At 55.6% G+C, this 112,100-nt stretch carries 117 protein-coding genes and 2 tRNA genes (2 of these 119 cut by a window edge); 70 read left to right on the top strand and 49 right to left on the bottom strand.

Annotation, left to right across the window (positions count from 1 at the left end; translation table 11 throughout):
• The 5 genes from YERSI8AC_RS07110 to YERSI8AC_RS07090 form a co-directional block, all read left to right on the top strand.
• On the top strand, window positions 1-1,568 hold the 3' portion of the coding sequence (locus YERSI8AC_RS07110) for an ABC transporter substrate-binding protein (RefSeq protein WP_022520438.1). Its footprint begins 22 nt before the window's first position; only the last 1,568 of its 1,590 coding nucleotides appear in the window; its start codon lies off the left edge, out of view; it ends in the stop codon at window positions 1,566-1,568.
• Entirely contained in the window at window positions 1,559-2,539 is a 981-nt protein-coding gene (locus YERSI8AC_RS07105) for an ABC transporter permease (RefSeq protein ID WP_201304202.1), read from the top strand. The genes YERSI8AC_RS07110 and YERSI8AC_RS07105 overlap by 10 nt, the downstream gene beginning before the upstream one ends.
• On the top strand, window positions 2,536-3,336 hold the full coding sequence (locus tag YERSI8AC_RS07100; RefSeq protein ID WP_159176427.1) for an ABC transporter permease: 801 nt from the start codon (window positions 2,536-2,538) through the stop codon (window positions 3,334-3,336). The genes YERSI8AC_RS07105 and YERSI8AC_RS07100 overlap by 4 nt, the downstream gene beginning before the upstream one ends.
• Window positions 3,337-3,399: 63 nt before the next feature.
• On the top strand, window positions 3,400-4,224 hold the full coding sequence (locus YERSI8AC_RS07095) for an ATP-binding cassette domain-containing protein (protein ID WP_159176426.1): 825 nt from the start codon (window positions 3,400-3,402) through the stop codon (window positions 4,222-4,224).
• Entirely contained in the window at window positions 4,217-4,831 is a 615-nt protein-coding gene (locus tag YERSI8AC_RS07090; RefSeq protein WP_022520441.1) for an ABC transporter ATP-binding protein, read from the top strand. The genes YERSI8AC_RS07095 and YERSI8AC_RS07090 overlap by 8 nt, the downstream gene beginning before the upstream one ends.
• A 177-nt stretch (window positions 4,832-5,008) precedes the next feature.
• On the opposite strand, the gene YERSI8AC_RS07085 is transcribed toward YERSI8AC_RS07090, so the two are convergent.
• The 4 genes from YERSI8AC_RS07085 to YERSI8AC_RS07070 all read right to left on the bottom strand — a co-directional run bounded on the left by YERSI8AC_RS07085 (window position 5,009) and on the right by YERSI8AC_RS07070 (window position 9,840).
• Window positions 5,009-6,199, bottom strand: a complete 1,191-nt coding sequence (locus YERSI8AC_RS07085; protein ID WP_022520442.1) for an MFS transporter — start codon at window positions 6,197-6,199, stop codon at window positions 5,009-5,011.
• A gap of 27 nt (window positions 6,200-6,226) precedes the next feature.
• Window positions 6,227-6,859, bottom strand: coding sequence for a C40 family peptidase (locus YERSI8AC_RS07080; RefSeq protein ID WP_009287315.1), 633 nt, complete (start codon window positions 6,857-6,859; stop codon window positions 6,227-6,229).
• Window positions 6,860-6,954: 95 nt separating this feature from the next.
• A complete protein-coding gene (locus tag YERSI8AC_RS07075; protein ID WP_159176425.1) occupies window positions 6,955-9,432 on the bottom strand; it encodes a DUF1266 domain-containing protein in 2,478 nt (825 codons plus the stop codon).
• A gap of 165 nt (window positions 9,433-9,597) precedes the next feature.
• Window positions 9,598-9,840 (bottom strand): GlsB/YeaQ/YmgE family stress response membrane protein, encoded by a 243-nt coding sequence (locus YERSI8AC_RS07070; protein WP_008958536.1) that lies wholly within the window; start codon window positions 9,838-9,840, stop codon window positions 9,598-9,600.
• Between the two features lie 138 nt (window positions 9,841-9,978).
• Between YERSI8AC_RS07070 and YERSI8AC_RS07065 the strand changes: the two genes are divergently transcribed.
• From YERSI8AC_RS07065 to YERSI8AC_RS07045, 5 genes are all read left to right on the top strand, one after another.
• Complete coding sequence (locus YERSI8AC_RS07065; protein ID WP_022520444.1) at window positions 9,979-10,848, top strand: D-hexose-6-phosphate mutarotase; 870 nt, start codon at window positions 9,979-9,981, stop codon at window positions 10,846-10,848.
• A 61-nt stretch (window positions 10,849-10,909) separates the two neighbouring features.
• Window positions 10,910-11,101: a hypothetical protein gene (locus YERSI8AC_RS07060; RefSeq protein ID WP_022520445.1), complete on the top strand. Its 192-nt coding sequence runs from the start codon at window positions 10,910-10,912 to the stop codon at window positions 11,099-11,101.
• Between the two features lie 188 nt (window positions 11,102-11,289).
• Window positions 11,290-12,693 carry a YcjX family protein gene (locus tag YERSI8AC_RS07055; protein WP_039859315.1) on the top strand — a complete coding sequence of 468 codons (1,404 nt, stop codon included), beginning with the start codon at window positions 11,290-11,292 and terminating at the stop codon, window positions 12,691-12,693.
• Window positions 12,690-13,727, top strand: coding sequence for a YcjF family protein (locus YERSI8AC_RS07050; RefSeq protein WP_022520447.1), 1,038 nt, complete (start codon window positions 12,690-12,692; stop codon window positions 13,725-13,727). Before YERSI8AC_RS07055 ends, YERSI8AC_RS07050 begins: the two co-directional genes overlap by 4 nt.
• 109 nt (window positions 13,728-13,836) lie before the next feature.
• Window positions 13,837-15,477 (top strand): BCCT family transporter, encoded by a 1,641-nt coding sequence (locus YERSI8AC_RS07045; protein ID WP_022520448.1) that lies wholly within the window; start codon window positions 13,837-13,839, stop codon window positions 15,475-15,477.
• Window positions 15,478-15,573: 96 nt separating this feature from the next.
• Here YERSI8AC_RS07045 and YERSI8AC_RS07040 read toward each other — a convergent pair whose 3' ends face one another.
• The 6 genes from YERSI8AC_RS07040 to YERSI8AC_RS07015 form a co-directional block, all read right to left on the bottom strand.
• The gene (locus YERSI8AC_RS07040) at window positions 15,574-16,695 is read right to left on the bottom strand and encodes an ABC transporter ATP-binding protein (protein ID WP_022520449.1); all 1,122 of its coding nucleotides are present in this window, start codon (window positions 16,693-16,695) and stop codon (window positions 15,574-15,576) included.
• Window positions 16,696-16,880: 185 nt separating this feature from the next.
• The gene (locus YERSI8AC_RS07035) at window positions 16,881-17,759 is read right to left on the bottom strand and encodes a carbohydrate ABC transporter permease (protein WP_009287309.1); all 879 of its coding nucleotides are present in this window, start codon (window positions 17,757-17,759) and stop codon (window positions 16,881-16,883) included.
• Window positions 17,752-18,678, bottom strand: coding sequence for a carbohydrate ABC transporter permease (locus tag YERSI8AC_RS07030; protein ID WP_041157867.1), 927 nt, complete (start codon window positions 18,676-18,678; stop codon window positions 17,752-17,754). The genes YERSI8AC_RS07035 and YERSI8AC_RS07030 overlap by 8 nt, the downstream gene beginning before the upstream one ends.
• A 93-nt stretch (window positions 18,679-18,771) precedes the next feature.
• Window positions 18,772-20,031: an ABC transporter substrate-binding protein gene (locus tag YERSI8AC_RS07025; RefSeq protein ID WP_022520451.1), complete on the bottom strand. Its 1,260-nt coding sequence runs from the start codon at window positions 20,029-20,031 to the stop codon at window positions 18,772-18,774.
• A 111-nt stretch (window positions 20,032-20,142) separates the two neighbouring features.
• The gene (locus YERSI8AC_RS07020) at window positions 20,143-21,654 is read right to left on the bottom strand and encodes an ATP-binding protein (RefSeq protein WP_022520452.1); all 1,512 of its coding nucleotides are present in this window, start codon (window positions 21,652-21,654) and stop codon (window positions 20,143-20,145) included.
• On the bottom strand, window positions 21,651-22,376 hold the full coding sequence (locus YERSI8AC_RS07015; RefSeq protein WP_009287305.1) for a response regulator: 726 nt from the start codon (window positions 22,374-22,376) through the stop codon (window positions 21,651-21,653). Before YERSI8AC_RS07015 ends, YERSI8AC_RS07020 begins: the two co-directional genes overlap by 4 nt.
• Before the next feature lie 280 nt (window positions 22,377-22,656).
• On the opposite strand from YERSI8AC_RS07015, the gene YERSI8AC_RS07010 reads away from it, so the two are divergent.
• The 3 genes from YERSI8AC_RS07010 (at window position 22,657) to YERSI8AC_RS07000 (ending at window position 24,502) form a co-directional block, all read left to right on the top strand.
• Window positions 22,657-23,439 (top strand): hypothetical protein, encoded by a 783-nt coding sequence (locus YERSI8AC_RS07010; protein WP_159176424.1) that lies wholly within the window; start codon window positions 22,657-22,659, stop codon window positions 23,437-23,439.
• Between the two features lie 75 nt (window positions 23,440-23,514).
• Complete coding sequence (locus YERSI8AC_RS07005; RefSeq protein ID WP_159176423.1) at window positions 23,515-24,297, top strand: hypothetical protein; 783 nt, start codon at window positions 23,515-23,517, stop codon at window positions 24,295-24,297.
• A 16-nt stretch (window positions 24,298-24,313) separates the two neighbouring features.
• Window positions 24,314-24,502: a hypothetical protein gene (locus YERSI8AC_RS07000; RefSeq protein ID WP_159176422.1), complete on the top strand. Its 189-nt coding sequence runs from the start codon at window positions 24,314-24,316 to the stop codon at window positions 24,500-24,502.
• Between the two features lie 221 nt (window positions 24,503-24,723).
• Here YERSI8AC_RS07000 and YERSI8AC_RS06995 read toward each other — a convergent pair whose 3' ends face one another.
• Complete coding sequence (locus YERSI8AC_RS06995; RefSeq protein ID WP_159176421.1) at window positions 24,724-25,521, bottom strand: HAD family hydrolase; 798 nt, start codon at window positions 25,519-25,521, stop codon at window positions 24,724-24,726.
• A gap of 173 nt (window positions 25,522-25,694) precedes the next feature.
• Here YERSI8AC_RS06995 and YERSI8AC_RS06990 point away from each other — a divergent pair, with 173 nt between their 5' ends.
• Entirely contained in the window at window positions 25,695-27,635 is a 1,941-nt protein-coding gene (locus YERSI8AC_RS06990; RefSeq protein WP_159176420.1) for an exoribonuclease II, read from the top strand.
• Window positions 27,636-27,737: 102 nt separating this feature from the next.
• Here the strand turns inward: YERSI8AC_RS06990 and rfbC are convergent, their stop codons facing one another.
• The 6 genes from rfbC to YERSI8AC_RS06960 form a co-directional block, all read right to left on the bottom strand.
• A complete protein-coding gene (gene rfbC / locus YERSI8AC_RS06985) occupies window positions 27,738-28,286 on the bottom strand; it encodes a dTDP-4-dehydrorhamnose 3,5-epimerase (RefSeq protein ID WP_159176419.1) in 549 nt (182 codons plus the stop codon).
• A gap of 3 nt (window positions 28,287-28,289) precedes the next feature.
• Window positions 28,290-29,636 (bottom strand): NAD(P)H-dependent oxidoreductase, encoded by a 1,347-nt coding sequence (locus YERSI8AC_RS06980; RefSeq protein WP_159176418.1) that lies wholly within the window; start codon window positions 29,634-29,636, stop codon window positions 28,290-28,292.
• Window positions 29,637-29,643: 7 nt separating this feature from the next.
• Window positions 29,644-30,420 (bottom strand): glucose-1-phosphate cytidylyltransferase, encoded by a 777-nt coding sequence (rfbF, locus tag YERSI8AC_RS06975; RefSeq protein WP_159176417.1) that lies wholly within the window; start codon window positions 30,418-30,420, stop codon window positions 29,644-29,646.
• Window positions 30,421-30,435: 15 nt separating this feature from the next.
• Complete coding sequence (locus tag YERSI8AC_RS06970) at window positions 30,436-31,536, bottom strand: NAD-dependent epimerase/dehydratase family protein (RefSeq protein ID WP_159176416.1); 1,101 nt, start codon at window positions 31,534-31,536, stop codon at window positions 30,436-30,438.
• Window positions 31,537-32,375: 839 nt separating this feature from the next.
• Window positions 32,376-34,001, bottom strand: coding sequence for a methyl-accepting chemotaxis protein (locus YERSI8AC_RS06965; RefSeq protein ID WP_022520461.1), 1,626 nt, complete (start codon window positions 33,999-34,001; stop codon window positions 32,376-32,378).
• Between the two features lie 317 nt (window positions 34,002-34,318).
• Complete coding sequence (locus YERSI8AC_RS06960) at window positions 34,319-34,675, bottom strand: PHB depolymerase family esterase (protein WP_027959714.1); 357 nt, start codon at window positions 34,673-34,675, stop codon at window positions 34,319-34,321.
• Window positions 34,676-34,790: 115 nt separating this feature from the next.
• Here YERSI8AC_RS06960 and YERSI8AC_RS06955 point away from each other — a divergent pair, with 115 nt between their 5' ends.
• Window positions 34,791-35,909, top strand: a complete 1,119-nt coding sequence (locus YERSI8AC_RS06955) for a glycosyltransferase (RefSeq protein WP_035538532.1) — start codon at window positions 34,791-34,793, stop codon at window positions 35,907-35,909.
• A complete protein-coding gene (locus YERSI8AC_RS06950) occupies window positions 35,887-36,912 on the top strand; it encodes a lysylphosphatidylglycerol synthase transmembrane domain-containing protein (protein WP_022520464.1) in 1,026 nt (341 codons plus the stop codon). The genes YERSI8AC_RS06955 and YERSI8AC_RS06950 overlap by 23 nt, the downstream gene beginning before the upstream one ends.
• 90 nt (window positions 36,913-37,002) lie before the next feature.
• On the opposite strand, the gene sucD is transcribed toward YERSI8AC_RS06950, so the two are convergent.
• From sucD to sdhC, 9 genes are all read right to left on the bottom strand, one after another.
• On the bottom strand, window positions 37,003-37,875 hold the full coding sequence (gene sucD / locus YERSI8AC_RS06945) for a succinate--CoA ligase subunit alpha (protein WP_009287300.1): 873 nt from the start codon (window positions 37,873-37,875) through the stop codon (window positions 37,003-37,005).
• On the bottom strand, window positions 37,875-39,041 hold the full coding sequence (gene sucC / locus YERSI8AC_RS06940; protein ID WP_009287299.1) for an ADP-forming succinate--CoA ligase subunit beta: 1,167 nt from the start codon (window positions 39,039-39,041) through the stop codon (window positions 37,875-37,877). Before sucC ends, sucD begins: the two co-directional genes overlap by 1 nt.
• A 146-nt stretch (window positions 39,042-39,187) precedes the next feature.
• The gene (gene lpdA, locus YERSI8AC_RS06935) at window positions 39,188-40,627 is read right to left on the bottom strand and encodes a dihydrolipoyl dehydrogenase (protein ID WP_022520465.1); all 1,440 of its coding nucleotides are present in this window, start codon (window positions 40,625-40,627) and stop codon (window positions 39,188-39,190) included.
• A gap of 126 nt (window positions 40,628-40,753) precedes the next feature.
• Window positions 40,754-42,346 carry a 2-oxoglutarate dehydrogenase complex dihydrolipoyllysine-residue succinyltransferase gene (odhB, locus tag YERSI8AC_RS06930; protein WP_159176415.1) on the bottom strand — a complete coding sequence of 531 codons (1,593 nt, stop codon included), beginning with the start codon at window positions 42,344-42,346 and terminating at the stop codon, window positions 40,754-40,756.
• A gap of 38 nt (window positions 42,347-42,384) precedes the next feature.
• Window positions 42,385-45,219: a 2-oxoglutarate dehydrogenase E1 component gene (locus YERSI8AC_RS06925; RefSeq protein WP_027959716.1), complete on the bottom strand. Its 2,835-nt coding sequence runs from the start codon at window positions 45,217-45,219 to the stop codon at window positions 42,385-42,387.
• A gap of 388 nt (window positions 45,220-45,607) precedes the next feature.
• Window positions 45,608-46,318 (bottom strand): succinate dehydrogenase iron-sulfur subunit, encoded by a 711-nt coding sequence (locus YERSI8AC_RS06920; protein ID WP_009287296.1) that lies wholly within the window; start codon window positions 46,316-46,318, stop codon window positions 45,608-45,610.
• Window positions 46,319-46,345: 27 nt separating this feature from the next.
• On the bottom strand, window positions 46,346-48,118 hold the full coding sequence (gene sdhA, locus YERSI8AC_RS06915) for a succinate dehydrogenase flavoprotein subunit (protein ID WP_022520468.1): 1,773 nt from the start codon (window positions 48,116-48,118) through the stop codon (window positions 46,346-46,348).
• 4 nt (window positions 48,119-48,122) lie between these two features.
• Window positions 48,123-48,470: a succinate dehydrogenase, hydrophobic membrane anchor protein gene (sdhD, locus tag YERSI8AC_RS06910; RefSeq protein ID WP_022520469.1), complete on the bottom strand. Its 348-nt coding sequence runs from the start codon at window positions 48,468-48,470 to the stop codon at window positions 48,123-48,125.
• Window positions 48,464-48,841, bottom strand: a complete 378-nt coding sequence (gene sdhC / locus YERSI8AC_RS06905; protein ID WP_196518187.1) for a succinate dehydrogenase, cytochrome b556 subunit — start codon at window positions 48,839-48,841, stop codon at window positions 48,464-48,466. Before sdhC ends, sdhD begins: the two co-directional genes overlap by 7 nt.
• A 501-nt stretch (window positions 48,842-49,342) precedes the next feature.
• On the opposite strand from sdhC, the gene gltA reads away from it, so the two are divergent.
• The gene (gene gltA, locus YERSI8AC_RS06900; protein ID WP_009287293.1) at window positions 49,343-50,629 is read left to right on the top strand and encodes a citrate synthase; all 1,287 of its coding nucleotides are present in this window, start codon (window positions 49,343-49,345) and stop codon (window positions 50,627-50,629) included.
• A 622-nt stretch (window positions 50,630-51,251) separates the two neighbouring features.
• On the opposite strand, the gene YERSI8AC_RS06895 is transcribed toward gltA, so the two are convergent.
• From YERSI8AC_RS06895 to gltX, 3 genes are all read right to left on the bottom strand, one after another.
• A tRNA-Glu gene (locus tag YERSI8AC_RS06895) sits at window positions 51,252-51,327 on the bottom strand.
• 48 nt (window positions 51,328-51,375) lie between these two features.
• Window positions 51,376-51,451: transfer RNA gene (locus tag YERSI8AC_RS06890), tRNA-Ala, on the bottom strand.
• Window positions 51,452-51,585: 134 nt separating this feature from the next.
• On the bottom strand, window positions 51,586-53,070 hold the full coding sequence (gltX, locus tag YERSI8AC_RS06885) for a glutamate--tRNA ligase (protein ID WP_009287292.1): 1,485 nt from the start codon (window positions 53,068-53,070) through the stop codon (window positions 51,586-51,588).
• A 300-nt stretch (window positions 53,071-53,370) separates the two neighbouring features.
• Here gltX and YERSI8AC_RS06880 point away from each other — a divergent pair, with 300 nt between their 5' ends.
• Window positions 53,371-53,895 (top strand): helix-turn-helix domain-containing protein, encoded by a 525-nt coding sequence (locus YERSI8AC_RS06880; RefSeq protein ID WP_027959719.1) that lies wholly within the window; start codon window positions 53,371-53,373, stop codon window positions 53,893-53,895.
• Window positions 53,896-53,900: 5 nt separating this feature from the next.
• Here YERSI8AC_RS06880 and YERSI8AC_RS06875 read toward each other — a convergent pair whose 3' ends face one another.
• The gene (locus YERSI8AC_RS06875; protein WP_159176414.1) at window positions 53,901-54,497 is read right to left on the bottom strand and encodes a hypothetical protein; all 597 of its coding nucleotides are present in this window, start codon (window positions 54,495-54,497) and stop codon (window positions 53,901-53,903) included.
• 221 nt (window positions 54,498-54,718) lie between these two features.
• On the opposite strand from YERSI8AC_RS06875, the gene YERSI8AC_RS06870 reads away from it, so the two are divergent.
• Window positions 54,719-55,525 (top strand): sulfite exporter TauE/SafE family protein, encoded by an 807-nt coding sequence (locus tag YERSI8AC_RS06870; RefSeq protein ID WP_159176413.1) that lies wholly within the window; start codon window positions 54,719-54,721, stop codon window positions 55,523-55,525.
• Between the two features lie 1,013 nt (window positions 55,526-56,538).
• Entirely contained in the window at window positions 56,539-56,763 is a 225-nt protein-coding gene (locus YERSI8AC_RS06865) for a DUF2188 domain-containing protein (RefSeq protein WP_159176412.1), read from the top strand.
• A gap of 47 nt (window positions 56,764-56,810) precedes the next feature.
• On the opposite strand, the gene YERSI8AC_RS06860 is transcribed toward YERSI8AC_RS06865, so the two are convergent.
• From YERSI8AC_RS06860 to YERSI8AC_RS06850, 3 genes are all read right to left on the bottom strand, one after another.
• Entirely contained in the window at window positions 56,811-57,572 is a 762-nt protein-coding gene (locus YERSI8AC_RS06860) for a DNA adenine methylase (RefSeq protein ID WP_159176411.1), read from the bottom strand.
• A gap of 130 nt (window positions 57,573-57,702) precedes the next feature.
• The gene (locus YERSI8AC_RS06855; protein WP_159176410.1) at window positions 57,703-58,746 is read right to left on the bottom strand and encodes a phage portal protein; all 1,044 of its coding nucleotides are present in this window, start codon (window positions 58,744-58,746) and stop codon (window positions 57,703-57,705) included.
• Window positions 58,743-60,524 carry a terminase large subunit domain-containing protein gene (locus YERSI8AC_RS06850; protein WP_159176409.1) on the bottom strand — a complete coding sequence of 594 codons (1,782 nt, stop codon included), beginning with the start codon at window positions 60,522-60,524 and terminating at the stop codon, window positions 58,743-58,745. Before YERSI8AC_RS06850 ends, YERSI8AC_RS06855 begins: the two co-directional genes overlap by 4 nt.
• Before the next feature lie 20 nt (window positions 60,525-60,544).
• Here YERSI8AC_RS06850 and YERSI8AC_RS06845 point away from each other — a divergent pair, with 20 nt between their 5' ends.
• From YERSI8AC_RS06845 to YERSI8AC_RS06795, 11 genes are all read left to right on the top strand, one after another.
• Entirely contained in the window at window positions 60,545-61,489 is a 945-nt protein-coding gene (locus YERSI8AC_RS06845; protein WP_236557264.1) for a GPO family capsid scaffolding protein, read from the top strand.
• Window positions 61,490-61,504: 15 nt separating this feature from the next.
• On the top strand, window positions 61,505-62,575 hold the full coding sequence (locus YERSI8AC_RS06840) for a phage major capsid protein, P2 family (RefSeq protein ID WP_159176408.1): 1,071 nt from the start codon (window positions 61,505-61,507) through the stop codon (window positions 62,573-62,575).
• Complete coding sequence (gene gpM / locus YERSI8AC_RS06835) at window positions 62,572-63,252, top strand: phage terminase small subunit (protein ID WP_159176407.1); 681 nt, start codon at window positions 62,572-62,574, stop codon at window positions 63,250-63,252. The genes YERSI8AC_RS06840 and gpM overlap by 4 nt, the downstream gene beginning before the upstream one ends.
• A 118-nt stretch (window positions 63,253-63,370) precedes the next feature.
• Entirely contained in the window at window positions 63,371-63,832 is a 462-nt protein-coding gene (locus YERSI8AC_RS06830; protein ID WP_159176406.1) for a head completion/stabilization protein, read from the top strand.
• Entirely contained in the window at window positions 63,829-64,044 is a 216-nt protein-coding gene (locus YERSI8AC_RS06825) for a tail protein X (protein WP_159176405.1), read from the top strand. Before YERSI8AC_RS06830 ends, YERSI8AC_RS06825 begins: the two co-directional genes overlap by 4 nt.
• A 7-nt stretch (window positions 64,045-64,051) precedes the next feature.
• Complete coding sequence (locus tag YERSI8AC_RS06820) at window positions 64,052-64,258, top strand: hypothetical protein (protein ID WP_159176404.1); 207 nt, start codon at window positions 64,052-64,054, stop codon at window positions 64,256-64,258.
• On the top strand, window positions 64,248-64,733 hold the full coding sequence (locus tag YERSI8AC_RS06815) for a lysozyme (protein ID WP_159176403.1): 486 nt from the start codon (window positions 64,248-64,250) through the stop codon (window positions 64,731-64,733). The genes YERSI8AC_RS06820 and YERSI8AC_RS06815 overlap by 11 nt, the downstream gene beginning before the upstream one ends.
• Window positions 64,730-65,152, top strand: coding sequence for an Rz-like lysis system protein LysB (gene lysB, locus YERSI8AC_RS06810; protein ID WP_159176402.1), 423 nt, complete (start codon window positions 64,730-64,732; stop codon window positions 65,150-65,152). Before YERSI8AC_RS06815 ends, lysB begins: the two co-directional genes overlap by 4 nt.
• Window positions 65,055-65,267: an Rz1-like lysis system protein LysC gene (gene lysC, locus YERSI8AC_RS06805; RefSeq protein WP_422822536.1), complete on the top strand. Its 213-nt coding sequence runs from the start codon at window positions 65,055-65,057 to the stop codon at window positions 65,265-65,267. Before lysB ends, lysC begins: the two co-directional genes overlap by 98 nt.
• Window positions 65,264-65,758, top strand: a complete 495-nt coding sequence (locus tag YERSI8AC_RS06800) for a phage tail protein (RefSeq protein WP_159176401.1) — start codon at window positions 65,264-65,266, stop codon at window positions 65,756-65,758. Before lysC ends, YERSI8AC_RS06800 begins: the two co-directional genes overlap by 4 nt.
• Window positions 65,755-66,201 (top strand): phage virion morphogenesis protein, encoded by a 447-nt coding sequence (locus YERSI8AC_RS06795; RefSeq protein ID WP_159176400.1) that lies wholly within the window; start codon window positions 65,755-65,757, stop codon window positions 66,199-66,201. The genes YERSI8AC_RS06800 and YERSI8AC_RS06795 overlap by 4 nt, the downstream gene beginning before the upstream one ends.
• Window positions 66,202-66,219: 18 nt before the next feature.
• Here YERSI8AC_RS06795 and YERSI8AC_RS06790 read toward each other — a convergent pair whose 3' ends face one another.
• Window positions 66,220-66,780: a hypothetical protein gene (locus tag YERSI8AC_RS06790; RefSeq protein ID WP_159176399.1), complete on the bottom strand. Its 561-nt coding sequence runs from the start codon at window positions 66,778-66,780 to the stop codon at window positions 66,220-66,222.
• Between the two features lie 17 nt (window positions 66,781-66,797).
• On the opposite strand from YERSI8AC_RS06790, the gene YERSI8AC_RS06785 reads away from it, so the two are divergent.
• From YERSI8AC_RS06785 to YERSI8AC_RS06730, 12 genes are all read left to right on the top strand, one after another.
• Complete coding sequence (locus YERSI8AC_RS06785; RefSeq protein ID WP_201304201.1) at window positions 66,798-67,352, top strand: phage baseplate assembly protein V; 555 nt, start codon at window positions 66,798-66,800, stop codon at window positions 67,350-67,352.
• 26 nt (window positions 67,353-67,378) lie between these two features.
• Window positions 67,379-67,723, top strand: a complete 345-nt coding sequence (locus tag YERSI8AC_RS06780; protein ID WP_159176398.1) for a hypothetical protein — start codon at window positions 67,379-67,381, stop codon at window positions 67,721-67,723.
• A gap of 9 nt (window positions 67,724-67,732) precedes the next feature.
• Complete coding sequence (locus tag YERSI8AC_RS06775) at window positions 67,733-68,008, top strand: PAAR domain-containing protein (RefSeq protein ID WP_159176397.1); 276 nt, start codon at window positions 67,733-67,735, stop codon at window positions 68,006-68,008.
• 2 nt (window positions 68,009-68,010) lie between these two features.
• Window positions 68,011-68,349, top strand: coding sequence for a GPW/gp25 family protein (locus YERSI8AC_RS06770; RefSeq protein ID WP_159176396.1), 339 nt, complete (start codon window positions 68,011-68,013; stop codon window positions 68,347-68,349).
• Entirely contained in the window at window positions 68,346-69,245 is a 900-nt protein-coding gene (locus tag YERSI8AC_RS06765; RefSeq protein ID WP_159176395.1) for a baseplate assembly protein, read from the top strand. Before YERSI8AC_RS06770 ends, YERSI8AC_RS06765 begins: the two co-directional genes overlap by 4 nt.
• Entirely contained in the window at window positions 69,242-70,165 is a 924-nt protein-coding gene (locus YERSI8AC_RS06760; RefSeq protein WP_159176394.1) for a phage tail protein I, read from the top strand. Before YERSI8AC_RS06765 ends, YERSI8AC_RS06760 begins: the two co-directional genes overlap by 4 nt.
• Window positions 70,162-70,689, top strand: coding sequence for a phage tail-collar fiber domain-containing protein (locus tag YERSI8AC_RS06755; RefSeq protein ID WP_159176393.1), 528 nt, complete (start codon window positions 70,162-70,164; stop codon window positions 70,687-70,689). The genes YERSI8AC_RS06760 and YERSI8AC_RS06755 overlap by 4 nt, the downstream gene beginning before the upstream one ends.
• On the top strand, window positions 70,686-71,045 hold the full coding sequence (locus YERSI8AC_RS06750) for a hypothetical protein (RefSeq protein WP_159176392.1): 360 nt from the start codon (window positions 70,686-70,688) through the stop codon (window positions 71,043-71,045). Before YERSI8AC_RS06755 ends, YERSI8AC_RS06750 begins: the two co-directional genes overlap by 4 nt.
• Complete coding sequence (locus YERSI8AC_RS06745) at window positions 71,038-71,292, top strand: hypothetical protein (RefSeq protein WP_159176391.1); 255 nt, start codon at window positions 71,038-71,040, stop codon at window positions 71,290-71,292. The genes YERSI8AC_RS06750 and YERSI8AC_RS06745 overlap by 8 nt, the downstream gene beginning before the upstream one ends.
• Window positions 71,289-71,663, top strand: coding sequence for a hypothetical protein (locus YERSI8AC_RS06740; RefSeq protein ID WP_159176390.1), 375 nt, complete (start codon window positions 71,289-71,291; stop codon window positions 71,661-71,663). The genes YERSI8AC_RS06745 and YERSI8AC_RS06740 overlap by 4 nt, the downstream gene beginning before the upstream one ends.
• The gene (locus tag YERSI8AC_RS06735) at window positions 71,660-72,430 is read left to right on the top strand and encodes a hypothetical protein (protein WP_159176389.1); all 771 of its coding nucleotides are present in this window, start codon (window positions 71,660-71,662) and stop codon (window positions 72,428-72,430) included. Before YERSI8AC_RS06740 ends, YERSI8AC_RS06735 begins: the two co-directional genes overlap by 4 nt.
• A gap of 139 nt (window positions 72,431-72,569) precedes the next feature.
• Window positions 72,570-72,938 carry a hypothetical protein gene (locus YERSI8AC_RS06730; RefSeq protein WP_159176388.1) on the top strand — a complete coding sequence of 123 codons (369 nt, stop codon included), beginning with the start codon at window positions 72,570-72,572 and terminating at the stop codon, window positions 72,936-72,938.
• A gap of 68 nt (window positions 72,939-73,006) precedes the next feature.
• Here the strand turns inward: YERSI8AC_RS06730 and YERSI8AC_RS06725 are convergent, their stop codons facing one another.
• Window positions 73,007-73,624 (bottom strand): YajG family lipoprotein, encoded by a 618-nt coding sequence (locus tag YERSI8AC_RS06725; RefSeq protein ID WP_159176387.1) that lies wholly within the window; start codon window positions 73,622-73,624, stop codon window positions 73,007-73,009.
• Between the two features lie 229 nt (window positions 73,625-73,853).
• The gene (locus YERSI8AC_RS06720) at window positions 73,854-74,471 is read right to left on the bottom strand and encodes a hypothetical protein (RefSeq protein WP_159176386.1); all 618 of its coding nucleotides are present in this window, start codon (window positions 74,469-74,471) and stop codon (window positions 73,854-73,856) included.
• A gap of 163 nt (window positions 74,472-74,634) precedes the next feature.
• Between YERSI8AC_RS06720 and YERSI8AC_RS06715 the strand changes: the two genes are divergently transcribed.
• From YERSI8AC_RS06715 to YERSI8AC_RS06680, 8 genes are all read left to right on the top strand, one after another.
• A complete protein-coding gene (locus YERSI8AC_RS06715; RefSeq protein WP_159176385.1) occupies window positions 74,635-75,807 on the top strand; it encodes a phage tail sheath protein in 1,173 nt (390 codons plus the stop codon).
• Window positions 75,808-75,821: 14 nt separating this feature from the next.
• Entirely contained in the window at window positions 75,822-76,331 is a 510-nt protein-coding gene (locus YERSI8AC_RS06710) for a phage major tail tube protein (protein WP_159176384.1), read from the top strand.
• Between the two features lie 62 nt (window positions 76,332-76,393).
• A complete protein-coding gene (locus YERSI8AC_RS06705) occupies window positions 76,394-76,762 on the top strand; it encodes a phage tail assembly protein (protein ID WP_201304200.1) in 369 nt (122 codons plus the stop codon).
• Window positions 76,763-76,803: 41 nt separating this feature from the next.
• Window positions 76,804-76,941, top strand: coding sequence for a GpE family phage tail protein (locus tag YERSI8AC_RS06700; RefSeq protein ID WP_159176383.1), 138 nt, complete (start codon window positions 76,804-76,806; stop codon window positions 76,939-76,941).
• Between the two features lie 11 nt (window positions 76,942-76,952).
• Complete coding sequence (locus YERSI8AC_RS06695) at window positions 76,953-80,573, top strand: phage tail tape measure protein (protein ID WP_159176382.1); 3,621 nt, start codon at window positions 76,953-76,955, stop codon at window positions 80,571-80,573.
• A gap of 26 nt (window positions 80,574-80,599) precedes the next feature.
• Entirely contained in the window at window positions 80,600-81,049 is a 450-nt protein-coding gene (locus tag YERSI8AC_RS06690) for a phage tail protein (protein WP_159176381.1), read from the top strand.
• Window positions 81,049-82,014, top strand: coding sequence for a contractile injection system protein, VgrG/Pvc8 family (locus YERSI8AC_RS06685; protein ID WP_159176380.1), 966 nt, complete (start codon window positions 81,049-81,051; stop codon window positions 82,012-82,014). Before YERSI8AC_RS06690 ends, YERSI8AC_RS06685 begins: the two co-directional genes overlap by 1 nt.
• Before the next feature lie 401 nt (window positions 82,015-82,415).
• Window positions 82,416-82,586, top strand: a complete 171-nt coding sequence (locus YERSI8AC_RS06680; protein ID WP_159176379.1) for a hypothetical protein — start codon at window positions 82,416-82,418, stop codon at window positions 82,584-82,586.
• Between the two features lie 171 nt (window positions 82,587-82,757).
• On the opposite strand, the gene YERSI8AC_RS06675 is transcribed toward YERSI8AC_RS06680, so the two are convergent.
• A complete protein-coding gene (locus tag YERSI8AC_RS06675) occupies window positions 82,758-83,108 on the bottom strand; it encodes a hypothetical protein (RefSeq protein WP_152618917.1) in 351 nt (116 codons plus the stop codon).
• 115 nt (window positions 83,109-83,223) lie between these two features.
• Here YERSI8AC_RS06675 and YERSI8AC_RS06670 point away from each other — a divergent pair, with 115 nt between their 5' ends.
• Window positions 83,224-84,549 (top strand): Y-family DNA polymerase, encoded by a 1,326-nt coding sequence (locus tag YERSI8AC_RS06670; RefSeq protein ID WP_159176378.1) that lies wholly within the window; start codon window positions 83,224-83,226, stop codon window positions 84,547-84,549.
• A 34-nt stretch (window positions 84,550-84,583) separates the two neighbouring features.
• Here the strand turns inward: YERSI8AC_RS06670 and YERSI8AC_RS06665 are convergent, their stop codons facing one another.
• From YERSI8AC_RS06665 to YERSI8AC_RS06650, 4 genes are all read right to left on the bottom strand, one after another.
• Window positions 84,584-85,456 carry an LPO_1073/Vpar_1526 family protein gene (locus YERSI8AC_RS06665; RefSeq protein WP_159176377.1) on the bottom strand — a complete coding sequence of 291 codons (873 nt, stop codon included), beginning with the start codon at window positions 85,454-85,456 and terminating at the stop codon, window positions 84,584-84,586.
• Entirely contained in the window at window positions 85,449-85,685 is a 237-nt protein-coding gene (locus tag YERSI8AC_RS06660; RefSeq protein WP_159176376.1) for a hypothetical protein, read from the bottom strand. Before YERSI8AC_RS06660 ends, YERSI8AC_RS06665 begins: the two co-directional genes overlap by 8 nt.
• Window positions 85,686-85,746: 61 nt before the next feature.
• Window positions 85,747-86,337, bottom strand: a complete 591-nt coding sequence (locus YERSI8AC_RS06655) for a hypothetical protein (RefSeq protein ID WP_159176375.1) — start codon at window positions 86,335-86,337, stop codon at window positions 85,747-85,749.
• A 65-nt stretch (window positions 86,338-86,402) separates the two neighbouring features.
• Window positions 86,403-87,068: a S24 family peptidase gene (locus YERSI8AC_RS06650; RefSeq protein ID WP_268892476.1), complete on the bottom strand. Its 666-nt coding sequence runs from the start codon at window positions 87,066-87,068 to the stop codon at window positions 86,403-86,405.
• 91 nt (window positions 87,069-87,159) lie between these two features.
• On the opposite strand from YERSI8AC_RS06650, the gene YERSI8AC_RS06645 reads away from it, so the two are divergent.
• From YERSI8AC_RS06645 to YERSI8AC_RS06585, 13 genes are all read left to right on the top strand, one after another.
• Complete coding sequence (locus YERSI8AC_RS06645) at window positions 87,160-87,486, top strand: hypothetical protein (protein WP_159176373.1); 327 nt, start codon at window positions 87,160-87,162, stop codon at window positions 87,484-87,486.
• Window positions 87,487-87,555: 69 nt separating this feature from the next.
• On the top strand, window positions 87,556-87,762 hold the full coding sequence (locus tag YERSI8AC_RS06640; protein WP_159176372.1) for a hypothetical protein: 207 nt from the start codon (window positions 87,556-87,558) through the stop codon (window positions 87,760-87,762).
• 25 nt (window positions 87,763-87,787) lie between these two features.
• Window positions 87,788-87,991, top strand: coding sequence for a hypothetical protein (locus tag YERSI8AC_RS06635; RefSeq protein ID WP_159176371.1), 204 nt, complete (start codon window positions 87,788-87,790; stop codon window positions 87,989-87,991).
• Between the two features lie 38 nt (window positions 87,992-88,029).
• A complete protein-coding gene (locus YERSI8AC_RS06630; RefSeq protein ID WP_159176370.1) occupies window positions 88,030-88,239 on the top strand; it encodes a hypothetical protein in 210 nt (69 codons plus the stop codon).
• Window positions 88,232-88,546, top strand: a complete 315-nt coding sequence (locus tag YERSI8AC_RS06625; RefSeq protein WP_159176369.1) for an ogr/Delta-like zinc finger family protein — start codon at window positions 88,232-88,234, stop codon at window positions 88,544-88,546. The genes YERSI8AC_RS06630 and YERSI8AC_RS06625 overlap by 8 nt, the downstream gene beginning before the upstream one ends.
• A gap of 155 nt (window positions 88,547-88,701) precedes the next feature.
• Window positions 88,702-91,368, top strand: coding sequence for a toprim domain-containing protein (locus YERSI8AC_RS06620; RefSeq protein WP_159176368.1), 2,667 nt, complete (start codon window positions 88,702-88,704; stop codon window positions 91,366-91,368).
• Window positions 91,369-91,379: 11 nt separating this feature from the next.
• Window positions 91,380-91,775, top strand: coding sequence for a DUF7673 family protein (locus tag YERSI8AC_RS06615; RefSeq protein WP_159176367.1), 396 nt, complete (start codon window positions 91,380-91,382; stop codon window positions 91,773-91,775).
• A gap of 2 nt (window positions 91,776-91,777) precedes the next feature.
• Window positions 91,778-92,002 (top strand): TraR/DksA C4-type zinc finger protein, encoded by a 225-nt coding sequence (locus YERSI8AC_RS06610; protein ID WP_159176366.1) that lies wholly within the window; start codon window positions 91,778-91,780, stop codon window positions 92,000-92,002.
• Window positions 91,983-92,273, top strand: coding sequence for a hypothetical protein (locus YERSI8AC_RS06605; RefSeq protein ID WP_159176365.1), 291 nt, complete (start codon window positions 91,983-91,985; stop codon window positions 92,271-92,273). The genes YERSI8AC_RS06610 and YERSI8AC_RS06605 overlap by 20 nt, the downstream gene beginning before the upstream one ends.
• Window positions 92,270-92,527 carry a pyocin activator PrtN family protein gene (locus YERSI8AC_RS06600; protein ID WP_159176364.1) on the top strand — a complete coding sequence of 86 codons (258 nt, stop codon included), beginning with the start codon at window positions 92,270-92,272 and terminating at the stop codon, window positions 92,525-92,527. The genes YERSI8AC_RS06605 and YERSI8AC_RS06600 overlap by 4 nt, the downstream gene beginning before the upstream one ends.
• A gap of 58 nt (window positions 92,528-92,585) precedes the next feature.
• Window positions 92,586-92,975, top strand: coding sequence for a (deoxy)nucleoside triphosphate pyrophosphohydrolase (locus YERSI8AC_RS06595; protein WP_159176363.1), 390 nt, complete (start codon window positions 92,586-92,588; stop codon window positions 92,973-92,975).
• Window positions 92,962-93,777: an HNH endonuclease gene (locus YERSI8AC_RS06590; RefSeq protein ID WP_159176362.1), complete on the top strand. Its 816-nt coding sequence runs from the start codon at window positions 92,962-92,964 to the stop codon at window positions 93,775-93,777. Before YERSI8AC_RS06595 ends, YERSI8AC_RS06590 begins: the two co-directional genes overlap by 14 nt.
• Before the next feature lie 34 nt (window positions 93,778-93,811).
• Window positions 93,812-94,660, top strand: a complete 849-nt coding sequence (locus tag YERSI8AC_RS06585; RefSeq protein ID WP_159176361.1) for a hypothetical protein — start codon at window positions 93,812-93,814, stop codon at window positions 94,658-94,660.
• 5 nt (window positions 94,661-94,665) lie between these two features.
• Here YERSI8AC_RS06585 and YERSI8AC_RS06580 read toward each other — a convergent pair whose 3' ends face one another.
• On the bottom strand, window positions 94,666-95,709 hold the full coding sequence (locus YERSI8AC_RS06580) for a site-specific integrase (RefSeq protein ID WP_159176360.1): 1,044 nt from the start codon (window positions 95,707-95,709) through the stop codon (window positions 94,666-94,668).
• Between the two features lie 112 nt (window positions 95,710-95,821).
• On the opposite strand from YERSI8AC_RS06580, the gene dusA reads away from it, so the two are divergent.
• The gene (gene dusA, locus YERSI8AC_RS06575) at window positions 95,822-96,895 is read left to right on the top strand and encodes a tRNA dihydrouridine(20/20a) synthase DusA (RefSeq protein WP_236557263.1); all 1,074 of its coding nucleotides are present in this window, start codon (window positions 95,822-95,824) and stop codon (window positions 96,893-96,895) included.
• 46 nt (window positions 96,896-96,941) lie between these two features.
• Here the strand turns inward: dusA and YERSI8AC_RS06570 are convergent, their stop codons facing one another.
• Together YERSI8AC_RS06570 and YERSI8AC_RS06565 are read right to left on the bottom strand one after the other, a co-directional pair.
• On the bottom strand, window positions 96,942-98,396 hold the full coding sequence (locus YERSI8AC_RS06570; RefSeq protein ID WP_159176359.1) for a catalase: 1,455 nt from the start codon (window positions 98,394-98,396) through the stop codon (window positions 96,942-96,944).
• A 208-nt stretch (window positions 98,397-98,604) separates the two neighbouring features.
• Entirely contained in the window at window positions 98,605-99,636 is a 1,032-nt protein-coding gene (locus YERSI8AC_RS06565; RefSeq protein ID WP_009287287.1) for a succinylglutamate desuccinylase/aspartoacylase family protein, read from the bottom strand.
• 205 nt (window positions 99,637-99,841) lie between these two features.
• Here YERSI8AC_RS06565 and YERSI8AC_RS06560 point away from each other — a divergent pair, with 205 nt between their 5' ends.
• Entirely contained in the window at window positions 99,842-100,453 is a 612-nt protein-coding gene (locus YERSI8AC_RS06560) for a TetR family transcriptional regulator (RefSeq protein WP_039859306.1), read from the top strand.
• Between the two features lie 76 nt (window positions 100,454-100,529).
• Entirely contained in the window at window positions 100,530-101,459 is a 930-nt protein-coding gene (locus YERSI8AC_RS06555) for an alpha/beta fold hydrolase (protein WP_027959766.1), read from the top strand.
• Window positions 101,460-101,514: 55 nt separating this feature from the next.
• Here the strand turns inward: YERSI8AC_RS06555 and YERSI8AC_RS06550 are convergent, their stop codons facing one another.
• From YERSI8AC_RS06550 to YERSI8AC_RS06530, 5 genes are all read right to left on the bottom strand, one after another.
• Window positions 101,515-102,201: a hypothetical protein gene (locus tag YERSI8AC_RS06550; protein ID WP_027959767.1), complete on the bottom strand. Its 687-nt coding sequence runs from the start codon at window positions 102,199-102,201 to the stop codon at window positions 101,515-101,517.
• Between the two features lie 186 nt (window positions 102,202-102,387).
• Window positions 102,388-105,576, bottom strand: a complete 3,189-nt coding sequence (locus YERSI8AC_RS06545; RefSeq protein WP_027959768.1) for an efflux RND transporter permease subunit — start codon at window positions 105,574-105,576, stop codon at window positions 102,388-102,390.
• Window positions 105,576-106,847: an efflux RND transporter periplasmic adaptor subunit gene (locus tag YERSI8AC_RS06540; protein ID WP_159176358.1), complete on the bottom strand. Its 1,272-nt coding sequence runs from the start codon at window positions 106,845-106,847 to the stop codon at window positions 105,576-105,578. The genes YERSI8AC_RS06545 and YERSI8AC_RS06540 overlap by 1 nt, the downstream gene beginning before the upstream one ends.
• A gap of 77 nt (window positions 106,848-106,924) precedes the next feature.
• Window positions 106,925-108,388, bottom strand: a complete 1,464-nt coding sequence (locus YERSI8AC_RS06535; RefSeq protein WP_159176357.1) for a TolC family outer membrane protein — start codon at window positions 108,386-108,388, stop codon at window positions 106,925-106,927.
• A 225-nt stretch (window positions 108,389-108,613) separates the two neighbouring features.
• Entirely contained in the window at window positions 108,614-110,545 is a 1,932-nt protein-coding gene (locus YERSI8AC_RS06530) for a sigma 54-interacting transcriptional regulator (protein ID WP_159177909.1), read from the bottom strand.
• A 364-nt stretch (window positions 110,546-110,909) separates the two neighbouring features.
• Between YERSI8AC_RS06530 and YERSI8AC_RS06525 the strand changes: the two genes are divergently transcribed.
• Window positions 110,910-111,722 carry a formate/nitrite transporter family protein gene (locus tag YERSI8AC_RS06525; RefSeq protein ID WP_009287282.1) on the top strand — a complete coding sequence of 271 codons (813 nt, stop codon included), beginning with the start codon at window positions 110,910-110,912 and terminating at the stop codon, window positions 111,720-111,722.
• A 44-nt stretch (window positions 111,723-111,766) separates the two neighbouring features.
• Window positions 111,767-112,100 carry the 5' portion of a cyanase gene (cynS, locus tag YERSI8AC_RS06520; RefSeq protein WP_159176356.1) on the top strand. The gene runs 107 nt beyond the window's last position, so the window shows 334 of its 441 coding nt (coding positions 1-334); its start codon is at window positions 111,767-111,769; its stop codon lies off the right edge, out of view.

Here is a 112,100-nt window from a genome sequence, read left to right as displayed (position 1 = left end):
TCTTACTGGGTATTGCGCTAAGTTGTTTAGTCGTAGCCTCCACTGTGCAGGCAAAAGAACAGCTGGTACTTGCCATTGGCGGCGAACCCGAACAGGGTTTCGACCCACTGCTGGGCTGGGGGCAGTATGGCAATCCACTGTTTCAGTCGACGCTACTTTCACGGGGCAAGGATCTTGCGCCGCAGCCAGAGCTGGCCACTGAGTGGCGGCTTTCTGAAGACCGCCTGACCTGGACACTCACACTCCGCGAGGACGCCCGCTTTGCCGACGGCACGCCGCTGACCGCTGAAGATGTGGCTTATACTTTTAATGCGGCGGCCCAGGCGGGCGGGCGAGCGGATCTTAGCGCGCTTGATGTAGCCACAGCGCTTGATGAGCACACTGTTTCGCTCCGCCTGAAAGCCCCGCGCATTACCTTTATCGACCAGTTGCTGACACTAGGCATTGTGCCCCACGCCGAACGTGACAACGGCTATAGCGAGCAGTATGGCCGCCATCCTCTAGGTTCTGGGCCCTATCAGTTGGTCGAGTGGCAGGAAGGCGAGCAGCTCATTGTGGAACGTAATCCTTACTTCTACGGCCCTACACCTGCTTTTGGACGGCTGGTATTTCTCTTTACCGGTGAAGACACCACACTAAGTGCCGCCCATGCCGGCCAAGTGGATATCGCATCAATTCCTCCTGCCCTGGCGGCCAATGTGCCAGCACATATGCAGCGGGTGATTATGGAGAGTGTCGATAATCGCGGCATTCTGTTTCCCATGCAGCCTGCCAATGGCGAACACGCCGCCTCCGGCGCGCCGATTGGTAACAATGTGACGGCAGATATTGCTATCCGTCAGGCGATCAACCTTGCGGTTGACCGCGATACGCTGGTGGAAGTGGCACTGCACGGTTATGGGCGCTCCGCCTTTGGCCCGGCGGACGGCCTCCCCTGGAGCGATAGCGATGAGCGCCTTGCCGCGCCCGACCTTGACCGGGCGGAGGAGATACTCGACGCCGCAGGCTGGCAGCTACGCGATGATGGCCTGCGCTATAAAGGTGGCCTGCCCGCTAGCTTTCGACTTACCTACCCTTCCAGCGATACCACCCGACAGCTGCTTGCGGAAGTCAGTGCCGAGATGGTTCGTCCACTGGGAATTGAGATACAACCCACCGGCCGTCACTGGGACGAAATCCAGCGCGAAGCACTGCACCAGGATGCCATTATGTTCGGTTTTGGCAGCCATAGCCCCCAGGAAGTTTACTACCTCTTCCACAGTCAGCATGCGGGCAACGGTTTCTACAACAGCGGTTTCTACGCTAATCCAGAGGTCGACGCTCACTTGGACGCCGCCCAGGCGGCGCCTAGCCTTGAGCAAGCCAACCGCGAGTGGCAGGCAGCGCAGTGGGACGGCACCACCGGCTACGGAGTACGCGGCGATAGTAGCTGGGCATGGCTGGTCAATCTTGAGCATGTCTATTTTACCAATACCTGCTTAGATGTCGGAGATCTAGGTGTAGCGCCCCACGGCCATGGCTGGCCGATCACCGCCAACCTGCTTGAGTGGCGCTGGACGTGCGACTAATTGCACCTATCGCCAAGCGCTTGGCTCGCCTGGCGCTGGTATTAATCTGCGTCGCCCTGGTGTCGTATGGGCTTATGATGGCCTCCCCCATTGACCCCGTTGATGCCTACCTAGGCCCACAAATGGCCCAAGTGAGCCCAGAGCAGCGCGCACTGATTGCCCAACGCTGGGGGTTTGATGAGTCAGCTGCCGTTCAGTTTGGCCACTGGCTGCGCCAGTTAGTCAGTGGTGACTTAGGCTGGAGCCATGTGTATAACCAGCCGGTCAGTGAGGTAATCGCTCAGCGCTTTCAGCGCTCCATTGCGCTACTGGGCAGCGCCTGGCTCATTTCAGCGCTGGTGGGGTTTAGCCTGGGTGTGGTGGCGGGGGCCAAAGAGGGCTCCAAGCTGGATAACATCATCAGTACCTACGCCTTTATTACCGCCTCCACGCCCGCCTTTTGGCTGGCGATACTTGCGGTGCTGCTATTTTCGGTAACCCTGGGGTGGACACCCACCTGCTGCGCAGGCCCCGCCGGGGCGTTAAACCAGGAAGTCACCCTCGCCACACGGTTGCACCATTTACTGCTGCCAGTGGCTACCCTGGCACTGCTGGGCATCGCCAGTATCACCCTGCACACCCGCACCCGCATGCTTGAGCTAATGCGCTCCGACGTTGCTACCCACGCCTTTGCTCAGGGCGCCAGCCGTCTTGATGTGGCTTGGCGCCACGGTCTTCGCCACGCCAGTGTACCGGCGATTACGCTAGCGTTTGCCTCACTGGGCGAACTGTTTGGCGGCTCCATTTTAATCGAGCAGGTATTTGCCTACCCCGGCTTAGGTCAAGCCACAGTGGCGGCGGGCCTGCGCAGTGACGTCCCACTGCTGCTGGGCATCGCACTCTTTACCGCCCTTTTTGTCAGCGTCGGCAATATGATCGCCGATAGCCTCTACGCCGTTATTGATCCACGCATTCAGCCAGGTGGTTTATGAGTCAGGCTCAACCGCGCCTTCGTGCCGCCGTCAGCCTGGGGGTCACCGCCCTGCTGGTCATGGGGCTAGTCGCTAGCCAGTGGCTGCTGGGTGATTCACCGCAACAGATGCAGTTTGACGCCCGCCTGGCACCGCCCAGCGTTGACCACTGGTTGGGCACCGACGCGCTGGGCCGTGAACTCTGGGCGCGCACTCTGGCGGGGCTGGCACTAAGCTTCTGGGTGGGCTGCTTGGCGGCGCTACTGAGCACGCTGATTGCCTTGAGCCTGGCAGCGATAGCCACGCTGTCAGCGCGGCTGGATGCGCTGGTGAGTCTGCTGATTGATACGCTGCTTAGCGTGCCTCATTTGATTTTATTAATGCTGATCGCTTTTGCCCTGGGTGGCGGTACCCAGGCAGTGATTATTGCCGTTGCGGTGACCCACTGGCCAAGCCTAGCCCGAGTGTTGCGCGCCGAACTATGGCAGTTACGGCAGGCGCCCTATGTGCGCATCTCCCGCGCTCTAGGTAAATCGCGCTGGTTTGTGCTCCACGGCCACCTGCTCCGCCATCTTATTCCCCACTGCCTGGTCGGCGCGTTACTGCTGTTTCCCCACGCCATTCTCCACGAAGCCGCATTGACCTTTTTGGGCTTTGGCTTAAGCCCCAGCCAGCCCGCTATTGGCGTGTTACTGGCCGACGCCATGCGCTACTTAAGCGGCGGTTACTGGTGGCTGGGAGTATTTCCCGGCTTGGGGCTGTTACTGATGGTACTGGGTTTCGAGCGCCTCTCAAGCCACCTACGCCGTGCGCTTTAGCGCTTTTCAGAAAAATTGGCTGTAAAAACCACTGGCTGTAAAACTATTGATGGGAGGCCTGCCGTGTTAACAATTGATCAATTATCGCTACAGCTACCTCTGTATGCCTCCTGGTGGAAGCGCGACTGGGCAACCTGCCTGGATGAATTTTCACTCACGGTGTTCCCTGGCGAGGTTCATGCGGTGGTAGGCGCCTCCGGTGCCGGAAAAAGCCTATTGGCTTATGCCATTATGGGTTTACTGCCAACACCTGCACGCTTAAACGGCCAGCTTTACTATCAAGGCAAACCGCTTAACGCGTCACGCCAACGCCAGCTTCGCGGCCGTGAGCTGGCACTGATCCCCCAATCGCTAAGCGCCTTAGATCCGCTGGTGCGTACTCAGCGCCAGGTGACCTGGGCAGCCCAGCGCGCAGGCCAGCCATCAGCACATGCTTGGCACGCCTCCCAACAAGCCCTTGATCACTATCAGCTAGATGCCCGTGCACAGCAGGCCTATGCCCATGAGCTATCCGGCGGCATGGCCCGGCGCGTGTTGACGGCCATGGCCCATGTCAGCCAAGCCAAGCTGGTGATTGCCGATGAACCCAGCGTAGGCCTTGACCCCCACCAGCGTCAGCGGGTGCTGGATGCGCTGCGCGAACTGGCCAACCAGGGCAAAAGCGTGATTCTGATTACCCACGACCTGCGCCATGCGCTGCCAATCGCCGACCGCGTCACCATTATGCGTGACGGCAAGCTGGTCGAAACTGCGCCCGCCTGCGCCTTTCAAGGCAGCGGCGCTTCGCTTACCAACGCTTATTCACAGGCATTGTGGCTGGCGCTGCCGGACAACGCTTTTGCAACGACTGCCATAAGCTGGCGTGAACAGGAGGCGCACGTTGCTTAAAGCACGCCAGCTGAGTTTTCACTTTGCCCCCAAGGTACCGCTACTTCAGGACATTTCGCTAACGCTGTGCGCGGGTCAGTGGCTAGGGTTAAGCGGCGACTCGGGGGCGGGTAAATCGACGCTAGGCCAACTGCTGGCGGGCTACTTAGCGCCCCAGGCAGGTGATATCACCCTGGATGGCGAGGCGCTACCGAAAAGCGGTGTGCAGCCTGTGCAATGGCTACCGCAATCGCCGGAGCTAGCGGTGAATCCACGCTGGCGGGTAGGTAAGATACTGCGCGAAGCCTGGACGCCTTCTGACACCCAGTGCCAAGCGTTTGGCGTGAAAGCAAAATGGCTGACGCGCTTCCCTCAGTCGTTATCGGGGGGAGAGCTGCAGCGGGTATGCGTGTTGCGAGCGCTCGCGCCGGGAGTACGCTTTCTCGTCGCCGATGAGATCTCCACCATGCTCGACCCCATTACCCAGGTTGAGCTTTGGCAGGCATTAAAACGAGAGGCCGAACAACGCCAGCTTGGCGTGCTGGTGATTAGCCACGACACCGCCCTACTGGAACGGCTTTGCCCACAGCGCTTGCACTTAAGCGAAGGGCAGCTGAAGCCATGGTAGTTGATGCCAGGGCAGGTTGAAGCGAGGGTCTTTCGACATGGCCGGAAAAATATTCCCGACCATTCCGGCATTTCCGCCATCCCTGGCGGTCAGATGTCGAAAGTAGCGCCCAGGGAGGGGTTCACAGCGCCCTCGCGGAAACCTGCGCTCGGCATCAATGCGTGCAACTGGTGAAGGTTAGCCAACCGCTTGGCGACGCTCAAAGCGCCATAGTCCGAAAGCAATTAGCAGCGTGATACTCAGCAGCAACCACGAACCGACGCTCACGCCCGACCACCCGGCCCAGCGCCAGAACGGCTCCAGCCAGAAGCCGCCCAAACTGGCTCCCACGTAATAAAACACCAGGTAGAGCGCCGAAGCGCTGCCCCGCGCGCCCTGGGCATAGCGCCCTACCCAGCTGGAGGCCAACGAATGGGCCAGGAAAAAGCCAAAGGCATTAACGGTTAAACCGACGATAATCAGCAGCAGCGAATCCGCTAAGGTAATCGCTGTGCCCAGCATTAAAATCATGACCCCCACCATCATGCATGCCGCGGGAGAAAACCGCCCGGCCAGATGCCCGGAAATCATCGAACCGAAGGTGCCGCCGAGATAGGTCAAAAAAATCAGCCCCAGACCACTGGCGGCTAATTGATACGGCGCTGCCGCCAACCGAAAGGTGATATAGCTGTATTGATTGATAAAAATCAGGAAGTTGATACCCCCCAGGCAATAAGCAGCGAGTAGCACCGGGTTACGCAAATGATTGACTAAATCGCTTGCCGCTTTGCGCAGCTCAAAGCGCTGGGGAGTAAAGGCGCGACTATTGGGCAACAGGCGCCAAAACACTCCACAGCCAATTAGCGTCATAATGCCGACCGCTAGAAATGCCGCCGTGGGGCCGCCAATTTCAGCGGCGCCGCCACCGACGATACGCCCACTGATTCCGCCAAGTGAATTAGCGCCAATATAAAGTCCTACAGCGCTTAACAGCGCAGGCTTCTCAAACTCATCGCCCATCCAGGCGATCGCCACCGCTGGCAGCCCGCCCAGCACAAAGCCCTGCACTAGGCGCAAAAACAGCAAGCTTTCAAAGGTGGGGGCGAATGCCAAGGCAATAGAACAGCCACCTGCAAGCAGCAGAGTAATGCGCATTATGCCTTCGCGACCAATGGCATCCGAGAGTGGCCCAAAGACCAACAGCGCAATGGCTAAGGAGAGAGTTGACACCGACATGAGCAGGCTGACACCTAAGGTCGAGACCTGGTAGGTCTCCTTTAACCCCGGCAGCAGCGGCTGTGGTGCGTATAAATTGATAAAAACAAGAAATGAGCCGAGGCAAAGCGCCAAGGTGGCGCGCCACCAGGCGCGCGATTTGGCTTCAATCATGCCGTTCCTAAAACGTGTTCGATCTGGCTACTGGAAAACGCTGCCACCCAGCTGGGCCAGATGCGTTGGCTCCAGCGCGCGACGTGACTGCCAGTAGTAGCGCTGCCAGTAACTATTATTCAGGCTGGAGATAATGACCCCTTTTGAGGTCGAGGCGTGGAGAAAATACCCATCGCCCACGTAGATACCCACATGGTTATAACGACCCGGCGGTCGGAAGAACACCAGATCGCCCGCCTGCAGCTCTTGGCGGTCGATCGGGCGTCCCTCGTGTACTTGACCACGGGTGGAGCGCGGAAGCTCTAAATTAAAGGTGTCACGGTAAACATTGCGAACCAAGGCCGAACAGTCGATGCCTCTTTCTGAGGTGCCGCCAATTCGGTAAGGCGTTCCTGCCCAGCGCTGGTGTTGCGCCATCAGCGCCTCGCGAACCACTGTTGGCGGCGGTACTTGCAAGCTGCGCAAATGCGCATCGATGGGATCAACCGGGGACATTTGCGGGTTCGCCCCCATTCCCGGCAACGTCATTGAAAAGTAATTCTCGGGGGCCTGAATATTGTTTTGTCGCGCTGAACCTGCACAGCCAGCGAACAATGTAACTAAAAAACAGACACTTACGACACGGACAGCGGTCACAGCGGGGCGTGGCGACGCAACCATGCGATTAACCTCGTGACATTAATAAGAGGGCGGTATGACAAAACTCATTTTTTCTAAGCACGACTATAAGCTAATTATCATATGTTTGGCGAGCATCAATGTAATGTGCGCTGATCGCCCGGTAAGGTATCAATATGCAGTGGCGCAAAATGGCGTGGTTTATTGCCTGGAAAATCCAAGCTCACCCATGGGCCAGCCAAAACCGGCGCACCGCATATCCAGGCCACCAGCGCCTGACGAAAACCAGCTAAAAAGCTTTCTCGCTCCGGGGTTTCGCCCATAAAAAACGAGAAGCCTGCATACATCCCCATGGCGTACTCCTGCCATCCGGCATAGTGATCTGCCGCCAGTTGGTAAGCACGATCCAACACCTTAGCGAAAGCAGCGCTATCCAGCCAGTTTAACTGCCGCGCGGCAATGGCCAAATCGACCAGCTGGGCAATATCCCAGGCCGCCATATCCACCTCATTACAACCATCTTCGTTGTCGCGCACACGACGTAAGCGAAGCAGGTGGTGGCGTTCATCTTCAGCACAGTCGCCGGATTCAAGAATGGCGATCTCAGCGCTTAAGCGCTCAGTATTGAGGGTATAGGGCGCGTAGTTAATCTGATACTCCTGGCGATCCCCCGACTCTAGCATGTAGGTCAAAAACTCCTGCATATCGCCTGCGTTGCTCAAGTGGTAGTGGCTCTCCACCCACTCGCGAATCTCGGCACACTCACGGGCACTCTCAGGCTGGGGCTCACTCCATACCGCACTGTTCAACGGGCCCACCAGCGACATAGCGGTGAAGTGACTCAAGGTGGGGCGGCTACCCGGTTCGCGCCAAGCGTCGTGACGCCAATCCAGCCAGTGAAACAGACTGCCAGGATCTTCAATGTGCCAAATAATTTCATTCACCAGCGAGGCGTGCTCAGGCTCGGGCAGACAGCTCTCCCAAGCGAACCAGGCTTCTAACAACCGTTTGGCATTGGGATAAAAACGGCACAGGCAGCTTCGCAGTGCGCTGGCATACTCCATTAACGGCGCGCGATCGAATAAGCCGCTGTCGAGGGACATATGCAGATAGAAGGCGAATTTTTCGGCCATATGGATCGTCGCCGCATGGCGGCTTACCCCTTTAACCGCATTGCGCTGCTTAAGCTCTTCCGGAGTCGGCTGACCAAACCAGCTTTGTGAGGGAGGCAAAACGCCATGCACGGCGTCGGCCGCCAACTGATTAAGATGGTGCGCCTGGGCGGGTAACCAGTAGCGTGCCAGTGCATGAGCACCTTCATCGGCATGTAAGCCAAGTGACTCCTGCAAATAGAGCGCCGCATCGGCACGCTGCTCTTCCGGCAGCGCCGCGGAGGGGGCTATCTGGCGCAGCATGGCATCCGGTTCGCGTACGCTGGCCAGCGCCAACAACCAGTGATGGGGCGTATTGCGCCACTGCCGAATGCGCGCTTGGGATGCCTTGCGCGTAGGTTCATCCAATAACTCCCCTGGGAGACATTTCCAGGGGCTATTCCAAGGGCTATGGGCGCTGTGCAGCAATAACTGATGCCGCTCGCTGGGTGTTTTACCCCGCCGGTCAATGCCGTCAAACAGGCTCTGCCCGCGCCCGTACGCATTCAGCACGGCATACCAGTCGTGGTAGCGCCGACTGAGTAAATCAGCGGCGTGCCCCGCTAAGTCATCAGCCTCTTCCTGGCTCAGCAAGCCACAGCAGGCGCCAGCCCAGGCAAGTTCCACAATCCGCAGCCAATCCCAAGCCGCCCACTCCAGGGGCTCGCCTTGAGTGACGAACTTATTCAGCACCGGCGCATAGGGCGAATCTTCCACAACGCTACGCTGCCACTCCATGCGTTGGGCGTTGTCCATACTGAGCAATTCGCGTGCTTCAATATCCCAGCGCTGGCGCTCACCTTGAGCGCCTAGCCAAAGTATCACGCCAATTAGCGCATCACGGTCATGGATATCCCACACGTGGGCCAGCCACTCGGTGGCCTCGGGCCAGTCGGTTTGGCTGGCAGGATAGACAATAACCGGCCGGAACAGCGCGCATAGCCGCCAGCTCTGCGCTTCGGGCTGCTGAGGCCATAGCGAAGCGGGAGCCGGCAGTTCAGCCAGGGCATTTTCAAGCGTATCCCAGGTAACCCCCTCGCCATCGGTTTCAAGCTTGGCCAGCGCTTGGCAAGCGTCAATAAAACGGTCATCGGCCCCCACTTCCCAGCCCCGCGCGCCTAACGCACGGCGCAGGTCTGCCAGCCAGGCACGTAGGTCGCTGTAATCACTGGTGATGCGGCGAGTTAGGTGATGCGCCCAATGACGGGCTTGATCAGCCTCTAACCAGCCAGCCGCTCCCGCCAACGCGGCCCATTCCAAAGCGCCTAGCAAACGGTCAGCGCTACCTGCGGGAGCCCCCAGCCCGTGGAAGAGCTGTTCGGCCAGCTCGCCTCGATTGGTAATGCCCAGTTGTAGCAGGCGCTGCTCTGCCGCTCCTGCATCGACCGCCAGCGGATGAGGAGTAAACGCCCAATCACACAGCACCAGCTGTTGGGCCCACCAGGCATTTAACACGTCGATCAAGAGGCACCTCGAAAAAGCACAATAACACCAGCAAATAGCTGGAAGTAAAGCTGCCTAGTGTAACGGAAAGTGGTGCGAACACCGATAGCCTTAGGCCTCGGTATGCATAAAACGACACCGCCCGGCAAAAGGCCGGGCGGTGACATACAGGTAGCAACTCAATCGCTACGCTTTTTTAACCTTACTGATTACCCAAAGAAGCACCACGGCACCCACGATCGCGGTGACTAGCGAACCGATAAAGCCACCGGACGAGAGGCCCAGAAGGCTAAACAAAAAACCACCTATAACCGCACCAACGATACCGACACCGATGTTACCCAGGATGCCAAAACCGCCGCCGCGCATGATGTTGCCAGCAATCCAACCAGCCAGGCCACCAATGATTAACCATGCAATAAAGCCCATATAGTCTCCTTACTATCTCGATTACGGGTTGCAGTTACGCGTTTTACCTTAGAGTCACGCTTGTTCTACCATAGCACACAGCGTTAGTGTTCGGCGCCTATTCGGTATCGATGCTTGGCAACTCTTAAAGGAAAATTCATGATCCCCGACTCGCTCAATCAACTGATTAAAAGCACTCAAGGACAGCAAACGACACAGTGGGAAGGCCGCGACGTGGTGCTTTTCAATATGCCTTGGGGCGAGTTGGTGGTTAGTCTCCAGGGCGCTCAAGTGCTGCACTTCTGCCCTGCTGGTGATACCGGCTGGTTATGGCTGACGCCTACGCCCCAGGCGCTGCCAGGCGCTATCCGGGGTGGTATTCCGCTCTGCTGGCCGTGGTTTGCCGACGAGCGCTATTCCGATGAGAGCCCCAACCACAACGGCCCTTTCCATGGCCTTGCACGCCATGCTGAGTGGCGTCTAGACGCTGTTGATGAGCACGCCGAGGGAATTGAGCTCCACCTCTCTCCAGCACAGCCCCTACATACACTGCTTACCGCGCGCCTGGTGGTACAAGCCAACGCCCAGCGCTTGAACGTTGAGCTGATTAGCGAAAACATCGGCGAAACGCCGATTAAAACCAGCGGTGCGCTGCATACCTATTTAGCCGTTGCCGATACCCACCAGTGTCGTCTGGAAGGCCTTTCCGGCGCGCGCTATCTTGACAAACTGCGCGACTTTGCGGAGAGCGAACAGCAAGGCACGTTGGCCGTTCAAGGCGCCGTTGACCGCATTTATCACACCAATGAAGCTGTGCTGCTCAACGATGGTGAGCGCAGCCTGCGCATCGGCAAGCAGTCCAGCGACTCCACGGTAGTGTGGCACCCCAACAACGACCTTCCCAGCGACACGCCCGTCGACGTAGCACGACATTTTATCTGCGTTGAAGCCGCCAATACACGCCTAGACCCAGTCTGGCTAGTGCCTGGCGCCCAGCACCTGTTAGGCACCACCCTCAGCCGCAGTTAATCTTCGGTTCATCAATGCTTTGCTATCATGTGCTCAATGGCATTAGAGCTAGGGAGATCCAATGGATCCGCAACAATGGCTAGAAGCCGCCACGCTGGCGTTTAATTTAATCGGTATGGTGGTGTGCTTAGTGGGCCTAACCTTGGCGCAGAAGATGACCCGGCGCTGGCCAGGCTACACACTGGCGGGGGTTGGCTTTTTGATCGCCACCCTACCGATGCTTTCGCAACTGGTATTAATGTTTAGCCAGTAAAGGCTAAGAGAGCCTGCCTGACTTGGCCGATCGTCGCGAGAAGCGCGGATTTTGAGCCAAATTTATCGATCGATTGAGGCGAATAGCGTGCTATTTAACGAAATCGATAGAATAAAGTTGGCCAAAATACCGGGATTCGCAGTAGATCAGTGTTAAGTCAGACAGGCTCCTACAAAGGGATCGAAAGGATGCGCCAGCCGTTAAGTCGCGAACTGAGCAATTTATTAGAGCGTGGGCGAGATCGCCAGCTGCGCTTGGCGGTCACCGGCCTTTCCCAAGCGGGGAAAACCGCGTTTTTGACGTCGTTGGTCAATCAACTGCGTCATGCGGGCGTTGAGGCGCAGCTCGATTTGCTACCCGCTGCCCGGGAAGGCCGCTTGCTGGGTGCCCAGCGGCTTAACCAGCCCGACTTAGGCGTGCCACGGTTTCCCTACGACCCCGGCATGGCTGCACTACGCGATACGCCGCCGCGCTGGCCGGAGCCCACCCGCGGCATCAGCGAGTTACGCTTACAGCTGCGCTACCGCCCTGCCCGCAGCGGCTGGCTAACCCCTGAAATCGCCCACCTTACCCTGGATCTATTCGACTACCCTGGCGAGTGGCTGCTTGATTTGCCGCTGTTACAGCACGACTTTTATAGCTGGAGCCAAGCACAGGCGTTACACGAGGGCGAACAGCGCCGCAGCCTGTTTAGCGAATGGCTTGCCGCAGTAGAACAGCTCGACCCCGCTGGCGAAGCGGATGAAGCCCAGCTTGCTGCTCTTGCCGAGGAGTACGCTCAAGGCCTTCGTCGCGCCAAAAAGGCCGGTTTTTCCGACCTGCAGCCAGGGCGTTTTTTACTGCCCGGCGAACTGGAAGGTGCGCCGGTGCTGCAGTTTTTTCCGCTACCGCAGCTCGACGCCTCTCAACTCAACACCTCTAGAGAAACGCTGGAGGCACTGCCTGCCAATAGCCTTTACGCTACCCTGGCGGCGCGCTTTCGCTACTACCAGCAGCAAGTGGTCAAGCCCTTTTATCGCGATCACTTCCGCCGCTTTGACCGCCAGATTGTACTGGTGGACGTGCTGGGCGCGCTCAATGCCGGGCCAGAACGCTTTGAAGACCTTTCCAGCGCGCTACGCCAGTTAATGCACAGCTTCGATTATGGCCAACGCAGCCTACTTACGCGCCTGTTCGCACCTAAAATTGACCGCCTGGCGATTGCCGCCACCAAAGCCGATCACGTCACTCCCGATCAACACGGCCACTTGGTACAGCTGTTGGAGGCCCTGCTGGCAGAGCCTCTCAAAGACCTTCGCTTTGCCAACGTGCCGGTTAAAGCGCTCTCGCTGGCGGCCATTCGTGCCACTGAAGCCCGTGAGGTAACCCATGAGGGTAAGCGTTCACCTGCACTGCGAGGCACCACACTAGAGGGCGAAGAGGTGCTGGTTTACCCCGGCGATGTGCCCGCCCGGCTGCCCGCTGCCGATTTCTGGCAGCAGCAGGGCTTCGACTTCCCCGCCTTTCGCCCGATGCCAACCAGCTCAGAAGCGTTGGATCATATCCGCATGGACGCCGCCATCGACTGGCTGATTGGAGATAAACTGACATGACCACCCCACAGCCACGCCGCCACTTCACGCTGGATGACCAGCCTGAAAAGGCCGCTGATGCAGATACAGTCCTACGTCAGCGCGAAGCCTTTGCTGGCGCCAGCGAGCATCATCCATTGGCGCCCTTGCCAGAAGATAAAGCGCTGCCTGCCGCCAGTTTAGGTGCGCCGCGTAAACGCCGCTGGGGGCTGCTATTTGCCCTGGTGGGTGGTGCCGGGCTAGGCACGGCAGAACTGGTCACCGGCATTCCTGATGCGATGGCTCAGTCGCAGTGGCTAGCCATGGCCTGGCAGCTGTTCGGGGTCAGCCTGATTGGCTTGGGCGGCTTCTCCCTGCTCAAAGAGGTGGGCCGTTTGCGCCGTCTCAAGCGCCACGACAAACTGCGCGGCGATCTGGCCGAGCTGCCGCTACGCTCGCCCAAGCAGGCCCGGGCGATGGCCGAGCAGTTGAGGCGCCAACTTAAGCTCGCCGACGATGACCCGCACTGGCTAGCCTTTCAGCGCGCCAGCCAACCCCACCATAGTGGTGAGGAGATCCAGACGCTGTTGCGTTACCACCTGCTAGCGCCGCGTGATCGCGAGGCCCAGCGCCTGATTACGCGTATGTCCGGCGAAACCGCCATCATGGTCGCCATCAGCCCCCTAACGCTGGTGGATATGGCGCTGGTGGCTTGGCGCAGCCTGGCGATGGTGGATCGACTCTGCCGCCTTTATGGGCTTGAGCTGGGCTACGCCAGCCGCCTGCGGCTGTTTCGTAACGTGCTGCACAACATGGCTTTTGCCGGTGCCAGCGAACTGGCCACCGACGCCAGTATGGATATGCTCTCGCTGGATTTAGCCAGCCGCCTTTCCGCCCGTGCGGGTCAAGGCCTCGCCACCGGGCTGCTTAGCGCGCGCCTTGGGTTACGCGCCCAGCGGCTCTGTCGTCCGGTGCCCTTCACTGCCGATGAGCAGCCCAAAATCGCCGATCTACGCCAAGACCTGTGGCGGCAAATCAAACGGCTCGATAAAGAAAAGGTGCCGCAGAATCGCTAAAGGGTTAAACGGCGGCACCCCTCCTTTTCGGCCACAAAATGGGATTCAACGCTGTTTATCCTCATGATGGGGGTTTGACATGGCATCTTCCACTGAGGAGACGTAGTGTATGAACCATCCCAATGATCCTGAGTCGCCTTCGGTAACGAGCGACATGCAGACCGACTATGTCGTCGGCCAGGACAATATCAAGGGGCAGCTTGGCCCCATCGGTTTCGACATCCACAACCGCGTTTTTGTGGTATCCGCGCTTGCTTCCGCTATCTTCATCGTCCTCACCCTGCTGTTTCCAGAGCGAGCGGGGAGCACTTTTCAGTCCATTGTTGCCTTCTCGACGGGAACGTTGGACTGGTATTTCATGATTCTGGTCGACTTCTTTATTCTGTTCTGCTTAGCGCTGGTGGTTCTGCCTTATGGCTCAGTCAGGCTGGGCGGGGCCGATGCGCGACCGGATCACAGCTATCTCTCCTGGTTCGCCATGCTGTTCACCGCGGGAATCGGCATCGGCCTGCTGTTCTTCGGCGTACTAGAACCGGTTTATCACGCCAATGTCTCGCTGCCTCTGGGCATCGCATCCCCCTTCGGCGCCGATGGGGCGCTGAATCCAGCCGCTGTTGATAACGCCAGCGCCATGGGCCTGGCGGGTACCTATCTCCATTGGGGTATCCATGGCTGGGCGGTGTATATAGTCATGGCGCTGGCGCTGGGTCTGTTTACCTATAACAAAGGCTTGCCGTTCTCGATTCGCTCGGCGTTTTTTCCCATTCTCGGTGAGCGCGTCTGGGGCTGGTGGGGCCATGTGATCGATATCCTGGCGGTGTTTTCCACCCTCTTCGGGCTGGCAACGTCCCTTGGGCTTGGGGCACAGCAGGCTAATGCGGGGATGAACTTTGTCTTCGGCCTGGAAGTAAGCACCTTGACCCAGGTCATCGTCATCATTCTGGTGACGGCGGTGGCGCTGGTGTCGGTTTGGCGCGGTCTTGAGGGCGGCTTGAAGAAGCTCTCAGAGATCAACATGATCCTGGCCGTTCTGTTCTTCTTTTTTGTGCTTTTCGCTGGCCCTACTCTGCTGGCCATGGCGGGTTTCTGGTCGGGACTTACCACCTATGTCACGGACTTTATTCCTCTGTCCGCGCCCTTTGGTCGTGAGGATGATGCCTACCGCCAGTCCTGGACGATTTTCTACTGGGCTTGGTGGATTAGCTGGGCACCTTTTGTGGGGATGTTTATCGCTCGGGTATCCCGGGGCCGCACGGTGCGTGAGTTTATACTCTGCGTGTTGCTGGTTCCCAGTCTGTTTATCTTTATCTGGATGGGCGTCTTTGGCTCAACCGCCCTTGAACAGCTCTATGCTGACCCGGTGGGCAGCCTGGTTAAAGAGTATGTAATCGACAACTACAGACCCGAGCTTTCGCTGTTCGGCATGCTGAACGAACTACCGTTGACGGGCCTGATGTCGACCCTGGGTATCGTCCTGGCGCTGATCTTCTTTGTCACCTCCTCGGATTCCGGCTCCCTGGTCATCGATACCATCACCGCCGGTGGTAAAATCGATGCTCCGCGGCCACAGCGTATGTTCTGGGCAGTCGTCGAGGGCCTCATCGCGATTGTGCTGCTTATCGGTGGTGGTCTGACCGCCCTTCAGGCCGGTGTTACCGCCACCGCTATTCCGTTCTCGATTGTGATGCTGCTGATGTGCTACTCGATCATCAAGGCGCTCAATGGCGAGCTACGGCTTATTCGTAAGTAATACCTGCAGTTGAAACCTTTAGGTAACTACAAAAGAGGCCCCCTGCTGAAACCAGCAGGGGGCCTACTATTTCACAACAGGTTCAAGTCAAACCGCTTACGCAATACGCTGCTCGGTCTCGGCATCAAATAGAATCGCTCTGCCCATATCAACACGTAGCGATAAGCGCTCCCCTGCAACCACTGCGCATTTAGGCCCAACACGGGCGGTAACTTCCTGTTCGCCCAGGGGTAAACGCAGCAAGATATCCGCCCCGGTAGGTTCTACCACCGCCACACTGGCGCTCAGCAGCGTTCCTTCGGCTTGGGACGTTAACCGCTCATCCTCTTCGCTGAAGTGCTCCGGACGCAGGCCAAGAATCACCGGCTGATTCAACCGCTCGGCCATATCTGGTGCGATGCGCTCCTCCGGCCAGGGTAGCACCAGCTCATCCTCACCTGGCGTGGCAATCCTCAGTTGATACCCACCGTTATCGTCCTCCAGTGTGGCGCGAATGAAGTTCATCGACGGCGAGCCCATAAAGCCAGCCACAAACATATCCACCGGGTTGTTGTAGACCTCATCCGGCGAGCCGAGCTGCAGAATATGGCCGTCGCGCATCACCGCAATGCAGTCGGCCAGGGTCATGGCTTCGACCTGGTCGTGGGTGACGTAAACAATGGTGGTGCCCAGGCGCTGGTGGAGCTTTTTGATCTCGGTGCGCATATCCACGCGCAGTTTGGCATCCAGATTAGAGAGCGGTTCGTCAAACAGGTACACCTTTGGCTCCCGAGCCAACGCACGTCCCATGGCTACACGCTGACGCTGCCCGCCGGAGAGCTGTGCAGGCTTGCGTTCCAGCAGGTGGGTAATTTGCAGTAGATCGGCTACCCGCTCCACCGCGGCTTCCCGCTCGGCTTTGGGCACCTTGCGCATCTCCAGCCCGAAGCTGATGTTCTGGCGTACAGTCATGCTGGGGTAAAGCGCGTAGGACTGAAATACCATGGCGATATCCCGATCCGCGGGGGTGCGCCAGGTTACGTCTTCACCATCGATATAAATATTGCCGGACGTCACTGGCTCAAGCCCGGCAATGGCGTTCATCAGCGTGGACTTACCGCAGCCTGACGGCCCAACCAGAATCAAAAACTCGCCGGAATCGATGGAGATACTAACGTCTTTGAGCACCCGCTCGCTGCCAAACTCTTTACGCACGTTGTGGATTTCTAACGCTGCCATAATGAAAATCCTATTATAAGACTGCTGACAAAGCTGTTAGCCCGGTCAGAACAACCCTTCGCGGGGGCGCTGTAAATCCCTCCCTGGACGCTACTTTCGCCATCCATGGCGAAAGACCCCCGCTACGGGTTGATTCTGACCTTGCCAAGGTAATCTTTAGAAAGTTGTCATCAATCTGATTGTTATTAGCCTTTCACGGAACCGGCTGTCAGCCCGCGCACGAAGTATTTTCCCGCCAGCACGTACACCACCAGGGTGGGCAGCGCGGCAATCATCGCCGCCGCCATATCCACGTTGTACTCGCGAACGCCGGTGGAGGTATTTACTAGGTTGTTTAGCGCCACGGTAACGGGCTGGGTGTTGTGGGCTGAAAACGCCACGCCAAACAGGAAGTCGTTCCAGATTTGGGTGAACTGCCAAATCACTGAGACGACAATAATCGGAGCCGAAACCGGTAGTAGAATGCGCCAGAAGATGCGGAAAAAGCCCGCGCCATCCAACTTCGCCGCCGATACCAGCTCGTTGGGGATACCCACGTAGAAGTTGCGGAAAAACAGCGTGGTGAAAGCGATGCCAAAGACCACGTGAACCAGAATCAACCCGGCGCGGGAGCTGGAGATCCCCAGCCAGCCGAGGGTTTGCGCCATGGGCAACAGCACCACCTGGAAAGGAATAAAACAGCCAAACAGCATTAGCGCGAAGACTAATTCAGAGCCTTTGAAGCGCCATTTGGTCAGCGCATAGCCGTTAAGGGCTCCGATAGTGGTTGAGATCAGCACCGCTGGAATCACAATCGCAAAGGAGTTCCAGAAGTAGCCGCCAACGCCATCGCAGCGCATGCCGGTACAGGCTTCACCCCAGGCTTTTGTCCACGGCGCGAAAGTGGGATTTTGCGGAAACGAGAGCAGCGACCCGGCACTGATTTCGCTCAGCGGCTTCACCGAGGTCATCAGCATGACCACCAGCGGTAGAATATAGAACAGCGCGGCGAGTATCAGCACGCCATAGAGCAGGCCACGGCCCAGCCGCGCAGCGGGCGTCTGACGACGAATCACATTAGCCATGCTTGCGGCTCCTTAATTCGGAGTAGAGATAAGGAATCAAAATCGCCAACACGCCGCCCAACATCAGCATGGCGCTGGCAGAGCCCAAACCTATCTGCGCCCGGGTAAAGGCGTGGGCGTACATAAAGGTGGCGGGTAAATCGGTGGCATAGCCAGGCCCACCGCCGGTGAGCGCAACGACCAGGTCAAAGCTCTTAATGGCAATATGGGCCAAAATCATCACCGCGCTAAACACGACTGGGCGCAGGCAGGGCATCACTACGCGCCAATAAATGCGCGGCAGGCTAGCGCCATCTAGTTGCGCCGCTTTGATAATGCTGTCATCGATACCCCGTAAGCCAGCTAAAAACAGCGCCATCACAAAGCCTGACGCCTGCCATACGGCGGCAATCACCAGGGTATAAATCGCCATATCAGGATCGACAATCCAGTCAAAGCGAAACGACTCAAAGCCCCAGCCTTGAACCATCGCTTGAATGCCCAGCTGCGGGTTGAGTAGCCACTTCCACACTACCCCGGTAACAATAAATGACAGCGCCATGGGGTAAAGATAGATCGTACGCAGCGCGCCCTCTTGGCGAATTTTCTGATCAAGCAGTATCGCCAGCAGCGAGCCAATCGCCAGGCAAATCACCACGAACAGCACGCCAAAAATCATCAGGTTGGTCGAGGCGACCCACCAGCGCTCATTGGCCATCAGGCGTGCGTACTGACCAAAGCCGACAAAGTCATAGCTGGGCAGCATGCGCGAGCTGGTTAGCGAGAGTACGAACGTCCACAGCATGAAGCCGTAAACAAAGAACAGCGAAATTGCCACCGACGGTGCCAGCACCAGGCGAGGCAGCCACGCCTGCAAACCGCCGGATGGCGTCGACCGCTTAGCGCCAGCCCCTAAAGGCGTCGCAGAGGTATTTTTCATGGGGAGGGAATCTCTCATGGAGAAGTATCCTTGCCAAGCAACGAAGGCGCCGCCGTTGCAGCGGCGCCTGAAGAACGCTAACGCTAGAAAAGCCTAGAAAGAGGCCGCTTCGGCAGCGCTCACCATACGTTCTGCCGCTTCTTCAGCAGGCATATCGGCGTCGTTGAAGTAGTTGGTAACCACATCAAAAATGGCACCCTGTATATCCGCACGTACGGCCATACCGTGAGCCATACTGGGCACTAGGCCACCCTCTTCAGCGGTGCGCTGGAAATCAGCCAACGACTGCTGGGCACAGCTATCGAATTCGCTCATGTCCAGATCAGGCCGCGCAGGAATCGAGCCTTTGGCAAGGTTAAACGCTTCCTGGAAAGTAGGCTCAAGCACCAGGCGGGCTAACGCTTGCTGCGCTTCGCGCTCCTCGTCGTCGCTGACCCGGAACATGGCCAGACTATCGATATTGAAGGTGAACGCATCTTCGGTGCCCGGCGCTGCGGCACAGAGGTAATCTTCCCCGGCGGTCAGTCCGGCCGCAGTGAACTCCCCTTTGGCCCAATCGCCCATCAGCTGAAACCCAGCCACTCCTTCAATCACCATTGCCGTGGCAACATTCCAGTCACGCCCGGGCATGCCTTCATCCATCAGCTCGCGGGTACGCTTGAAGTCCTCAAGGGCATCGATCATTTGTTCGCCGCCCAGGGCTTCAGGGTCTAGTTCTACCAATGCCTGCTGATAAAACTCGCTACCCTGACCACCTAACAGTACGCTTTCGAAGACCGTAGCGTCCTGCCAGGATTGGCCGCCATGAGCCAGCGGTACGAAGCCCGCTTCTCGGATAGCCTCACCTGCCTCGAATAGTTCATCCAGCGTGGTGGGCATCTCTACCCCTGCCGCTTCGAGCACTTCGGGGTTGGCCCACAGCCAGTTTACCCGGTGCACGTTGACGGGTACCGCCACGTATTTGCCGTCGTGACGCATGATATCGGCCACGACTTCCGGCAGCAGTTCATCCCAACCTTCCGCATCGGCAACGCCGTTCAGGTCACCGAGCAAGCCAAGCTCACCCCACTCCTGAATTTCGGGGCCTTTGATTTGAGCTGCAGAGGGTGGGTTGCCCGACATGGCACGAGATTTAAGCACCGTCATGGCGGTTTCACCGCCGCCGCCTGCCACTGCAAAGTCCTGCCAACCGTAGCCTTCAGCTTCCATTAACTCTTTAAGCACGTTGGCAGCGCGAGCTTCACCACCGGAAGTCCACCAGTGCAGCACTTCAACTTCATTCGCTTGAGCGGTGGTGGCTAGCGTGGCACCTGCCAGAGCAAGCGCGAGGGTCGTCTTCTTAAGCGTCGACATGGAGTAACTCCTTATATTGTTATTGTCCTCTCGGACGTTCGACATCCAAGAGGTTACGCCAAGGCAAGCGTCAACGGGAGTTACCGAGTACTGCATAGTGTTGGGGTTTTATTACAAACCTGTAATAGTTTCCTGGCGGGGTAGCGAGAGAGTCACCACCAGCCCACCATCAGCATGGTTGGCGAGCGTGATATCGCCGCCATGGGCACGGGCAATATGCCGGGCAATGCCCAGCCCGAGGCCGCTACCACCCGTGTGTCGACTGCGTGAGGGCTCCAGGCGCACAAAGGGCGAAAACACCCGCCCCAATTGCTCTTCAGGTATACCTGGGCCGTGGTCACGAATACGCATGGTGACCGCGTTACCGTGATCTATTAGCTGCACATCGGCCTGCTTGCCATAGAACACCGCGTTCTCAAGCAGGTTTGCCAGGCAGCGTTTAAGCGCTACCGGTTTGACAATCAGCGGCGCGATAAGAGAACCACTTTTAATCTCGATAGTGACCTTACCACCCTGAAGGCTAAGCTCTTCGGCCAGCTCTTCGAGCAGGTGCGTTAGATCAACGGGCGCGGGTTCCTCATGCAGGTCTAAGCCTTTTACCGAGGCCAAGGCACCTTTAACCAAGCTATCCAGCTCATCCAATGAGGCGCAAAAACGCTCGCGCTGATAGTCGTCATCGAGCATCTCAGCGCGCAGGCGCATGCGGGTTAAGGGGGTCTTTAAATCATGGGAAATCGCTGAAAACAGCCGTTCGCGCTCCTCAATCTGCTCACGAATACGCCGCTGCATACGATTGAACGCCGCGGCGGTGGCGGCCACTTCTTTGGGGCCACTCTCCCGTAGTGGCGGCATATCCAAATCATCGCCCAACTGATTCGCTGCCCGTGAAAGCCGCGCCAGTGGCCGGGTCACGCTGGTAATACCCAATAGAGAAAGCGCCAGCACACTCAGCAGCACCAGTAACCCGACCAGCAAACGCTCTTCAGAAAGCCAGCGATAACCGCTGAAAATATCGGGTACGCCCAGCAGCGTGGCAACATAGAGCCAGGTGCCTGGGGCAAGCTCCAGTTGGACCACTAAAATCGGCGGCGAGAGTGGCTCCATCAGCAGGCTGTGCTGCCCCCAGCGGGGCGGTAGGTCGTAAAGCAGTACTTCGTTATTGAGCACACGCAGGTTTTCCGGGCGGGAGAACTCGACAATCACGTCGTCGATATTGAGCTGCTGGGTGAGCACCGAGCGCACATTGTTCACCACCACCTGTTTTTCCGGCCCGGAGCCGATATCGTCGATGGCCAGCCTGCGTTCGTTGACGCTAACAAAAAAGCGCGTGCCACCCATATTACGCAGCTGATCGAGCACAATATGGCGGTAATCAACGGGCAGTGAGCGGAAAAACTTCATGGTGGAGGCGATGCTAAACGCCATATTGGTGGACAGCTCATCAAGCTGTGCCAAGTGGCTGGAGCGCACCTGGGAAGTCCAGATGGCGTAGCTGGCCCCTTGGGCGACAAGCACTCCGGCGATCATGATGATCACGAAGCGCCCGCGCAGCGACGCCGGCAGCCAGCGGGCAGCTCGTCGGGATAAGCGTCGACGAATGGTTGCCCACTCCACGCGTCTCACGTTAATGCATCTACTTGGGCGGTTAACACATAGCCTGCCCCGCGCACCGTTCGAATCAACTGCGAGTGCTGGGCATCTTCACCCAGCCGTTGGCGCAGGCGGCAAACGTGGACATCAATGGAGCGATCAAGCGGCGGCGCGTCCCGCCCACGGGTAAGCGCGTATAGATCATCCCGAGTGAGCACCTTCGCCGGATGCTCTAAAAACACCTGCAATAGCTGAAAATCAGCCCCTGAAAGCGCGGCGCGCTCGCCCTGCAGGTCAATCAACTCGCGGGTCATGCGGTCGAGTTGCCAATTACCAAAACTGACCCAGCGCGCCTGCCCCGCAGGCAACTCTGGTGGAGCACTGCGGGTGCGTCGCAATACCGCTTTGACGCGCGCCAGCAATTCGCGGGGATTAAACGGCTTGCCCAAGTAGTCATCAGCACCCAGCTCCAGACCAAGAATGCGGTCGGTCTCATCGGCACTGGCGGTAAGCATGATTATCGGCACATCGCTGTGCTTTCGGACGTCACGGCAGATGGTAAAGCCGTCGTCACCGGGGAGCATTAAATCGACAATCAGCAAGTCGGGGGCGTGTTCTGCACGCAACGAATGCAGCGCTTGGGCACCGTCCGCTGTGAATACCCGATAGCCATGGCGCCCCAGGTAGTCCGCGAGCAGTTCACAAATCTCTGGGTCATCGTCGACCACAATCAAAGTAGCAGGGGTTGTCGTCATCTCAGCGGGTTCAGCCCTACGCTATTGTCGTTATTGGGCCTTGATGATGGTCGAGGAAACTGTGCACCTCAAGCCCCCTTCGACTAATGATGAAATCACCTGTGGCTACGCTATTTCTGTGTATTAATAAGAATGCTAACAAAAAAATACAATATTTACTTAATGCTTTTGTTTGCTTAGCCGATTAATAATGTAGATATAGAGCAATAACCAGCGCTTTCGTCACTATCATCGGCCACATATTGATAGCGATTAAGCAAAGCCACAAGGAGGTATTGCAATGACAATCGGTATCGGGCCATCCACTCCGGTAACCTCTCAATCTACATCGGGTAGCCGCACTCAGGGCGTATTAACAACAGGAACCGAAAAAGGCGAAAGCACGACATCGTCCTCTGGTTCATCGAAGCCATCAAGCCAACTTTCCACTTTGGCTCAGCAGTTAAGCGATAGTGCCCTGCGTGCCGAAGAGCGTGATGCCAGCCTGGATCGTAAAGCGTTAGGGCAAAAAGCCGATGCACTGCTCCAGCCAATAACTCGGGACTTTCATCTTCACCGTGCAAAATATGACGCTGAAGTACCTAACACCGATGATCCCGAGCTATTAGATAGAGCAAAACAAGCCACCTCCTTTGTCAGCGGAAGGGGCAGCAACCCCTTTAGCGGCCTGTCGCAAGATCAGCTTGCACTGATTATTTATGATGATAGCGGCACGTTTACGGCTAATGAGCGAAAAGCCGCCTGGAAAGAAGAGTATGACCAGGAAACAGCAAGGAGATTAGCGGTTATAGCTCGAGGTAAATTGGAGTATGAACAAACCGGCAAGATGACAGAATTCTTCAAAGAAGTGCTGGGTAATTACAACGAGCTGCCCCCTATCATGCAGGCACAATATCCCGACTTCTATGCCCCACGCCTTGAGCACCTGATCGAGATGGACTTCAACTTTATGACCCATCGCGCCGAAGGCAAGGGGGCTCCTGAAGATATTTTTGACATACTAATGTCAAGTGAAGACTTCGCCAACCTTGGTAAACGCTTTGCTAACTCTACGGTCGGTTAAAAATGTAGGGAACCCTATGCACTACTTGGTACATATTTTTTGGGCTATTACTCAAAGACACAAGGAGGTATCGCAATGACAATCGGTATTGGTTCATCTACCCCGGCGACATCGCAAACGACTTCTGGTAGCCGCACCCAGGATGTATCAACCAAGGGAACTGAACAAGGCGAAAACGCAACGCTTACTTCTGGTTCATCGAAGCCAACAAGCCAGCTTTCCACGTTGGCTCAGCAGTTAAGTGACAGCGCCCTGCGTGCCGAAGAGCGTGATGCCAGCCTGGATCGTAAAGCGTTAGGGCAAAAAGCTGATGCACTGCTCCAGCCAATCGTTCGGGACTTTCATCTTCACCGGGCAAAATATGATGCTGAAGTACCTGACACCGATGATCCCGAACTACTGGAAAGAGCAAAACAAGCCACCTCATTTGTCAGCGGCAGAGGTAGCAACCCCTTTAGCGGCCTATCCCAAGATCAACTAGCATTGGTTATTTATGATGATAGCGGCACGTTTACTGCCAATGAGCGACGGGCGGCTTGGCTAGAGGGACGTGCACAAGAAACCGCATGGAAACAGGCGGTTGTTGCTCGAGGCCAGCTGGAGTACAGCCAAACTGGCAAGATGACCGAATTTTTCAAAGAAGTGCTGGGGAATTACAACGAGCTGCCACCTATCATGCAGGCGCAGTATCCCGATTTCTATGCACCACGCCTTGAACACCTGATCGAGATGGACTTCAACTTTATAACCCATCGCGCCGAAGGCAAAGGGGCACCTGAAGATATTTTTGACATACTGATGTCAAGTGACGACTTCGCCAACCTTGGTAAACGCTTTGCTAACTCAACGGTTAGTTGAAAAGAGATAATAGTAAATGCGAAGCAATTCTAGCGCTGAGGAAGATATTTCACGCGAAGCGCTCATGGCCGATGCCAACGCTCTTCCTCAACAGCTTAATCAAAGTCTGCTTGAGGCTTTTATTGGCAAAAACGATGAAAAACCCACTGAACGTAGCTTTATAATAAAAATGTTTGATTGGCTGAAACCACCAGCGAATAAATAAAGCGTAACGTCAGTTTTTGAACAGCTCATCAAGGGAGTTGGCGGTCAAGATCGCTCCAGACCACTCATCCAACTGCGCAGGCGTTGCTTGCTCCAGCCGCTGTTCTGCCCAAACAGGCAGCTCGCCAAATTTTAGGCCAAGCTGTTGAGCTGCTTCAGATTGACCTCAGCCCCAAGTCGCTGCAAGTGACGAAATTAAGAGCCACTAATTAATACGTAACCCTACAGCCCAAAGCGCTTTTTCAGCCATTGGGCAACGGCGGCTTCGCCATGGTGACCGATACGCTCAGCCCCGGTGACACGGTCAAATAGTGCCGGGTGAGCATTGCCCATTACCTGGGCCTCCCCGGCTAAATCGAGCATTTCGGTGTCGTTAAGATTATCGCCAAACGCTAGGCAATCGGCGGGCGTTAATCCTAACCGTTCCAGCAGTGATGACAGCGCCACGCCTTTGTTGACCCCACCGGCCATGATTTCCAGAGAATCAATCGTGGAGTAGGTGATATGAAACCCGTCGCCGTGGGCGTCTTGCGCCTGGGCTTCTAGCTGTTTTAGCGCATTTGGGTCGCCTAGATAGAGCACTTTGCCTACACCGTTAGTGTCCATTTGCGCGGGCGGCACAACTTCATAGCCAAAACCGGTAGAAGCGTGAAGTGATAATAAGTGCGGGGCCTCTGAATCAATATGCCAGCCGCTTTCGCGATAAAGGTTAAGCCGTACTTGAGGCGGGCGCGGCAGATTGATCAGCGTCTTTGCATGTTCAGGCTCAAGGTGATTAGCCGCCAGCAGAGTATCTTCGGGGTCATGAACATAGGCGCCGTTGGTGCTGATCAAGTGCGCAGGAATGTCCAACTGATCACGAAAGACCTTCATATCGTGGTAGTGGCGACCCGAGGCGAGCGCGACATGATGACCTTGCTTCACCAATGCTCTTAGCACCTCGACGGTGCTTTTGTGCAAGGTGTGGTCGCTTCCTAATAGGGTGCCATCCAGGTCAGAAACAATCAGGCGAGGTGTCATAGCGCGCTCCGTGAGTATGAATATTCAGCTTAACCGATTCCCTTGAGCGCATGTAAGCCTTTGACTCGCCATTACCAAAGCCAACATCAGGGCCAACATCGCATAGCGACAATTGGCGCAGCCTGCGGGAATCCGTATAGTGGCACCCTAACTCTCGCCAACTGATTGAGCTCATGCTTCAGAACAACGCCATGCTTGCCCAGCTCAAGCAACAGATTCGTCAAACCACCCCCCGTGCTGAAGGGGTGATCAAAGCCACCGACAAAGGTTTCGGGTTTCTCGAAACCGACGACGGTGAATCCTATTTCGTGCCGCCGCCCGCCATGAAGCAAGTGCTTCACGGTGACCGTGTAGAAGCGGTTATCCACGAGAACGGTGACAAAAAATCCGTTGAGCCTGAAAAACTGATTGAAGCTGGGTTGGATCGGTTTGTTTCCCGCGTGCAGAAGCGCGAAGGCCGCCTGTCCGTCGTACCCGACCATCCGTCGATTAAAAATGTGATCAAGGCACGGATTAAGAACAGCCTTGATGAGGACACCATTGCTGACGGCGACTGGGTCGTTGCCCGCTTGGTACGCCATCCGCTAAAAGCCGACGACCGCGCTTTCTTTGCCCAGATTGATGAGCTGGTGGCTAAAAGCGATGATCCGGCAGTGCCATGGCGCGTCACGCTTGCACGCCATGCGCTGGAGCAAGAGTGCCCCGACGCGGGCACCGACTGGCCGCTGATGGATGAAGGTCTGACCCGCGAAGACCTGACCGCTACGCCCTTCTTCACCATTGATGGTGAGAAGACCCGCGATATGGACGATGCGCTGCACGTGGCCACCCGCGCTGAAGGCGGCTGGCAGTTGAGTGTCGCGATTGCCGACCCCACCGCTTACGTGGCAGAAGGCCATGCGGCCGATTTAGAGGCCCGCACTCGCGCTTTTACCGTCTACCTGCCGGGCCAGAACGTCACCATGCTGCCCGAGCAGCTAGCGGATGACCTCTGCTCATTGTGGGAAGGTAAGGATCGCCCCGCGCTGGCCTGTACGCTGGATATTAATGCCGACGGTAGCATGGGCGATTACCGCTTTTTTGCGGCGAACGTTAAGTCTCACGCCAAGCTCGTTTACGACAACGTCTCCGACTGGATCGAAGGCCAAGGCGATTGGGCGCCCGCAGATGATATTGCCCAGCAGCTCACCGCGCTGCGTGATTTGACCGAGGCGCGTACCGCCTGGCGTAACGAACACGCGCTGGTGTTTAAAGACCGCCCCGACTATGTGTTCGATCTCGATCCCGCCGGTAATGTCTTGGCGGTGCGCACCGAAGAGCGCCGGATTGCTAACCGCATGATCGAAGAGTCGATGATTGTGGCCAACGCCTGCTGCGCGGACTTCCTGGCCCAGCATATCGGCCACGGTATCTTTAACGTGCATCGCGCGTTCGAGCCCGAGAAAGCCGAAGCCGCCCAGGAATTCTTGGCAGGTCAGGAGATCGTGGTCGAACGCGAAGCGCTGACAGAGCTTGCCCGCTACACTGAGCTTAAGCGTGTGCTGGAAAGCCGCGATGACGCCTGGCTGGATGCGCGCCTGCGCCGCTTCCAGGGTTTTACCAGCATGTCGGCCCAGCCCGGCCCACACTTTGGTCTGGGCCTAGCCGCCTACGCTACCTGGACCTCGCCGATTCGTAAGTATGGCGATATGGTCAACCACCGCCTGATCAAACGCGTGTTGAAAGGCGAACAGGCCCCCGCCGAAGCGACCCAGCAGCTCACCGAGCAACTGACGGAACGCCGCCGCCTGAACCGTATGGCCGAGCGCGACGTGAAAGACTGGCTCTACGTGCGTTACCTAACGCCCGCTGCGCAGAACCAGGATACGTTTGAGGCCGAAATCATGGCCATCAACCGTGGCGGCATGCGCGTTCGTCTGGTGGAAAACGGCGCAACGGCGTTTGTACCCGCGCCCTTGATGCACAGTGACCGTAGCAAAGTGGTCATTGACGATAAAGAGGGCCGTATCCAGATCGAGGGCGAAGAGCGTTACAAGCTTGGCGATCCGCTGCGCATAGTGCTCACTGAAGCACGCGAAGAGACTCGCTCGCTAGTGGCAAAGCCTGCCAATTGACGGGTAGGCAATAGCTAGACATTACTCAAAGGGGCAGCGTTCACGCTGCCCCTTTTTTAGTGTGTTTGATATCTGGATTCGCTACTAGCTATTGGCAAGTGGTCAAAAAAGCGCTTCGTTTCGCTCACTGATTAAGGGCCAGCTAGCGTCTTTTTCAGACACCACCGTGGGTGGCATCGGCCACTCAATCGCGAGACGTTCATCGTTATAGCGCAAACCACTTTCAGCCTCGGGATGATAGGCCGCCGAGACCAGATAGCTGACTTCAACATCGTCGGTCAGCGTCTGAAAGGAGTGCGCAAAGCCTGGCGGTACATACAGCTGGCGCCGGTTTGCGTCGGTTAATTCAAATAACTGATGGTGCAAGTAGGTTTCCGAGTCTTTACGGATATCCACGATGACATCGACAATCGCGCCTCGAATGCAGCGCACCAGTTTGGCTTCGGCATGGGGCTGCCGCTGATAATGCAACCCCCTTAAGGTGCCTCGCTGAGCAGAAAAGGAGGTATTCTGCTGCACAAAGTCACTCAGCAGGCCATGGCGCTCAAACTCCGCACGGCACATGGTACGGGCAAAAAAACCGCGTTTATCACCATGTGGTTCAAGTTCTATCAGGCGGGCATCCTTGAGGTTCGTTTGATGAAAATGCATGTCTTACTCCGTGAAAGTAGCAGCGACACCAGACGTCAATTCCAGGGCAAACATGGCTTCCTGTTCGGCATAAAGACGGTCGATCAACCGCCCTGGTGGTATACGCACATCATCAAAGGTCAGCGCCGCATCCTTTTCCACATGCCCCACCACCTGGCAGCCCAGCGCTAGCCCGATAGGTAATAGCCGATCCCTGCGTATTACCTCGATATTTTCCGCCACTCCATAGACTTCAAAACCGCCGAGTTCTTCTATTGTTTCCCCCTCTCGCAACGCTTTTTTGGCTATGGCGATAACGCCCACCCTCGGGCCCTCTAAGGGGGATAACACTGGATCACGGAAAAGCACGGCACGGGCAACGGACGTGGGCACTTCGAAATGGCAAAGGTGGTAGGGCGTTGTGAAGCAGTAATATGGCCCCTCGCCCAACTTGTAGAGTTCGAGATAGTGGCGCTGGCGGGGGCTATCAATTGTCCCGAGCACAAATACGCCCGGCCCTGGCTGCGCTCCAACAACATAATCAACCAAACCCGGTTCCTCTGGGTTCAAGTAGGGCTCAAATGCCGACACCGCCTGTTCGATGGGCAGTAAAGGGCCACCGGCTACGCCACCGGAGAAATCAGGGCCCAACATACCGCGTTGCGCCACTTGCATACCGGTTCCATTGGCAACGATTGCCTGCTCAAACGATATCTTGGTGCCATCAGCAAAAGAGGCCACCATCGCTGGCTTTTGTCCCCAGCGTTTCGCAAAGCTTTCCTGGGTAGCCGGATTTCGATACGGATCATGCAAGCCTTTAATGTTGCCACACAGCACCGGCTTAATGCCTAGCCCGGCGACGAACCGATAGAGATTCATCTGTACGCCAGGCTGATCGCCATCGGCAAAGCTATAGACAACCCCTGCCGCATCGGCTTTCACTTTCAAAATAGGGCCGATAGTGCCGTCGAGTTCTGCGTTCATTTGAATGACGTCTTTACCACTCTCCAGCGCCGCCAAGACAGCATGCGCCGCGAACTCTAACGAGCCAGTGACTTCAATAATTGCATCCAATCCCTCTGCGCGCGCCAGTGCCACGGCATCCTCGGTGACTGCCGGTCGCCCAGCCGCAATCGCCGCTTCGAGTTCCTGCTGATTCTCACAGGCGATTGGCTCAATGCCGGTTTGCTGGAAGACTTTGATCGCTGCATCCAAATGACGATTGGCAATCGCACAAAGGCGCATCCCGGGCGTCGCGGTCATAATCTGCAGACCGATACCGCCCGCTTGGAACCCCGCCCCGACCATCCCCACTCGAATGGGATTACCCTGCGCCTCTCGTTGGGCAAGCGCCGTATCAACAATAATCATTGATGGTTCATTCCTTCCAGAGCTTCCAGGGGGCGCCTTCTGCCCAGGCGGTCTCGAGTACCATTCTGTCTCTCAGCGTATCCATGCTTTGCCAGTACCCGTTATGATGGAAGTAGCCCAATTTCCCCAGCTCGATCATCCGGTTCATGGGCTCGTTTTCCCATACGGTCTGGCTATCGTCGATCATCTCGAACACTTCCGGATTACAGACGAAGAAGCCGCCATTGATCAGCCCTCCATCTATTTCGCCCTTCTCGCGAAAGCCCTCTACCTGGCTGTTGCCCTCTTTCAAACGCAGGGCACCGTAGCGGCCCGGCTGCGTTACTGCCGTCAGGGTGCACCAATTTTTCGAGGCCAGATGTGAGTCGATCAAGGCATTGATATTCAGATCACTCAACCCATCGCCATAGGTCAAACAGAAAGGCTCATCTGCCAGGAGAGACATTGCCTTCTTGAGACGCCCTCCGGTCATGGCATCGGCGCCTGTATCCAGCACGGTGATTTTCCAATCATCATTAACGCTCTGAAGCCAGTCGACGTTACCTGTCTTCAGGTCAATGGTGTAATCGGTTCGATTGCCGCGATAATTGAGGAAATAGTCACGGATGTACTCCACCTTATAGCCACCCAGGACAATAAACTCCTTTAAGCCATGATGGGCATACATCTTCATAATATGCCAAAGGATCGGCCGACCACCCACTTCCACCATGGGCTTGGGGCGAATGGCTGTTTCTTCACTTAAGCGCGTTCCAAACCCTCCCGCGAAAATTGCGACTTTCATAGTCTAGCCTCCGTTTCAGGCCTCAAGGTTAATGTGGGTAGCAGCAGACAAAGCACTCGGGGTGACTGCATCACACATTTGCCAGCGCAGGTTTTCAGATAGACGGCGCGCAGTGATATGTGCCTGCAGCGCATGCAGACGCATATAGCGCGAGGCTCGGAACTGGGTATCGGAAAACTCCATGCTTTTGAGCCCATTGATCAATCCCATGATCGAATCTATTAGCGTCATTTGTGGTTGGTGCTCAGGTGCCAACTTGGCAAACAGGCTGAAATCCACTTGGTAGGAGCGACTGTCCGCCGGGGCTTGGGTATTGATACTCAGCGTGGTGCCGGGAACGGCTTTGGCCACTGCAGTGGCTAAGTCTCGCACTTGATGATTGCGTTCGTTCGATCCGGTATTGATATTGAGTATGCGCCCGCCGTTTTCAGGCTTGCGCTGTACTGCCCAATCGACAGCTCTGGCCATATCGGAGACGTCGATCAAGGGCCGCCAGGGAGACCCATCGCTAAGCACGGTAATATGCTGCTGACTTAGGGCACAGGCAACGAAATCATTGAGCACCAGATCCAGCCGTAAACGCTCTGACATTCCGCAAGCAGTCGCAAAGCGTAAACTGGTAATCACCATGTCGCCCCCAATGCCGGCTAACGCTTCTTCAGCTGCTATTTTCGAGTAGGCATAGGCGGTAACGGGAGCCACGGGATCCAACTCACTGCGCGGAGCCCCTAAAGCGATGCCATAAATGCTGCAACTTGAGGCAAAAACGAAGTTTTCTACCCCCGCCTGAGCCGCTGCCTTGGCAATCTCAACCGTCGCCTGCTGATTGACCTCAGCTGTCACTGCGGCGAAACGGTCTCCCATGGGGTCATTGGAAATCGCCGCCAGTTGAACTACAGCCGTATAACCTTCAAAAAAATCAGCCGGAATATCTCGCACATCCCCCATAAACTGCTGGTCGAGATAGCGCTCAGGAAGAAGTTCGGCATTCGTCAAACAGTGTGCGAAGTAGGCAGTGTCATACCCATGAAGAGTGGCGGATGGGTGACGTAAGGCTAGCTCCCGCACCACAACGGAGCCAACATAGCCCATGTTCCCTATGACCAAGATTTTCAAAATACCACCTCGCCATTATCGTCAATTAAACGAGTTTCCCTACGCTCTTATTTTCAAGCTTATTTAATTCCGATGTTTTTATTCATGCCTACTTGTTGCATTGCATATTTCTGGACTAAAAAGTGTATAGCAGGTAACACAAGGATACTTTAAAGCAATAAAAAAATTGCCACTTCCCAATCAGAAACACTTAAGCCGGACAATGTGACTACTGCTTATATAAGTAAAAATCACATGTAAACTAACAACACTACACTCCAGCACTAGATTTTTAATGTATTAAAAAATCAATGTATTATGATCTTTATAATTAAATTTCTTCCGGTAGCCCTCATGAAAAGCCACACATCCACACATCCACACATCCACACATCCACACATATTACAATAAGAAACATAAAAATTACCAAAGATTACATTTTAAAGATAAGTGACACCGCTTTTACTGTCAAGAATAGAGGCGGGTTAAAAATCTAGTCTGCAGTACTATTTTTTTTCATGTAATAAAGCAAAAAAAAGAGTGCTTTTTTCAAACATTGCTTTTTATTTCTCTATATACTTTTTATAAAATCTGCCATCAATCAGTCTTACTAGCAGCTCACCCAGCCTATGATAAAGCCTCGGCGTTGATGCCAGTGGTGTTTGTTCCCATTGACTACGGCAGAGGAGTGATTGATGACAAAAAAGAGCGTACCCAGACCGAAGAATTAGAGTGTTATACGCTTGTCAGTTCGCTGCGCGAAGAGGACCACTTCCTGATGGCACAACCTAGTGAAAAACTTTATTAGCCCATTAAAAAGCAGCAGCGCCTTTGAGGCGCCACTGTTGTTATCAGATTATTAGAACTCTGCTTGTCTTGCAGCCGAGGATAAGGCCATTGCAGGCTTGTACTCTGTTGCTTTTTTCACAACAGCTTCATCTATTTGAAAGGCAGCTACCAGCTCGCGAAGTCGCCCAGCCTGATCTTCCAGGGAAAATGCTGCATTAGTCGACTGCTGAACCAAGGTGCTGTTTTGCTGAGTGGTAGAATCCATTTCAGTAATAGCAGTATTGATCTGCTCAATACCACTGCTTTGCTCCCGAGTGGCAGAGGAGACCTCGACCATCAGCATAGCGAGGCGCTGGATCACCGCTTCCGTCTCACCTATGGTCGCAGCGCCTCGCTCCGCTTGGTCAGAACATAGCTTTATTTTGCTACGCGTATCGTCGAGCATACTACGAATCTCACCTGCTGAAGCGGCACTGCGGCTTGCTAGCGCACGAACTTCTGTAGCGACCACTGCAAATCCACGGCCTTTATCACCAGCACGCGCCGCTTCAACGGAGGCGTTTAAAGCCAGGATATTGGTTTGAAATGCAATCGTATCGATGGCCTCAACGATCTTATCCATGCTTAGCGATGCGGCTGTCACTTCGCGCATTAATTCCACACTTCGGGAAACTTCTTCACCACTGCTTTGCATCTGTTGCGAAGCATTATGGGCCAGCGTATCAGCCTCTTTGGTTGAATCACTATTCTGGCGAACCGTTGCCGTCATCTCCTCCATACTTGAAGCCGTCTCCTGCAAGGCAGCTGCTTGCTGCTCAGTACGAGCGGCGAGCTCCTGCCCACCTTGGGCAATCTCATTGGCTCCGTTCAAGACATTCTCGCTAGAGTCACGTAGTGATGCGACCAAGGTAGTGAGCTCTTTACTCATTTCGGCCATGGAGGTTAATAACTGAGCCGTTTCATCACGTCCTGTGGTTACGATATCGTGTCGCAAATCTCCTTCCGCAACGCGCCTAGCAACCTCAACCGCTCTCCGCAAAGGCAATACAATGCTACGCGTAATAGCAATTGCCAGCGCCAGCGCCATCAACAACGCCACCCCCGCGAAAATACAAAGCTGCCAAATAGCCAAACGATACTCGGCATTTATCGCCTCGTTAGCCGTCTTGACCCCTTCAGCAGCCACTAGGCTAATTTCATCAGCCAACTCCTCAAGCTGGTAGATACTCTCTTTATGCTCACCGAAAGCCAGATTGGCTTGAGAGGTTTCGGTAATACTGCCTAGTTCAATTTGGCGATAGACTGACAAAAAACCCTCTTCATACCCCTGGAGGGCTCTTCCTGCCTGTTGGTACAAAGCATCGAGGCTATCCTTATCGGCAATTTGGCTACCCGCCTGGAAGGCGGCCTGTATTGCTTCGATGGTCGCCGTCCAACTTTGCTGGTAAGCCGCTACCCGATCACTATTGTCGATATTGATGAAGATATCTTTTTCAAAACGCCGCGCTTGCAATGCCAGCCGCTGAATTTCTGCGGCATTGCTTGCGAGTGCTACGTCCGTGTCCAAGGTTTTTTGGGCAGTATCCTTGGTGAAGGTGATGCCCATAATTCCCGCTATTAAAGTGCCCAAAAGAAATAGCGAGACCAAGCCAAAAGCCAGTGCGAGCCGTGTACCGATCTTGAACCGTGAAAGCATTGCCAAATCCTAACAAGTGAAAGAGCTAGGATTTTAGGCAACAAGAATGAAAACTGTAACTCAACCTTTGCAAACTATTGTCAACTTTTATACATAATCAAAGAGTATCTACTATACCAGCGCGTCTCACCTGCGCTAACTTACTGACAGACTAGACATAACCTGAGCAGATATCGGCCAGTTCTATGACACTATCTGCCGATGCTGACAGAAGAACCGCAGCATTTCCCGGGCAGCGTCAGGGCCTTGAGGGTCGGTATAGCTGCCCTTTTTGCTACCTCCTGACCAAGCCATGCCCCCATGGATACGCCACTGCTCTAAGCATGGCTTACCCGAAGCATCACGGTGGGTGGTACAGGTGTAGCCGCGGCCCTTGGAACGTTGCCTTGCACTACCGTCGCTCCTGCTTGACGCGATGTGCTGTACTGGGCGGCCACGCGATCCGCGTTGCGGGGGAGCACGGTGGTGTCGCGGTCGCCATGAAACATAATCGCTGGCACATCCGACGCCCACCCGGCTCCTTTTGCTTTGTTACCGCCAGCGAGGGGCCCTGTGCCTCCCTGCATGACCCCCAAGGCATCGGGGAAACTCTTGACCACGCCGTGGAGCAGCCCAGAGTGCACGCCTACCGCCGCAAAGATATCGGGGTAGATCATCGCCAGAGTGGTCGCCATGGTGGCGCCTGCCGAGAGCCCTGCCACATAGACACAAACGGGCTCCGTTGTCTCTGAACTGACTTATTTCTCCTTTATGGTGAAACGATGACACTCTTTGGGGTTGGAGGTTAGCTTGCACATTGCCGATGTGACGATGTTTCATGCCCCCGCCAGCGGCGGTGTGCGCACCTATTTGCAGGCCAAACACCGTGTTTTCTCGCGTATTCCACAGCTGCGCACCAGCCTGCTGGTGCCGGGGGCGGAGCGGGATAGTCTTGGCGACCACCACACGCTACCGGCGTTACACCTTCCTTTGGGGCAAGGTTACCGCTTTCCGCTACGCGGTTCTCCGTGGCGTGATGCACTGATTGATCTGAAGCCCGATCTGATAGAGGCTGGCGACCCCTATGTAACGGCCTGGGCGGCGCTCGATGCGGGGCAACGCCTCGGCGTGCCTGTGGTGGGCTTTTATCACTCTGATCTTCCGCGCCTGATGGGTGATCGCTTTGGGCGCTACGTTGAGAAACGCTTAACCCACTATGTCACGACGCTTTATAGCCAGTTTGATAGCGTGCTGGCACCCTGTAACGCCATGGCGAATCGACTGAATGACTGGGGCGTCAATAACGTTCGCGTTCAGCCATTGGGCGTCGATTTGGCGCAATTCAATCCCCAGCAGTGTGACTCTGCGTTTCGCCAAACCATGGGTATACCCAGCGACAAAAAGCTGCTGATCTTTGTGGGCCGCAATTCCCGCGAGAAAAATATTGATGTGCTGCTTACGACGATGCGTCAGCTAGGCAGCGATTACCATTTGCTGCTGATGGGGCCCGGCATGCCACATCACGTACCCAGTAATGTCACCATCGTTGATCGCTGTTGTGGCGCCCACGAGGTCGCGAAGGCGCTAGCCAGTAGCGATGCGCTGTTACATGCGGGCACCCGAGAAACCTTCGGCTTAATTGCTCAGGAAGCGATGGCAAGCGGCATTCCAGTAATAGCAGCGAACGCAGGGGCGCTGGCAGAAAACGTGCCGCTGGGGGCGGGTATTTTATGCAAACCGCTCGACCCCGTTGCCATGGCGGAGGCGTGTGTGGCACTGTTCAGTAATGATGTCGCCGCCAGTGGGCGCTATGCGCGCCGCCATGTAGAGCGCCATTTCAACTGGGATGGTGTCATGCATTCCCTGCTGGAGCACTATCAGCAGCTTTGCCACGGCAGCCAACCGTATGCACTCCACCAACACCACTAGTCGCCGTCAGCTACTGAAGTGGCGACCCATCCATGGTGTGATGATTGCCTTAGCGCTGATTGCACCGCTAGTGCTCACTGCTTGGTTGGGTGGCGCTGAAGCACTGCAGCGCGTCAAACACTTCCCACTTGGGCTGCTGTTATTGATGCTGGTGATGGCCTTTCTGTGCTGGAACCTGAATGCAGCAAGGCTACGTTTGATGCTGGGTGGCCGTGCGGGCAGGCTCGGCCAGCGCGGCGCGCTGGGTATCGAGCTGGCGTCCAAGTTTGCCCTGTGCGCCACCCCAGGCGGCAGCGGTGGCCCAGCAACCCTGTTGTTGTTGCTTGCGCGGCGCGGTTTCCCGCCTGCCAAGGGCGCGGCGGTGTTCCTGATTGATCAAGGCTGCGATTTACTGTTCTTCCTGGCCATGCTGAGCGGCCTGGTGCTCTTTTCAATGCTAAGCGACACCCAATGGCCACATCAGTCGCTCGTGCAGTGGGCACTGGTAGGATTAGCGTTCATGGCAGCGCTGGTGATTGTCGTAATGCGTTATCTACCCAGCCTATTGCGTTCACCCGGCGTGAACACGCCATGGCCAAGCCGATATCAGCGACGCTGGCTCGTACGGCGCCTCTTGCGCTGTCGGCATGCGTTAAAGGTCACCCTTAAGCTCCCGCGCAGTATATTGATCACCATGCTAGCGCTGACGACGGCGCACTGGCTCATGCGCTACAGCTTGCTCTATTTGGCAGTACTGGGAGTAGGTGGCCATGCGGACTGGATGTGGACATTCTTGACCCAGATGCTGGCGATGGCAGCCAGCCAATTTAGTTTTCTGCCCGGCGGCGCGGGTGCTGCGGAGGTGGGCGTAGGAAGCCTGTTGTTACCGTTGATGGAGCGCGAGCAGGCCGCAGCAGCGGTACTGGTGTGGCGGTTGGTCAGCTACCATTTATATTTGGCGGCAGGCGCGCCGCTCTTTGTACTGTATAGCTATCGCATGCTGCGTCGCTCACCGACGCCATAGCAACATTAGCCAGAACAACATTAAATGTGCAGAAATGAATAAGGGCGCCCCGAGGGGCGCCCTTATAACGTGCAGCTAAACGTCAATGGCTTACCAGCCAGTCACTTCTTTCAGCGCATCACCGATTTCAGCCAAAGAGCGCACGGTTTTAACACCAGCGTCTTCTAGAGCAGCAAACTTCTCGTCAGCGGTGCCTTTACCGCCAGAGATGATCGCGCCCGCGTGGCCCATACGCTTGCCAGGAGGTGCAGTAACACCGGCAATGTAGGAAACCACGGGCTTGGAAACGTTAGCTTTGATGTAAGCCGCCGCTTCTTCTTCAGCCGTGCCACCGATTTCGCCGATCATGACGATAGCTTCGGTTTTCGGGTCTTTCTCGAACATCTCAAGAATGTCGATGAAGTTAGAGCCCGGAATCGGGTCGCCGCCGATGCCCACACAGGTAGACTGACCAAAACCGTGATCAGTGGTCTGCTTGACGGCTTCATAGGTCAAGGTACCAGAACGAGATACGATACCTACGCGGCCCGGCTGGTGAATGTGACCCGGCATGATGCCGATTTTGCATTCGCCGGGGGTGATAACACCTGGGCAGTTCGGGCCAATCAGACGTACACCCAGCTCGTCGCACTTCACTTTGGCTTCGAGCATGTCTAGCGTGGCGATGCCTTCAGTGATGCACACAATCAGCTTGATACCAGCATTCGCCGCTTCAAGGATCGAGTCTTTACAGAACGGCGCCGGTACGTAGATAACGCTGGCTTCCGCGCCGGTTTTCGCTACCGCTTCTTTCACGGTGTTGAAAACGGGCAGACCGAGGTGCTCCTGGCCGCCTTTACCCGGCGTAACACCACCGACCATTTGCGTACCGTAGGCAATCGCCTGCTCGGAGTGGAACGTGCCTTGGCCACCGGTAAAGCCCTGGCAGATGACCTTGGTGTTCTTATCGATCAGGATGCTCATTACTTGCCCTCCGCCGCTTTAACGACCTGCTGAGCCGCGTCGGTCAGACTGGTAGCCGCGATGATGTTCAAACCGCTAGATGCTAGTTTTTCAGCACCCAGCTCGGCGTTGTTACCTTCCAGACGTACGACAACCGGTACGTTGACACCCACTTGCTCAACGGCACCGATAATGCCTTCAGCAATCATGTCACAACGAACGATACCGCCGAAAATGTTAACCAGTACGGCTTTAACATTGTCGTCAGAGAGGATGATTTTGAACGCTTCTGCCACGCGCTCCTTGGTGGCGCCGCCACCAACGTCCAAGAAGTTAGCGGGCTTGCCGCCGCTCAGGTTGACGATGTCCATGGTGCCCATGGCCAAACCTGCGCCGTTAACCATGCAGCCGATGTTGCCATCAAGCGCGACATAGTTAAGTTCCCACTTCGCCGCATCGGCTTCACGCTGATCTTCTTGCGAAGGGTCACGCATGGCCTGCAGGTCAGGGTGACGGTATAGAGCGTTGCTATCCAGACCCAGTTTGGCGTCGAGGCAGTGCAGATTGCCTTCTTCAGTGACGACCAGCGGGTTAATTTCCAACAGCGCCAGGTCTTTGTCGTGGAACAACTGAGACAGACCCAGGAAAATCTTGGTGAACTGCTTGATCTGGTCGCCCTTCAGGCCCAGCTCAAAGGCTAGCTCACGCGCTTGGTACGGCTGCGCGCCGACCAGCGGATCGATTTCGGCTTTGAGAATCTTTTCCGGCGTCTCTTCTGCAACCGTCTCGATCTCGACACCACCTTCGGTGGAGGCCATGAAGACCACACGACGGGTAGTACGGTCAACCACGGCACCGAGATACAGCTCATCGGCGATGTCAGTGCAGGTCTCAACCAAAATCTTGGCAACAGGCTGACCTTTTTCGTCAGTCTGGAAGGTTACCAGGTTTTTACCCAGCCACTGCTCTGCAAATGTTTTGGCTTCAGCCGGGTCTTTAATCAGCTTAACGCCACCCGCTTTACCACGGCCACCGGCGTGAACCTGGGCTTTAACCACCCACATGTCACCACCGATTTTTTTGCAAGCCTCTTCCGCTTCTTCGGGCGTGTCGACTGCAAAGCCTTTAGACACTGGTAGACCATAGTCGGCAAACAGCTGTTTACCTTGATACTCGTGAAGATTCATCGATTCATGCCATTGGTTGCATGTGACTCGAACGATGATCAGTTTCTAAAAAACTGGCCATCCCCGTTCTTTCGATCTTTGTAGATTAAGACAAAGCCGAAAGTTTGCGCCACCCTTAAAAGGTGGCGCTTCGTTGTTTAACTAAATTACTTACGCTTCTTGCGATTGGCCATATGAATCGCGTGACCATCTACCGCAAGCGCTGCTTCATGAATTGCTTCAGCAGTCGTTGGGTGCGCATAACACGTCAATGCCAAATCCTCAGCGCTGGAGCCGAACTCCATGGCAATCACACCCTGGGCAATCAATTCGCCAGCGTGTTGACCCACAATGTGCATACCGAGAATGCGGTCAGTTTCCGCATCAGCGATGATCTTAGCCATGCCATCTGAAGCGTTGTTGGCGAGCGCCCTACCGTTAGCTGCAAACGGGAAAGAACCCGTTTTAATCTCAATTCCAGCAGCCTTGGCTTCCTGCTCGTTAATACCGACCCAAGCCACTTCTGGTGCGGTATAGATCACGCTAGGAATAGCGTCATAATTCATCTCAGCCTTATGGCCAGCGATAATATCGGCCACCATAACGCCTTCTTCAGAGGCTTTATGCGCCAGCATCGGGCCGCGTACACAGTCGCCGATAGCATAAATGCCCGGGACGTTGGTACGGCACTGGTCATCGACAAAGATAAAGCCACGCTCATCCAACTCAACGCTAACGCCTTCGTCAATTACGCCTTTGGTGTAGGGGCGACGGCCAACACAAACGATGAGCTTGTCAAAGGTCATCTCTTGTTCGCCGTTGGCATCGCTGTACTTCACAACGACTTCTTCGCCTTTGACTTCCGAACCGGTCACACGAGCGCCGAGTTTGATATCCAGGCCCTGCTTCTTGAGTAGCTTCTGGGTCTCCTTGGCGATGGCGGTATCCACCATCGGCAGGAAGGTGTCCATGGCTTCAAGCATAGTGACTTCACTGCCCAGGCGACTCCACACACTGCCCAGTTCGAGACCGATGACGCCAGCCCCAATCACACCCAGACGCTTAGGTGCCTCGGTAAATTCAAGTGCACCACTAGAGTCAACGATCAAGCCTTCGGTCATCGGGGTCGGTGGAATCTCAACCGGCACAGAGCCCGCTGCGATAACAATGTTGTCAGCGTCATAGGTGGCTTTTTCACCATCATGGCCAGTAACTTCGACCTGCTTAGACGCGACTACTTTGCCGGTGCCTTCAAGGGCGGTAACACCATTGGCTTTGAACAACGCGCTAATACCGCCGACGTTCTTGGCGATGACCTGATCCTTGAACTCAAGCATCTTGGCAATGTTCGTTGACACATCGCTGATTTCAATACCAATCTCGGCGTAATGGTCACGGGCCTCAACAAACTTGTGCGAGGTTTCCAGCAAGGCCTTCGAGGGAATACAGCCCACGTTTAGGCAAGTGCCGCCGTGAACTGTTTTACCTTCCTTGTTAACCCATTTTTCGACACAGGCCGTTTTTAGGCCCATCTGTGCGGCACGAATGGCGGCGACGTAACCGCCAGGGCCGGCACCAATAACGATCACATCAAACTTATCAGCCATGTTGGCTCCTCTAGCTTGCTGGCCTTCCGCCCGCTTTAACTCGAACCGGGCGGAAGGCTGTGTACGATTGCAGATATATCCTGGTTAAGCAGAAGCGTACTAAATCAATATGACGCTTATGCTTTTTTAGATATCCAGCAGTAGACGTGCCGGGTCTTCCAGCAATTCTTTCAAGGTGACCAAGAATTGAACGGCGTCTTTGCCGTCGATCATACGGTGGTCATAAGAGAGCGCCAGATACATCATCGGGCGAATCTCGACCTTGCCGTTGATGGCCATCGGACGATCCTGGATTTTGTGCATGCCCAGAATGGCAGTTTGCGGCGGGTTGATGATCGGGGTGGACATCAACGAGCCAAAGGTACCGCCGTTGGTGATGGTAAAGGTGCCGCCGATCATGTCGTCCATGCCCAGCTTACCGTCACGACCACGCTTGCCGAAGTCGACAATCTTGCGCTCGACGTCAGCGATTTTCATGCTGTCGGTGTCACGCAGTACCGGTACAACCAAACCACGGTCAGTGGATACCGCAACGCCGATATCCTGATAACCGTGATAAACGATGTCGGTGCCGTCGATAGAGGCGTTAACGTCCGGGAACCGCTTGAGCGCTTCTGAAGCCGCTTTTACAAAGAAGCCCATAAAGCCCAGCTTAATGTCGTGAGCTTTTAAGAACGTCTCTTTGTACTGCGCACGGAGGGCCATGATCTCGGTCATGTCCACTTCGTTGTAGGTAGTCAGCATCGCCGCGGTTTGCTGCGCCTGAACCAGGCGCTTGGCGATGGTCTGACGCAGACGGCTCATCGGTACGCGCTTCTCGATGCGCTCACCTTCGGCAGTTGGTGCCGCGGCAGCTTTCGCTGGTACAGACGATTTTGCTGCTTTCTTGGCAGAACCGTCTTTGACCGCTTTCTGAACGTCTTCTTTCAAGATGCGGCCACCTTTGCCGGTGCCTTCAATCTTGGCAACGTCCAGGTCATGCTCGGCAACCATTTTACGTGCGGCCGGAGCGAGGATTTTGTCACCGACTTTCTCGTCGGCGCCATCGCCATCGCTGCTGTCTGCTTTAGCGGACGCTGAATCGCCACCGCTTTCGCTTCCACTGTCGCCACCGGCCCCTTCGGTGAAGGTCGCAAGAATCGCTTCAGATTCAACCTGGCTACCCTCTTCGGCTTTAATTTCAGCCAGGGCGCCATCGGCCGGAGCGACCACTTCCAGCACAACCTTATCGGTTTCGATGTCGGCCAGCACGTCATCGCGCTTGACCGCTTCACCGACTTTTTTGTGCCAGGTCGCCACGGTGCCTTCCTGGATTGACTCAGGGAAGCTGGGGGCTTTTACGTCGTGTTGCTTGCCGCCACCGCTACCGCCACTGGCAGGCTTTTCTTGCTTCTCTTCAGACGGTTTTGCGTCAGCTTTCTCTTCGGTTTTTTCAGCGCTGTCATCGCTAGAAGATTTCTCTTCTTTGCTACCTGACGCACTGCCTTCACCGATTTTGCCCAGCACCTGCTCTGACTCGACGGTATCGCCCTCTTCGGCCATCACGTCGGTTAGGGTACCCGCTTCCGGTGCGACGACTTCCAGCACCACTTTGTCGGTTTCGATCTCAACAATCAGCTCGTCACGCTCAACGCTGTCACCCGGCTTTTTATGCCACGCCGCCACTGTGCCTTCGGCAACGGATTCCGGAAAGGTTGGCGCTTTGATCTCAGTAGCCATGTCGTTTCCCTTATATGTTCTCTAAATCCGGTGGTCGCTTATAAATTAAAAGCGTCTTCCACCAGCTGGCGCTGCTGTTCAGTGTGGACGGACATATAGCCAGCTGCTGGAGCAGCAGAGGCAGGACGTCCTGCAAATTTCAACTCGCGACCAAGGCCATCTTTCAGCATGTCGGCCACTGCACGCATATTGTGCTGGCTGGAGTACCAAGCGCCCTGATTAAGCGGCTCTTCCTGGCACCACACAATATCTTCTACGTTGGTATAGTCTTGCAGCGCTTCCAGAAGCTCTTCTTTCGGGAAGGGGTATAGCTGCTCAATACGCACAACTGCCGTGTCATGACGCTCATTCTCAGCGCGCCAAGCGGCTAAGTCGTAGTAGACCTTGCCAGCACATAGCACAACGCGTGTGACCTTCTTCGGCGCCAGATCTGCCTGGTCGGCGAGTACCATATGGAACTTACCGTGAGCGAGATCTTCAAGGCTCGAAATCGCTTCTTTATGACGCAGCAGCGATTTAGGTGTCATCACCACCAGCGGTTTGCGCAGCGGGCGAATCACCTGACGACGCAGTAGATGATAGATCTGTGCGGGCGTGGTGGGTACGCAGACCTGCATATTGTGCTCAGCACACATTTGCAGGAAGCGCTCCAAACGCGCCGAAGAGTGCTCCGGGCCCTGTCCTTCGTAGCCGTGTGGCAACAGCATGGTTAAACCACACACCCGGCCCCACTTCGTTTCACCCGACGAGATGAACTGATCCACGACCACCTGGGCGCCATTAAAGAAGTCACCAAACTGAGCTTCCCAGATCACCAAGTCATTCGGCGCAGTGGTTGAGTAGCCGTACTCAAATGCCAACACTGCTTCTTCCGAAAGGAAGGAGTCATGAATGGTGAAACGCGGCTGACCATCGGCCATATTCTGCAGCGGAACATAGGTAGTGCCATCTTTCTGATTATGCACCACCGCATGACGGTGGGAGAAAGTACCGCGCCCAACGTCTTGCCCGGTAATCCGGATCGGATGCCCCTGCTCTAGCAGCGTGGCGTAGGCTAGCGTTTCCGCAAAGCCCCAGTTAAGTGCCAAACCACCAGCCTGCATTTTACGCCGGTCTTCATAAATCTTGGCCACCTGACGCTGCACTTCGACGCCGTCCGGCACTTCACACATGCGAGCCGCTAACTGCTGCAGACGCTTCATATCAAACGTCGTGTCGGCATCACCAGACCATTCGTGACCCAGGTAAGGCGCCCAATCAACGAACAGAGAAGCGTTGGGCTCTTGCACCAGTGCATTGGCAACGTGGTTGCCTGCCACGAGGTCATCACGATAGGTTTCGATCATCGCTTTAGCGGACTCTTCAGAGAGCACGCCCTGATCAACCAAGCGCTTGGCGTACAGCGAGCGCGCAGAAGGGTGATCTTTGATCTTGGAATACATCATCGGCTGCGTGCCTGACGGCTCGTCAGCTTCGTTGTGGCCACGGCGACGGTAGCAAACGAGATCGATCACCACATCTTTTTTGAACTGCTGGCGATAGTCGAGAGCGACTTGGGTGGCGTGCAGCACTGCGTCCGGGTCATCGCCATTGACATGAAAAATAGGCGCTTGAACCATCTTGGCAATATCAGTGCAGTATTCGGTAGAGCGTGCATCCAGCGGATGCGAGGTGGTGAAGCCCACTTGGTTGTTAATCACAATATGGACGGTGCCACCGGTTTTATAAGCACGGGTCTGAGACATCTGGAATGTCTCCATCACTACGCCTTGACCGGCAAACGCCGCATCACCGTGGACGTTGATCGGCAGTACTTTACTGCCCTCTTCGTCGTTACGGCGATCTTGGCGGGCACGCACCGAACCCTCTACGACAGGCGCGACAATTTCCAGGTGCGACGGGTTAAACGACATCGCCAAATGGACTTCGCCGCCCGGGGACATGACGTTCGAACTGAAACCCTGGTGGTACTTCACATCACCTGAGCCGCGTTCGATGACTTTCTTGCCGTCGAACTCATCAATCAAGTCAGCTGGGTTTTTACCCAGAATATTGACTAGCAGATTGAGTCGACCACGGTGCGCCATACCGATGACCACTTCCTTGGTGCCATAACCGCCAGCACGCTGGATAAGCTCGTCCATCATCGGCACAAACGATTCGCCGCCTTCAAGACCGAAACGCTTGGTACCTGGATACTTGGATGCCAGGTAATTCTCCAAGCCTTCGGCGGCCGTCAAACGCTCCAGCACGTGCTTGCGCACGTCGGCACTGAAATCAGGCGCACTGCGTACCGACTCAAAACGCCGTTGTAGCCAGCGTTTCTCTTCCGTATCGACGATATGCATGATCTCGCAGCCGATGGAGCGGCAGTAAGTACGCTCCAACGCATCTACGATGTCACGCAGTGGCGCTTTGTCGATACCTAAAAAGAAAGAACCGGTTTGGAACTCGGTATCCAGATCAGCTTTTGAAAGCTGATGAAAGGACAGATCGAGATCGGGGACGGGGGTGGGATTACGCAGCCCTAGCGGGTCGATATTGGCCTTTTGATGGCCACGGAAGCGGTAAGCGTTGATCAGTTGCAGGACTTTTACCTGCTTTTTGTTTTCACCGCTATCGGCAGCGGCGACTACCCGGCCCGGGCGACTTTCGCGCCCCAACTGGTAGAACTGATCACGCACGGGGCTAAGTGGAACATCGTGGGAGGCACTGCCCTCGGGGCGCGGCAACTCATCAAAATAGCTGCGCCATTCGTCAGGGACAGACTCAGGATCGGCGAGGTACTGCTCGTAAAGCGCTTCCACGTAGTGAACATTGCCGCCACTAACGTGAGAGGAACGCCACATCAACTCCATTATGCCTTGTTGCATCTCTCGGTCACCCTGCACTGATGGGGTGGTATCGGTATCGTCGCAAACATGCGGCGACATCGCTATTGCCCTGCCGGCGGGGCGGGACATTTGCCGGCGGCGCCGGCCAACGGCCGGAAACCCTGTTCGTCTAGCTATTCTTCATCTCACACTTTATGTCGCATCTAGCGGTCATACTGTGTTTCTAGCGGTCATACGATGTTTCGTCTTCAGTTCATGCTCGAAAGCCGGTACCCCAGGCACCGGCTTTCAAACTTGTCTGATCAGCAGTGCGACGTGACGCCGCACCGCCTGACAAACCCTATGATAACAAGCGAAGCGCCATGATTTAAGTGGCATTATCACCCAACTTAAGTGGCAGGCGCTTTTTTACTAAGATGTCATAGGCTTAGGTAGCATCAGCGAGTAACATTTCGCGAATTTTACCAATTGCCCGGGTAGGGTTGAGCCCTTTTGGGCACACCGCTACACAGTTCATGATGCCACGGCAACGGAACACCGAGAACGGATCTTCCAGGTTGCTCAACCGTTCGCTGGTAGCCGTGTCACGTGAATCGGCCAGGAAGCGGTAAGACTGCAGCAAACCGGCCGGGCCGACAAACTTCTCGGGGTTCCACCAGAACGACGGGCAAGACGTTGAACAGCATGCACATAGAATACACTCATACAAGCCATCTAGCTTGTCGCGCTCTTCTGGCGACTGCAGACGCTCAATGGCCGGTGCAGGCGTATCGTTCTGCAGGTACGGCTGAATACGCTCGTACTGCTTATAGAACAGCCCCATATCCACGACCATATCGCGAATAACCGGCAGGCCCGGCAGCGGGCGCAGGGTCAGCTTGTTGTTTTTGACAACGTCTGACAGCGGCGTGATACATGCCAAGCCGTTTTTGCCGTTCATGTTCATGCCGTCTGAACCGCAGACGCCTTCACGGCAGCTGCGACGAAACGCCAAACCGCTGTCTTGTTCCTTCATCATATGAAGAACATCCAGCACCATCACATCGCGGCCTTTAGTATCGACCTGAAACTCCTGCATGTAAGGTGCGGAGTCGGTTTCCGGATTGTAGCGGTATACGGATACCTGAAGATTGGACATAGTGACTCCCTCTCGTCTATGCGGCGTTTAGTAGGTACGAACCTTAGGCTCGAACGTATCAACGGTTTTCGGCTTGAAGTTAACGTCGCGTTTTTTCAGCTCTTTCGTCGCTGGGAAGAAGAGCGAGTGCTTCAGCCAGTTGACGTCATCACGGTCTGGATAGTCGTAACGCGAGTGGGCGCCGCGGCTCTCTTTACGCTCTAGGGCAGCGATCGCCGTCGCTTCAGCCACTTCCATCAAGTTATCAAGTTCCAGTGCTTCTACACGGGCAGTGTTGAAGGCATTGGACTTGTCAGGCAAGTAGGCATTGGCGATGCGCTCGCGCAGCAGCGCTAGCTTGTCGACGCCTTCCAGCATGTTTTTCTCTTCGCGGAATACGCCGAAGGAGGTCTGCATGATTTCCTGAAGCTCAGCTTTCAGCTCAGGAATACTTTCACCACCCTCAGACTCATTCCAGCGCGTGATCCGCTTCATGGCCGACTCAATGTCAGACTCGGAAGCGTCCAGGTACTCAATGCCTTCGTTCAGCGCGCCTTCAATAAACATGCCTGCAGCACGACCGAAGACCACTAGATCAAGTAGCGAGTTACCGCCCAAGCGGTTAGCACCGTGAACAGAAACACACGCTGCTTCACCACAGGCAAACAGGCCGTTAACGATATGATCGTTACCGCTTTCGTCCATGGTAATCGCCTGACCATGAATATTGGTCGGAATACCGCCCATCATGTAATGGCAGGTCGGTACGACCGGGATCGGGTCTTTTGCCGGATCGATGTGAGCAAACGTCTTGGAGAGCTCAACGATACCGGGTAGGCGCTTACCAAGTACTTCTTCACCCAGGTGATCAAGCTTCAAGAAGACGTGATCGCCCTTCTCGCCACAGCCACGACCTTCCAGAATTTCCATGACCATCGAACGGGCTACAACGTCACGGCCCGCCAAATCTTTGGCATTCGGCGCATAACGCTCCATAAAGCGTTCGCCGTCTTTGTTGATCAGGTAGCCACCCTCACCGCGGCAGCCTTCTGTGACCAGCGTGCCCGCACCGTAAATACCGGTCGGGTGGAACTGCCACATTTCCATGTCTTGCATCGGGAAGCCCGCACGCAGCGCCATGCCAATACCGTCACCGGTGTTAATCAACGCATTGGTTGTGGAAGCATAAATACGGCCTGCTCCACCAGTAGCTAATACTGTGGCCTTGGACTTAATGTGAACCACTTCGCCCGTCTCGATACACATGGCGATACAGCCGACCACATCACCGCTGGCATTTTTGACCAAATCCACTGCATACCACTCATTGAGGAACACGGTATTGTTCTTCAAATTATTCTGGTAAAGGGTGTGCAACAGCGCGTGGCCGGTACGGTCAGCAGCGGCACAGGTACGAGCCGCCTGGCCACCTTCACCGAAGTTCTTCGACTGACCGCCAAACGGGCGCTGATAAATGCGACCGTTATCTAAACGCGAGAACGGCAGGCCCATATGCTCGAGCTCGAATACCGCTTTCGGGCCTTCAGAACACATATACTCCGCCGCGTCTTGGTCAGCGATATAATCGCCGCCTTTAACGGTGTCGTACATATGCCAGCGCCAGTCATCATTCGGGTCATCGGACGCAATCGCGCAGGTAATACCACCCTGGGCAGAAACGGTGTGAGAGCGGGTCGGGAAAACTTTCGATAACACGGCCGTCTTTTTGCCGGACTTCGCCAGCTCCAGAGCGGCTCGCAGGCCAGAGCCACCGCCACCAATAATAATGGCGTCAAACGTCAGGCTACGCAGATTAGACATGTAATCAAGCTCCCCACAGAATTTGAATGCCCCACACCAAGTACACGAAAATGCCCAAGATGATGACAGCTTGGACACCCACGCGCAGGCGAGTGGACTTGAGATAGTCGGTGGTGACGGTCCACAGACCAATCCAGGCGTGTGCGGCTAAGGCGACGAACGCCAGTAGCGAGAAAATCCGCATCCACGTCTGGCTGAACAGACCGCTCCACGTGTAGTAATCGAGGTTCGGATTAAACAGCAGAAAGGCAACGATAAAGACCGTGTAGAGGGCCAAAATAACAGCAGAAACGCGCTGCATCAGCCAGTCAGAAAGCCCACTACGGCCAAAACTTGTAATGTTAGTTACCATACCCAAACTCCTGCCAGAATAATCAGAACAGCGCTGACCACGACGGTGATCTGCGCTTTTTTAACGCCACCCTCAAGGGTTACCCCAATATCGGCATCCATCAGCAAGTGCTTGATACCTGCTACAAAGTGGAATGCCAGTGCGGATAACAACCCCCAAGCAATCAACTTAGCCAAAAAATTATTGGCCAGTGCATCGCTAACGGCGTCGAAACCCGCAGGAGATGACAAGGACTTGCCCAGCGCCCAAAAAGCGAAAATCAGGCCAACGAACAGGATGACACCCGTGATGCGGTGTGTGATCGACGTCAGCGCCGGCAGTGGGAAATGTATCGTAGTAAGGTCTAGGTTTACGGGTCGTTTGCTATTCACGGCTTTGTACACACTCTCTTGGCCCGCTCTGCGACAGGTCGGGCATGGCCCGAGCGGGCGGTGGTTGCTGGAAGGGGCTCGGCCGTTGCCAAGTCGGGCACGACCACCTACCTGCCGGTCGCGCGCCGTGGATTATAAGAACCTTCGCCCTCTCTTACAAACCGAACTCAGCCCTAACTCGACTATGGTGCAAGAAAATTGTCCGCATCCTGAGTCGATTTTGCGCTGCAGCATGGTTATAGTGACAGTAGATTAGCAATTTGATAAGCCTGTTAACATATCATGTTAGCCTATCGTCAATCTTCTGACGCTTCGCCATAATGTAGGCTTTTTCATCGTATACAAAAACTATTCAAAGCAACAATATTTGTACAACCTGCAGCTAGCGCTTAGGCTAATTGACAAAATGTCGCACACTTCTATAGTGGGCAAGCCTTTTCGCCGGCGCGGTATGCGCAGCAATGACTTTACGTCCCAACCCGAATTCGAAAGGAGGCCAGCATGGCTGACAGGAAAGCGACATTGACGGTAGACGGTCTGGATAAACCGATCGAGCTACCCATGTATTCCGGCACACTTGGCCCCGACGTCATCGACGTACGCGGTTTAGGCGCTGAAGGCCTGTTCACCTACGACCCCGGCTTTATGGCCACTTCTTCCTGCCAGTCTGCCATCACTTATATTGATGGCGGCAAGGGCGTGCTGCTACACCGCGGCTACCCGATTGATCAACTGGCCAAAGAGTCCAATTTCGTAGAAGTGTGCTACACCCTGCTGTTTGGTGAGTTACCCAACGACGAGCAGTACGCGGATTTTGAATCGCGCATTCGCAACCACACCATGGTTCACGATCAGATCAACAACTTCTTTAAAGGGTTCCGCCGCGATGCCCACCCGATGTCTATTTTGTGCGGTGTAGTGGGCGGCTTAGCGGCCTTCTACCACGACCACATGGACATCACTCAAGAGGAAGATCGCGTGATCAGCGCGATCCGCCTGATCGCCAAGATGCCTACCCTGGCGGCAATGTCCCATAAGTATAATGTGGGTCAGCCCTTTAACTACCCGCGCAACGATCTGACCTATGCAGAGAACTTCCTCTACATGATGTTCAGCAACCCTTGCGAAGAGTACAAAATCAACCCGGTATACGCGAAAGCCATGGATCGCATCTTCATGCTGCATGCGGATCACGAGCAGAACGCCTCTACCTCGACTGTACGCTTGGCAGGCTCCACGGGGGCCAACCCATTCGCTTGTATTAGCGCAGGTATCGCGGCACTTTGGGGCCCCGCTCACGGCGGCGCCAACGAAGCCGTGCTGGCTATGCTCGACGAAATCGGTGAAGACTCCGAAGAGAACATCCAGCGCTTTGTTGATAAAGCCAAGGATAAGGACGACCCGTTCAAGCTAATGGGCTTTGGTCACCGCGTGTATCGCAACTTTGACCCGCGCGCCAAGGTAATGAAAGAGACCTGCGACGAAGTACTTGCAGAGCTCGGCATGGCCGACGACCCTCAGCTTAAAATCGCCAAGCGTCTTGAGCAAATTGCCCTAGAAGACGAGTACTTCATCGAGCGGAAGCTGTACCCGAACGTTGATTTCTACTCAGGCATCATTTTGAAAGCCATGGGTATCCCCACCAATATGTTCACCGTGATCTTCGCGGTATCGCGCACTATTGGCTGGATCTCGCATTGGCACGAAATGCTCAGCGAAAGCTACAAAATCGGTCGTCCGCGCCAGCTCTATATTGGCCACGACCAGCGTGACTATCCGAAAAAATAAACCATCCCCGCTTGACAGTACGATCAAAGGCCACCTTCGGGTGGCCTTTTGCGTATGGGCTGATTAACGCTCTGGTTCATAGACCACCAACGCACCACCACATGCGCTCGCGACCATTCACTAACCTACCAGATGCCTTGAGCAAGCTCTCCCCTTAGAGACCACCCCTTGCCCCTTCTGAGCCTAGGACGCTGCGATAGCCGGATGCAACATTGAAGGACGTCAAAAACGCCTAATTCGACTCCATTATCGCTTGACTTTTTTGCTTCTGGATCCTGCTCAAGGTTTTCCACACTATCTGTGGATAACCCTGTTCACAACCACTTCAAAACGTCCCGAAATCGCCATGGGCAGTGGGCCAGCCTTAAATTGGTTATTTTTTAACCTCCTGTAAGTCATTGTTTTTTAAAGACTTAAGTTCTGTTAAAGATTTTTTGCGTCAACAACAAGGGGTTGTGCACAACCTTTAAGCCAGAATCGCAAAAGTGGACAAGTCAAGCACAAAATCGTCCAAAAATTGTCGATTTGTAGCTCTTTTGTGAACAGCGGGAATACAAAAAGCCAGCAAATGAGAAGACTCATTGCCAGAGAAATAAACGATTAGGGAGGGATGCTGAATTAGTGGCGTCCCATAGGGGGTTCGAACCCCTGTTACCGCCGTGAAAGGGCGGTGTCCTAGACCACTAGACGAATGGGACGTATATCGAGCTGCTTCGCGAAAGGTACTGATAACAAGTATTACTAATTGGTGGAGCCTAGCGGGATCGAACCGCTGACCTCAACACTGCCAGTGTTGCGCTCTCCCAGCTGAGCTAAGGCCCCACATGTCGCGAAGACGGAGCGTATAATACTGATTCCGCTGGCCTTCGTCAACAGAAAAAACGCCAATTTCCTAAGGATGAGAAATTGGCGCTAGCGCTATCTCATGCGCGGTTAGCTGATTTTACTAAACTATTTCACGAAGCGATCTCACGAAATTCTTTTTCAAAGCGCTTGGCCTGCTTTTTCGAGACGCCGCCCAATACCTCTATCGCACTACGCAGGCGTGCCCGGGTAACGTCTGAACCCAGAATCGCCATGGCGTCCATCACTGAGGTGCTGGACGCGCTGCCGGTAATGGCAATAAACACCGGCGCCAGAAAGGCTTTCATTTTCAAGTCAAAGTGCTCAGCCAGCGTTTTCACCTCGTTCAACAGCGCCTCTTTATGCCAAGCCGAAACGCCCTCGAATCGCCAAACAAGGAACTGAAGCAGTTTGACCAGCTCCTCTTCCTCGAGCTTCACGCTATCAAACGACGCTTTTGTTAGCGCCGGAAGACCAGAGAAGAAGTGCCCTGCCAACGGCATTACCTGGGAGAGCGTCTCTACCCGTGGTCGCACCTGCGGCAGTATCTGCTTAACGTAAGCTTCATTGAAAGCCCAGTCACGCAGTGCGCTCAACAGTGCATCATCATCCAGGTCTTCACGGATATACACACCGTTTAACCAGGTCAGTTTCTCCAGATCAAATACAGGGCCACCTAACGAGACACGCTGAACGTCAAACTCCGCCATCATCTCTTGTAGACTGAATTTCTCGCGCTCATCAGGCATCGACCACCCCATCCGCCCCAAGTAGTTGGTAACGGCCTGGGGTAAAAAGCCCATCCGACGATAATAATTGATGGAGGTCGGGTTTTTGCGCTTAGAGAGTTTGGATTTATCGGGGTTGCGCAGCAACGGCATGTGACAAAGTTGCGGCATTTGCCAACCAAAATACTCATACAGCAGTTGGTGCTTTGGTGCGGAGTTAATCCACTCTTCCCCACGCAGCACATGGGTGATCGCCATTAGATGATCGTCGACCACATTGGCGAGGTGATAAGTGGGCATGCCGTCTGATTTAAGCAGAATTTGCGCGTCCACCTGCGCCCACTCCACTTCAATCGTACCGCGCAGCATATCGTTGACCACACAAACGCCTTCGGCAGGCACATTCATGCGCACTACATAAGGCCAGCCTTCCTGTTCACGGCGTGCTTGCTCCTGGCTCTCCAATGCTAAGTCAGCAGGCTTCAATGCCAGGTGCAAGCCCGCAGCCTTGCGGGTTTCACGCAGTTCATCAAGCTCTTCACTGGTGCGGTAACACTTAAATGCATGCCCGGCATCCAACAACTGCTGGGCGTATTGAGCATATATATCGCCACGCTCGCTTTGCCGATAAGGGCCGTGGGGGCCGCCAACATCCGGGCCTTCATCCCACTCAAGACCCAGCCAGCGCAGTGAATCGAGAATCATCTGCTCCGACTCAGGAGTAGAGCGCACCCGATCAGTGTCTTCAATACGAAGAATGAATTGGCCACCGTGCTGACGCGCAAAACATAGGTTAAAAAGCGCGATGTAGGCCGTGCCAACGTGGGGGTCTCCTGTGGGAGAAGGTGCAATGCGAGTACGTACGGTCATGAAAACGTCCTATTGGCAAAAATGCATGGCGATATTATACGCACCTTAGGCGCAACCAACAGCGTCGCGCAGGGAACGACTAGCGCAAGAAAGCGTCAGAGAAATTAACTCAACGTTATTTGTCCACTAATGCGCGCTAAAGCACAATCGCTTAGTATGGCACTGCAGCAACATCTTGGGTGCATACCCCAAGCTTGAGATAGACCAATAAAGTATGTTCATAGCTCCACTATCTATATTAGAGAAATTTATAGTGGAAGACATTCAACGAGCTTGTTAGCTCATCATCAGGAAGACGAAATGGAATCGCTAGGCTCACGTATCAAGCAACTGCGGCTTAGGGCCAAGCTCAACAAAGCTGCTCTCGCACGCAAAGTTGGCGTGTCAGATGTCACCATTTCTTATTGGGAATCTGGGGCGATCAAACAGATCGGTCACGAACGCCTTGTGGCGCTCGCTGATGCACTCGACTGCTCCCTGGCAACTCTATTGGAAGGTGATAGCGCCCCCGAGCTATTAACGTTGACCCATACTGGTCCCCTCCCCTGGGAACAGGTACAGGCAACGACCATTAAAGTGCCCAGTCACCTCCCGCTGAACATCGACTGGAAAGCACCGTGCGTAATGGCAACACCCGGCCCAGGTACAGATTTTTCACCCGTTAATGCTGGTGACCTTCTGCTACTCGGGCCAACCCATGTGTTTCACAAAGCGGGCCACTATGTAGTGCAACGCGACGATCGTTTCGTCATTGAGCACTTCGCCAAAGCCCCAAGCGACACATCGATTCATGCAGTACTGCTAGCCCATTGGCATCCTGCCTAAAGCGTCTACCTCCCCGGACTCTCTAGCACCTCCACCTGGTCACGCGTTTGCCTTGGCTCACTCCCCACCAAGAAGCGTCGTGAGTAGGTGGCCACTTGGCCCAGCCCATGGCGGGATTGATTTACCAGCTCTCCCGCCAGGTGCTGGCCCTCGTGGCCAATACGCGCTTGAACGGTTTCCGGCTGCACACTGCCTTCGGAAACCTCAACCTGCACTATATAGCCACCATCGGGTAAGCCACTGCCAGGGCCAAATGGGCCCGCTGCGAACACGCCATTCTCTATACGCGTCCGCTCACGCCAACGCACGCCGCTGATCTCGCGTTCGACAATAATCTGTACCAGCGTTTCATCGGGCAAGTTGCTCTCGCCTTCCACCATTAAACGCCGATCACTGCGCAGCGATACATGCGCCATTATCTCGACGACAAGAGGCGCCACCTCTTCTGCCGCAGCCACGTCTATCTCAGCAGCTGTGGGCTCAGGGGCTGATGTTTGTTCTGCAGTTGATACCGACTCACTCGGCTCGTCTGTTTCGCCACAGCCTACCAGTAGCGCAACGGAGATCATCAACACACCAACACTGCTTAATACATTGCGCATATGCACTCCAAAATATTGCCCCGGAGCCTGTCAGGCTTGACCGATCGTCGCGAAAAGCACACGAATTTGCAGTAGATCAGCATTCAGTCTGACAGGCTCCTAGCAGCTTACCACTGCATAGCCGCCACCACAGTGGAATACTTGTATTGGCCCCGCGACAGGCACCGCTTCAGGTACAATATGCTTATCATGCTAACAAGACACTTTTAGGAGCAGCGGCTTTGGACATCATTTGGTGGTTGGCCTATATAGCACTGGGCGGTTTTGTGGGCTTGATGGCGGGCTTATTGGGGATTGGTGGTGGCGGCATTATGGTGCCAATTCTGACGTCGCTTTTTGTACTCCAAGGCGTGCCCCACGAGCACCTTGCCCACTTGGCTTTAGGTACCGCCATGGCGGCCATCATTCCCGCCTCTACCGCTAGCCTGCTTTCCCACCATCGGCACGGAGCCGTTCGCTGGGACATCGTGCGCTTTATTACCCCTGGCATATTAATCGGCACCTTTTTGGCGACCTTTATCGCTGCGCTGCTGCCCACCCGCGGCCTTGCCATCTTTTTCGCCTGCTTTATGGTGCTAATGTCGCTCCAGATGCTGGCAAACATCAAGCCCAAACCGAGCCGCGGCTTACCCGGCCCTATCGGCCTAAGCGGTGTGGGGTTGGGCATCGGTGGCATTTCCGCGCTCGTTGCTATTGGCGGTGGCTCACTAACAGTGCCCTTCCTCACCTGGTGTAACGTCAAGCTACCCCGCGCAATAGGCACCTCAGCAGCCGTAGGACTCCCTATCGCAGTTGCTGGTGCACTTGGCTACATAATCAACGGATGGTCTATCCAAGGACTGCCCAGTGCAGCGCTCGGCTACGTTTACCTGCCCGCGCTACTGCTCATGGCGCCCTTCAGTATCCTAACGGCTCCCATCGGAGCAAAATTAGCGCATAGGCTGCCCGTCAAACTTCTCAAACGAGTATTCGCGTTTATGCTGATGGGGCTGGCACTGCAGATGGTGTATGCGGTGTTTACTGCTTAAACCCAGGCTTTAGCGTAAGGTCCTTTCTCGGAATGCTAAAATGGGCAGTATATGAGAAACTGCCGTCCTTTTTACGGCGCTTGCGAATCGTTGCCATACTTGCCTCTCAGATGTACCAAATCAAAAGCGGCTCAAGTACCAAATATGTACCAACGAACCATGTAAAACGCCGCTCAACCACTGTAAACATGAACAGTTATGAATGATAACACAACCGCGCAAACCCGCATGAAGTCTGGCATTGCCCGCCCGGAGCTGGATAGAACTTTCTCCGTCGCGCCCATGATGGATTAGATCGAAACCCCGCCGTTAAGCCTCTCGTTAAGAACAAGTACCAAATTTGTGCCAACTAAATAGCGCTTTTGTTCTGTTTCCCTTTTGCGTACAGATACGCTATTGACGCGCGTGCGTGCGCATCATGCGTAGGGGTACGTCAGAATGTTTGGGGGTCTCGGAAAAAGGTAATAAAGGTAACCAATCTCGAAAAAGCACCATAAGCTACTGAAATATATATAATTAAAACAGTCGTTCAAAAGGTAATAAAAAGGTGATCAATAGGTAACCACATTACCTTTTAAATAGGTAAATTCTTGTTTTTATAAATCCTAATATTTTCAGGTACTTACTTTAAGATTACCTTTTAGGTCACCTTTTATTACCTTTTAGAGGTAATCTTAAAAATAAGTAAAAACAGGTGCTTATAGACGAAAAACGGCCAAATTACCTAGATTACCTTTTTCCGAGACCCCCATGCTTTCTGAGAGATTACCCCCGCGGCCTCCTTGTCCGGGTGTACTCCATTAAATTCGCAAGATTCCGCATGAGAAAGCCCCCCTGTAAAAGGGTCATAAAGCCCAGTACCTGCGCGGCTTGGTAGCTAGTGCATGGGTGCATAAAAACACACAGGTTTAGCGCGCAGGCGGGGCGGGGAGTCGACGGCGCGCCGCGGGTGAGCACGGCTGGTTTTTATGGTCTAGGGTGTTAAGTGTAAGACTCAACAAGAAGGGGGATTCGTGGATAACTATCACCTCACAAAAGATGGCGACGACTGGAAGTTACAGAAGGAAGGCAGCGAGCGTGCCATCAAAAGGTCAGGCACCAAAGCTGATGCTATGGAGCATATGAAGGGCTATATGGATGGCAGAGAAGGCTCCGTTAAAATCCATAAAGAAGATGGAAAATTTCAGGAGGAGCGAACCTACCCACGTAGCTCAGACCCTCACAAAACCAAAGGATAAGAGATAGCCGCCCTCATTGGGGCGGCTTGTTGGTTTAGTCTATAAGACTAGCGATTGCCGATGATCAACTCGCCGCGTGGCTCGGTTGCCTGCTGTCCTACCGTGTATCGAATTTCGGTTGTCTGGATGGTTAGCCCTTTGAAGGCATCACGCATCTCTGGCGTGTCGTTGACGCTAATGATGAACTGCCCCTGCCCTGTTCTGGCTAGCTCGCCCATCCGGTAGTACTCCTTGAGCGGAAAGTCACAGCCGTAGCCGGCTGTTCCCCAGTAAGGTGGGTCGAGATAGAAGAGTGTCCCTTCCCGATCGTAGCGTTTGATGCACTCCGCCCAGTCCAGATGCTCCACCAACGTACGAGCCAGGCGCAGGTGTGCGGCGCTGAGATCTTCCTCTATGCGCAGCAGGTTCATACGGGGTGGTGAAACCGCAGAGGTGCCAAACGTCTGGCCGCTGACCTTGCCGCCGAAGGCAAGCTTTTGCAGGTAGAAGAACCGCGCCGCCCGCTGGATATCCGTTAGGTGGCGTGGGTCGATCTCTTTCTGAGTGAGGTACTCTTCCCGGCTAATCAGCCCCCAGCGGAACTGCTTCACCAACTCATCCGGGTGGTGTTTAACAACGCGATAGAGGTTAACCAACTCTCCATGGGCGTCGTTGATCACTTCCACCTTGCTAGGTGCTTTCATAAAGAAGAGCGCTGCGCCGCCGCAGAAAGGCTCCACGTAGGCAGTGTGCGGTTTGAATAGCGGTAAGATTTGTTTGGCCAAGCGTCGCTTGCCGCCCATCCAGGGCAATATCGGTCGATTCATCATCCATGATACCTGTTCATATATACAGTATTGATATACAGTAGTCGGTATCGCTTGCGGGGCCGGGACGCTCCCACTGTTTTCATGGATGAAACGAGCGATGTGCGCCTGGTCATGCCAGGCGCTTTTTTATTTATGGGTCTAGCGAATACTCCCTAAACCGAATCACCTCTTCCCCCAACACATCGTTGATCTCACTGAACACAGCCTGCACCGGCTCTAGCTCATTTGTAACAAACACCTTGGCAGCCTTCTCCACGTCGCCAAACCCTCCGGTGTTGTTGGGGATGATGCCCATCAATTGCGGGGGGATGCGGTGGCCTGCTAACTGGTCATCGCGGGTGATGTTCTTGATCGCTTCGAAGTCATCCTTGGCGGCCACCTCGCTGATCGGGATGATCTGGATGCCGTCTTTTTTGCCGTTGGGGCTGTAAAGGAACAGGTTGCGGAAGTTGCCCACGCCCTTCGACTCCTTCAGTGCTGTACGCATAGCATCGATGTCGGTCATATCGTGGGCTGGATCTGAGACGTACATCACAAATCCCGCGTGGGAGCCATTCAGGTAATACTTACGCCGAAACAGCGTGGCGTTCTCGTTGAGGTAGATCGACTGCAGCGCGCCCAGGTAATCCGGCACGCCATACACCTCCTGGTTTATATCTGGTTCCAGCAGGTGGATGATGCTGCCCTCGTCAAATTCGCTGCGCTCCGACCAGTTAGGCACCCAGAAGTAGCGGTCGAGATCCGCGCCGCGGCGAACGTACTTAGCCCGCGCTGGCTTCAATGCCAGCAGCCTGGCCAAGCGTCCATAGATCCGCTCCAAGTAACAGTTACCAAACACAAAGTAATCGGTGGCCAGCGCGCTAAACGCCTGGCGGCTGAGCAGAGGATGGGGAATAAACGAACGCACCAGGATATTGCGTTTCACCTGAATGGCGGAGCCATGGTGCGCCGTGGAGCGGTAGGTCTGGGCCAGCGCCGGAAAATCCACCGGCGGCTCGTACCACTCATTGCCCAACATCCAGCAACCGGTGTAGAAAAAATCATAGCCATCGATCACCGGCGTCGGCTCGCCAAAGCTAAACGCCTCCGCCTTGGCAGGCGCGGCTGTCGAGCCCGCTTCATTCACATCGTAGGCGGGCACGCGTACCCGCGGCTTTGCTGCCGCTTCGCTCATCCGTACATCTCCATTAGGGAACGGCCCGTGCCGTGATCGACCGGGCCATCAAGTGGCTCATTGTGTAAGGCGTGCATGGTCGCCCACGCCAGGTCAGCGTGGCCGGTCTGGTTATTGCGCCCAGCGGTATAGGTCATATGGCGTCCGGAGGCCGTCATCTCCCGGCGGATCGCCATAAACGACTGTGCGAGATCCACCCAGCCTGCATCGAATTCAAGACGCCCCTTATTGATGATTTGCTGCGCCTGCATGACCAAGCGCGACTTCATTTCTGGGGTATAGCGGTAGCGGGTCACGGTGGGGAAGAACTTCGCCACTAGCTGGGCCACAGCTTCACCGAGGCCCGAGGTATCGATGCCGATAAAGGTCACGTTATAGCGGTGGGTCACGCTGCGGATAAACTCCGCCTGGGCCTCATAGTCGCGGCCCTTCAAACGGTGGCGTTCCAAAATGCGGTGTTTGCTATCGCTAGTTTTCGGCGGTGCCACCACTACCAGGCCAGCCCCATCGCCATCTTCACCATCACCGGCCGGGTCGTAACCGATCCATACCGGATGCTCGCCATAGGGTCGCGGCGCGAAGGGTTTCAGATCCCGCCAGGCATCCCAGCTATCCACCATGCAGCGCTGCATCATCGCTAGCGGGAAGGCACTTTGCGTGTCATCCACAAACTCGCACATCAGCAGGTTCTTGAAGGCGTCGGGGCTATATTTGCGACGCAGCTTGTCAATATCGAGAAGGATGTCACCACCACGCGCCACGGCATCTTCGACGGTCACGATTTGCCGCCAATGATCATCTTCACAGCGTCGACCACCGGACAAGGCACCGTGGGACACGTCAATTTTGATATGGTCAGCTTTGGGACGACCCACGTTGAAGTGGCTGCCCGTCCAGAACGGGTATGCTTCATGGGTGACCGAAGAGGGCGTGGAGAAATAGGTCTCTCTCCACTGCTTCTGCATCGCCATCCCCGAAGTCACCTGCTGGAATTGTTCGAAGCCGTGAATCCAGAAGTATTCGTCCAGGTAGGTGTCGCCGTGGTAGCCCTGCGCTGTTTTGGCGTTGGTACCCAAAAAGTGCAGCTCGGCGCCGTTGGCGAGAATGATGGGATCGCCCTTCAGCTCAACGCCGGTCGTTTCGAAAACAAAGCGCACGATGTAATTTCTGAAGATATGCGCCTGCGCTTTGCTCGCTGACATGAATATCTTGTTGCGCCCCGTCTCCAGGGCGTCAGCGATCGCTTCTCGAGCGAAGTACCAGGTCGCCCCGATCTGGCGACTTTTCAGAATATTGCGGATGGCTTCGGTTTCTTTCGCCCGGTACCAATCGCGTTGATAGTCGAGCAGTGAGGCCTCGAACGCCTCGACAATCTGAATCACACCCTCATCACCCACATCGTTACGGGCGGGCTTCTTCTTCGGCCCCTCGTTACGGCGCTCGATATTGGGGTTAAGGTCGCTCTCCTTCCCGCTGCCCTGGTACTTATGCACCCTAGCTAACCGCTCGATCTGGCGGCCCAGCAGGTCGATCTCCTTAAAATCCTTGCCCTCTTTTTGTTCCTTCCAAATCAACTGCACCAGGCGCGCTTCCAGCGCCCCCTCTACCCGCTGAGTCGGCGTTGCCTCTTCCCAGCCATCGCGTTTCTTCCACGAATCGATGGTCGCCCTGGGGATATCCAGGAACTCGGCAATGCGCGCAATCCGCCACCCCATCCAATAGAGATGGCGAGCAGAGAGGCGGTGATGATCTTCGTCGATATGGGCTAGCGGTGTCATGACGCCAGCGTACCTGCCGCATGACAACCCGACGTCTCCCCTACTTTGTCTTGCCTCACTGGCACAACGCGCAAGCGTTGAGTCAAACGCGCGACACGCGGAACCTGACGGCAGATAACGCCCAACACACCAACAGAGGCCCGCCCATGCCCTGGCACCGCATTGCAAAAGAAGGCGCAACCACCGATGGCCGCACCATCAGCGCCGAATGGCTCACCCAAATGGCCGCCAATTTCGACCCCGCCAAATACGGCTGCCGGGTCAATATGGAACACATCAAAGGCCTGCTGCCGGAAGGCCCCTTCAAAGCCTACGGCGACGTGACCGCGCTCAAAACCGAAGCGGACGACGACGGCAAGCTCGGCCTATACGCCGAGATCGACCCGACCGATGAACTCAAGGCCATGGTCGAGAAACGTCAGAAGATCTACACCTCCATGGAGATCGATCTCGACTTTGCCGACAGCGGCGAAGCCTATCTAGTCGGCTTGGCGGTCACCGACCACCCCGCCTCGCTGGGTACGTCCATGCTCAAGTTCAGCGCGGATCAAGGTAAGGACTCCCCATTGGCCGCCCGCAAGCAGCGTCCGGAAAACCTCTTCTCTGAAGCTATCGAAACCGAGCTCTCATTCAGCGAAGAAGAGGAACAGGAAGAGAAAGGCCCGTCACTGGCCGAGCGCGTCAAAGCGCTGTTCAAAAAGCAGGATGCCAAAACAGAAGCTGGCTTCGCTGCCTTCCGCGCCGATCTGGAAGAGACCCTCGGCCTGTTCGTGGAAAAACACCAGGCACTCAGTGAAGCGCTTAAAAAGCGTCCCACCCAGGCCGCCTTCAATGAGCTCAAAAGCGCCCACGACACGCTGAAAAAAGAGTTCGACGCGCTCTATACCCAGCTCGACAACACCCCCAACCGCCCGTCGCGCACGCCTGCCACCGGCAACGACGGCACCATCGAAACCGACTGCTAAGAGACGCCCACGCCCATGCGCAACGATACCCGCACGCACTTCAACAACTTCGCCGCCCAGGTAGCGAAGCTTAACGGCGTCCCGGACGCCACTCAGAAATTCGCCGTCGACCCCACCATCCAGCAGCGGCTGGAGAAGCGTATCCAGGAGTCCAGCGACTTCCTCTCGCGCATCAACATCGTTGGCGTCGATGAACTGAAAGGCGAAAAACTCGCCCTGGGTGTTACCGGCCCCATCGCCGCCCGCACCAACGTCAATAACCAGGATCGCAAAACCCGCGACCTCACCACGCTGGATGCCCAGGGCTACGAGTGCCGAATGACCGAATTCGACACCCACCTGGGTTACGCCAAGCTGGATGCCTGGGCCAAGTTCCCCAACTTCCAAGCCATGGTGCGCGATGTCATCGTTCGCCAACAGGCGCTGGATCGCATGATGATCGGCTTCAACGGCACCTCCGCCGCTACCCAAACCGACCCGATCGCCAACCCTTACCTGCAAGACGTCAACATCGGCTGGCTGCAGCAGTACCGTACCCACTCTTCTCAGCGCGTAATGAAAGACGGCAAAACCAACGGCAAAGTTCTCATCGACCCGACGACCGAGAAAAATGCTGCTGACGAAACGGTACTCAAAGGGGATTACGCCACGCTGGACGCACTGGTGTACGACGTCATCAGTAGCCTAATCGCTCCCTGGTTCCGCCGCCTGCCTGGCCTGGTGGTCATCCTCGGCCGCAATCTCATGGCCGATAAATACTTCCCGTTACTCAACCAGCTACCGCCCAGCGAGCAACTCGCTGCCGACCTGGTCATCAGCCAGAAGCGAATCGGCGGGCTGCAAGGCATGGATGTGCCCTTCTTCCCCGATAACGCGCTCATGGTCACCACCCTGGATAACCTCTCGGTCTACTGGCAGAACGGTGCTCGCCGCCGCTTCGTCACCGAAAACCCCAAGCGCAACCGCGTAGAGAACTACGAATCTTCCAACGACGCCTATGTGGTGGAAGAGTTTGGTGCGGGCTGCCTGGTGGAAAACATCGAACTCTCTGAAGCCGCTCGAAACGGTATCAAGGAGAAGTCATGACCAGCCCAGCCCGCCGCCACTTTGAACGCGTCAGCGCTGCTCAGGCAGCCGCTGACGCGGGGGAAGCACCCATGCAGGGCGAAGCCTTCGAACTCATGCAAGCCGCGCTGTTTGAAGACTACCGCCTGCTGAAATCCACCCAATCTATGGAGCGCAAGGCCGAGATCAAGCGCGAGATCCTGCCCAAGTACGCTGACTACATCACCGGCGTGCTGGAAGCCGGGCAAGGCGCCCAGGACGACGTACTGATGCGCGTCATGCTCTGGCGAATCGATGCCGGCGACCTCGCCGGTGCCATTGCGATCGCCAAGTACGCCATCAAACACGGCCTCACCCCGCCGGATCAATTCGAGCGCGGTACCGCCGCCATCATCGCCGAGGAAGTCGCCGATCAGGCCCTTAAGTTGCTGGACGATGACAACACCAACACCACCGAGTTGCTCGCCCAGTTGGAGGAAGTCGAGCAGCTCACCGGCGATGCGGATATGCACGATCAGATTCGCGCCAAGCTTCACAAAGCCCTGGGTTACGCCCAGCGCGCCAATGCCCAGCTGGAAGCCGCCCAGACCAACCTGGAGCGCGCCCTGTCACTTAACGACCGCATTGGCGTGAAGAAAGACCTGGAACGCCTGGAGCGAGAAATTAAACAGAACGCTGCCGCAAAGCCTACGGGTTAGCGGCCAACCGAGTCGACCGCCGACGTCAGGGGGCGCGACGTGAGAGCAAAGCGGTAACGCTCATGCTCAAACGCCGCCCACCCCCTTCTTAACCCAGTAGGTAACAAAGGTCGCCAACATGCTAGCTCACGGCACCAATCCCCCCAGCCCCACGCTGGAAACCATCATCAACAACGGCTTCTGGCCGGATATCGACCCCAACGACTTCCGCGAAGAGGAGCGGGTTACCAACGTCACGCCGCCGCGCATCCGCCAATCCCTGCGCGCCGCCGTGGCCGATGTTAACCGCCAGCTAGCGGACTACCAGCACGCCCACCAAAAGGCGGGGCGCATGGCCTGGGATGCCATCCCACCTGAGCCTTGGCAATCCCCCGGCGATATCCAGCTGCTCTACCTGCGCGCCGTGTACGCCCAGGCCCAAGCCGATTTGCATGAACGATACCGCGACGCCTCCGCCACCGGCGAAGGCAAGAAGCGCGGCGAAACAATGGACATTGCCGCCGACGACTACCGCGCCGATGCCCGCTGGGCCATCGCTGAATTAGTTGGCCGCCGCCACACCACGGTCGAGCTGATATGAAGCGCGTGGCCCACGCCCACCAGGGCGAAACGCTGGATGCCCTGCTTTACCGCGTCTACGGCAAAACCGCCGATATCACCGAGCAGGCGCTGCAGCTAAACCCCCACCTGGTGAATCAGGGGCCAGTGCTGCACGAAGGCACGCCGGTCACGCTGCCGCCACCACCGGAAGCACGCGACACCACCCAACCGCCACTCCAGCTTTGGAACTGAGGAGCTCATGAGCCAACCGTATGAAATCACCACCGAGAGCGTCAAAGTCGCCCCGCCGGCCATTGTCTCCCTGCTGCATATGGGCGGCATGACACCGGCCGACTGGGTCACGGTGTTAACGCTGCTCTACCTGGCGCTGCAAATCGGCCTGCTGCTGCCGCGCTACCTAAAACGCATCCGAAACTACCTAGTGGAGCGCCGCCGTGAGTCTTAAACGCCGCCTTGCCATTGGCGCAACGGCGGGCGCGCTCAGCATCGCCACCGCCGTGGTCTCCTACTACGAAGGCTACCAACCCACCGCCTACCGCGACCCGGTCGGTGTGGCCACCATTTGCTATGGCCACACCGCCACGGCACGCATGGGGCAAACGCTTAGCCAGGAACGCTGCACTCAGCTTCTGCAGGCGGATCTTGGCCACGCCTTTGCAGCCGTGGATCGACGCGCCCAGGTGGATCTTCCGCCACCCACCCGCGCCGCGCTGGCCTCGTTTGTTTACAACGTGGGGGAAGGCGCCTTTGCCCGCTCCACCCTGCTTCGCAAACTTAACGCCGGGGATCTAAGCGGCGCCTGCCAAGAGCTAAGCCGCTGGGTATACGCCGGGGGTAGAAAGCTAAACGGCCTGGTCAAGCGCCGCGCCACGGAACGCGAATTGTGCTTGAAAGGCATTCAAGAGGAAGCCACCCCATGAACCGCCTGCTAGCCGCCCTGGCCATTTTGCTGCTGGTGGTGCTGGTCACCTGGGCGCTTTGGCAGCGCAGCACCGCCGCGGACGCCCGCGCCGATCTCGCCGAACAGCAGCTGGCCGCATCCCAAAAGCGTGAGCAGGAAGGCCTGGTGATTATTGACGCGCTCTGGGAAAACGCCCGCCGTCTGGAAGCCCAACGCCGCGCCCTGGCAGAACAGCAGGCCGCGCTTAGCCATACCGCCGCCAACCGCCTGGCCACCATTGAGGAACTCCACCGTGAAAACGCCACGCTACGCAATTGGGCCAACACTCGCCTGCCTAGCGCTGTTATCCGGCTGCGCAAGCGCCCCGCCGTCACCGGTGCCCGTGATTACGATCAATCAGTGCGCGACGCCCAGCCCCTGCAGCCTGCCCGCGAGTAACCCGCACACCAACGGTGAACTGCACCTGCAGCTGGAACGCACCGAAGCCGCCTGGGCACAGTGCGCCGCCGAAGTGGATGCCATCATTATTTGCCACAGCGAAGCCAACGAATGATCAAGCTCCAAGCCCTACGCCAACACATTCTCAACGCGGTACCGGAACTGGCCAGAAACCCCGAGCAGCTCCACACCTTCGTGAACGACGGCAAGATCAAGTTCGCCAGGGGGCAGAACCTGAGCCACCAATACACCGTCGACGCCCAGATCGTTATCACCGACTACAGCGGCTCACTCGATACCGTCATGGTGCCATTGCTCCAGTGGCTCAACAGTTACCAGCCGGATCTTGATCCTGACGAAGCCGTCCAGCTCGAAGCCGAGATCCTCAATAACACCAGCTGGGATTTAGCCATTACCGTGCGCTTAACTGAGCGCGTCGTCGCCAAGGTGAACTGTGAAACCGGCCGCATAGACTCAGAACACCGCATGCCGGAATACCCCATTGACGCCTGCCCGTCGAAAAGCTGGCAGCTGTATGTCAAAGGCCCAAGCGATGCCGAACACGTACTTAAAAGCGAATGGCAAAGCCCTGGTGGCGGCACATGAGTGACGACCTTCAACAGCTGGAAAGCTGGCTAACGCCGCTAATCAATAAACTCAGCCCCAAAGAACGCCGCGTGCTGGCAAGGGAAGTCGCGCGGGATCTGCGCATTGCCAACCGCAACCGCATCAAGGCTCAAACCAACCCCGACGGCACGCCCTATGAACCCCGCACCCAACTACGCGGCCGCAGCGGAGCCATCCGCCGCAAAGCGATGTTCACCAAGCTGCGCACCGCTAAATACCTCAAGATCAAAACCAACGTCGACGAAGCCGCCGTGGGCTTTATGGGCCGCATCAACCGCATCGCCCGCGTTCACCACTACGGCCTGCGCGACCGCGTCGAGAAAGGCGGCCCACAACACCAATACGCACGCCGGGAGTTGGTGGGTATCACGGCGACTGACCGCGAACGTATAGGGGACAAAGTGCTTAAGCACATCACTTGACGAATTTTTTTCTAAGGATTAATCGTATCGATGAGTTTTGTAGTAGTTGTCATGAAAATACGAAGATTTCATGGGTTTTAAAGCCCAATGGAATCTAGCGCCCCGGCGAATACCGATGACAAAATTGATTTTATCTTCGCTGTAATGGTGGTGAGTGAACTTTCTCCTTTCAAATTGTTTATTCCACAAAGGCGCTGTACCAAAGCGCTCACCAAATTTCTGCAATATTGCTGCTTCACAATCGAGATAAGTTCTTGGCTGGTTTTTAACTCTAGGAGTGGCTACGCATATCTCGAAACAGTTATCACCAATGAGTTCTATTAGTTTGTTTGCCCAACTTCTATGCTTAGATATTCGCGCTCCAACACTGCCCTCACCTACGTATATAGTCGGAGACTCTCCACCTGGGTAACTAATCGCAAATCTTCCTGCTAAGCGAATTACATACACACTTCGATTTAGATAGTTTTCATTTGCTCCGGCTTCAATAAGCCGTGGTTGAATATCTTGTTTCCATGAATGACTAGGTAGCCATTCAACACACGTCCAACTTAAAGGCACTGTAATAGTGCTTTTCATAATTGCCCCCTGTTTTTTTGTCCGACATTGTAAACCTTCATCCGCACAACGCCCACCGCTACCCTTCCGCGCGTAACGCCACCACCATTAGCGGCATGACTAACGCCGCCGAACTACTTCGCCTGATACATAACCTGATCCGCATCGGCACCATCGCCGAGGTGGATCACGGCAATCCCGATGCAGACCCGCCGGTACCGCCCCGCGTGCGGGTAGACATTGGCGATATGAAAACCGGCTGGCTGCGCTGGATCGAAAGCCGCGCTGGCACCACACGCACCTGGTGCCCGCCAACGGTCGATGAACAGGTCATCGTTATTTCCCCCGGTGGGGATCTCAATGCAGGCGTAGTGCTAACGGGCCTATTTCGCAGCCTTCACCCCGCCCCCAGCGATAACGGCGACCACTTCCACGCGGTGATGCCCGACGGCGCAGTGATCGACTACCACCACGTTGAGCATCATTTGAAGGTCGACATTCCTGGCGACATCACCATCAACGCCACCGGTGAGATCCGCATTACCGCCAGCGGCGATATGCACCTCAAAGGCCGCAACATTTATGAAAACTGAGTTGATAAAAACGAAGGGGCCGCGCTATGGGCGTTAAAACCAGCGATGAAAACGCTATCGACTACACCGACGACTTCGCGCAAATGATCGCCGTCGGCGAGCAGATCCGTGAAGAACTCACGCTGATTCGTGAAGCGCTCTATGCCGGTAAGCAAGCAGGCGGCGATTCACTGGCCACCAGCCAACACGCCATTGCCCAGGCCATTGAGCACATCCGGCAGCGGGCCAGCCAAGAGCAGCTGGGCATTTTCACGCGCCCCATCACGAAAGGCGATGGCGGCCTAAGCCGCGCCGCCATGATCAACGCGCTCAAACAGTCAGACCAACTCGACAACGTGCGCCAGGAAATGGCGGCCCCCACGCCGCTATAGGAGAACACCATGCCCGCTGCTACCCGAGTCGGCGACATCTGCACAGGCCACGGCTCATGCTCCCCACGGCCGTCGGTGTCAGGATCGCCCAATGTGTTTGTGAACAGCATTCCCAGCCACCGCGTGGCCGATGCCTGGGCGCGTCACTGCTCCCATGAATCCGTGTTAGCAGCGGGCTCCAAAACGGTATTCGTGAACGGCCGCCCCAAGGGACGTGTCGGTGATCCGGTCGCGTGTGGCTCATTAGTGGCCACCGGCTCCAATAACGTTTTTGTTGGAGGCTAACCATGGCAGGCATGCGCACATCAAACGGCCAACTTGTTAGCGGGCTCGCCCATATCCAACAAAGCATCCGCGACATCCTCACCACGCCCATCGGCACCCGCGTGATGCGTAGGGAGTACGGCTCACTGCTGCCGGAACTGATCGACCAGCCGCTAAACGACACCACCTTGCTACAAGCCTACGCTGCCAGCGTGATGGCCATTACCCGCTGGGAGCCCCGCGTGCGCGTGCTGCGCGTTAACCGGCAAGTGGATGCCAGCCAGCACGGCCGCGCCATGCTGGAGATCGACGCCCAAACCCACGATGGCCAGCGCTTTCACGTTGAGGTGCCGTTTACATGAGCACACCCATCGATCTCTCCCAGATCACCCCGCCGGATGTGATCGAGCCGTTGGACTTTGAAGCGCTGCTCAGTGAGCGCAAAGCGCGCCTGATCGAGCTTACCCCCAGCGATGAACGGGAAGCCCTGGCCACCACCCTGGCGCTGGAAAGCGAACCGCTCACCAAGCTGCTGCAGGAAAACGCCTATCGCGAACTGCTACTGCGCGAACGCATTAACGACGCCGCCCGCGCCGTCATGCTTGCCTATGCCGCCGGTGGGGATCTCGACCAGATGGGCGCTAATTTCCAGGTCACCCGCTTAATGCTCGACCCCGGCGACCCCAACGCCGTGCCGCCGGTACCGCCCACCTATGAACACGACCGCGACTTTCGCGCCCGTATTCAGCTCGCTTTCGAAGGACTATCCGTGGCTGGCCCCATCGGCGCCTATCAATTCCACGCCGCCGCTGCACATCCCGATGTCCGCGACGTGGCCGTGGAAAGCCCCGAACCGGTGGATGTGGTGCTCACCGTGCTATCCCGTAAGAACGATGGCATCGCCACACCTGCATTGCTCGATACCGTGCGCGACTACCTGGAATCCTTCCGGCCGCTGACCGATCGGCTCACCCTGCAGCCCGCCGAGCGCACCGACTACACCATCAATGCCACGCTGACCCTGCGCCCCGGCCCCGATGCGGAACTGGTGATCGAGGAAGCCCGCCGGGAGCTAAACACCTACACCGATGCCCGCTACAAGCTCGGCACCTGGGTGACCCGTTCAGGCATTAGCGCCGCGCTCACCGTGCAAGGGGTGGAAAACGTCACCCTCCACGGCTGGCAGGATCTGCGCAGCCAACCCAGCCAGGCACCGCGCTGCACCGCGATTCATATCGCCACGGAGCGGCTGCCATGATGCACCTGTTACCGCCCAACCGTAGCCCACTGGAAGCCCGCGTTGCTGCCTCGCACCCGCTGGCCCTGCCGGTACCGCTGCGCACACTCTGGAACCCGGCCACCTGCCCGGCAGAACTGCTGCCGTTCTTGGCCTGGGCATTTTCGGTGGATGTCTGGGAAGCCGACTGGCCAGAGGCCACCAAGCGCGCCGTGATCGCCGAAAGCTTTGCCGTGCACCGCATCAAAGGCACCCGCTTAGCGGTGGAAAAAGCCCTGGCCGCCATGGGTATCAAGGTCACGCTCACCGAATGGTTTGAGCAGCAGCCCACGACCCGCCCCGGCACCTTCCGCGCGCGGCTGCACCTTAACGACAACCGCGAGGTGGCCGACCAGCTCAGCGGCACGTTTTACCAGCAGATTCACCACGCAATTCAAAGCGCCAAGAACCTGCGCAGCCACTACGATTTTTCGCTTTCCGCCCAGTTCGGCCCCAACCGCATTGGCGTGGCCAGCGCCCAGAGTGCCGCCGGTTTAGCCCGCAACGATGCCCGCCCGACCCAACCGCCACTCGAATTGGCGACGGGCATGGTAACGGTGAGCACCCTGCAGCCCGCTTCGTTTTCGCGTGCGGCTACGCACCCAGTTCAACCACCGCTGGAGATCGCTGGCGGAATGGCTGTTACAGCAGCGCATGAGGCCTGTTCCTTTACTCGACGCAAGGCACAGGTAGCAACGGACGCCACGCTCTCACCGGCGCGGCTCGCCATTATCAGTGCCTATCGCGGGCTGGCCGTCACTCGTCGGCTTATGGCCAACGCCCCCGATACCGACCTGCCCGATGCTGTGGCCCAAGCCAATCTCCCGGCGGCTTCGCTGTTAGTCGCCGGTGCCTGTCGCGGATTCGCCGTTACTCATCACACCATGGAGAGCACCACATGACAGCTCTTGTACCCGTTATTACCACGGCGGGCCTCGCCGCCGTATTCAATGCCGAGAGCGATGGCCTCGCCGCGCGTATTACGCATATCGCCATCGGTAACAACGCCCGCAATCCCGACAAGAACGAATTCAAGCTGGTCAACGAACGCAGGCGCGTCAGCATCGCCGATGGCCAACGCGTCAGCCCCCACCAAATTCACCTCACCGGCGTAGTGGATGGCGATGGCCCCGAGTTCTGGGTGCATGAAGTGGGGTTCTTTCTGGAAGACGGTACCCTGCTCGCCGTCTGGTCTGATTCCCAGCCGCTAGCCTACATCTCCAACGCGGTACCGCTGCTGCTGGCGTTCGACCTGCGCCTTGACGCCCTGCCCGCCGAATCCGTCACTGTGGAAAGCACCGGCGCGAACCTCTCGCTGGCGGCATGGGGCGAGCAGTACACCGCCAACGCGGCGGCTATCGTCAGCAATATGGCCCGGCAAGTGGATCTTCTCTTCCGCGTGCAAGAGTTAGAGAAACGCCCATGAGTACCCAGGCCCCCACGATCAGCATGGTGGCCGGTACCACCTACCGCTTTAGCGCGGCGTGGGCCAGTGAAGACGCGGCTGCTACCCCGGTGGATCTCACCGGCTGCGAAGCCACGTTCGTGGTGGCCACGACTCAGGGCACACCGCTGCTTAGCTGTGAAACCGATAACGGCATAGAGCTGGCACCCAGCGAAGGCGGCATCAACGTGCATATCCGACCCGAGCAAACAGCGGGCGCCGTATCGCCGGAGTGGTCGGGCGCCCGTTACGAGCTGCGCATCACCTTCCCATCCGGTGATGTATACAGCCTGCTGCGTGGCCACTTCCAACTAACCCCGGGGGTGCTCCATGGCTAACGCCACCCGCTTAACTATCACCATGCCCGCGCGCTCGGTCACGGTTCGGTTGCCCGCGCCGCAACGCTTTCAGGTCATCAGCCACGGCACCCAAGGCCCGCCCGGCACCCTCTCGCCGGAGATCCTCGCCCAAGTGGATGAAGCCCGCCACGCCACACAGCAGCTCGGCAGCATGATGGCCGCGCTCACCGACGCCATTAGCTACCACGGCGGCATGATCGCCGCCCAGGAGGACGCCACCCCATGAGCTTTGATGAAAACCTCATCGCCCTGCGCCAAGCCGTCGCCCACACCCTGGGGGTGATCGACGGCAAGCTGCGCAATAAGGCCAACAAAGCCGACGTGCCCACCATCGAGCAGATCGACCAGCGTTTCAGTGCGCTGGCCGGTAGCGCGCCGGAAACCCTGGACACTCTCGCCGAGCTCGCCGAAGCCCTGGGCAACAACCCCAACTTCGCTACCACCATCACCGAAGAGCTGGCCAAGAAGGCTGCCAAAACGCAGGTAACCGAGTTGGAAAACCAGTTCGGCGAAGCCCTTACCGCCTTAACCGACGCCTTCACCCAAGGCGCCGCCAATATCCAAAACAGCACCACCAATGAACAGGAGGCCACATGAGCCTAGAAAGCCAAATCACCGCGCTGGTTAGCGCCGCCAATAAACTGACCAGCGAAGTCGCTAAAAAGATGAAGGGCATTGACACAAAGGTTGATCAAACAGCGGTAGATATTATCGACCGTATCGCAGGAAGCCGTGTTTTTAGCTTCTTTGTTGATAGTGAAAATGGCAACGACGAAAACAAAGGAGACTCAGCCGCTCCACTTCAAACGCTAAAGAGAGCGATGAGCTTGTGCCCTGCAGGCTCAACGGTTGAAATTTTCGTCGCATCAAGCCAGTTGCACACCCTTGAGGACAACGCAGTTTGTCGTGCTCAGCAGTTGATTATTTCTTCTTGGACTCGAAATGCTGTAGAAGAAAATTATTACATAGACACAACTACACCAATAGTACGTATTGGAACCCGTTTTAACTTTCACGGAAACTCTATCGGTTTTGGAAACTACCGCAGAAGTATTGTATTAGAGCTGATAGGGCAGCCGGACTTCCAGTTTTTCGGGACTGCTTCTTTTATCTCATACGGCGCTAAAGTGATCATAGATAAGAGCACTCTGAGCCTCCCTGTATTAGGCAGCGGGAACAACACGCGCATGCCTGTAAAAGTGTCATTGATGTTTTCCGATATCGAGCCGCGTAGAGGTTACCTCTCAAATAACGAGGTTATCTTGAGTGTGCGCGAGGTCACCGGCTTTTCTTATGCCGATGAAATCGTTATGGGCGCATCTGACAGCAGCGTTTTGACAACCATGCCGATCTCAGCTTCTTGATTTTAAGCTAGAAAATATAGGATTGATTATGCAAATCTCAATGACACATAACGGCAAAAAATATACATGCTTTTCGCTGGACTCATTGCTTAGTGCTGGCGTCCCAAATGCAGCCATACTAAGCGCCTGCAAAGAGGTATTGAGCACTCGCATCGACACCGCCGCAGGCAACGCCCGCGCCGCCTTCGTCAGCCCCGGCAGCTACATCGACCAGGAGTACCTGCTGGCCAAGCAAGAGGCTGGAGAATGGTTGGCGAACGGCAAGGATGAAACGGCCATCCCCTCCAGCGTCAGCGACCACATGGCCATGTTTGGGGTCAGTGCCGAAGCTGCCGCTCAAGAGATCGTGGCCACCGCTGAAGCGTGGGAAACCGCCCTGCGCGATATCCGTAACCTACGCCTGGGTGGTAAAGCAGCGGTGCAACGCGCCGATACCATCGAAGCCGCAGAAGAGGCGGCCCAACAAACCATCGAGCAGCTCAACCGCTACCGACCGCCAGAAGCGTAACACCTGCCCTAAACGAACGAAGCCCGCCAATGTTGGCGGGCTTCACACTTCGGAGCTAGAACGATACGTTACCTAATGCCACTGACATGGCTATCGCTTAGCAAAGCATCCATAAACAGCGGATCATCAAACAGCTCATCGAGCGTTTCTTCAATCGCCAATTCTACAGGTCTGGCTAGGTTAGACGCAGACTGGTACATCAGGCCTTTATGTTCTGGGGCAACGGATATTTCTCTGCTGAACAGCACCTCATCGGCTTCTGACATCACCTCTAGCTGAATCGTAGACTTACCTACCGCCTTGCCTGTAAAGAAGGTGTCTATCAGGTGTAAGTTCGAGTACAGCTCGGTGATATCGCCTTGAATAATGACAGAAGCATCACCGTCTAACCCAAACCCTCTGGCTAACAACTCCTGCTCGATGGCAGCTTTCACGGCTTCTTCTACTGGCTCCTCACTATGAATCGACGCCATCGGAAAGCCCCAGCTGTGTCGTTTATGACTGATACGGCGTTGATCCTCACGCGCATCCTCAACCACAACATTGACCGCGACCTGCGAAGCACCCTCAACAGGGGTAACGTCTGGTTGCGGTTCATAGGCCAGCTTATGAGACTCAGGTACGGCCGCACAGCCGTGCAACAGCGCTAATCCAGCCAACAACCCGATAATTTTCAAGCACTTCATGTGTTCCCCTTACAGCATCATTTTTTAGTTTTGAGGCTTAGTTTGCCGGGAAACCTTAAAGGTAAATTATGGTTAGTCAACTGATTTTGAGCTCCACGGCGTGTCGGACGATTGAGGGAACCGAGTCAGCAAAGCAAGCCATCTATCAGCTTTTATGCTTACTCCTCAATTACGGCTACATTGACACACCCAATTTCGAAAACATGGCTAGTAGAATAAAAAGATTATACTAAATTAGCCTTACGTAATTTATAAGCTCTGGGATTTGGATAACAAAAGGGCTAGGTTTGAAATTTGGTGGGAAGTAAATTGCCCTCACCTCAGCTTGATGCGCAAATTCTGTACCTTTTATAACTGCAGGATGGGTTCTATCCTCATACTGGACACGCCTTCCTAGATACTGGCACTGCCACCATCCCATGCAATGAGCTCTTTTCATTAGCTTTCTACCTATAGCTAACATGAATTCATGAGGTTTATGTATTTCTACGCAAGCATCATAATTATCGGAAAGATTTTCGCTAACGTGTAAATCAGCAGAATTTGATACGCAATATATCCAGCAATCTTTACTTACTTCAGGATTCTCAAAAACACACCCATCAATGATCACAGAAGAAGTCTCATCAACACTGATAAATTGGCTAATGAAAGGGTGCTGATTTTTCCCAGTGATAGTCATTTTGTCGACTTCGAGAAAAGTATTTCTTGTTCCTTCGGCTGTATCTAATACCCCTTCACCATGAGCTTCCTCGTTTCGATACTCATATAGTGTGCCAACCCTTACTTCCCCGCGTTCAACTAGCCCCTTAGCGAAGTTTAACGGCAAGTGCTTATATAGGTTCATGCACATAGCTCCCTAACATTATATTGCCTGCCTAAGATATCTTTACTATACACCTTGTCCCCCACCTCCCGCACAACGCCCGCCACTACCCTCCCGCGCGAAGCCTGCCCACCATAGCAGCACACCTCAACCGTACCCGCTTGAACCTGCGCAGGAGACAAGCATGGCCCAGGATTACCATCACGGCGTCCGCGTCGTCGAAATCAACGAAGGCACTCGCCCCATCCGCACCGTGGCCACCGCCGTTATCGGGCTGGTGGCCACTGGCCCGGAGGCAGACGCCGAACGCTTCCCCCTCGATACGCCGGTGCTGGTCACCGACATTTACAGTGCTATTGGCGCGGCAGGCACCACCGGCACCCTGGCCCGCTCGCTGCGTGCCATTGTCGAAGAAACCCGCGCCCTATGTGTGGTGGTGCGCGTGGCAGAAGGCCAGGACGAAGGCGAAACCACCGCCAACGTAATTGGCAGCGTCACGCCCACCGGGCAAAAGACCGGCATCCAAGCACTACTGGCCGCCGAGCAGCGCTTTGGGGTGAAGCCGCGCATCCTTGGCGTTCCTGAACTGGATGACGAAAACGTCGCCACCGCCCTGATCAGTGTGGCCATCAAGCTACGCGCCTTCGCTTATGTCGCCGCCCACGGCTGCGAAACCAAAGAAGAAGCCGTGATGTACCGGGAGAACTTCGGCGAACGGGAAGCCATGGTGATCTGGCCCAACTTCCAGAACTTCGACGTTAACGCCCAGGAAAGCCGCCCGCTCTCCGCCGTTGCCAAGGCGCTTGGCCACCGCGCCCGGTTGGATAACGAAATCGGCTGGCACAAAACCCTCTCGAATATGCCTGTAAACAGCGTCACCGGTATTACCCATGATGTGTTTTGGGATCTCCAAGACCCCGCCACCGATGCCGGGTATCTCAATGCCGCCGAGGTCACCACGCTGATCAACAAAAGCGGCTTCCGTTTCTGGGGCTCTCGCACCTGTACCGAAGACCCGCTGTTCGCGTTTGAATCCTACACCCGCACCGCGCAAGTCCTCGCCGACACCATCGCGGAAGCGCATTTGTGGGCAGTGGATAAGCCCATGCACCCCAGCCTGGTGCGCGACATTATCGAAGGCATCAACGCCAAATTCCGCGAGCTCACCCGCAAAGGTTACATCCTGGGCGGTGAAGCCTGGTTCGACCCCGAGCTGAACAGTAAGGAAGTGCTGAAGAGCGGCAAGCTCTACATCGACTACGACTATACGCCAGTGCCCCCACTGGAAAACCTCATGCTGCAGCAGCGCATCACCGACCGCTATCTGGTCGATTTTGCCGACCGCATCAACGCCTAACAGGAGCAACTGACATGGCACTCCCTTACATTCTTAAAGACTTCAACCTGTTCGGCGATGGCAACAACTGGCAGGGCCAAATCCCCGAACTAACGCTGCCCGAGCTGGCCCGCCGCATGGTCGAGTATGAAGGCGGCGGCATGGAAGGCCCGATCGAAGTCGACCAAGGCAACGAACTGCAGGAATTCGAGTGGACGGCCGGCGGCATGATTGTCGATATCTACGAAAGCTACGGCAGCCCCATCCACGACGCCGCCATGCTGCGTATGACCGGCTCTTACGAATCCGACGAAGACGGCGGCATTATCCCGGTCGAGATCGTCATGCGCGGCCGCCACAAAACCATCTCAATGGGTGATGCCAGCAAAGGCGACAACAACCAGATCAGCGTCACCACCACCCTGTCGTACTTCAAATTAATCGTCGATGGCGAAGAGGTCATCGAGCGCGACGTCCCCGGTTTCATCTTCAAAGTTCGCGGCAAGGATCGCTTGGCAGAGCGCCGCGCCGCCCTGGGTGTGTAAAGCACCTCCACCCAACGGCCACCTCCGGTGGCCATACCCCTTTTCTTTTATAGGACACGACCATGATCGATAAGACCGAAAACCAAAGCACCGAAACCCAAGCAGTTGAGAAAAACGAAGAGCAAACCACCGCTACCGCCCCAGGCGTGCCGACCGAAGTAGTGCCTCTGGAAACCCCGCTGCAGCGTGGCAAAACCACGGTAAAAGAAATCACCGTGCGTAAACCCATGTCCGGCGGTATGCGTGGCGTCAGCTTGGTCGACATCATGAACTTCGAAGTTACCGCCCTGCATAAAGTGTTGCCCCGCATCACTACGCCATCGCTCACCGAAGCCGAGGTGAAAACGCTCGATATCGTCGACCTCATTCAGCTCGGCACGGCGCTCAACGGTTTTTTGATCCCAAAGAAATTCAAGGAAACCGAGGCCTAGCCCTTCAAAAAAGAGCCCTTCCCGAGTTCGTAGAAGACGCCATGGCGGATCTCGCCATGGTGTTCCACTGGGAACCCAGCGCCATGGACAACATGGAACTCGAAGAACTCATGCAGTGGCGCGAACGCGCCCGCAAACGCCACGAAGGCAGCAAGCCAAACGGTAAACGCACTAAATAGGATAAAAGCCGATGTCGCGTAATCTACGCCTGCAAGTCATGTTGAACGCGGTAGATCGCGTCACCGGCCCCCTAAAGCGGATGCGCCAAGGCGCCGGGCAAACCGCCCAAGCCATGCGCGAAACCCGCGACCAGTTAAAAGACCTGCAGCGGCAACAAAGCGACCTCACCAGCTACCGCAAAGCCAACGCCGCCCTGCGCACCAATACCCGCGCAATGCGCGACGCCCGCACGCGCAACCAGCAGTACACCCAGGCACTCGATAAGCAGCGTGAAGCCCACGCCGGTATTAAATCCGGCCTGACCGTCGCCCGCCGGGAATACGACCGGCTCGCCCGCGAGCTGCTCAAAACCAAGCAACCCAGCGACCAGCTGACCGCCTCGCTGGAACGCGCCCGCGTTCGCCTGCAGGGCCAACAGACCGAGTTCGACCGCTCCGCCCGCGCGATGCGGGAATACCGCAACCGAACCCGTCATGCGGGCGAAGAGATCAAACGCCTCACCCAGAACCACGCCACCCAAACCGAGCGGGTGCGGGGCTTAAAAACCCGGCTGGATGAAGCGGGCATCAGTACCGACAACCTCGGCCGCAGCGCCCGGGAGCTGCGCACCAAAGAGGAACGCTTAAACACCGCGCTGCAGGAACAAAAACGCCACCTTTCCGAAGTTGCCGAACGCCAGCGCCGCTTAACCCAGGCCCGCGACCGCTACCAGAATGGCATGGCCAACGTCGCCCGCGCCCAAGGGGTGGGCATGGGCATGTTCGGTACCGGCATCGCCCAAGGCTACGCCGCCTCCCGCCTGTTAACGCCTGGCGTTGCCTGGGCGGAACAGATGAGCACCCTACAGGCCGTTGGCCGCTTCGATGCCGACGACGAACGCTACCAAGGGCTACGCCAGCAATCCCGCGATCTAGGATCAACCACCGCCTTCAGCGCCACCGAAGTGGGTGCAGGCCAAGAGTTCCTACTGCGCGCAGGTATGAGCGCCGGGGCCATTCAGGCCTCAATGAAAGACGTGCTCGCGCTATCGCTGGCCAACAATACCGAGCTGGCCCGCGCGGCGGATATCGCCTCCAACATCGCCGGGGCGTTCAAGGTCGATATGGAGGCGGAAGGCGCCATGGCCCGCGTCGGGGATATCCTCTCCGGTACCGCCAGCCGCGCAAACGTGAATCTGGAAATGCTCGGCGAAACCATGAAATACCTGGGCGGCGCCGAAGACCTCAAGCTCACCATGGAACAAGCCGCTGCCATGTCGGGCATTCTCGGCAACATCGGCATCCAGGGCAGCCAGGCCGGTACCACCATGCGCGCCATGATGAACCGGCTCACCAACCCCGCCGCCAAGGGCGCGGCCGCGATTGAAAACATCGGGCTCCAAATTTCCGACGCCAACGGCAATATGCGCGCCATGCCCGACATCCTCCGCGATATCAGCCAAGCCACGGCGGATCTGGGCAACGTCGAACGCAAAGCCATCATGCAGGATATCTTCGGCGTGGAAGCGGGCTCCGGCATGGCGGAACTGGTCGACGCCATGGGCGCTGGCCAGCTGGATGAGATCATCAATGCCCTGGGCGACAACATGGGCGAAAACGCCCATATGGCCGAAGTCATGGCCGACAACATCGGCGGCGATTTAAAGAACCTGCGCAGCGCCTGGGAAGAAGTCGGCATCAGTATCACCGACACCAACGACGGCCCCCTGCGCGACCTGGTGCAAACCATTACCAAGATTACCCGCGGCGTAGGCGACTGGATCAAAGCCAACCCCGAGCTAGCCGGAACCATCGCCAAAGTCGTCGGCGGCATGATCGCCCTGGCCACCGTTGGTGGTGCAGTCACGATGACGGTGGCCAGCATTCTCTCCCCCTTGCTGTTTGCCAGATTCGCCATGGCCACGCTGGGCATCAAGGCCGGTTTGCTCGCGCCAATTCTCAAAACCGCAGGCGCCGCGCTGTTTGCCGTTGGCCGTGCGCTAACCGTTGGCTTGCTCGGCGCACTAAAAGCGACGGCCGTATTCCTGGCAACAAACCCCATAGGCTGGGCGATTCTGGCTATCGCTGCGACGGCGTTGGTCATTTACAAATACTGGGAGCCCATCAAAGCGTTTTTCAGCGGCGTATGGCAGCAGATCAAAGACGCGTTCGGCGAGGGGATCGGCGGCGTGTCGCGCCTGCTGGTCAACTGGTCACCGCTCGGCCTGCTCTATAGCGGCATTTCATCAGCGCTCGGCCGCCTGGGTATTGAGCTGCCCGGCTCGCTCACCGAGCTGGGTAGTAAAATGGTCGGCGGCCTGGCTAACGGCATGACCAGTGCACTTGGCTGGGTACGTGAAGCGGCGGGCGGTGTTTGGTCAACGGTCAATGACGCTTTTGGTAACGGCATCGGTGGCGTCACCAAACTGCTAATCGATTGGTCGCCCATCGGGCTACTGCATACCGCGTTCATATCAGCGCTCGATATGCTCGGGATCGAGGTGCCCGACGGCTTCCGCAGCCTAGGCGGTTTCATCATTGATGGCCTGCTCGGCGGGCTAACAGAGAAACTATCAGCGCTACGTGAAAGAATTACCAGCATCGCAACCGGCATCACGGACTGGTTCAAAGGCGTGCTTGGCATCAACTCCCCCAGCCGCGTGTTTGAAGGCTTCGGCGTCAATATCGTTGAAGGTATGATCAACGGCATCGGCAGCATGATCGGCGCCCTGCGCGACCAAGTGATGGGCATGGCGGGCAATATCGCGGGCTGGGTGCAGGACGCCATGGGCAGCGCGCTGGACTCACTCAGCAATGGTGCCAACCGTGCTATCCAACTAGGAAAGGATACCGCCGCCGGTTTAGGGCAAGGCATACGCGACGGCGCCAACCGCGCCACGGAAAGCGCCGCCAACCTCGCCAACGGCGTCACCGATACGGTACGCGGTTGGCTGGATATTCACTCTCCCAGCCGCGTGTTTGCCACCATTGGCAACTACGTTTCTCAAGGCCTGGCCAACGGAATCGAAGCCGACGCCGATGGCCCCGTTAAACAAGTGCGCAGCCTCGCCAGCCATATGCGTAACGCCGCCGCCGGGCTAATGCTGGGCGCCGGAGTGGCATCCCCCGCTATCGCCCTGGAAGTGGAGCGGCCAACACTTCCCGAGCTGGGCGCGTTAGAGATCCAACGCCCAGAGCTACCCACGCTCCATAGCGAGGTGGCCAAGCCCGAAACACCCACGCTGGATGCGCTACGCATCGAGCGGCCAACGCTGCCCACGTTACCCGAGCTGGACGCGTTAAAGATCCAACGCCCAGAACTACCCACGCTCTATAGCGAGGTGGCCAAGCCGGACATGCCCACGCTTGATGCCCTTCGCATCGAATGGCCAGAACTCCCCCAATTCGACCCGCTACGCATCGACACCAGCGGCATACAGATCGACGCCCGGCCACCGCTGCAAAGCCACGCCAGCCAGCCCAGCGGCGGGCTGGTGATAAACGGCGGCATCAATATCGAGATTAACGCCGCCCCGGGCATGGATGAACAAACACTGGCAAGGCTGGTAAACGCCGAAGTACAGCGCGCCCTGCGCGATGCCGAACGCCGCGCCCAGGCATCACGCCGCAGCGCATTCCATGACCTTGACTAAAAAGCACTTGATTGAGGTACTGACAGATGATGATGATTTACGGCATGTTCGTGTTCGCCCTCGACACCGCCGCCTATCAGGAACTGCAACGCCAAACCCAATGGCGTCAGGAAGCCCAAGGCCGGGTCGGCCTGCTGCCCGCCCGGCAGTTTCTCGGCCCAGGGGAAGATACCTTCACGCTCACCGGCACCCTTCACCCCCAATTCACCGGGGGCCAACCCCACCTGGATCAATTACGCGATATGGCCAGCCAAGGCCACGCCTGGCCATTGATCGAAGGCACCGGCAAAAACTACGGCTTTTTTGTCATGGAAAGCCTAAAGGAACGCAAGGTCGCACTCATGCGCGACGGCGCCGCCCAGCAAATTGATTTTGATATGGTGCTGCACCGGGTAGAAGACGATAACGGCAACCTGCTGGCCATGCTCGGCCCGCTGGCAGGTATGGCCATGCGCGCCGTGCCGAGGCTCGTGTAATGATTCCCGCGCGACGCCCCGCCTATGCCATCGGCGGCATGGCCGCCACCGGCCGCCTGCAAAGCCTGACTATCACCGACCGGCGCGGTACCACCACCGACGAACTCACCATGACCCTGGAAGACCACGACGGCCGCCTCGCCATACCCCCGCGCGGCAAGATCCTGACCGTGGCCCTGGGCTGGGAAGGCGAAGCCCTGGTGGATCGCGGCAGCTTTACTGTGGATGAGGTCGAACACTCGGGCGCGCCGGATGTGCTGACCATCCGTGCCCGCAGTGCCGACCTGCGCAAAGAGAACCCCGCCAAGCGCTGCGAAAGCTATCACGAGAAAACCCTCGAAGAGATTGTGGCCACCGCCGCCGGTCGCCTGGGGCTGGCTCCTAACATCGCATCGGCGCTGGCTGGAATATTCATTGATCACATCGACCAAACCGACGAAAGCGACCTCCACTTTTTGCACCGACTGGCCGAACGCTATGACGCCCTATGCATGGCCAAAAACGGCAACCTGCTGTTTATGCCCATGAACGGCGGCGTTACCGCTGGCGGCACACCGATCCCTATGCTCACCCTCAAGCGCGGCGTGGGCGACACCCACCGCTATCTCATCGCCGATCGTGAAGAGTTCACCGGCGTGCTGGCTTATTGGAGCGATCTGGAAAGTGCCGAAAGAAAAGAAGTGCTGGTAGGCAGCAGCGATAACACCAAACGGCTACGCCACACCTACGCAAGCGAGGCCCACGCGATTGAAGAGGCAAGCGCCGAGCTCAAGCGCCTACAGCGCAAGCACTCCGAACTCACCCTGGAACTGGCCGAAGGCCGCGCCGACATCTACCCCGAAACCCCGGTCACCGCACAGGGCTACAAGCCAGAGATCGACGCCACGCCGTGGATCATTGACGAAGTGACCCACAATTTCAGTGAGCGGGGCTATACCTGCAGTATTCGGATGGAGACGCGGTGAGTATTAACACAGAGATGACGGCGGGAATTATCGAGCGTAGCTCTTAAAAAGCAGTACCTAATAACTCCCGGCCGTCCGTTGGCCGAGAGCTTTTGGCGTCCGTCTCCTTACAGAAAAGCTGATTCCTTCCAGCTCGCGCATCCAAGCGTCATAGGACAGCATAGACCAAACAAAAGCCCCCATTTGTAAGAAATCACCGACAAGATTTGTAAGAAATATCTTACAACTTTGTGTTTAGCATCTTTGACGAAGTGACCCACAATGTCACGGAGCAGGGGTATATGTAGAAACAATGAGGCTCACCGTAGATTTGCCTAGTGAAAGGAAAGCAGCGTATCTCCGTGCCATAACACTCGGCCCGTTTGTAGGAGGCGGCATGGGCATTATTAGAGGAACATGCTATGCATTTATACGCGAATGATCACAGCACACAGCGGCAGCGCAAGGCGGCAACCATTGAGGCCGCACGTAAGCGCTATCTTGCCGCGAAACGGCAAGGCAATGTGAGAGTCAGCCTGAGCGCTGAAGAAGCACGGAAACGCGCTCAGAAGTCCATTTTTCGCCTACCTTAATTTTCCAGCTTCCAAAAAACCCCCGGCCATACAACATGGCCGAGGGTTTTGTTTGCCGCAATCTTCTGACGAAGCGTTTCCGCCACGCGTGCTATTAGGCGACCACACCACTATGCCAAACATGCAGAATAAATAATGTAAGCATTTTGCCATCTGTTTGTAAGAAATAACCTACACCGCCCAACACCGCGCCTGCCTAACCACCACCCCTCGATACTGCTTAGCGGTAATAAAACACCCCTGCCCACCAGCGGTGGGCAACAACCGGCAGCGGCTGCCCACGCGGTGGGCTTTGAATAACCGATACTCACCTTCCACTTCCGCCACCACCAGATCGGCATGGCCAAACGAACGCGCCTCATCCACCACCAGCACATCGCCCTCCATCCACGGCCCGCCGGGGCGGGCATCCTCGCTTATCTCCACCAGAAAACAACTGGGCGGAAATTTTCGGCTATCCATTTCGGCCACTGCTGGGTGCTCCACGCCCACCACTGCTGGCCCTAAGTAATTTACTCGCATGCTGTTGCCCTGTGCTTGCTCCACATTAAGCGACGTATATTAGCGGTTGCCTGTCGCTTCCCTGGCTGTTAATACTGTATAAATTAACAGTCTTACACAAGTAGTGGAGCTCAATATGATTGGCCTGGTGGACTGCAACAATTTTTATGTGAGCTGCGAGCGGGTGTTCAACCCCAAACTGGAAGGCCGCCCCGTGGGCATTATGTCCAATAACGATGGCTGCATTATCGCCCGCTCCAATGAGCTCAAAGCGCTGGGTATCGAGATGGGCACCCCCGCCCACCAGGTTCGCCACCTGGTGGATCGCGGCGAGATCGTGTTGCACTCCTCCAACTACGAACTTTACGGCGATATGTCCCACCGGGTGCAAGGCATCCTGGAGCGCGAAACCGCCGGTGTGGAGCCCTACTCCATTGATGAGATGTTCGTGCGCATGGATGGCTTCGAGCCTGAAGCGCTGCTAGAGCACGCCAAATCCCTGCACGCGATGATTCGCCGTGGCACCGGCATTCCCGTCTGTGTCGGCGTTGCCGCTACCCACACCCTGGCGAAGCTGGCCAACCGCATCGCCAAAAAGCACCCCGGCTACCCCGGCGTGTGCATCCTTCACGCGGAAAGTGACGAAGCCAAACACCTGCTAAAGCAGATCGAGGTAGGTGATGTATGGGGCGTCGGCCGCCGCTTGAATGAGCGCCTGCAGATCCTTGGTATCAACACCGCCTGGGATCTCCGCGAAGCGGACGCCAAGCGCCTGCGGCGTAAGTTCTCGGTGAACATGGAGCGCACGGTACTGGAGCTGCGCGGCATCAGTTGCCTGAAGATGAACGACGTTAACGAACCACGCCAGCGCATTATGACCAGCCGATCGTTCGGCCGCCCCACCTCACAGCTCTACGACCTACAAGGCGCCGTTCGCCAACATGCCCAACGGGGCGCGGAAAAGCTACGCGAGCAGAAGAGCCTCGCACGCGCCGTGCTGGTGTTTCTCAAAACCGACCGCTTCCGGCCCGACCTGCCCCAATACTCCCCCAGTCTGGCGGTGGAAATGGAACGCCCTAGCCAGGACACCCGCGACATACTCCACGCCGCCCAGGAAGCGCTGCGCAAGATCTACCGGCCAAAGTACGGCTACAAAAAAGCAGGCGTGATGCTGATCGACCTCACCGACGAGAACCGCCAACAACTCAGCCTGATGGACACACCGCAAACAGAAGAGCAACGCCAGCGCAGCAAAAAGCTCATGGCCACCATGGACGCGCTGAATGAGAAGATGGGCAAGGGAACGGTACGCCTAGGACTACCGGAAAAGAACGCCCCCTGGCACCTACGCTGCGCGAACCGAAGCCCGCGCTATACGACGAATTGGGATGAGTTGATGAAGGTGTATACGGATGAGGGGGCGGCTGATAAGGCCAGGCTCAACACAGCAGGCCCAAAGTAATTCACTCGCATCTGCACGCCTGCTATCTGTCTAGTCAAAAATCACCATAGGGATCAATTAAATGGGGCCACGTTCCCCGAAGATAGGATAAACCAATATACTCACAAACCTTATTTAACGGAACGTGATCAAAATCACAAACAGTACTAAAGCCAAACCTTTCAATTAAAGCACACAGATATGGAAACGTAGCCAACATAACACTATCTTGTAAAAATGTTTTTTGGTACTCTCCAACAGGGATATCGAAAGTGAAATTCCTACAGATTTTAGCGCTAGTTGATTCCTCATAGCGCTTCCCACTCAAATAAGCTCCCAAATATTGCAAGTAACCTAAGTCAACAGGCTCAATCTCCACTAAAGGAAAAAACCTTTCTAAGAAATATCCATACACCGCCTCTATAGCATACTTCTCGTCAGTCCCCTCAGTTGGTGTAACTCTTCTTAAATAATATGAAAATGCAAAAAAACGAATCAAATTCAAGTCTAACTTAGAAAGCATTTCTATCGACTGATCGATTACAATGCTTTTTAAAGAGCCTTTCCCAGATGAAACCTTATGAGCTATTAACTCAGAAATAGTATCCAATTCTGCACTATCGGTTCTTTTAGCGGAATACTCTATACCTTCATTGATAGCTGCTTGAATATCAGGTCGCTTCAATTCACTTGCTACATCAGTCTCAAGCCTGGAAATCTTTTCAAAAAGCTTTTCAGAAAACCTTCCAACATATAGCCTAGCTTCAGCTACAGCTTCTTCTCTAAGCTTGGGAAAATTACGCTCCAGTAACAATGTAACTAAATCTTTAACATCACTGTATTGCATACCTATATTGACATCACGATTAGCTTGAACAGCAAGAGCGCTTCCAGAGGCCTTTTGGATTTGTTTATCTTTATCAAACATCGTCATCTCCCTCTTGCTTACCGCCTATACTTACATCTCTACCCGCTTGTATACCGAGTCCGTTTTTGATCTGCTGTTGCTGACTTTTTGACGAATTCTTCTTTTGGTAGATAAATGTGATAACAACGACGATAGAGGCTAAAAAAGCAGCAACACTTGCAAATGAGGGGTCTAGAACAGCCCAAACCAAACAAAAAAAACTAGACAGAAAAGAAATCAATATAAGCATTGGCAATCCAAGAATTTTATCATCAATAAAAATCCATTAAAGGCTTAAATACCAACCTTCATCAGAGGTCATCCCACTCACTTTCTATACGCCTTATTTCACTTTCTACCATTTCAAGCTGGATATCAGGCGAACCTTTAAAACTATAGATTTTCTTCATACTAAGATCAAGAACACGGCACTCTGAGATAGAAACATCGCATGACTCGCTGATTAGAAAGCAGATAATATTTGCCCGCTGTTGGTTCATTTTTTTACTACTGTTGAAATGCAGCTTTAGCAAACGATCTTCACCATCTACTCTATAGTAAAGCTCAGGATTGCATAGAACTTCCGTATCTCTATACCGATAACTCGCTTTAGGGGGATCATAGTGATAAATGTTTTTCCCCTGTGCCCAAGTGATAAAATTCTCGGCAATCTTTGAATAGTTTTCTTGCTTGTCTTTATGAGACTTTTTTGCAATATCACGCAGGTGGTCAAAACTGCGCTGGTGCTTGAATAGACCCTTTATTGCTTGTCTCAGGCTGAGATAGTAGTCACGGTAATGAGCGTAGGAAGGCCGGTTCTTTAAACTCCGTTCACGGCCTTGTTTTAATTTGGCATCGGACGTTGCTATGTATGAAAAATCTGTAACAGTAAAAACAGGCATTCCCCACCTCTCTTTTCATTATCTAGCAGTCTCAAAACCACCTTTATGTCTTAATGGTTTTACAGTTACACAACCCGTCCAATCCGAATCTCACACCGCCCCAGAATCTCCACATCATGCATATCCTGCGGCTTAATCATCTCCGGCTGGTAATGGTCATTGTCGCTGATCAAGTACAGCGCCCCGCCCGCCAGTCGCTGCACCCGTTTAATTCTTCTCTCGCCGCTTACCAACAGTAAAAACACGCCTTCCTGTTTCGGGTCGCGGTTACTGCGATCCACCAGCACCCAGTCGCCATCGGCCAGGGTGCCGTCCATCGAATCCCCGCGCACTTTAATGCCCACCACTTGCGCAGGGTCTAGCCCCTGTTCCACCAGTTCGGCACTGGAAAAGTACAGCGTGGTTTTAATCGGTTCGCCTTCAAAGCTGCGACCAGCGCCCGCTGCCGCTTCGATGTCGTACATCTTCACCGGCGAGAGATCCGGCCCTGGTTCACTTAATGGCATGCCTAGAGGCTGCGACTCAGGAACCGAACGGTTTCCAGTCAATATGTATTGAACATCAACTCCCTGCTCAGCAATGACCGTTAGATAATCTGCTTTCGGGCTTCGCTGACCGCCCTCGTAGAGCATTTGAGTCTTTTTAGTCACTTGGGCAAGGTCACCAAACTGGGTCTGTGACAACCCTAGCCGCTCCCTTTCCTCTCTAAGCCTTTCACCAAATGAAACCATTTAGACCTCACAACCCTTGACATGGAAACCATTCGGTACCATTCTATTAATGTCTTTCACTCTAAAACACAACGCAAAGGGAACCACTGCCATGGTCACCATCATTGCCACCATTGTTATGCCTACCACTCAGACCACCCTGTTTCGCGGGGTCGAGGTGGAGCTTGACCGCTGCTCTGAACAAACCCGTCGCAACATTGAAACCGCATTGAAGCGCGGCACCAACACGCCTAACCCACTGGCGGATCTTGAAGCGCTGGAAGAGAACACCACCGCCCAAGCCGTGGGCCAACTCGCTGCCACGATGCTGGCCCAGAACGCCTCTACCGAGCAGGTGGAAGACGCGCTTTGCGAACTGCGCACCTACATGGATGAACACTTCCTGCAGCGCAAGCTGGTGCGCCTTTACGAGCGTTAATACAGACGCTCGGCCGCCTTGTTCAAGCTCTCGTTTAAAGTCTTTCACTCTATTAAGGAAGCCTAACCCATGGCCACCACTAACACCATTACCCCAAAGCCAATTTATGCCCCTAAGGGGTGTAGCTGCCCCGTCATGATTCACCTCACGGAAAGCGAGCGGGAAGAGCTGAAGCGCATTCAGGAGTTGGAAATGCGCTCGATGTCGGCTGCCGGTCGCATGTTGCTGCTCCGCGGCATCGCCGAGTACGACCAAGAAACCCTCAGTGCCGAATGACCTTGCCTGCATAAGGATGTTTGCCATGTACCAGGACCCCAAACGTGTGCGTACTCGCTACGCCGCTCTCAATTTGGATCAGTACGAGGCCCAGCTGATCGATGCGCTGGTGGATTACACCGGCATCGAACGGGCGTCGCTGCTGCGTCAACTGGTGCTGAAAGAAGCACTGGAGACGCTGGGCGTTGCTGATCTCTCTGTTAGCACTATGCCCCAGCAGGCGTCGTAAACGCAGGCCCTTTTGAGGGCCTCAAGGAGCACTGAAGTATGGCTGACCAACCCGCCCGCAGCGATTTACGCCTTCCGCTGGATGACCAGCTGGAGGCAGTGCTGCAGCAGGTATGCGAACAGCAGGATTTGCAAAGCCTGGACGACGCCGCCGAGTGGCTACTCCGCAGGCGCTTACGCAAAGGCACCCAAGGGCTCACCGGCCGTGGCCGCGCCATTTACCCCGTACCAGGAGGTCGCAGTGACTGAAGAGGCAAACCAACAGAACACCGTGCCGTTCAGCCGTCTGCGCTTCAGCTGCCCGCACTGCGGTTCGCACATGAAGATCCGTACGTCGAGATCACCGCTACCCATCTACCGCGTCATTTATTGGAACTGCAGCAATGAATGGGAGTGCGGTTTTCGCTGTGACGGCTACATGCAAATGCTCCGCACATTAGCACCGAGCCGCTGCCCGAACCCCGATGTTCAGCTCGAAAGTGCGCCTTGGTTGCTGAACCAGATGGGATTCGACTTCGACGAGACGCCGATCAACGACGAACACTACGAGGAATAAAGCGATGCATAAGGTTGCTCATCTTCCCCCACGGCCCCAGCGCCACTATCGGCCTAGCTTTCATGCCCCGCCAAAAGGGGGCACTCACGGCCCAGCCGGTGCCGTGAGCTAACCGCTAAGCCCAGCCCAACCCATTGTTGAATAAGGAGGCGAGCGTGAATTCATCGCTGCGCCAGGACATTGTTGCGCGCTTAATCAGCGATTTTGAGGCGATTGAGCGCGGCCCCTACCTGCAACGGGTGCGCTGCCCGGAGTGCGGTAAGCGCGAGGCGTACATCAACGCTGACGCGCCGTGGATGCTCAAATGCGGGCGGGAAAACAACTGTGGCGCGCAGATCCACGTAAAAGCGCTGTTCCCTGATCTGTTCCGTTCCTGGAGCGAGCGCTACAGCACTAAAGTGGGCGAAAAGCCCACCTCTCAAACGCCGGTGGCGGATGGCTACCTGCGCGATGGCCGCGGCTTCGAGCTTGCCCGCATTCAGGGCTGGTACACCCAGGAGAGCTACTGGAAGCCGGAGATCGGCGGCACTGCCACCGTGCGCTTCGCTCTACCCGGCGGCGCTTACTGGGAGCGCCTTCTGGATAATCCAGAGCGCTTCGGCAAGCAGAAGGCCAATTTCGTTGGCCGTTATAAAGGCCAGTGGTGGTGCCCGCCTGCGCTCACCGCGGCGGATCTGGTCGCCGCCGGTGAGGTATGGATTGTAGAGGGCATCTTCGATGCGATCGCCCTCTACCACCACGGCATCGCGGCGGTTTCCGCCATGAGCTGCGGCAACTACCCGGATGAAGCGCTAAACGCCCTGGCGGATGCCGCCCATCAAGCCGGTACCAGCCGCCCCACTCTGGTGTGGGCGCTGGATAACAACCGGGCTGGCCATAACGCCATTCACAAGCATGTGAGGCGTGCCCGGGCAGCAGGCTGGGATTGCGAAGCGGCACAGATCCCCAACGGTGGCCACGATTGGAACGATGCCCACCAGCGCGGCGAGCTTTCTGACAAGCACCAGGAAACCTACCGCTACCACGGCGACCTGCTATTGGCCCCCACGGCCATGGCCAAGGCGCTGTTGATCTACAAGCGCCGCGAACAGCGGGAGTTCTGGTTCGAATTCAAACGCCAGCTGTGGTGGTGGAAGCTGGATATGGATGCCTTCGACCGCGCCCTGCGCGCCGATGGGCTGGACGGTGCCGACCAGCAGCAGATCGACCCGGCCATGCGTGACGCTGCCCTGGAGCAATCCGGCAGCGTGAAGCGGATCTGCACCTGCTACCCCACGGCGCTCTACTACCAGGCCAACGCGGTCACCGATGAGAGCTGGTACTACTACCGCGTGGAGTTCCCCGACGGTCGCCCGCCGATCAAGAACACCTTTAGCGGTGGCCAGTTGGCGTCCGCGTCTGAGTATAAAAAGCGCCTGCTAGGCGTTGCGCCAGGTGCGGTATGGACAGGTACCAGCCAACAGCTGGATAGCCTGCTGCAGGATCAGATCGGCAACATCAAAACCGTCGAGACCATCGACTTCATCGGCTACAGCAAGGAGCACGGTGCCTATGTGTTCGGCGATCTGGCCGTGGCCGGTGGCAAGGTGGTGCCGATCAACAGCGAGGACTTTTTCGAGCTAGGCCCCCGCCGCCAGTTGAAAACCCTTAGCCAATCCGTCGCGCTGCACATCAACCCCGATCGCAAAGCGTTCAACACCGAATGGACACAGCAGTTGCTCGGCGCCTTCGGTACCCGTGGCGTGATTGCCCTGGGCTACTGGCTGGGCAGCCTGCTGGCTGAACAGATCCGCGCCGAGATGGGCAGCTTCCCGTTTCTGGAGATTGTTGGTGAAGCGGGTGCCGGTAAATCCACCCTGATCGAGTTTCTCTGGAAGCTGTGCGGCCGCCGCGACTATGAAGGCTTCGACCCCAGCAAAGCCACCATGCCCGCCCGCTCGCGCAACTTCGCCCAGGTAAGCAACCTGCCGGTGGTGTTGATCGAGTCCGACCGCGAGCAGGAAGGCGGCGCCAAACAGAAACAGTTCGATTGGGACGAACTCAAAACCGCCTTTAACGGCCGCTCGATCCGCGCCCGTGGCGTCAAGAACAGCGGCAACGACACCTACGAACCGCCCTTTCGCGGCAGCATCGTAATCAGCCAAAACGCCCCGGTGCAGGCAGGCGAAGCCATTCAAACCCGTATCTGCCACCTGCACTTCACCCGTGAAGGCCAGAACAAACAGACCAAAGCGCTGGCCGAGGCGTTAGAGCGCAGCGAGATCGAGCACGTTAGCCAGTTCACGCTTAGCGTTGCCCAGCGTGAAGCCGCGCTGATGGCGTTAATCACCCAGCGCGCCCGCCACTACGCCGACCAACTGGCAGACGACCCGGATATCAAGGTGCTGCGGATCGCCAAGTGCCACGGCCAGTTGATGGCCCTGGTGGAGTGCCTAGGCCCAGAAGGCTTGGATCTCTTCGACCAGCAAACCCTGGATATCGCCCTGGGACACATAAAGCAGATGGCCCGGGAGCGTCAGCAATCCATCAACGCCGACCACCCGTTGGTCGCTGAATTCTGGGAAGCCTTCGACTACATCGAGGGCCTACGCGACGACCCCATGCTGAACCACTACGGCAAGGGCAGCGACATGATCGCCATCAACCTCAAAGACTTCGAGCGCACCTGCGCTGAATACAAGCTGCGCACCCCGGAGGTGCGCGAGCTGAAGCGTTACCTGAAGAGCAGCAAGACCCGCAAGTTTATCGATTCCAACCGCACCGTGAACTCTCGCGTCCGCCATAACGGCGGCAGCGTGAAGTGCTGGGTGTTTCAAGCATGAAGGAGCCCGTGATGACTACTAACCACTCAATGCCACTGGTGACCCAGCGCCTACGCGAACGCAACCGCCAGGCACTAGAGGCAATGATTGACGCCGAAGCCAACGCCAACGATTACCGCGACCGGGTTGCCTCATCTGGCCTGCCTGCGCTGAAACGCCTGGCGCACATTGGCCTAGGCGATAGCCACCAACCGAAGCACTGCCGCCGAGTGCTGCTGGCCGTTTACAACAGCTACGCCTGGCCACTGAACCTGACCAGTCTGCGAATGCTGGATGGTGACCTTCGCGGCGCGGCCTTGGCGGTGATCGAGTGGTCAGCCGTCAGCGATCACGAGCTTCACGAATACCTGCCGGATGGCCACGAACTCATGCAGCGCTTTGCCGCCATTGAAAAAGAGGAACAGTAACCATGGCTGACAACGCCGATATTGCCACTGAACTGATGGAACGCCGCATGGAAGCGGCGCTGACCAGCCGCTTGTCTCTGTATATACCGGTCACCGACCCGGAATGCGAAGACTGCGGCGGAGAGATACCCCAAGCCCGCCGTGACGCAGCCCCTTGGGCCACCACCTGCATCGAGTGCCAGGTGATTCGTGAACAACGGGGGCGGCATGTGCGAACAAAACGCTAAAGGGGGAAAGCTGGCCAGGCAAGCCGCCATGCTCTGCCAGGATCGCGCCTTCCAGCTCTACCTGGATCGCCGCCGGCGCGCCAAACACGGCATGACCGAGTTCCAGTTACCCGACGGTACCCACAACGAGGAAGATGCCCGCGACTGGCTCTGCGCCGCCTGCCAGATCCAAAGCCGGGCTGAGTTAGATCACAACACAACCGCGGCCGCCACGTTCCGCCGCATTCGCCAATGCTTCCTGAAGTGGAAGCAGCAAGGGAGGCAACAATGAACACGTATTTTGGCTTACTCGCCGAATTCAACGGCCGTACAGAACTACCGCTTGAAGAAGTCGCCCCGCGCTTCTTCGGCATCAGCCCCCGCACCGCCGCCTTCCGCGCCGGCGCCCAGGCCCTGCCGGTACCGGCCTACCGCGCAGGGGATTCCCAGAAAAGCCCGTGGCTGGTCAGCGCGATCGACCTGGCGCAATACATTGATGAGAAAAGGGCTGAGGCGCGGGAGCAGTGGAAGATGGTGAATGAGTAGGTAGCGGGGAACAGAAAAGCTAAGGTAAGCTAGTCGCTTTGAAAAATCAGGTGCACTTTTGAAAAATGTCGCCGCGGCGCTCGCTATCGCAGAAGGTAAAGTCATGCTGACGCGACGAGCGCCTGGACAACAGCTAGAAGGCTTCTGGGAATTTCCGGGTGGAAAGGTTGAACCGGGAGAAACGGTCCAAGAGTGCATCGAGCGAGAGATCAAAGAAGAACTCAACCTGGCGTGTAAAGCCGGGCAAATATTTCAGGAAAGCGTGCATGAGTACGATGGGGGCGCAATCAACCTTATCGGGGTATTGGTCACAGTAGCTGGCGAGCCAGAATTGCACGTACACGATCGTCTTACTTGGGCGCCCATTGGTGACCTTTTAACTTTCAAACTGGCACCTGCCGACATCCCGATCGCTAAGGAATTGATAAGCACTTATGGACTCGATTAGTTCACTTAAGCCCGGCACCGTACTGAGTAACCAAGAGCTCAGTAAAATCTTCAAATGTAGCGAACAGGGTGGCATGCGCCGATCCCACAAGACCAATACGCTTGTTTTGGTGATGAATCACGTTAAGTCGATCTATGACGACCAGTGGATAGGTGACGTCGTCCACTACACTGGGATGGGTCAGCTAGGCGAGATGAGCCTTACGTTTCAACAAAATAAAACGCTCAATGAAAGCCCAGCTAATGGCGTAGCAGTGCACCTTTTCGAAGTTTTTAAAACCAATGAATATACCTACATCGGGGAGGTGGAACGCGTTGCACCTCCCTATCAGGCTACTCAACCTGATAACGAAGGAAAACCCAGGCAAGCTTGGCTCTTTCCACTCAGACTTAAATCGGCAGATGTAGTGCCTATCGATGAAGTGGCTGCGATAGAACTAGCCATCAAAAAAGAGCGCCGCGCGCGTAAACTTTCGAATAAGGACCTCCGAGCTCGTGCTGAAAATGCTCCTGCCCAGGTAGGAAGCCGAGTAGGTCAAACCACGTTCATTCCTCGCTCACCCTACATTGCCGCCTATGCTAAGCGTCGTGCCAACGGGCATTGCGAGCTCTGCCAACAACCAGCCCCTTTTGAAACCAGAAAGGGCGAACCCTATCTGGAATGCCATCACATTAAATGGCTGTCCAAGGGTGGTGATGACTCCATTGAGAATACGGTAGCGCTATGTCCTAACTGCCATCGGAAGATGCATGCATTGAATCTAGAAATTGACATTATCGCTTTAACATCTCTGGCAACTTAACGCAAAAAAACCAAAACACAATTGAGGCATCGGCATGGGAAAAGGCAACTTAAAACTAAAGGCAGCACGTTTACATAGAAACTACATCATATTAATCCTTATAATAATTATAGGAATAATGCTTACTATATTTTCTTATGGAGAGATAAAGCTTTATGAAAATATAAGCTTTGCTGCCACTTTATCATCTTTATTACTATCAGTAGTAGCAATAATATATACCCTACAAACCAGCGGATCATTAGCAAGTACACTTAAAAAAATTCAAAAAACTTCAAACATTTTGAAGACAACCTCCAGAAAAATAGAGCAATCTAACATTAAACTAGGAAAAAAAGTTGATCAAATCCCACAAGAACTTGCCTCAGTTAAAGAAAAACTCGACTCATCACATAAATTACTCGAAAATTTACCATTAACTACGGCAGATGACTCAGATCAAAACAATAATTCTACATATGAAATTCCTGAGCGTGCAATCAATACATACGTTGAGTACTCAAGCAATGAACTGCTTGACTTATTAATGATATACACATACATTCATGAAGATAAAAAAACAACTAATCTTGATGGTTTAATAGATAGTTTTGAATCACAAAAGCTGTTCGGTTTAGCAATTGGCACTCTACAATCAACTCTTTCTTTCAACCTAATACAGCATAAACTAAAAAAATTGGATGGTAATATAAGCTATGTTCAATTTGAAATAATGAATAATAAACTAAGAGAATTAATAAAGAAAAAATACAAAGAAACTTATACCTCAGATTTGAACCATCAGATAATTCAAGATGATGACGAAAATCATTTCAATCTTCCAGGCAACTATGATGATCGTATAAAAGCTCTTAGAAAAATCATCAACTACTACAGTATTTAAAACACTTAACGCAATTGCATATTTTCAGGGCGCAGATGCGTATACCTCTTTAATATATCCCAACTTTCGTGGAGTGTGAATTGCTGCACCTCCACGATCTCATACCCCGCTTCAAACAACCGAGACGTCGCCTCATGGCGCAGGTCGTGAAAACGCAGATCCTCAATGCCCTTTGACGCGGTAGCCGCACGCCAACGAGTACTGATTGACCTAGCCCCGTAAGGGAAAATTCTCGGTTCAGCCTGTTTACGCGGCTGTCGCTGAATGATGGCCATCGCCTCACGGGTGAGTTTAAAGCGCTTATGGTTACCCCACTTCTGACGTGGGTGCTTGGCATCACGCACCCAACAAGTCATCGCCTCTGTATCCAAATCGTCCCAGGTGAGCCGGGTAATTTCTTCCTGCCGGCGCGCTGAGGCGATCGCAAAATCCATGATGTCTTCCATGGGAATAATCGCACTCGGGCGGATCTTTTGAGAACGAACGAAGTAAGCCCTTAGCCGCTCAATTTCATCGGCTGTGGGCCGCCGATCCCGCGATGCTGGCCTGCTGATAAGCCCTTTGCTAGTCAGTAGCAACTTAGCTGATTCAAATTCATTCAAATTGACGGGCATACGCCAGGCAGCCACGGCTGTTTTTAGGATAATTCCCAACCAGGTCATATCGAGCGATGCAGTAGACGCTTTCACACCACTACTCCGACGCATCTGTACATGATTAATTAGCTGCTCACTGCTGAGCTCAGTAATTTTGACGCGAGCGATCGGGAAGCGCCGAAGCTGCTCAATAGTGGCTCGCTTACTACGCCCGGCTCCATCAGCAAATTCATGCAGGTAACGTTCAATGGCATCATGTAAGGTGACGCCCTTCCATTTCGCGGACAGCACACCACCTGGTGCAGCCAGTTCGAGCTCGCGTCGTTTCGCCCACTCGCTGGCCATTGCCTTTTTAGGGAATGTTTTGGACTCTGAGTAGTCAGGTTGTCCAGTACGCGCAATGCGAATACGCGCTAGATATGAGAAACTGCCGTCCCTTTTTGGACGCTTCACGATCGTCGCCATTACTGCCTCGAAATGTGACAAATGAAAGTGCCACGAAGTGCCAAATTTGTGACACCAATTAGCTAAAAACGTGGCTCAACCACTGTAAATATGAACAGTTATGAATGATAACACAACCGCGCAAACCCGCATGAAGTCTGGCATTGCCCGCCCGGAGCTGGATAGAACTTTCTCCGTCGCGCCCATGATGGACTGGACAACCCGCGATTACAGAGCGCTAGCACGCACCTTAACCAAGCGTGCGCTGCTGTATACCGAGATGGTCACTACCGGTGCGATTTTGCACGGGACGCCCCGTGAGCGCTTTTTGGGCTATAACGAGGTGGAGCATCCGCTTGCACTGCAGTTAGGCGGCAGCGACGCCGGTGAGCTGACTGAGTGCGCAGCGATTGCCGAAGCCTGGGGCTATGACGAGGTGAACCTGAACGTCGGCTGCCCGAGTGACCGCGTGCAGAACAACCTGATTGGCGCGTGCTTGATGGGCTACCCCGAAAAGGTGGCAGAGGCAGTGCGGGCAATGCAGGCTGCGGTGTCTATTCCGGTCACGGTGAAGTGCCGTATTGGTATTGATGACCAGGATGAGGACGCTGATCTTGAGCGGTTTATCGCTATCGTTGCTGACGCAGGCTGCGAGGTGTTTACCGTTCACGCCCGTAAGGCGTGGCTGCAGGGTTTGTCGCCCAAACAGAACCGCGATGTGCCGCCGCTTAACTACCCCCGTGTTCACCGTCTAAAGCAGAGCCGCCCTGAATTGCATATTGGCATTAACGGCGGGATTAAAACGCTGGCGGAGTGCCAAGCGCAGCTTACCCATGTGGATAGCGTGATGGTGGGGCGTGAGGCGTATCAAAACCCGTGGCTGCTCGCTGGTGTCGATGAACAGTTGTTTGGTGAGCAAGGCCCGGCAGAGAGCCGTTTGGATGCTGCGAACGCTTTCCGGCCGTATATTCAGCAGCGCTTGGATGAAGGCGCGAAGCTGAATCATATTACCCGCCACCTGCTGGGTTTATTCCAGGGTTGCCCCGGCGGCAGGCGCTTCCGGCGTCATTTGTCAGAACACGCCCATAAAGAAGGCGCAGGATTGCGCCTATTTGATGAAGCGTTAAGTTTAGTGCGTGAGCCAGAGGCTCAAGACACACAGCCCGCCGCCCTTTCTGCCCCCCTTCCCGCTTAAGCGTTGAAGGTGTGGACGGCGCGCCGTGTGCTTAAAAAGTCACGCGTTAGCCGCCTTTCACGCTTTTAGCGATGCGGTCGCCGACTTCCTGGTCAATATTGCGCCAATACTCAAACGCACGCTGAAGCACCGGCTCCGTAACACCATCCGATAGATGACCAACAACGTTCGACACCAAACGGTCACGCTGGGCGTCATCCATCACTTCACGCACCAGGGTATGGGCCTGCCCCCAATCGTCGTCATCGCGGCGCAGGGTGTAGGCGGTGCGCACAAAGTCACCACTCACTTCCCAGGTGTTATCCATAGGGTAGCGCTCAGCATCGGCAGAGGGGCCGCCTTTCGAGTTGGGTGCATAAACCGGGTCGGTGACATTTTGCACCCGCATCGCGCCATCTTTAGTGTAGCTGTGCACCGGCGACTTCGGCGAATTCACCGGGATCTGCTTATAGTTCACGCCAAGCCGCGCGCGGTGGGCATCGGCGTAGGAGAACCCACGCGCCAGCAGCATTTTATCAGGGCTTAAACCGGTACCTGGTACCATATTATTGGGCTCAAATGCCGCTTGCTCGATCTCGGTGTGATAATCCGTGGGATTACGATCCAAGATGAGTTTACCCACTTCAATCATCGGGTAGTCCGCATGGGGCCACACTTTGGTCAGATCGAAGGGGTTATAACGGTAGGTCTTCGCCTCTTCAAACGGCATGATCTGCACTTTCAGCGTCCAGCTGGGGTGATCGCCATTTTTAAGGGCTTGATAGAGGTCGCGGGTATGGTAGTCAGCGTCTGCGCCAGCCATTTTGTCCGCTTCTTCCTGGGTGAGGAAATCGATTCCCTGGTCGGTTTTAAAATGGTACTTGACCCAAAACCGCTCACCCTCTGCGTTGATCCACATATAAGTATGGCTGGAATAGCCGTTCATATGACGCCAGGTTTTCGGGATACCCCGATCCCCCATCAGCCAAGCCACTTGGTGAGCCGATTCAGGCGACAGCGTCCAGAAATCCCACTGCATATCATGGTCACGAAGATTGGTATCTGCGCGGCGCTTTTGCGAGCGGATAAAGTGCTGAAACTTCATCGGGTCGCGAATAAAGAACACCGGTGTATTGTTCCCCACCATGTCGAAGTTTCCTTCTGTGGTGTAGAACTTGATCGAGAACCCGCGCGGGTCACGCCATGTGTCCGGGCTACCCCGTTCGCCGGCCACGGTTGAGAAGCGCATCAGTGTTTCAGTGGTCGTGCCCGGCTGGAACACGGCTGCCTTGGTGTACTTGCTGACATCATGAGTCACTTCAAAGCGCCCAAAACCGCCGCCACCTTTGGCGTGAGGCTGACGCTCGGGAATACGTTCACGGTTAAAGTTTGCCATCTGCTCAATCAAGTAGTGATCGTTGAGCAGAATCGGGCCGTTGGGTCCTATGGTAAGCGAGTGTTCGTCACTGGTGACCGGTATACCCGCATCTGTCGTGGTGTGATTAGGTTTATCGCTCGTCATCGCTTTTCCTCCATGTCACGGTAGACGTGGCGTTTGATCGCCACTCGTTCGAGTCCGATGAAAGCTTAGCTATTTGTTTTGGGTGTTATCATTTTGAGTAGCCGCTAACAAAGCCCGTCCTTAGGTATAGTCAAATGGCTACTGACTTGCCATTTATAGTAGCTAATCCTTAACTATTGAAGCGATAGCGTTGAGTTATGAACTACGATTAATAAAACGAATCAGGTGGCGGCACCAAGCTTGAGTTAAAGCTCTCAATAGCCGTTTCTGCCTCATCAATTTCATCAAAACGGGCAATATGGAATAGCGCCTCTCCTTCATTGGCCAGCGGCAAGCGACTCATGCCAATCACAATACCGTCGGCAGCGGCACGCACTTCGCCTTCATCATTGCCAAAAGGGTCAGCGACTTTGCCCAGCACCTCGCCTTTCGCAACGCGGGCGCCTAGGCGCACCTTGGGGCGCAAAATGCCGTCGATAGGTGCCCGAGCCCAGCTTGACCCTTTGGCAAGCTCCGCGGGTGCTGGCGTGCGGCGGCGTTGTTCGCCGGTCAGCATGCCTAGTCGGCGCATGACTCGCAGCACACCGCGAACCCCTGGGGCAATCGCCCACTCGTCAAAACGCAGCGCCTCGCCGGCTTCATAGGTCAGCACTGGAATCCCGCGGTTCTGAGCGTAGTGGCGCAGGCTACCTTCACGCAGTTCCGCATTTAGCACTACGGGCGCACCGAAAGCATCGGCCATACGCTCGGTTTCGCTTCCAGGACGGAGCTGGGCACGAATTTGCGGCAGATTAGTGCGGTGGATTGCACCGGTATGTAGGTCAATAATATGGGTAGCGTGATCTACGATTTGTTCGCGAAACAGATTTGCAATACGGCCGCCAAGTGACCCCGACTCGCTGCCTGGAAAACAGCGATTTAGATCACGCCGATCAGGCAAATAGCGGGTTTGCTGCAAGAAACCAAGTACGTTTACAACCGGCACAGCGATCAAGGTACCGCGGATACTACTAATCGCTTTCGCGCGCAGTACCCGGCGGACAATCTCCACGCCGTTGATTTCATCGCCGTGAATGCCACCACATACCAACAGCACTGGTCCATCCTTACGGCCATGAACGACTTCGACAGGAATATGCAGGGGCGTATGGGTATATAAGCGCGCCACCGGCACATCAACTTGTAAGCGTTGGCCGGGCATAATGGTATGTTCGCCCAGCTGAAAAGGAGCTCGCGCCATGCTTTCTGTCCTGTTTTTTAATTCGTTTTGCTCACGACATTAGGGCCTGTTTCATTGCCTGTTTATACGCTTTCAGTCGTGAAACGACGAATTTGTTAACCCACGTTATGAGATGGCTCATTTAACCATACAGTTTTGAATGTAAATGTTCTCCCTCTTAGGTTAAAATATGACCATACTGTGTCGATAATGAGGTTGCATTTCCATGGCAAGAAAGACCAAAGCAGAAGCGGCTGCTACACGAGAAGCACTGCTTGAAGCTGCTGAAGAGGTATTTTTTGCCAAGGGCGTGGCGCGCACCTCCTTAGAGCAAATTGCTCGCCATGCAGGCCTTACTCGCGGCGCCGTTTATTGGCACTTTAAAAACAAAGGCGACCTGTTCATGGCGCTGGTTGAACAGGTGCGTATGCCCTTCCAATCGCTGATGGATGAGGTCGACAAAGCCGACGCCGAATTATCACCATTGGAGTCTATACGACTAGCCTGCCATGCGGGTTTAGTGCGCCTTGAGCAACCTTCTTATCAGCGAATACTCTCCATCCTGCTGCATCGCTGCGAGTTCTTCAGCGATATTAACCCGCTCGACATGCAGGAGCAGATCGGCAACGAGTGTTTTGAAGAGATGCTGAATGTCTTTGTGCTCGCTGAGCAGCAACAATTGTTGCGCGAAGACCTTAGCCCCGAAATTGCAACGCGCTTGATGCAGTCCATGCTGGGAGGCCTGTTCCACGACTGGCTACGTAACCCCGGAGCTTTTTCGATTCGGGAACGCGGTGGCGAGCTGATTGATACCTCTATTCGCATGATGCAGCGTTAAACATTGCACCCACTCTCGCTGCAATGCAGCAAGTATGCTTATACTGGCCCCACTGTTCTAGCCGTGTGAGTACCCTATGGATGCCTTGGAGTTTGTTCGCATACGCGAATTAGAAGTCGCCGTACGCATTTGGAACCCTACTGCCCCCCGCACTTTGATCGCCTGGCATGGCTTTGCTCGTCACGGTGGCGACTTTAGCGCGCTGGCGCGGGAACTCGGCAGTGAATGGCGGATTATCGCCCCAGACACCCCGGGCCGCGGCTTATCAAGCTGGTCGCTTTTCCCTGCTCACGACTACCTTTATAGCCATTACGTGACAGTAGCAATCGCACTGCTTGACCACTTTGAACTCGATTACATCGATTGGCTGGGCACCTCGATGGGTGGCCTGCTAGGTATGTTGATCGCCGCTGACCCACAACACAGTGGGCGTATTTCCCGGCTGATTCTTAACGATGTGGGCCCCGAGCTGAACACGCAGGGTCTTATTGGTCTCTCCAGCTATTTTGGCGTTACCCACCGCTTCTCTAACTTCAGCGAACTCCAACAAGAGCTCAATCAGCACTACGCTAGTTTCGGTATTACCGGTGAATCCGCATGGCGCGAACTAGCGCTCAACAGTGCCCGTCGGTTACCGGATGGTAGTTGGACGTATCACTTTGATCCGCGCATCGGCGAGCAGTTTGTACACGATACGCCGCGCGACATGTGGGCAGACTGGGCGAACATTCGCTGCCCGACGATGGTGATACGCGGTGAGGAGTCCACACTTTTAGACCCGGAAACACTACCGCGGATGACCGAAGCACAGCCTAAGCTTGTGACGCTTACAGTGCCTGACTGTGGTCATGCGCCCATGCTGGATAAACCAGCACAGGTAGACCCCATTCACGACTTTTTAAACCGCCCCGCACCTCGTCCTACCTCCGTTGATAAGACGCAAAACGCCACTGTCTGGCAGCGTGCAGTGCAGTGGCTGACACAGCAGTGGCGGCGTTGGAAATAACCGGGATGCCTAGCATTTAGGCTTCCCGGTGACGCCCTTCAGATAGAACGTCGTATTAGTGGGAGGTGGAGTAATGGGTTGAGTGGCGATTTTTCTGGTTTAGCCGCAGTCTATTCAAACGAACTCGCGTTTCGAGATACGCCTTCTCAGAGACGCTGCGATAGGCGCCCTCTTCAGGTAAGTACTTCACCAGCACTCGGCGCTCCCCCTGTACAGGTAGGGCATCGTGCTTGCTCAGCAGTTTGACCCTGCTATTGGGCTCATTATCAATGACTGCAAACGCCTGCCCACCAGTACCTTCGCGCTCAGTCACCACCACCGTTTGCCCCAGTAAACAGCGGCGCGTGAAGGGGCGATAACGGTGCAGCCCACGGTGCAAGGCCTGGCAGAGCATCGCCGCCAAAGGCGAAGCAACCACCAGCGTAGCCCATAGCACCAGCACCCCTACCGGTATACGTATCAAGCCAAGCGGTAGCCACCGCAATACCAGTAGTTCGATCGCCAATGTAAGCACTGCTGCAATGGTCAGAATCACCGTCAAGGCCAGCGTCGCGGGAACCCCAGCGAAGCCTAGAGAAACCAGCGTGCTGGCGAGATGGTCTTCTTTGAGGCTATCGCGTTCAAACAGCTCCAGAGGGGCTAAACGGATAATCACTAACAGCCAGTAAAGAGCCAACAACCCGAGTAGCAACGTAAAGACGATGGTCGGAAACTGCGTAGCAGCGTGCAGTAGATCGTTCATGATGGCGCCTCCCCCGGTACTTAGCCGGTGATGTATTGTTACTTCCAGCTTAGTCCAGATTAGCTTTTGGGCGCCACCTCTACCTTGATCTTAGTCAGCTAGCTTGATTATCGTGACCGCAATAAAAAGCGGGTGCCATCCGAAGATAGCACCCGCCTGTTCTTGATGGTGGTTAATCGCTAAGGACTAGGCTTTGTCATGCTCAAGTGCCGACTGTGAGCTATCATGCCTATTCCCTTTCATCTTGCGACCTAGCCAATCAGAAACGGTTGCAATCATGGCGTAGAAGCTGGGAATAAACAGGCTGCCCAAAGTGGCAACTGAGAACATACCCATGGCGACCGTGGTACCAATGTGATGACTGCTCACATCGCTGGCACCGGTCGCCAATGCGAGCGGTAAGGTACCAAAGATAAATGCCAGGGAGGTCATCACGATGGGGCGAAAGCGCAGCTCTGCTGCTGTAATCGCCGCTTCACGGATTGATTTTCCCTGCTCCTTACGCTGCAGTTCGGCGAATTCAACAATCAGGATGGCATTCTTCGCCGCAAGCCCGACCACCACCAACATGCCGATCTGCACATACACACTGGTGTCCAGCCCGCGCAACGCGATACCCCCAATACCCCCCAGGAAAGCAAAAGGCGTTGCAGTCAATACCGCTAGCGGTAAAGACCAACTCTCATACTGAGCCGCCAGGATCAGGAAGACCATCAATAGGCCGAAGACAATCGCTAGCGTCGCGGCGCTGCCCATATTGGACTCTTGGTATGCGGTACCCGTCCAGCCCATGCCCCAGTTGCTGCCCAGCGCTTCCTCCACGACTTCGTTCATTGCTTCGATCGCCTGAGCTGAGCTATAACCAGCAGCTGGCTCACCCTGGAACATTGCACCGGCATAAACGCCGAAACGGGATACTACCGACGGACCGGTTTGGCGCTCAAGCTCGACAAACTCAGAGAGCGGAATACGTTCACCATTTCCGCCACGCACGTAAACGCTGCTGACGTCTTCCGGCGTCTTACGGAATTCATCTTCGTTTTGTAGATAGACCTGAAAATTACGGTTTTGATAGCTGAAGTAGTTCACAAAGCCGTTACCAAAGGTATTACCCAGGGCCGAGTTAATGTTCTCCAGCGCCACGCCGTAACTTAATGCTTTTTGCTGATCAATGTTGGCACGATAAGACGGGACATTGACGTTGAACGTTGTAAATACCCGGTTCAAGGCAGGATGCTGGTTAGCTTTCTGCATGATTTGCAGCGATGCTTCATACAGCTCACGTGCCGATGCACCATCAAAGGACTGCAAGTAGCCGGTAAACCCACCGGTGGTCGAAAGCCCCATGATAGGTGGCAAGTTAAAGGCCATCGCGGAACCACCATCAATACTGGCGCCCAACCCCATAATGCGCCCTACAAGTTCGGTGGCAGTCAAATCACGCTCAGACCAAGGGCTTAGATTGATAAACATTACCCCCCGAGCGGTATTCACGGAACTCGACAAAATGTCATAGCCCGCCACCGCGGAGGAATATTCCACACCGGGAATATCTTCAATCGCTGCACTGAGTTTTGACATATAGCGCTGGGTGCGATCCAGCGACGCGGCGTCAGGAAGCGACACGCTGACCAGCACAACCCCCTGGTCGGTTTCCGGCACCAGTGTTGAAGGCGTATTGGCGTAGAGCCAGTAGGAACCAACCCCTGTCGCTACCGTGAGCGCTAATGCCAATACCCAAAACCGTACCAAGCCTTTTACGACCCACATATAGGCAGCGGTGATCCCCGCAAACAGTCGGTCAAACAGGCGTAGCGGTGTATTTAGTGCGCGCTTGAATTTGGACTGCCCGGCACCGGCGATTTTGTGCTTGATAAAAATCGCTGACAGAGCAGGGGTAAAGGTTAGCGCCATTAACGCCGAAATGGCCACCGAGATCGCCACGGTAATTGCAAACTGCTGGTAAATCTGCCCGGTAAAGCCGCCCAGGAAAGCCACAGGTACAAACACGGCCGCCATGATCAACGAGGTCGCAATCACCGGCCCGCCGACTTCTTTCATCGCCCGAATAGTCGCGTCGCGTACACTGATATCGTCCTCTTCACTCAGCACGCGCTCGACGTTTTCCACTACAAGAATGGCATCGTCGACCACTATCCCTATCGATAGCACCAAGGCGAATAGCGTCAGCAAGTTGATCGAAAAACCAAACATGTAGAAGCCTGCAAAGGTGCCCACGACCGCAACCGGCACCACCGACATGGCAATCACAGTGAAACGCCAGTTCTGCAGGAAAATAAACAGAATGACGATAACGATCAGAAAGGCTTCAATAAAGGTGTGGAGCACCGTTTCCACGGAGGCATCAATAAACAGGGTCGTATCATAAGGGGCAACATATTCAAGCCCGGGCGGGAAGCGACCGGCCAGTTCCTCCATCGTATCCCGCACACCCTGCGCAGTTTCCAGCGCGTTAGCACCGGGCTGCTGGTTAATAATAATCGGCGTCATGGTTGAGCCGTTCAAACGCGCATCAACCCCGTAAAAAGATGCCCCAAGTTCAATACGCGCGACGTCTTCCAAGTGTAGCGAAGAGCCGTCGTTATTGGTGCGTAGGTAAATATTACGGAAGTCGTCGACATTATTAAGGCGGCCGCCAGCGGTAATCGTATAGGTGTACGCACGCGGCTCACTTTGCGGCGTCGATGCCAAATTGCCCGCAGGCACTTCAGTATTTTGTGCCCTAATCGCGCTGGCCACTTCACTGGGCGTCAGGTCGTACTGGGCCAACTTATCCGGATCCATCCAAATACGCATGGCAAACTCGCCGCCGCCCAACACCTCGGCATTACCCACACCCGGCACCTGGCGCAGTTCATCAAGCACGTTAAGGGTGGCGTAGTTCTGCATATAGATGTTGTCGTAGTCGCCATCAGGAGAGGTCAACGCGATAAACATCAAAATCGAGTCAGAGCGCAGCTCTACGGTGACACCTTGTGACTGCACGGCCTCAGGTAACTGGGAAAGCGCTCCCTGAACCCGGTTGTTGACGTTGATGGTGTTAATGTCGCCGTCGGTGCCGATGTCAAACGCCACGCTCAAGCTCATGAGGCCGTTATCGGCGCTGTTGGAGGTCATATAAAGCATGTTCTCAACGCCGTTAATGGCTTCGGCGATGGGAGCCGCCACCGTTTGCGCAACGGTTTCAGCGTCCGCCCCAGGGAACTGCGCTTGCACCGATACCGTCGGCGGCACCACGCTGGGATACTGCTCAATCGGTAGAATACGCATGGACATCACGCCCACCAACGTCACGATAATCGCCAATACCGTGGCAAATATCGGGCGGCTGATGAAGAAGTTAGAGAAGTTCATTATTGCGCACCCTCTTCCCCTTCAGCGGGCTGGCCATCACCTGCCCCCTCTTCCATTGTCTCTGCCGCTTCAGACTGCTGTTGGGCCTCTTCTTGCTCCACATCTTCAACGATGTCCTCAGCGTTACCAGCAAACGGCTGAGGATCAATCACCATACCCGGCTCTAAACCAGCGGGGTCGCCGACCACTACACGATCTCCCGGCTCAAGCCCCTCACGAATCAACTGCCATGGGCCAGCCACTTCGCCCAATGAAACAGTCCTTTCTCGGGCCTTGTTGTCATCATCCAGGACAAACACCTGCGGGCCCATCAACCCTTGGGTAACGGCAATTTCCGGGACTGCCATCACATCAAAACGCTTCAGACCCTCGATGCGTACACGTACAAATTGGCCGGGCAGTACGGTCGCCTCAGGATTTTCGAAGGTTGCGGATGCCTGCACGGTACTGGTGCCGCTATCGACTCGTGAGCCCAGGAAGTCCAAATGCCCTTCTAATTCGGAATCGCTGCCGCCACTCACGCCAGGAATGCTCAATCGTGCGCGAATATCCGACGTATCACCGCCGTCACTCAACTGACGACGTAGCTCAAAGGCATCCCGCTGAGGCAGTTGGAAACGAACTTCCAGCGGATCCAGCGGGGTGATCGTCGCCAGTTCTGTACCCGAGGTCACCAAATTGCCCACGTTAACTTGGCTCAAGCCGATCATGCCTGAGACAGGAGCCGTCACCTGGGAATAGCCTAAATCCAGGTTGGCACTGGTCAAGGCGGCTTCTGCTTGGGCGACGCTCGCCTGGGCTACTCGTTGGTCGGCCAACGCCTGATCATACTGCTGGCGACTCACCGAGTTTTGGCTTAATAACTGCTCGAAACGCTGGGCATCACGCTGGGCGCGGGCAAGCTCGGCACGAGCGCTCTGTAAATCGGCTTCACGCTGATTGACCGTGGCCTGGTAAAGATCGGGCTCGATGGTGTAAAGACGATCTCCTTCCTCCACCAACTGGCCGGGTTCAAAGTGACGCTCCTCCAGAAACCCATTGACACGGGCAACCAATGTGACTTCATCATCACTGCGTAACAGCGAGGGGTACGACTTATCCAGCGGTATATCCTGACGCGCCATTTCGGCCACTTCGACCTTATGGGGAGGTGCCTCTTGCTGGGCACCCTGTTGAGGTGCCTCGGCTTGTTCTTGACCGCAGGCTGAAAGTGCCAGCGCAGCTACCAGCGTCACCAGACTCGCTCGGCGTGAGTGAATCAACTTCTTCATACGTTAAGTTCCCATATATCTTTTTTAAGGTGACCAATAGCACGTGCGCACCTGAATCACTTCCAACCGACAAACAATTACATGCCAGGCTGGGGCGGTGCACCGATGTTGAGCGCAGACTCATAGCGGTCGTTGCCACCGCTCTCTGGCAAGGTGAAATTCACCTCATCGCCGGTTAACCATGCATTGACTTCTTCAATGGCGTCCACGTCCAGGCGCCCGGCCTGCTGACGAAGCGTGAGCAAATTCACTACGTAGTCGTAGCGAGCCTCGGCGTAGTTGGCGATGGCGTTATACAAATTCTGCTCAGCGTTCAAAACATCCACGATGTTACGGGTGCCAACCTCGTAGCCAGCGCGGGTTGCTTCCAGCGCGCTGCGGTTAGAGACGATCGCCTGCTCACGGGCCTCGATGGTTTCCACATCGTTGCTGACTTGGGTATACAGCGAGCGCACCTGCTGGATCGACGAACGACGCTGGGACTCGAAATCATACTGGCTGCTTTCAAGTTGATAAGTCCCCTGGCGGATGCTGGCGCTGGTACTGCCGCCGGTGTAGATGGGTAAATTAGCGCGTATGCCCACCTGGCTAGAGGAGTCATTCCCGGTGGTGTTATCAATATCACTGTCGCCATACTGATAGTTGCCAAAAGCTGAAAGGGTGGGCAATCGTCCCGCGCGGGCAATTTCCACACCGCTGCGTGATACTTCAATCCCCGCCTGTTGCGCCAATACCTGAGGATTGCGCTCAATGGCTTGCTCTACCCAGTAGTCCCGGTTGCTGGGTTCAGGGAGGGCGACTGGCATACTGTCGCCCAACGCTTCAATACTGGCGTAGCGCTGGCCGGTCAGCTGCTCCAGTGCCTCAAATGCCACCTGCAGGTTGCTCTCTGCGGCAATGCGATCAGCACGGGACTGGTCAAAGGTAGCCCGGGCCTCTTCGACTTCGGTAATCGCAATCAAACCGACCTCAAACTGCTCACCGGCCTGTTCAAGCTGACGGCCAATGGCTCGCTCTTGGGCAAAACGCGCTTCGAGTACTTCATAAGCCCGCAAAATATCAAAATAGGCGCTGGCCACGTCAATTAATAGCTGCTGTTCGGTAGCTGCCAGCAGGTATACCTGCTGGTCAATCTGCCGCTCGGCCTGAGTGACTTGGCGGCGCGTGACCTCATCATAAAGCGCTTGGGTGGCTTCAAGGGTGAGCGCTACGGTGTTGTAACGGTCATCACCGGCGCTCACATTACCCGTTCCAGCCCCTGTTCCCGCTCGGGATGAACCCTGGCTTTCATACTGCTCGTTGTGCGCCACGGTGCCCGAGGCGTTAATTTGGGGGAGTAACCCACCGCGGGCAACGTCTCTGCCTGCTTCAACACCCAAATACTCCGAGCGCGCCGAAGCAAGCTCAGCGTTGTTGTCTAACGCATCACGGGTAATCGTGATGAGATCAGCAGCTTGAGCAGGCAATACAAAAGAAGCGGTGAATACCGCTAACAGTAGGGGTCGTAAAGGGGCATTGACTGCCCAGTGTGCCAGTCGCATGGGATTGCCTCTAGGTATCAGCGTCAGATGGTAAACGCGCTTAGTCTCTCAGCCTGCTTGTCCTGCAGAAAATTAAGCCACTCGCACGTTAAGACATTCAGAAAGATGAGCATTATAGTTACATTCATGTATGTATGCTAGCCTTGAACAATCTATAAATATGTGTGCAGCCTGTTGTCAAGTCGCATCCAACTTACCTTAGTCCAAAGCATGGTGGTTTGGCGATTAATGCGGCGCTCTTTTACGAAATCCCCGCGCATCGATACCCCATTTAGTTAGCCGCGAGGTCAGCGTAGTGGGTTTAATACCAAGCAGTTCTGCCGCCCCCCCGGCCCCAGAAATTTTACCTCTCGCCTGTTCCAGAGCGGCAATCGTGCTCGCCCGCCGACGTTGGCTCAGCGCCTGCTCAGTCAGCAGCGTTGCTTTACTTTGCTCTCCGCTGGTGTGGAGCAACGTCGGCATTGGTTGAGCACGGCCCATCGAGCGCGACGGCTCTCCCGACAGCAGGTCATCAAACATTAAGCGTCGATCCTGGGTCACGATGACTTGGCGCTCGATGATGTTTTCCAGTTCACGAATGTTGCCTGGCCATGGGTAGCGCTGCAGAATCTCCAACTGGGCGGGGGGAATGCGCACTCCCGGCTTATTAAATTTCAGGCAGGCACGCTGTAAAAAGTGCCGCGCCAATAGCGGCACATCCTCAATCCGCTTGCGCAGCGGTACCGAGTCAATAGGAAACACATTGAGTCGAAAATAGAGGTCTTCGCGAAAGTGGCCCGCATCGATCATGTCGCGCAGTTCGCGATTGGTGGCGGCAATCACCCGCACATCCACTTCGCGGGTACGGTTATCGCCTACGCGCTCAAACTGCTGATCCTGTAGCACCCGCAACAGCTTACTCTGCAGCTCCAGGGGGATTTCACCGACTTCATCCAAAAATAACGTGCCGCCGTGGGCAAGCTCAAAACGCCCTGGGCGATCCTGCACCGCGCCGGTAAAGGCCCCTTTTACATGGCCAAAAAACTCGCTCTCAAACAGATCGCGGGGAATAGCCGCACAGTTCACGCGGATCAGCGGTCGATCACTGCGTGTACTCCCCGCATGGATGGCGCGGGCAATCAGCTCTTTACCGGTGCCCGACTCGCCGCTAATCAACACGTTGGCGCTGGTGGGCGCAACCAGCTCAATCTGCTGAATCAGCTTGGCCACTGCCGGACTATTGCCGACAATATCGCGATGGTTTAGCTCCGCTTTTATCTCTTCCTGGAGGTACTCATTTTCCAGTTCGAGGCGCTGCTTGAGTGACTCCACCTCAGCAAGGGCATCACGCAACTGCTGCTCAGCGCGCTTGCGCTCACGAATATCACGAAACAGCACCACCGCGCCGACCAAACGCCCCATTTCAAAAATCGGTGTACTCGTGTACTCAACGGGAATCGCCTCACCATTTTTGTGCCAGAACACCTCGTTATCGACGTGATGCACCTGGCCGTCGCTAAACGAGGCGTGAATAGGGCACTGCTGCACCGGGAAGTGGCTGCCATCGACGTGGGTGTGGTGGAACATCAGGTGAGCGTCGTGGCCCACCATATCCTCGGTACTCCAGCCCAGAATTCGCTCGGCGGCAGGATTAACGAAGGTTGTTTTGCCTTCGGCATCCAGCCCGTAAATCCCCTCGCCCGCTGCGCCAAGAATTAGTTGGTTCTGCTTTTCAATCCGCTCGAATATCTGCTCGACCCGCTGCCAACCCACTTCACCCTGGCGGTGCTGGCGGCCTAATTCCGCTTTTGCTCGCCGCTGCTCAGCTTTATTGCGGTCTATCAGCGTCAGTAACAGCTGTGCAGAGTCGTCGATACGCTGAGCATAAACCTCAACTCGATACGGCTGGCGCAGCATATCTAACATCACCAGATCATCCGACCAGGCCGCTTTGTGTGTTAGCGCTTCATCGGTGAAGCTCACCCACAGTGGCAGCGAAGCACCCAACCGATGGCTAAACGGTGCCTCCAAAGGCATTGCTTCATCAATATTGAGCATCGCGCAAGCGGCATGATTCGCAGCGAGCAGTTGGTCGGCAAACGGATCGACCAACATCATCGCCAGAGGCGAAAAGCCACCCATCAAAGCAAAAACATGATGACGTTCAGGCTCATCCATTAGTGTCGGTCTCAAATGAGTTGCTCCATCACCATTCAATTACCGCGCCAGTTACGACATTTCGTCACTAAAACAACGAAATATCGTAATTTACGATATTTCGTAACACCTTAAACGCTCCAAAAACATCCTCTAAAAAATAAATTAATCCATTCAAAACAAAATATTAGAAATCATATGCGCGAGTTGGCACACAAATAGCACTGGATGGGTGGATAGTGCGATAGCGCCACACGCTTAATCTCTTTTGCACCAGGACGGCGCAGCCATCGGTTTTATTGCTCCTATTTATTGCTCCTATCAGGAAACACTAAAACTCTTGGGTTAGGCGTTAATTAACCGAAATGACACAGGAGACATATTTATGTCTTATCTAATGCCCAGTGAATTTGTCACCAAGTTGGTGGATCAGGGTGAGTCAAAAGTCTATATGGGCACCCGGGATACGCTTATCCGCGCCTTTATGGCGGGAGCGACCCTGGCGTTGGCGGTTATTTTTGCCATCACCATCGCGACGCAAACCGGCCACTTTTTGATTGGGGCACTGCTCTTCCCCGTGGGCTTTGTGATGCTCTACCTGATGGGCTATGACCTGCTCACCGGGGTTTTTATGCTGGTGCCAATTGCATGGCTCGACAAAAGACCCGGAGTGACACTGCCGCGCATGCTGAAGTGCTGGGCTCTGGTAGGGCTTGGCAACCTTGGGGGCGCCCTATTTATCGCCACCTTCGGCTACCTGAATTTCACCATGGGCGGCACAGAGGAGATCAACGCTGTCGGCCAAACGATGATGGCCGTTGGTGAAAGCCGCACAGTGGGTTATCAGGAGGCGGGGCTTGCCGGTTGGATTGTGCTCTTTCTGAGAGGTATGTTCTGCAACTGGATGGTCTCTATGGGCGTGGTGGGCGCGGCCATCTCCACAACGGTTTCCGGCAAAATCATGGCCATGTGGATGCCGATTATTGTCTTCTTCTACCTTGGTTTTGAGCACTCAGTGGTCAACATGTTTCTGTTCCCGATTGGCCTCATGCTGGGCGCTGACTTCACGCTGTATCAATACATTATGTGGAACGAAATCCCCACGGTACTGGGTAATCTGGTAGGCGGCCTAACCCTGGTTGGCTTGGTTCTCTATACCACCCACGTGCGTACTCAGCCCAAAAAGGTGCTGTCTTGATCACAGCCTAATAGGCCAAAGCCCCCTTTATAGGAGAAACCCTAATGGATAAACTCGAAATGCGTCACACCCTGCTCGCCGCCAAAGCGCGTAAAAAAATGAGCTGGGAAGATATTGGCAAAGCGGTCGGCATGTCGCCGGTATGGGTGGCTTCCGCCTGCTACGGCATGAACAGCGCCAGCCAAGAGGTTGCCGCTAAGCTGTGTGACACCCTTGGCGTGGAGCGCGATGCGGCAGAGGCTTTAGTGGCCTTTCCCACTAAAGCCTGGGATGAAGCGATCCCCCAGGATCCATTTATCTACCGCCTCTATGAAGTCGTCGGTGTGTACGGTGAGACCCTAAAAGACGTGGTGCAGGAGAAATTTGGCGACGGCATTA

It is taken from the genome of Halomonas sp. 113 (assembly GCF_904067645.1).
Lineage (GTDB): Bacteria > Pseudomonadota > Gammaproteobacteria > Pseudomonadales > Halomonadaceae > Vreelandella > Vreelandella titanicae.
This window is presented reverse-complemented; position numbering and strand designations above follow the sequence as displayed.

Bases quoted from the DNA above. Each gene is read 5' to 3' on its own strand.
- YERSI8AC_RS06555 (WP_027959766.1), top strand. From the start codon at position 100,530: ATGGATGCCTTGGAGTTTGTTCGCATACGCGAATTAGAAGTCGCCGTA.
- YERSI8AC_RS06550 (WP_027959767.1), bottom strand. From the start codon at position 102,201: ATGAACGATCTACTGCACGCTGCTACGCAGTTTCCGACCATCGTCTTT.
- lysB (WP_159176402.1), top strand. From the start codon at position 64,730: ATGAACCGCCTGCTAGCCGCCCTGGCCATTTTGCTGCTGGTGGTGCTG.
- YERSI8AC_RS07015 (WP_009287305.1), bottom strand. From the start codon at position 22,376: ATGACGACAACCCCTGCTACTTTGATTGTGGTCGACGATGACCCAGAG.
- YERSI8AC_RS06640 (WP_159176372.1), top strand. From the start codon at position 87,556: ATGGCCACCACTAACACCATTACCCCAAAGCCAATTTATGCCCCTAAG.
- gltA (WP_009287293.1), top strand. From the start codon at position 49,343: ATGGCTGACAGGAAAGCGACATTGACGGTAGACGGTCTGGATAAACCG.
- YERSI8AC_RS06765 (WP_159176395.1), top strand. From the start codon at position 68,346: ATGAGCACACCCATCGATCTCTCCCAGATCACCCCGCCGGATGTGATC.
- YERSI8AC_RS06635 (WP_159176371.1), top strand. From the start codon at position 87,788: ATGTACCAGGACCCCAAACGTGTGCGTACTCGCTACGCCGCTCTCAAT.
- YERSI8AC_RS07050 (WP_022520447.1), top strand. From the start codon at position 12,690: ATGACCACCCCACAGCCACGCCGCCACTTCACGCTGGATGACCAGCCT.
- YERSI8AC_RS06780 (WP_159176398.1), top strand. From the start codon at position 67,379: ATGGGCGTTAAAACCAGCGATGAAAACGCTATCGACTACACCGACGAC.
- rfbF (WP_159176417.1), bottom strand. From the start codon at position 30,420: ATGAAAGTCGCAATTTTCGCGGGAGGGTTTGGAACGCGCTTAAGTGAA.
- YERSI8AC_RS06660 (WP_159176376.1), bottom strand. From the start codon at position 85,685: ATGCTTATATTGATTTCTTTTCTGTCTAGTTTTTTTTGTTTGGTTTGG.
- YERSI8AC_RS07010 (WP_159176424.1), top strand. From the start codon at position 22,657: ATGACAATCGGTATCGGGCCATCCACTCCGGTAACCTCTCAATCTACA.
- YERSI8AC_RS07035 (WP_009287309.1), bottom strand. From the start codon at position 17,759: ATGGCTAATGTGATTCGTCGTCAGACGCCCGCTGCGCGGCTGGGCCGT.
- YERSI8AC_RS06925 (WP_027959716.1), bottom strand. From the start codon at position 45,219: ATGCAACAAGGCATAATGGAGTTGATGTGGCGTTCCTCTCACGTTAGT.
- gpM (WP_159176407.1), top strand. From the start codon at position 62,572: ATGACCAGCCCAGCCCGCCGCCACTTTGAACGCGTCAGCGCTGCTCAG.
- YERSI8AC_RS07060 (WP_022520445.1), top strand. From the start codon at position 10,910: ATGGATCCGCAACAATGGCTAGAAGCCGCCACGCTGGCGTTTAATTTA.
- YERSI8AC_RS06720 (WP_159176386.1), bottom strand. From the start codon at position 74,471: ATGAACCTATATAAGCACTTGCCGTTAAACTTCGCTAAGGGGCTAGTT.
- YERSI8AC_RS06860 (WP_159176411.1), bottom strand. From the start codon at position 57,572: ATGATGAATCGACCGATATTGCCCTGGATGGGCGGCAAGCGACGCTTG.
- dusA (WP_236557263.1), top strand. From the start codon at position 95,822: ATGAATGATAACACAACCGCGCAAACCCGCATGAAGTCTGGCATTGCC.
- YERSI8AC_RS06715 (WP_159176385.1), top strand. From the start codon at position 74,635: ATGGCCCAGGATTACCATCACGGCGTCCGCGTCGTCGAAATCAACGAA.
- YERSI8AC_RS06740 (WP_159176390.1), top strand. From the start codon at position 71,289: ATGAGCTTTGATGAAAACCTCATCGCCCTGCGCCAAGCCGTCGCCCAC.
- YERSI8AC_RS06735 (WP_159176389.1), top strand. From the start codon at position 71,660: ATGAGCCTAGAAAGCCAAATCACCGCGCTGGTTAGCGCCGCCAATAAA.
- YERSI8AC_RS06960 (WP_027959714.1), bottom strand. From the start codon at position 34,675: ATGGCGACCACTCTGGCGATGATCTACCCCGATATCTTTGCGGCGGTA.
- YERSI8AC_RS06685 (WP_159176380.1), top strand. From the start codon at position 81,049: ATGATTCCCGCGCGACGCCCCGCCTATGCCATCGGCGGCATGGCCGCC.
- YERSI8AC_RS07030 (WP_041157867.1), bottom strand. From the start codon at position 18,678: ATGAAAAATACCTCTGCGACGCCTTTAGGGGCTGGCGCTAAGCGGTCG.
- YERSI8AC_RS06790 (WP_159176399.1), bottom strand. From the start codon at position 66,780: ATGAAAAGCACTATTACAGTGCCTTTAAGTTGGACGTGTGTTGAATGG.
- YERSI8AC_RS06990 (WP_159176420.1), top strand. From the start codon at position 25,695: ATGCTTCAGAACAACGCCATGCTTGCCCAGCTCAAGCAACAGATTCGT.
- YERSI8AC_RS07040 (WP_022520449.1), bottom strand. From the start codon at position 16,695: ATGGCAGCGTTAGAAATCCACAACGTGCGTAAAGAGTTTGGCAGCGAG.
- rfbC (WP_159176419.1), bottom strand. From the start codon at position 28,286: ATGCATTTTCATCAAACGAACCTCAAGGATGCCCGCCTGATAGAACTT.
- YERSI8AC_RS06995 (WP_159176421.1), bottom strand. From the start codon at position 25,521: ATGACACCTCGCCTGATTGTTTCTGACCTGGATGGCACCCTATTAGGA.
- YERSI8AC_RS06825 (WP_159176405.1), top strand. From the start codon at position 63,829: ATGAAGCGCGTGGCCCACGCCCACCAGGGCGAAACGCTGGATGCCCTG.
- sdhD (WP_022520469.1), bottom strand. From the start codon at position 48,470: ATGGTAACTAACATTACAAGTTTTGGCCGTAGTGGGCTTTCTGACTGG.
- YERSI8AC_RS07100 (WP_159176427.1), top strand. From the start codon at position 2,536: ATGAGTCAGGCTCAACCGCGCCTTCGTGCCGCCGTCAGCCTGGGGGTC.
- YERSI8AC_RS06655 (WP_159176375.1), bottom strand. From the start codon at position 86,337: ATGCCTGTTTTTACTGTTACAGATTTTTCATACATAGCAACGTCCGAT.
- YERSI8AC_RS06560 (WP_039859306.1), top strand. From the start codon at position 99,842: ATGGCAAGAAAGACCAAAGCAGAAGCGGCTGCTACACGAGAAGCACTG.
- YERSI8AC_RS07025 (WP_022520451.1), bottom strand. From the start codon at position 20,031: ATGTCGACGCTTAAGAAGACGACCCTCGCGCTTGCTCTGGCAGGTGCC.
- sucD (WP_009287300.1), bottom strand. From the start codon at position 37,875: ATGAGCATCCTGATCGATAAGAACACCAAGGTCATCTGCCAGGGCTTT.
- YERSI8AC_RS06525 (WP_009287282.1), top strand. From the start codon at position 110,910: ATGTCTTATCTAATGCCCAGTGAATTTGTCACCAAGTTGGTGGATCAG.
- YERSI8AC_RS06710 (WP_159176384.1), top strand. From the start codon at position 75,822: ATGGCACTCCCTTACATTCTTAAAGACTTCAACCTGTTCGGCGATGGC.
- YERSI8AC_RS07045 (WP_022520448.1), top strand. From the start codon at position 13,837: ATGAACCATCCCAATGATCCTGAGTCGCCTTCGGTAACGAGCGACATG.
- gltX (WP_009287292.1), bottom strand. From the start codon at position 53,070: ATGACCGTACGTACTCGCATTGCACCTTCTCCCACAGGAGACCCCCAC.
- YERSI8AC_RS06540 (WP_159176358.1), bottom strand. From the start codon at position 106,847: ATGAAGAAGTTGATTCACTCACGCCGAGCGAGTCTGGTGACGCTGGTA.
- sdhA (WP_022520468.1), bottom strand. From the start codon at position 48,118: ATGTCTAATCTGCGTAGCCTGACGTTTGACGCCATTATTATTGGTGGC.
- YERSI8AC_RS07055 (WP_039859315.1), top strand. From the start codon at position 11,290: ATGCGCCAGCCGTTAAGTCGCGAACTGAGCAATTTATTAGAGCGTGGG.
- YERSI8AC_RS06760 (WP_159176394.1), top strand. From the start codon at position 69,242: ATGATGCACCTGTTACCGCCCAACCGTAGCCCACTGGAAGCCCGCGTT.
- YERSI8AC_RS06820 (WP_159176404.1), top strand. From the start codon at position 64,052: ATGAGCCAACCGTATGAAATCACCACCGAGAGCGTCAAAGTCGCCCCG.
- YERSI8AC_RS06535 (WP_159176357.1), bottom strand. From the start codon at position 108,388: ATGCGACTGGCACACTGGGCAGTCAATGCCCCTTTACGACCCCTACTG.
- YERSI8AC_RS06800 (WP_159176401.1), top strand. From the start codon at position 65,264: ATGATCAAGCTCCAAGCCCTACGCCAACACATTCTCAACGCGGTACCG.
- YERSI8AC_RS06845 (WP_236557264.1), top strand. From the start codon at position 60,545: ATGACAACCCGACGTCTCCCCTACTTTGTCTTGCCTCACTGGCACAAC.
- YERSI8AC_RS06590 (WP_159176362.1), top strand. From the start codon at position 92,962: ATGGACTCGATTAGTTCACTTAAGCCCGGCACCGTACTGAGTAACCAA.
- YERSI8AC_RS07005 (WP_159176423.1), top strand. From the start codon at position 23,515: ATGACAATCGGTATTGGTTCATCTACCCCGGCGACATCGCAAACGACT.
- lpdA (WP_022520465.1), bottom strand. From the start codon at position 40,627: ATGGCTGATAAGTTTGATGTGATCGTTATTGGTGCCGGCCCTGGCGGT.
- sucC (WP_009287299.1), bottom strand. From the start codon at position 39,041: ATGAATCTTCACGAGTATCAAGGTAAACAGCTGTTTGCCGACTATGGT.
- YERSI8AC_RS07000 (WP_159176422.1), top strand. From the start codon at position 24,314: ATGCGAAGCAATTCTAGCGCTGAGGAAGATATTTCACGCGAAGCGCTC.
- YERSI8AC_RS06605 (WP_159176365.1), top strand. From the start codon at position 91,983: ATGTGCGAACAAAACGCTAAAGGGGGAAAGCTGGCCAGGCAAGCCGCC.
- YERSI8AC_RS06750 (WP_159176392.1), top strand. From the start codon at position 70,686: ATGAGTACCCAGGCCCCCACGATCAGCATGGTGGCCGGTACCACCTAC.
- YERSI8AC_RS06775 (WP_159176397.1), top strand. From the start codon at position 67,733: ATGCCCGCTGCTACCCGAGTCGGCGACATCTGCACAGGCCACGGCTCA.
- YERSI8AC_RS06965 (WP_022520461.1), bottom strand. From the start codon at position 34,001: ATGCTTTCACGGTTCAAGATCGGTACACGGCTCGCACTGGCTTTTGGC.
- YERSI8AC_RS06880 (WP_027959719.1), top strand. From the start codon at position 53,371: ATGGAATCGCTAGGCTCACGTATCAAGCAACTGCGGCTTAGGGCCAAG.
- YERSI8AC_RS06680 (WP_159176379.1), top strand. From the start codon at position 82,416: ATGCATTTATACGCGAATGATCACAGCACACAGCGGCAGCGCAAGGCG.
- YERSI8AC_RS06665 (WP_159176377.1), bottom strand. From the start codon at position 85,456: ATGTTTGATAAAGATAAACAAATCCAAAAGGCCTCTGGAAGCGCTCTT.
- YERSI8AC_RS06830 (WP_159176406.1), top strand. From the start codon at position 63,371: ATGCTAGCTCACGGCACCAATCCCCCCAGCCCCACGCTGGAAACCATC.
- YERSI8AC_RS07085 (WP_022520442.1), bottom strand. From the start codon at position 6,199: ATGATTGAAGCCAAATCGCGCGCCTGGTGGCGCGCCACCTTGGCGCTT.
- YERSI8AC_RS06645 (WP_159176373.1), top strand. From the start codon at position 87,160: ATGGTCACCATCATTGCCACCATTGTTATGCCTACCACTCAGACCACC.
- YERSI8AC_RS06725 (WP_159176387.1), bottom strand. From the start codon at position 73,624: ATGAAGTGCTTGAAAATTATCGGGTTGTTGGCTGGATTAGCGCTGTTG.
- YERSI8AC_RS06585 (WP_159176361.1), top strand. From the start codon at position 93,812: ATGGGAAAAGGCAACTTAAAACTAAAGGCAGCACGTTTACATAGAAAC.
- YERSI8AC_RS06650 (WP_268892476.1), bottom strand. From the start codon at position 87,068: ATGGTTTCATTTGGTGAAAGGCTTAGAGAGGAAAGGGAGCGGCTAGGG.
- odhB (WP_159176415.1), bottom strand. From the start codon at position 42,346: ATGGCTACTGAGATCAAAGCGCCAACCTTTCCGGAATCCGTTGCCGAA.
- YERSI8AC_RS06690 (WP_159176381.1), top strand. From the start codon at position 80,600: ATGATGATGATTTACGGCATGTTCGTGTTCGCCCTCGACACCGCCGCC.
- YERSI8AC_RS06700 (WP_159176383.1), top strand. From the start codon at position 76,804: ATGGCGGATCTCGCCATGGTGTTCCACTGGGAACCCAGCGCCATGGAC.
- YERSI8AC_RS06675 (WP_152618917.1), bottom strand. From the start codon at position 83,108: ATGCGAGTAAATTACTTAGGGCCAGCAGTGGTGGGCGTGGAGCACCCA.
- YERSI8AC_RS07065 (WP_022520444.1), top strand. From the start codon at position 9,979: ATGATCCCCGACTCGCTCAATCAACTGATTAAAAGCACTCAAGGACAG.
- YERSI8AC_RS06695 (WP_159176382.1), top strand. From the start codon at position 76,953: ATGTCGCGTAATCTACGCCTGCAAGTCATGTTGAACGCGGTAGATCGC.
- YERSI8AC_RS07070 (WP_008958536.1), bottom strand. From the start codon at position 9,840: ATGGGCTTTATTGCATGGTTAATCATTGGTGGCCTGGCTGGTTGGATT.
- YERSI8AC_RS06705 (WP_201304200.1), top strand. From the start codon at position 76,394: ATGATCGATAAGACCGAAAACCAAAGCACCGAAACCCAAGCAGTTGAG.
- YERSI8AC_RS06565 (WP_009287287.1), bottom strand. From the start codon at position 99,636: ATGGCGCGAGCTCCTTTTCAGCTGGGCGAACATACCATTATGCCCGGC.
- YERSI8AC_RS06745 (WP_159176391.1), top strand. From the start codon at position 71,038: ATGGCTAACGCCACCCGCTTAACTATCACCATGCCCGCGCGCTCGGTC.
- YERSI8AC_RS06770 (WP_159176396.1), top strand. From the start codon at position 68,011: ATGGCAGGCATGCGCACATCAAACGGCCAACTTGTTAGCGGGCTCGCC.
- YERSI8AC_RS06530 (WP_159177909.1), bottom strand. From the start codon at position 110,545: ATGGATGAGCCTGAACGTCATCATGTTTTTGCTTTGATGGGTGGCTTT.
- YERSI8AC_RS07080 (WP_009287315.1), bottom strand. From the start codon at position 6,859: ATGGTTGCGTCGCCACGCCCCGCTGTGACCGCTGTCCGTGTCGTAAGT.
- YERSI8AC_RS06795 (WP_159176400.1), top strand. From the start codon at position 65,755: ATGAGTGACGACCTTCAACAGCTGGAAAGCTGGCTAACGCCGCTAATC.
- YERSI8AC_RS06615 (WP_159176367.1), top strand. From the start codon at position 91,380: ATGACTACTAACCACTCAATGCCACTGGTGACCCAGCGCCTACGCGAA.
- YERSI8AC_RS06950 (WP_022520464.1), top strand. From the start codon at position 35,887: ATGCACTCCACCAACACCACTAGTCGCCGTCAGCTACTGAAGTGGCGA.
- YERSI8AC_RS06840 (WP_159176408.1), top strand. From the start codon at position 61,505: ATGCGCAACGATACCCGCACGCACTTCAACAACTTCGCCGCCCAGGTA.
- YERSI8AC_RS06920 (WP_009287296.1), bottom strand. From the start codon at position 46,318: ATGTCCAATCTTCAGGTATCCGTATACCGCTACAATCCGGAAACCGAC.
- YERSI8AC_RS06630 (WP_159176370.1), top strand. From the start codon at position 88,030: ATGGCTGACCAACCCGCCCGCAGCGATTTACGCCTTCCGCTGGATGAC.
- YERSI8AC_RS06875 (WP_159176414.1), bottom strand. From the start codon at position 54,497: ATGCGCAATGTATTAAGCAGTGTTGGTGTGTTGATGATCTCCGTTGCG.
- YERSI8AC_RS06850 (WP_159176409.1), bottom strand. From the start codon at position 60,524: ATGACACCGCTAGCCCATATCGACGAAGATCATCACCGCCTCTCTGCT.
- YERSI8AC_RS06545 (WP_027959768.1), bottom strand. From the start codon at position 105,576: ATGAACTTCTCTAACTTCTTCATCAGCCGCCCGATATTTGCCACGGTA.
- YERSI8AC_RS06980 (WP_159176418.1), bottom strand. From the start codon at position 29,636: ATGATTATTGTTGATACGGCGCTTGCCCAACGAGAGGCGCAGGGTAAT.
- YERSI8AC_RS06855 (WP_159176410.1), bottom strand. From the start codon at position 58,746: ATGAGCGAAGCGGCAGCAAAGCCGCGGGTACGCGTGCCCGCCTACGAT.
- YERSI8AC_RS06570 (WP_159176359.1), bottom strand. From the start codon at position 98,396: ATGACGAGCGATAAACCTAATCACACCACGACAGATGCGGGTATACCG.
- YERSI8AC_RS06610 (WP_159176366.1), top strand. From the start codon at position 91,778: ATGGCTGACAACGCCGATATTGCCACTGAACTGATGGAACGCCGCATG.
- YERSI8AC_RS06670 (WP_159176378.1), top strand. From the start codon at position 83,224: ATGATTGGCCTGGTGGACTGCAACAATTTTTATGTGAGCTGCGAGCGG.
- YERSI8AC_RS06600 (WP_159176364.1), top strand. From the start codon at position 92,270: ATGAACACGTATTTTGGCTTACTCGCCGAATTCAACGGCCGTACAGAA.
- YERSI8AC_RS06755 (WP_159176393.1), top strand. From the start codon at position 70,162: ATGACAGCTCTTGTACCCGTTATTACCACGGCGGGCCTCGCCGCCGTA.